Raw genomic sequence first — 115,343 nt, 5'->3', positions numbered from 1 at the left:
CATCGCTAAAGCGCAGGGTGACCGGCATCCCCTGACGCAGGCTATCGTCGGCATCGGTCACGATAATGCGCAGGCGGTAGACAAGGTCGGTTCGCAGGTCCGGCGTTTCAACGGTTTTCGGGGTGAATTCTGCAGTAGGCGAAACAAAGCCAATTTTGCCGTGATACGGTTTATCCGGCCGACCGTCGGTATAGAGTAAGATCTCGCGACCCGGCTGCGCCTGGCTGAGATTTTTTTCATCGACATAGGCGCGAACCCAGACCGGGCGGGTCAGGGAGAGTGTCAACACCGTACTGCCTGCGCTGAGCATGCTGCCGGGTTCCACGGCGCGGGTGAGTAGCGTACCGTCGGAAGGCGCGGTAAGAACGGTATCCTGTAAGTCCAGCGTGGATTGCGCCAGCTGTGCCTGGGCCTGTTCCAGATTGGCTTTGGCCTGGGCGATTTCCTGCGGACGGTTACCGGCGCGGTACTGGCTCAGTTTATCCTGCGCGGATTTCAGCGTCGCCAGCGCCTGGTCACGTGAGGATTTCGCGTTTTCCAAATCGTTTGCTGATAGCAGCCGTTTGCTCCACAGCCCCTGCTGACGCTGCAAGAAGCTTTGCGCGTAGTCATAGGCGGCCTGCGCCTGTTTGACGGCTGCAGCCGCCTGCGCAATCTCTTCGGCCCGGTAGCCCGCCATCATCAGGTCGTACTGCGCCTGGGCGGTGGCGACGTTGGCTTTTGCCTGCATCAGCGCGTTTTCAAACGGTGCTTTATCCAGTTCGCCTAATGTCTGCCCCTGTTTGATGGCATCCCCTTCGTCAACCGATAGCGACTGCAGGCGGCCGCCGACGCGGAAGCTCATATTAACGGTGCGGATATCGACGTTCCCGTACAGGGTCAGGCCGTTATTTTGCCGACTCTGATACCACCATGTTCCGCCGCCAATCAGGGCGACGATGACCACCACGACCAGAATAAGCGCTACCGGTTTTTTCATGACTTCAGGCTCCTTTGCGTCAGTCCTTGCAAAATCAAATCGATGTGGCAGGTCACCACCTGGAAAATCTGCTCGGCCTTGTCAGCATCAAACTGCGACCAGCCGGTACGCATCAGGATGGTTTCCCGTCCCAGGCGAAAGGCCAGCACTTCGCCGAGAAGCGCGTGGGTATGGAGGATCATCTGCGTACTGTTGGCGTCGCAGCCAGTATAGGCGGCAATCAGCCGGGTGAGGTGCGCGTGCAGCGGGGCGATGACCTGATCGTGGATCCGCTGGTAGGCGGCGGTCGGCGAAAGCTGCTCGCGGGAGATAAACTTGCTGAGGTTCAGGGTATCGTCCTGAGTGAGCAGCAGGATCATGTTCTGGCAGGCGCGGAGGATCAGCGCGCGCATGGCGTCTCGGTCCGGCTCAGGCTGGGCAAAGAGCTGTTCTGCCGCTTCGGCATGTGAGCGGAAATTTTCGCCAATAAAGTCGGCAATCCACTGCGCGCAGGCCTGGTATAAATCTTCTTTTGAGCCAAAATAGTAGGTAATTGCCGCGATATTCTGCCCGGCCTGGGCGGCAATGTCTCGGGTGGTGGCATGCAGCCCGTACTCGCCAAACTGGGCGAGCCCCGCGGCTATCAGCTGGCTTTTGGCCTGCTCACCTTTGCTGGTGATTGGCGTTGTGCTCATGGCGCTACCAAAATTAATCAAACGATTGATTAAGATTATGCCGCGTTTTTAAACTTGTCCAGTCTGGTGAATAATCTTGTTTTCTCCCCCGGAGGGGATAATTTATGCGGTGCATCACAAAAACTGCTACACTCCGCCCCTTCATGACATTGTGGTTTTTGTCATTCCCCCGTTTTTTATCCCCTCGAAAACTACACCGCGTGCGGTCGGGGTGGGTGTGGAGTATGTATGTCTTTTGATTCCCTCGGACTGAACCCCGATATTCTGCGTGCCGTTGCTGAGCAGGGCTACCAGGAACCCACTCCTATTCAGCAGCAGGCGATTCCCGCTGTACTGCAGGGCCGTGACCTGATGGCTAGCGCGCAGACCGGCACCGGTAAAACCGCAGGCTTTACGCTGCCGCTGCTGCAGCTGCTGGTTTCCCGCGAGCCGCACGTTAAAGGTCGTCGTCCGGTGCGCGCGCTGATTCTCACGCCAACCCGTGAGCTGGCCGCCCAGATTGGCGAAAACGTCCGTGAGTACAGCCGCTACCTGAACATCCGTTCGCTGGTGGTCTTTGGCGGCGTGAGCATTAACCCGCAGATGATGAAGCTGCGCGGCGGCGTTGACGTTCTGGTGGCAACGCCAGGTCGACTGCTGGACCTCGAACATCAAAACGCCGTGAAACTGGACCAGATTGAAATTCTGGTGCTGGACGAAGCGGACCGCATGCTGGATATGGGCTTTATCCACGATATCCGCCGCGTGCTGACCAAACTGCCTGCCAAGCGTCAGAACCTGCTGTTCTCCGCGACCTTCTCTGACGACATCAAATCACTGGCTGAAAAGCTGCTGACCAACCCGCTGGAAATCGAAGTGGCGCGTCGCAACACCGCTTCCGAGCAGGTGATGCAGCATGTGCATATGGTTGATAAAAAGCGTAAGCGTGAACTGCTGTCGCAGATGATTGGCCAGGGCAACTGGCAGCAGGTGCTGGTCTTCACCCGCACTAAACACGGCGCGAACCATCTGGCGGAGCAGCTGAACAAAGACGGCATCCGCAGCGCGGCAATCCACGGCAACAAATCGCAGGGGGCGCGTACGCGTGCGCTGGCTGATTTTAAATCCGGTGATATTCGCGTGCTGGTGGCAACCGACATCGCGGCGCGTGGCCTGGATATCGAAGAACTGCCGCACGTGGTGAACTACGAGCTGCCGAACGTGCCGGAAGATTACGTGCACCGTATTGGCCGTACCGGCCGTGCGGCGGCCACTGGTGAAGCGCTGTCTCTGGTGTGTGTTGATGAACTCAAACTGCTGCGTGACATCGAACGCCTGCTGAAGAAAGAGATCCCACGTATCGCCCTCGATGGTTATGACGTCGATCCGTCGATCAAAGCCGAGCCGATTCAGAACGGTCGCCAGCAGCGTGGCGGCGGTAACGGTGGCAACGGCGGTGGCCGTGGTCGCGGTCAGGGCCAAGGCCAGGGTGCAGGTCGCAGCCAGCAGCCGCCGCGTCGTAGCGATGGCGGTGCGCCGAAAGCCAAACCGCGCAGCGCAGAGGGCAAGCCGGCAGGCGATAAGCCACGTCCACCGCGCCGTCCGCGTAAACCTGCAGCAGCGCAGTAAATTGCGAGCCCGGCCGAAAGCCGGGCTTTCTTTTTTGCGGCGGCGTACAGAAAATGCCACAATAGTGGCTGTTTATACAGTATCTCAGGTTTTCTCATGGCTTTGACCGCTGCGCTAAAAGCGCAAATCGCCGCCTGGTATAAGGCGCTTCAGGAACAGATCCCCGACTTTATCCCCCGCGCGCCGCAGCGGCAGATGATTGCGGACGTCGCCAAAACGCTGGCGGGAGAAGAAGGGCGACACCTGGCGATTGAAGCACCGACCGGCGTCGGGAAAACGCTCTCGTATCTGATCCCCGGTATTGCCATTGCCCGCGAAGAGCAAAAAACGCTGGTGGTCAGTACCGCCAATGTCGCCTTGCAGGATCAGATCTACAGTAAAGACCTGCCGCTGTTGCGCAAAATTATCCCCGACCTGCGCTTTACCGCGGCCTTTGGCCGTGGGCGCTATGTCTGCCCGCGTAATCTGGCGGCGCTGGCCAGCACCGAGCCGAACCAGCAGGACCTGCTGGCGTTCCTCGACGACGAACTCACGCCAAACAATCAGGAAGAGCAGAAGCGCTGCGCAAAGCTGAAGGGTGACCTTGACGGCTATAAGTGGGACGGCCTGCGCGATCACACCGATATCGCCATTGACGATGATCTGTGGCGTCGCCTGAGCACCGACAAAGCCAGCTGCCTGAACCGCAACTGCCACTACTACCGCGAATGCCCGTTCTTCGTCGCTCGCCGAGAAATTCAGGAAGCGGAAGTGGTGGTCGCCAACCATGCGCTGGTGATGGCCGCGATGGAGAGCGAAGCGGTGCTGCCAGAGCCGAAAAACCTGCTGCTGGTGCTGGATGAAGGCCACCATTTGCCTGATGTTGCTCGTGATGCGCTGGAGATGAGCGCGGAGATTACCGCACCGTGGTATCGGCTGCAGCTCGATCTCTTCAGCAAACTGGTGGCGACCTGCATGGAACAGTTCCGCCCGAAAACCACACCGCCGCTCGCGCTGCCGGAACGGCTGAATGCCCACTGCGAAGAGCTGTACGAACTGATTGCCTCGCTAAACAATATTCTGAACCTCTATCTGCCGGTCACTCAGGAGGCCGAACACCGCTTCCCGATGGGCGAATTGCCCGATGAGGTGATGGAGATTTGCCAGCGCCTGGCCAAGCTTACCGAGATGCTGCGCGGGCTTGCCGAACTGTTCTTAAACGATCTGAGTGAAAAAACCGGCAGTCACGATATCGTGCGACTGCACCGCATTATTTTGCAAATGAACCGCGCTCTGGGCATGTTTGAATCCCAAAGCAAGCTATGGCGGCTGGCTTCACTTTCTCAGGCATCGGGCGCGCCAGTCACCAAGTGGGCGACACGTGATGCGCGCGATGGGCAGATGCACGTCTGGTTCCACTGCGTGGGCATTCGCGTGAGCGATCAGCTAGAACGTCTGCTGTGGCGCAGTGTGCCGCACATTGTGGTCACCTCGGCAACGTTGCGTTCACTGAACAGCTTCTCCCGTCTGCAGGAGATGAGCGGCCTGAAGGAGAAGGCGGGCGATCGCTTTGTCGCGCTGGATTCGCCGTTCAACCACGTCGAACAGGGAAAAATCGTTATTCCGCAGATGCAGTATGAGCCGCTTATCGACAACGAAGAGCAGCATATTGCTGAGATGGCGGCCTACTTCCGCGAGCAGGTTGAAAGTAAAAAACATCACGGCATGCTGGTGCTGTTTGCCAGCGGGCGCGCGATGCAGCGTTTCCTTGAGTACGTCACCGACCTACGGCTGATGCTGCTGGTGCAAGGCGATCAGCCGCGCTATCGGCTGGTGGAACTGCACCGTAAGCGAGTGGAGAACGGTGAGCGTAGCGTGCTGGTTGGCCTGCAATCATTTGCCGAGGGTCTGGATCTGAAAGGTGACCTGCTCACCCAGGTGCATATCCACAAAATTGCCTTCCCGCCGATCGATAGCCCGGTGGTGATCACTGAAGGGGAGTGGCTGAAAAGCCTCAACCGCTATCCTTTTGAAGTGCAGAGTCTGCCCAGCGCATCGTTTAACCTGATCCAACAGGTTGGGCGCCTTATCCGTAGCCACGGCTGCTGGGGCGAAGTGGTTATCTACGATAAGCGGTTGTTGACCAAAAACTACGGTAAGCGTTTACTGAATGCGTTACCGGTTTTCCCGATTGAACGCCCGGAAGTGCCGGAAGTGAAGCAAAAAGCCCCCACGGCGAAACCCAAATCGCCGCGCCGTAAAAAACGGTAGCCCGGTCGAGCGTTGTGCCGTCGGGACGAAGCCGCCGAATGAGCATGTAAAAGGAGCAGCACATGGATTATCGCAAAATCATCAAAGAAATCGGGCGCGGGAAAAATCACGCTCGTGACCTGGACCAGGACACCGCACGCGGCCTGTATAGCCATATGCTGGATGGCGACGTGCCAGACCTGGAAATGGGTGCGATTTTGCTCTCCATGCGTATTAAGGGCGAAGGCGAAGCGGAGATGCTCGGCTTCTACGACGCGATGCAGCAAAAGACGCTGCGCTTAACGCCGCCGGCAGGCAAGCCAATGCCTATCGTCATTCCGAGCTATAACGGCGCGCGTAAACAGGCCAACCTGACGCCGTTGCTGGCGATGCTGCTGCACAAGCTGGGCTTCCCGGTGGTGGTGCACGGCGTGAGTGAAGACCCGACTCGGGTGATTACGGAAACCATTTTCGCCCTGATGGGCATTGAACCTACTCGCCACGCTGGTCAGGCGCAGGCGAAGCTTGAAGGCCATCAGCCGGTTTATATTCCGGTTGGCGCGCTGTGTCCGCCGCTGGAACGACAGTTGAATTTCCGCTGGCAGCTTGGCGTACGCAACAGTGCCCATACGCTGGCGAAGCTTGCCACGCCGTTTGAAGAGCGCGCCGCGCTGCGTCTGTCCAGCGTGTCGCACCCCGAATACGTAGGGAAGGTTGCGAAATTCTTTGCCGATATCGGTGGGCGCAGCCTGCTGATGCACGGGACGGAAGGCGAGGTGTACGCCAACCCACAGCGTTGCCCACAGATTACCCTGATTGATGCTGAAGGGGCGCGAGTGGTCAATGAACGTCAGAGCGAGCAGTTGGAGACGGAAGTGGTGCTGCCGTCGAGCAAGGATCCAGAAATCACCGCTCAGTGGATTGAACGCTGTGTGGCGGGCGTTGAGCCGGTGCCGCATTCGCTGAAAATTCAGCTCGCGTGCTGCCTGCTGGCGACGGGGGAAGTGCAGAGTATGGACGAAGGGCTGGCACGAGTCGCGCAGTCGTATTAAGCCGGAGTGACCTAGGGAAAACAGCATCCCCAAATTCCACGCAAAAAAAGCCCGGCGTGGCGGCCGGGCAAATAAGGGTATCAACAAGTTCAATGAGGGTTGGAGCACCCGCGAGAGGTCAGGCTCACGGGGTATTACATCGGTTGGTTATTTGTAGATAACCGCGGTGCCGCTAACTTTGTTGTTGGTGTTAGCCGAGGTGATGCTGTAACCGGATGCGCCTGCGTCAGCGGCTTTCTGCGCCAGTTTTGCTTCCAGACCATCCAGCGTGCTTGCACCGTTAGCGGATACCACACCAATTTCATTCATTTTCTGCGCTTGTTCCTGAGTAACCGGTTGTGCAGCAAAAGCACCGAAAGACAGGGTAGAAAGGGCAATAGCAGCAACAGCATATTTAATCGTTTTCATCATTAATCTCTCGCAGGTGATGTTGTTCGGATGACGTTGTTTCCGTCGATGTGAGAAGTATCACGTTTTTTTTCGACGGAATAAATCGAAGAGAATTGATGTCCATGCTCAAAAAATTTGAACAATTATTAATGTATTGATTATTAATAAAATATTCATGAAATGAATGCATTTGCGGGATGTCTAGCGGTAAGAGCGCGATCTAGCGCACAATTTGTCACTTTATTTGCCAAAAAGCATGCTCGTAAAGATAACCGATTGCTCTGTATATGCAGGTATAGATTTGTCATCAGGGCTGGGTTAATCGGCTTTAATTAGCATTATATTCCAATAAATTGATTAGATGTAAACTTTTGTCATTAGTTTGTTTTTTGATGGAGCGGTTTACCTTTGATTGCCACTGATAGCCGGATTATCCGCTAGCCCCGTGTATCTCCATCATAAAATTTGAGAAATGTTTTGGGCTAAATTTCCGACCATTCCCGCAGCAGGTTATGGTAGAGATTAAGCAGCGAAAGCGCCTCGTCCGACTCACCATGGCGACGTTTTAAAGACTGAATATTGCCATCAAGCTCAAACAGCATGGCGCGGCGTTTGTCATCGCGAATCATTGACTGAATCCACATAAAGGAGGCAATGCGGACGCCTGACGTCACCGGCGTGACGCAGTGCAGGCTGCTGGAAGGGTAGAGCACCAAATCGCCCGCCGGAAGCTTCACCGCGTGCTGGCCGTAGGTATCGTTAATCGTCAGTTCGCCGCCCTCATAGCTCTCCGGGTCTGACAAAAATAGCGTGGCGGAGAGGTCGGTGCGCATCCAGCCGCTTTGCGGATGCTGGCGTACCGCACCATCGACGTGAAAACCGTAGGTCTCCTGCTGCTGATAGCGGTTGAACAACGGGCTGGAGATCGTCCTGGGCAACGCTGCGGCGAAGAACAGCGAGTGGCGATTCACCGCCTCCAGCACTTTCGCCTGCAGGCGGACGTAACGTTCGCTACGGGTGTCGACCTGCTGATTTTGTTTAACCTGCGCCCCTTGCGCGCCGACGGTCGCTCGACCATCTACCCACTCCGCCTGGTCCAGCTCTTCAACAAGCAGGCGAACCTCGTCGGCGTTCAATACGCCAGGAATGCGGTACATCATGGGAATCTCTCCTTAAAAAAGTGGGGCTTGCGCCCCACGATGATACTTAGAAGTGTACGTTAGCCGTTAACACGAAGGTTCTTGGCTCGCCCGGATGATAGCGATAGCCGCTCTTATTGATCGAGGCAACATAGTTGGTATCAAACAGGTTGTAGGCGTTTAACTGCAGGTCGAGCGTGCTGTTCACGCGGTAGCCAATCTTAGCATCGGCAACCCAGTAGCTGTCGGTGGAGTTTGGTGTGCCGACGGCACCATCAGTACCACGGCGCATGCTACCAATATAACGTGCACCCGCACCGACGGAAATGGCATCGGTTGCCTGATACTGGCTCCACAAGGTGAATGCATGCTCCGGCGTGTACGGCAGTGAAGATGAGCCGTCCTGCGCGACATCAGCACCCTGCTGGATGGTCGCTCGCTGCTGCGTAAAGCCGCCAATGACCTGCCATTCCGGGGTGATGTTGCCAGCCACGGAGATCTCATAGCCTTCTACGCGTTTGGTGCCGTACTGCGAATAGGTGCCGTCGTCGTTGGCTTCAACGTCGTTTTCAATATCGGTACGGAACAGTGCCGCCGACAGCAGCAGGCGTTTATCCAGCAGCTCCCACTTGGTGCCCGCCTCGCTGGTTTTGGCTTTCTGCGGCTTAAAGTCGGTACGGTTGGCGCTGTTGCCCGTGCCGCCAGCGGCCAGCGCGAAGTTGCTGCCGCCCGGAGGCTGCTGGGAGATGGCGTAGTTGACGTAGACGTTGCCGTTTTGCGTCAGGTGATACAGCGCCCCCGTTTTCCAGTTGACCAGATTACCCGATTTGGTCGCATCGACGGTGGTGACCGGCGTATTTTTGGCAACGCCCGCTGGGCAGGCAACCGCGCCACGGCCCGTACCGCCACACAGTGAGGCGCTGTCATATTCGGTGTGATAGCTATCCAGGCGAATGCCGCCGTTCAGCTCAAAATCACGGGTAATTTGCAGCGTGTCGAACGCGTAGACCCCAAAGGTATCGGTCTGGCCGTTAGCGTTAGCGCCACTACGGCTCAGGTTGCCGATGTTGACGTTACTGTTCGGGTTATACAGATTCACCACCGGGGCGGTCATCGGATAGACGCCGTAGTTCGTCTGCTGCTCGTGGGTAAACTCGACGCCGGTGCTGATATCGTGGCCGATAGCGCCGGTGTAGAACTTCGAAGTCAGGTTGGTCTGGTTGGTCAGGATCTTGTTGCTCACGTCTTTGGTGTTGACGTTGCGTGTCCAGGTCCAGGTACCGACATCATTAGGGTTTGGTTGACCGATGTTAGTTGCCCCGCCCATCACTGCCGTCATCAGATAGTCCTGCTTAATCTGCGACCAGCGGGTGGTGTTACGGATGGTGGTGGTGTCGTTGAAATCATGCTCGAAACGCATCGTCACCGTATCGGTAGTGGAGTCGTCGTAGTCTGAGTTGGTGCCGTAGAAGTTGTGCGTATCCACCTTGCCTGAGCTATTGAGCGCCGATGTCGCTGCATTTGGCGCGGAGTAGCCCGGTAGACCTACGGTTGGTACACCGCCATCCGGCGTGTTGTGCTGGGTGACGTGCAGATAGTTCAGGTACAGACGGTTTTGCGTCCCGAGACCAAAGGCAATGGAAGGGGCAACGCCGTAGCGCTCGTTTTTCACGTTATCACGCCCGGCGTCGTGGGTCTTTTCCCCCATCAGGTTTAAGCGCACGGCGGTGGTGTCGCCGATAGCTTCGTTCAGATCCAGCGTGCCGCGGCGATACCACGCGCTGCCTACGCTTGCTGAAGCATCGATACCAGAGTCCAGGCGCGGCTGCTTGCTGATCATGTTGATCGAGCCCGTCGGCGCGCTGCGGCCGTAGTCTGAACCAGACGGGCCTTTAATCACTTCTACCTGTTCAGTGTTGAAGGTGTCACGCGTCACGCTGCCGATATCACGAATGCCGTCGATGTAGATACTGTTCGACGTATCTGCACCGCGCATATAGATGGTATCGCCAGTCGATGAACTGCCGTTTTCACCCGCAAAGAATGCGCCCACGCCCGGCACGTTTTTCAGCGCGTCGGTCAGGTTGGTAGCACCCTGATCCTTAAGAACCTGCTCGGAAATTACCGTCACAGTACGCGTGGTGTCGGCAATCGGGCGGCTGAATTTCGGGTCGGCTGATTTTGTTGGGGCATACAGCGATGGGGCTTGCGCTTCAACAACCAGCGTATCTCCCTGGCCTTTTTCTTTACTGTCCGCGGCCTGAGCAGCAGGCGTCAGGCCAATGCACAGTCCGGTAAAGAAGGTGAGCGAGCCAAAGCTGCTGAACGGGGTAGTGCGATTTTTATCCATATCAATGAGCGTCTTATAATTTTTAAAAGCGATGTTAAAGATGACAACCGGGCACACCATGTCCCCTTTGCCACTGCAGGTTGCTTAATGTTTTTTTAAATGATGTTGATAATGATTGTGAGAAGCATTATCAAAACGCGTAACTTTTTATCACTCATTGAGCTAAAAATAAATACATTGCTTTACAGTTTCTTCATTTTTTATACATAAGGATTACACATCTGGAGAGAGCTCCCGGAGTCGCTGCGCTCGTCCGTGCTACAGATTCGTCGCCCGGACGAGGCGTCAACGCCGACCCCGGGGTGGCTCGGCGTTAAAATTTGCGTGCTGTCATGCACAAGAAAAACTGATGATTTGAGCTATACAGCGTTGAAGATTATGTTGTCGCAAGTGTGATAGGCAAGGCGCTATAACGGTGCAAACCGGAAACATAGGTAACACTTTAGCGCGTACCCCGGGCGAAGCGTTTACGCCGGCCCCGGGAAGGTATTATTCAGGCCTGACGCGCATCCGGGCGGATTAAGTCAAACCGATGACGCTCATCAATGGTGTAATAGGCCGACGGACCGCCGGCGCGGAGCACCGGCTGCGCTTTGGCGGTTTGGTAGATACCGTTTTCCAGCAGCGATTCGTCAATGTGAATGCCGACCACCTCGCCGAGCACCAGCCAGGTTTCGACGGCGATACCGTCCGCACCGGTGAGCTGAATGCACTGCGACAGGCGGCACTCGAAGTTAACCGGGCTTTCAGCCACGCGAGGCGCTTTCACCAACCGGCTGTCTATGGCCGTGAGCCCCGCGCGGGTAAACTCATCCTCGCCGTGTGGCAGCGTGGCGGAGGTTTCGTTCATTGCGATGGCTAAATCGCGGGTGGTCAGATTCCAGACGAATGCTTTGGTTTCGACAATATTCTGCACGCTATCTTTCCAGCCGCTGCTGGCAAAACCAATGATCGGTGGGCGATAGTTAAAGCAGTTAAAAAAGCTGTAGGGCGCAAGATTGCGTCGCCCCTGCGGGTCGACGGAGGAAATCCAGCCGATAGGACGCGGGCCGACGATGGCGTTGAGCGGGTCGTGAGGCAGCCCATGTCCGTGGGAAGGCTCATAAAAATACATAGCGCACCTGTTATTTAGAAGCAGGAATCCAGACTCCCTTATTTACCGCACCGTCGTCAACGGGTATCTTACGCCGCATTACGACAGGAGAAAGTCATGAGTACCCAAAAACCGGGTTTACACCCGCGTAACCGTCATCATAGTCGCTACGATCTCGAGGCGCTGTGCCAGGCCGTTCCCGCACTGTGCGATTTTATTACCCTTAGCCCGGCGGGCGAGCAGACCATCAACTTCGCTGATCCGCTGGCGGTGAAGACGCTGAACAAAGCGCTGCTGGCGCACTTCTATGCGGTCAAAGAGTGGGATATTCCGGAAGGTTTTCTTTGCCCACCGGTACCAGGGCGCGCGGATTATATCCACCACCTGGGCGACCTGCTCAGCGATGAGAGCGGTAACGTAGTAAAAGGGGCCAACATTCTGGATATCGGCGTCGGTGCGAACTGTATCTATCCGCTGATTGGCGCGCATGAATACGGCTGGCGCTTCACCGGCAGCGAAACGCACGCTGAGGCGTTTGCCAGCGCGCAGGCTATCCTGAGCGCGAACCCATCGCTGAACCGTATGATCCGTCTGCGTCGCCAGAAGGATACGACGGCGATGTTCAACGGCGTTATCCACAAAAATGAACAGTACGATGCCACCCTGTGCAACCCGCCGTTCCACGATTCGGCGGCTGCGGCACGTGCGGGCAGCGAGCGTAAGCGTCGTAATCTGGGGCAGGACCGTGACGATGCGCTGAACTTTGGCGGCCAGCAGCAAGAGCTGTGGTGTGAAGGTGGGGAAGTGGCCTTTATCAAACAGATGATCGCGGAGAGTAAAGGTTTTGCTCGTCAGGTGATGTGGTTTACGTCGCTGGTATCCAAAGGCGAAAACCTGCCGCCGCTGTACCGTGCGTTGACTGATGTGGGTGCGGTGAAGGTCGTCAAAAAAGAGATGGCGCAGGGACAGAAGCAGAGTCGCTTTATCGCCTGGTCGTTTATGGATGACGAACAGCGTCGTCGTTTCCTGGCGCGCAAACGCTAAGAAAAACGCCGTTTATCCCAAGGGGGAATAAACGGCGTTAGCATCAGGAGACGTGCTGCAGGAACTCTTGCAGACGCTGGCTTGGTGGGTTCTTCACCAGCTCCTGCGGGTTGCCATCTTCGGCAATCCGGCCTTTATCAATAAAGATCAGGCGAGACGCCACTTTCTCGGCAAAACCGATTTCGTGGGTCACGATGACCATCGTCATGCCTTCTTCCGCCAGATCCTGCATGACCTTCAGCACCTCGTGGCGCAGTTCCGGGTCAAGCGCCGACGTAGGCTCATCAAACAGCATCATCTTCGGTTTCACCGCCAGCGCACGGGCAATAGCTACGCGCTGCTGCTGGCCGCCGGAAAGCTCAGAAGGGTAGTGATGAGCGCGCTCGGCAAGGCCGACCTTCGCCAGCAGATCTTTGGCCAGCGTCTCCGCAGCGGCTTTATTAAGACCACGCACGCGGGTTGGGCCAAACATCACGTTCTCCAGCGCTGTCAGGTGTGGGAACAGATAGAACTGCTGAAACACCATACCCGCTTCCTGGCGGATCAGGCGTTCGTCCACTTTCGGGTCGTTGACCTTTAGACCATCGACGATCAGCTCACCGCTGGTTATCTCTTCCAGCTTGTTGATGCAGCGCAGCAGCGTCGATTTACCGGAACCCGACGGCCCGATAATCACCACGACTTCACCCTGCTTGACGTTGAGATCGATGTTATGTAGCACCTGGGTTTGCCCAAAGTGCTTAGAGACATTTTTAAATTCAATCACAGGATTTTCATCCTTCTTTCAAGAACGCGGAGCACGATGTTGAGTACCTGCGTGATAATGAGGTAGATAACGCCAACAGCGGTCCAGATTTCCAGCGCGCGGAAGTTCCCGGCGATAATTTCCTGACCGCTGCGGGTCAGCTCTGCGGCACCGATAACGATAAACAGCGAGGTATCTTTGATACTGATGATGAGCTGGTTGCCGAGTGCGGGCAGCATGCGGCGCAGGGCCAGCGGCATAATCACGTGACGAATGGTTTCGCGACGGGAAAGACCGAGCGCGAGACCGGCTTCGCTGAAACCTTTATGGATCGACAGCACCGAGCCACGGGTGATTTCGGCAATGTAGGCACCGGAGTTGATCATGATGGTGATCACCGCAGCGGTGAAGGTGTCGATGCGAATATCCGGGAAGGCCATCGGCAGGGCGAAGTAGATATACATCACCTGTACGACGATCGGCGTACCGCGGATCACTTCAATGAATACGAGGGCAATGTGGTTAGCAATCCAGCCGCCGTAGGTGCGGGCCAGCCCCGCCAGCAGACCGATAATAATACCGCCCGCCAGGCCAAGGATCGAAATCCACAGAGTCATTTTGGCGCCGTCCAATAAAATTGGAATGGCTGGCCAGATGACGCTCCAGTCAAACTGCATGATGTATTCCTGTATACCGTGGTGGAAAATAAAAAAATGAGTCAACGCGTGCTGACTAAAATTGTAGGCCCGGTAAGCGCATGCGCCACCGGGCGTTACAGAACCTGATCAGTCAGGTAGGTTTATTTAGGTTCAGTACCGAACCATTTTTTGTAGATTTCGTTGTAGGTGCCGTTCTCGCGCAGCGTTTTCAGCGCGCCGTTAACTTTGGTGCGCAGCTCGTCGTTGCCTTTAGAGAACGCAATACCGTACTGCTGCGCTTCCAGAGATTCACCTACCGCTTTGAACTGACCGTTACCGGCAGTTTTGATGAAGTAGAGAATGTTTGGCGTATCGTGCAGTACCGCGTCAGCGCGGTTGGTGCCTAATTCCATGTACGCGTTATCGATGTTCGGGAACTGACGCAGGTCTTTGGTTTTGATGTTGGCTTTCGCGTAATCAACAGAACCGGTACCGCTCTTCACAGCAACCACTTTGCCATCGAGATCTTTCACGCTTTTAATGTCGTTGTTGTTGGCTTTAACCATCACCAGCAGGCCGCTTTTGTAGTAGCCATCGGAGAAGTCGACCGCTTTTTTACGTTCGTCGGTAATGGTAATGCCTGCCAGCGCCAGGTCGATATTTTTGGTCTGCAGCGCTGGGATAATGCCGCTGAAGTCCATTGGCTTCAGGGTGTAATCCAGCTTCAGTTCTTTCGCAATCGCGGCCCACAGATCGATATCAAAGCCGACGTACTTGTCGCCTTGTTTGAATTCAAACGGAACGAACGCCGTGTCCGTTGCCACAACCAGTTGTTTGTCTGCAGCATGAGAAGAAACTGCAAAAGCCAGGGTGAGTGCAGCCAGTGAAACTTTAAACATAGACTTCATAGCATTTCCTTTTATATCCACGGGGCGATCCCCTGCGAGAACAATCGATATATGAAAAAATCGTGCCAACATTACAATTCGTTGTTTATTAACAAATAATGATTTTGGCGTTGCACAATTTCGGCAGGATAAATGTCCATATGCACCATTAAGGGGCACCAAAGTAGTGCGTGAAAAAGATGTTGTTAAGTATGGTGATTTTTAGCGCAAACGTAGGGGAGAAAACAATCTTTTATTAACGATTGTGTGAGGTGATTATTACAATTGATTTACTTTGGCGGGGTTTATAACCGTTATCGTGCACTTTTTTGGTGCGAAAGCCTTCCCGTCGGGCGACGGGAAGGAGACCGGTTTTACTTAAGGTTATTCAATATTCGCTTCGATGAACCACAGGAATTTGTCGAGATCGCGAGACGCGGCGGTGAAAATGTCGGCGGTATCTTCATCTTTTGCTTCGCTAATGGCTTTGCGTACGTCATTAGCTACGATGGCGTAGCGTTCCGCCAACGCTTTCAGGTGGTCCTGCACGCTGGTGATATCCAGCGGATAGCTTTTCAGCGGGGTCTGGGCATTGATCACCTGAGTGGTGCCAAGCGCAATACCGCCGAGCTGTACGGCACGTTCTGCCATGGTGTCAAGATGATCGGTCAGCGCAGTACGAAAGCCGTCGAGCATCTCATGAACGGCGATAAAGTTGGCGCCGCGCATGTTCCAGTGCGCCTGTTTGGTAATCAATGACAGATCGATAAACTGCAGAACCTGACGATTGAGTAACGCAACGGTCGCCTGTTTTTCGCTATCCGGAACGTCGTTACGCGTATAGAGCAGATGGGCATTTTTCGTTTTAACCAGTTTTGCAGTACTCATAATCATATATCCTCTTGATCTGATACACCTATAAAGTCGTGTGTATCTGCGTCCTCATGAATTAACGAAAACAAGTATAGCACCGTCACCGGAACGGTATTTTCTGATTCTGCCTATAGGTTTGATAGTAACGGCAATGGGTTTGATATTTTCCATTTAAAACAGTTGGTTATAATTTTTAAAGCGAGGTGATAATATTTTTAAGACTGTTTTATTGATATGAAATAAAAAGTTATGCAATCGCATGGGGTTATTATGCATAGTGGCGTGCACTATGCATAATATAAAAAACCTAACTGACATCGACCTCTTTAATTTTACTTTCCTGCCGCATGGTTAGCGTTGAACCCATCGATGCAATAATAATAGCACCCAGCGCCAGCGTCTGATTGAAGGTCAGCATCTCGCCGAGAAAAACCATCCCGGAGAGGGCGGCCAGCGCCGGTTCCATGCTCATCAACGTCCCGAAGGTTCGCGTCGGCAAACGGGTGAGGGCAATCATCTCCAGTGAGTAGGGCAGCGCCGTGGAGAGCACGGCGATAGCAAGCCCCAGCGGTAATATCGACCAATGCCATAGCGCATCCGTTGCCTGCAATGCTCCCAGCGGCACAAACACGATTGCTGCAATCAGCGAGCCCATGGCCACGGTTGCCGGGCCATGCTCTTCACCGGCACGTCGCCCGCTCAGAATATACACTGCCCAGCCTGCACCGGCCCCCAGCGCCAGCAGTGCGCCGGTTAAATCAACGTGCGCGACATCCTGGCCCAGCGGCAGCAGGAACCACAGACCGGCGACTGCCAGAATCACCCAGATAAAGTCGACCGGGCGACGTGATGAAAAGAGCGCTACCGCCAGCGGGCCAGTAAACTCCAGCGCCACCGCAATACCCAACGGAATACGCTGCAACGATAGATAGAAGAGGTAGTTCATGGCGCCAAGCGAGAGGCCATAAAAGAGCAGCGGCAGCCGCTGTTCTTTGGCAAAGCGCAGTCGCCAGGGCTTAAACACCACGACGAGGATTAGGGTGCCTAACGCCAGACGTAACGCGGTAACGCCTGGGGCACCGATCAGAGGAAACAATGATTTAGCCAGCGAAGCACCGCTCTGGATAGAGACCATTGAGATAAGAATAACGAGTATGGGTAACCATGACGGTACCTTGCGGGGCGTGCCGGGCATCTTCTTCCTGTCAGCTTTTGTCAAAAGAGGTAAAACCGGCAGTGTAATTGAAATAGTCGGCTACGGTTGAGGGATTGTTGAAAAAAAAGTGTCATGGAAGGGGTAGAATTTCTTCAGTCGAGGACATTTTGGCCTGTCAAACCAGGAATAATCTGGAAAAATTAACCTGAATTTTACCGACGTAGAGATAAGACTTAAGGTAAAAATATCTGGTTAATGAAAGGGATAGCGATAGATGGAAACAAAATGTTACATCATTGATGCCCTTAGACAGCGTTTGGTCGAAAGAGTTTCTTAACAATTTTTGATATATTTAAAACTTAGGATTTATTAGAAGCACATTTGAGGTGGTTATGAAAAAAATTGCATGTCTTTCAGCACTGGCCGCTGTACTGGCTATCTCCGCAGGTACTGCCGTAGCTGCAACTTCTACCGTTACTGGTGGTTACGCTCAGAGCGATATGCAGGGCGTTGCTAACAAAGCGGGCGGTTTCAACCTGAAATACCGTTACGAAGAAGACAACAGCCCACTGGGTGTGATCGGCTCCTTCACCTACACGGCTAAGAGCGACACTCAGAACGACTTCTACACTAAAGGTCAGTACTACGGCATTACTGCTGGTCCTGCTTACCGCATCAACGACTGGGCTAGCATCTATGGCGTAGTCGGTGTTGGTTACGGTAAAGCACAGTACAACCAGTTCCCAGAAAACAACAACAGCACCAGCGACTACGGTTTCTCCTACGGTGCTGGTCTGCAGTTCAACCCGATCGAGAACGTTGCTCTGGACGTATCCTACGAGCAGTCTCGCATTCGTAGCGTTGACGTAGGTACCTGGATCGTGGGTGCAGGTTACCGCTTCTAATCACTTCGGTGATGTAAAAAGGGGTCTTAATGACCCCTTTTTTATGCCCGTTGTCCAGCAGACTAGCAGCCTGCCGCGATGTAATCCCCGTTGGCGCTGATAGGAATGACCGTTAAAAACAGCACGGTTGCAAAGAGAATCAGCATCACGCCTCCGGCCACTTTAACCGCCGGCATCACCCAACGCTGTCCCGCCGCGCCGCCAAAAAAGGCGACCGTCCTTTCACGCGCATAGCGTACGGCAAGCGATAGCCCAAGAATAGACAGCGCTGTACCAAAGGCCATTGTCATCACTGTCGCAATCCCCCAACTGACAATACCGAGCGCATTGGCGAACATCAGAATCATAATCGCGCCGCTGCACGGCCGGGCGCCGATCGCCAGAATGACTCCCAGACGGGTTTTCCAGTCGCTTTGCGTCAGCGAGGCCCCCACGCCGTGATGCCCGCAGCCGCACTGTTCATCGTGCTGGTGCAGCGGTTTGAGCGATGAGATTGTTATTTTGCGCGGGCGCAGGCTTTTCAGCGCCTGATAGATAACGAACAGCCCAAACGCACCAATCATGACCGCGCTGATTTTCTCAACGTACCAGCGGCTGGTGCTGAGATCGCCGGAGGCCAGGTTTAAGCCCACCGCCAGAATAAAGACAAACAGAATCGCGCTGATGCCCTGCATCAGGCTGCCGATAAAGGGCACTACGCGGGCGGCAACCAGGCTCTCACGGTTGGTGCTGAGATAGGTAGTGACGATAAATTTGCCATGTCCTGGCCCAACGGCATGCAGCACGCCATAGAAGAACGCGCCGGTTAAAAGCCACAGTCCGCCGCTGTATTCGTGATTATTGAGCTGTAGCAAATACATCACCAGATAGCGGTGCAGGGTGATTTGTGTCGCTAGGCACCACTGAATAAAGGCGTTCCAGTGGGTGTGCAGGCTGAATGCGGTAGCGAGTAAGAGCAGCAGCATCATCCCGGCAGTAGGAATACGCCAGTCGCGCGTAAGACGTTGTGCGATCATCATCAGGCTCGCGGTGAGAGGAGTTGAGAACAGTATAGTAATGCAGAGTCTGACGGGTTTGCTATCCGCCTGCAGGATTTCACAGCGAGCGGATAGCAAGAGCAGGGAAGGAACGAATTAGCTTTTAGGATCAAACAGATCGGTTTTCAGCGTGTCGTAATCCACTTTTTGTAACTGGAAGTTGGTGATGTAGACCTTGCCGGCTTTCTGTGAGGAGACAAAGCGGTACTTCGGCACGATCTCCTGGGTCTGGATCCCCGTCCACTGCGAAAAGAAACTCAGGAAATCGTTGGCGGAACGGCGCGCCTTGATGACGTTGTGTTTTTTGTCATCGCTGGAAAGCACCATAAACGGCACCTGGAAGTTCTGCTGGTACTTATCATCATGCGCCAGATACTGTACCGCCTTACCGCGTTCTTTAAACGCCAGCCCGTGGTCGGAGAAATAGACCATTGAGAAGCTGTCGGTATTGCGACGCAGCTGATCGTACAGCTGGCTGAGCAGGCTGTCGGTTTGCGTCATGGTGTAGAGGTAGCATGAGGTCTCTTTCGATTGCACAAACTGCGCATATTTGCCCTGGGTGCGGTCGCAGGCCTGTGGATGGGAACCCATCAGATGCAGCACAATCAGCTGCGGCTGGCTGCGCGCGGTCGAAAGTACCTGCTCGGTCATTTTCAGCAGCGCTTCATCACGGGTATTTTTGTCCGCTTCGAAATCACCGTTTTTCAGGAAGTGCACCTCATCGGCGCGTTTGGCGATACTGGCAATCGCCGTATCGTACTCGCCAATCTGCCCCTGGTTGGAGAACCACCAGGTCTGGAAACCCGCGCGGTTGGCGAGGGTGACGAAATTATCCTGATACAGCGGTTTACCATCTACCACGCGGTTTAAGGTCAGCCCCAGCGATTTCTGCGTTGAGCCGCTGGCGGCAATATAGTTGGTGAACAGATTGCCGTTCACCGAACTGGCAAACGGCGTATTGTCCCAATGGCCGCCAAACGCGCCCAGCGCATCACGGCGCGCGCTTTCGCCAATCACCACCACGTAGGTGTGATATTTCGGCTTCACGGCGAGCACGTTCCAGGTGTCTTTCATATTGGAAAGCTCAGCCATGCGCCGCTGCTCGTCAATCACCTCGTTGTTGTTAACGATGATGTCTTTGACGAAACGGAAGGCCGGGTAGCCGGTATCTCTCAGTTTAAAGCCCCAGCCGGTCATCTGGTTTTGTATCGGCTGGACGAAGAACACGCCGATGCAAAACACCAGACACAGCGTTTCCATCCTGCCCCAACGCTTTTTGTCGGTAACTTTACGGCGAACGGCAATGACCCCGAGCGCGAAAATAAACAGGCCAACGAGGTAGCTATACCACGGGAAGATGGTGAAGATTTCCGTCGACTCTTCGACGTTGGTGGAGTGCAGCGCCAGTAGGGTGTTGAAGTTCGGCGCACCGTAGGCCTGGCTAAAGGGAAAATAGAGCGCCCCTACCAGAGAATAAACCCCCAGAATGACCTTCTGCGTTTTTGGCACTGTGCACCACAGCAAATGCAGGACACCGGTAAAGGCGACGGCATAGAGCAGGCTAAAGGGATAGCCCAGCGCCAGGTTAATCAGGATCGATTGTAAAAAATAAAATCCCGTCCACGGGCTCAGGGCAAGCCCACGTGCAGCGAGGGTTTCTTTCAGGGTTAGATTCATAGATAGCAACTATAAAAACGCCATGCGCATCCCCTGGCGTCAAGGGGTCTTTATTGGCCAGACAATGCGTGAAGAGGGGGAAGCAAAGTACAGGGCTGCGCAAAGATAAAGCGTGCTTATTATTGGGTCAACTACTGATAACGAATTGTTTTGGGAGGAGGATTGCAAAACCAGAAAATAATCGGGGTTTTTGGGCGAAATTGGGTAGGTTGCCACCGAATTGTGACGGAAAGATGAAGCGGCGATGCGCTCGCCGCTTAGTGGGACTGAGAGTCCTGCTGCGGTTTATTGTTGAACAGGTCGCACAGCATACCAATCAACATTAACCGGACTTTAAAAGGAGAATGACTAAACACGCTAATACACCTCTTGAATTCGTTCATGGTTCCTCCTGCGATTTTGCCCGTCATTCCGTGATGAGCGTTTGCATTACATACAGATATAGCACAGGCTATATTTTATAGCTATGGCTAAAACGTTAAATTTTTGTGCTCGGGTCACAATCCATTACAATGGGCCCACTTGATATGACGCGTTCAGGCGTCACACAGATGAGGAAGTGCTATGAGCCGCCGCGCAGGTACGCCAACAACAAAAAAAGCGACGCAGCTGGTTAACGTTGAAGAACACGTCGAGGGGTTCCGACAGGTGCGTGAAGCGCATCGCCGGGAGCTGATTGATGACTATGTTGAGCTGATTTCTGATTTAATCCGCGAAGTAGGGGAAGCGCGACAGGTGGATATGGCCGCCCGTCTTGGCGTCTCGCAGCCGACGGTGGCTAAAATGCTCAAGCGCCTGGCAGGCGTTGGGCTGATTGAACAGATCCCATGGCGTGGTGTATTCCTGACGCCGGAAGGGGAGAAGCTAGCGCAAGAGAGCCGCGAACGTCATCAGGTAGTGGAGAACTTTCTGCTGGTACTGGGCGTTAGCGCCGATACCGCTCGCCGTGACGCGGAAGGCATTGAGCACCATGTCAGCGAAGAGACGCTGGACATGTTCCGCCAGTTTACCCAGAAGCACGGGCAATACGTGGAATGAACCTCCCTTTTATACGGTCGCTCGCCCGCGACCGTTTTCTGCACCTGCTGATTATCGTCGGCGTTCTGCTGAGCTTTTTCGTTCCCTTTGCGCCATCACGCTGGCCTGCGGCCATTGACTGGCACACCATCATTACCCTGAGCGGCCTGATGCTGCTGACCAAAGGGGTAGAGCAGAGCGGTTATTTTGATGTCCTCGGACGCAAAATGGCGCGTCGCTTCGCCTCCGAGCGGCAGCTGGCGCTGTTTATGGTGCTGGCGGCGGCGCTGCTCTCAACGTTTCTCACCAATGACGTAGCGCTGTTTATCGTGGTGCCGCTGACCTTAACGCTGAAAAAATGGTGTGCGTTACCGATTAATCGGCTGATTATTTTCGAAGCGCTGGCGGTTAACGCCGGGTCACTGTTAACGCCTATCGGTAATCCGCAGAACATCCTGTTGTGGGGGCGTTCTGGCCTGTCGTTCCCGGCATTTACCCTGCAAATGCTGCCGTTGGCGCTGGCGATGATGGCTACGCTGCTGGTGCTATGCTGGTTTTGCTTCCCGGCGAAAAAGCTGCAGTTTCAGAGCAGTGATATCACACCGACCTGGCAGCCGCGGCTGGTGTGGTGCTGTCTGGCGTTCTACCTTGTGTTTCTTACCGCACTTGAAATGAAGCAGGAGCTGTGGGGCTTAGCGATCGTGGCAGCCGGATTTTTGATCCTGGCGCGACGCGTCGTGTTCAGCGTGGACTGGACGCTGCTGCTGGTGTTTATGGCGATGTTTATCGACGTACACCTGCTGACCCAGCTTCCCGCGTTGCATCAGGTGTTGAGTGGGGTGAGCGGATTGTCTGATGCGTCGCTCTGGCTCACGGCGATTGGGCTGTCGCAGGTTATCAGCAACGTCCCATCGACCATCCTGCTGCTCAACTACGTGCCGCCATCGCTGCTGCTAGCGTGGGCGGTAAACGTCGGCGGTTTCGGGTTGCTGCCCGGCTCGCTGGCGAACCTGATTGCCCTGCGTATGGCGGCGGACCGACGCATCTGGTGGCGCTTCCACCTGTACTCTATCCCGATGCTGCTGTGGGCGGCGGTGGTGGGGTACGGACTGCTCACCCTCGTCAACCGCTTGTAGCCTCTTGCGGGATCGTGTAGGCCTGATAAGCGTAGCGTCATCAGGCACTCTGGCGCAGATTGCCTGATGGCGGCGCGGCCTTATCCGGCCTACATAATCGATCCTTTATCTTCAGGGAAAAACCCTCTCCGACTCACAAAAAACGATCTTCAGGGTTGCGTGCTTTTTCATCTTTGCGTTATATGACTAGTCATGAAATTTAAATGACTAGTCATATAGGAGCCGAACCATGAAACCATCACTGCCCGCCAACTTCCTTTGGGGCAACTCTGTTTCCAGCATGCAGACCGAAGGCGCCTGGAATGAAGGCGGCAAGGGGATGTCGGTATACGATATTCGCGAACCGAAAGAGTTCGCCTCTGACTGGAAGGTGGCGACGGATTCTTATCATCGCTATGAAGAAGATTTCGATTTAATGAAAGACCTGGGCATGAACTGCTACCGTTTCCAGATTGCCTGGAGTCGCGTGTGTCCAACCGGCGACGGCGAGTTCAACGAAGAGGGCATTGCCTTCTACGATCGTTTCATCGATGCCCTGATTGAACGTGGTATTGAGCCGATGATCTGCCTGTACCACTTCGATATGCCGCTGGCGATGGCAGAAAAATATAACGGCTTTACCGACCGCCGCGTGATGGACGCGTTTATCCGCTACGGCAAAAAAGTGATCGACTGCTTCGGTGACAAGGTGACCTGGTGGCTGACCTTTAACGAGCAAAATCTCTACCATATGCCGGAAACGTTCCTGATCTCCGGCTATATGCGCGGCGACAAAACCCTGCGCGAGCTTTATGAAATTCAGCATCACGTCATGATGGCCCACGCGCATCTAACCAACTACCTGCACGACACCAAACCGGGCAAGCTGATGGGTGGGATGCTGGCGCACGCTCAGGTTTATCCGGCCACCTGCAAGCCGCGCGATGTGTTCTGCGCCCAACAGTTGGATGAGTTCTTCAACCAGAACCTGCTGCGCGCCTTTGCTGGCGAGGGCTACAGCCCGGAAGTGATGCACTTCGTTAAGCAGTCAGGGTTTGACGACATCTACCGTGAGGAAGATTTGGCGGTGCTGGCGACCATGAAAAACGACTACATGGCCTTCAGCTACTACGCCAGCCGTACGCTCAACAGTGACGCTATTCCGGAAGGCACGGCGGTGAACAACTATATGCTGTTTGGCGACACGCCGAACCCACACCTGAAAGCCACGGAGTGGAACTGGCAGATAGACCCGCTCGGTTTTCGCAGTATTATTACCCGCTATTACAATGACTGGCGCCTGCCGGTATTCCCGATTGAGAACGGCATTGGGGTGATTGAATCCTGGGATGGCGAACATATCATCGAAGATGACTATCGCATTGCCTATCATCGTGACCATATCAACGCCATGAAAGCGGCGATGTTTGAAGATGGCGCGCAGGTCATTGGCTATCTTGGCTGGGGGCTGATTGATATTCTGAGTTCGCAGGGAGATATGCGTAAACGTTACGGCGTGGTCTACGTCAACCGTGAAAACCACGATTTAAAAGACCTGAAGCGTGTGCCGAAGAAAAGCTATGAATGGCTGAAAAAGGCGATTCATAGCAACGGCGAAGAGATGAAATAACAGGAGTGGGTCATGGCGGCGAAATACATCGCGATAGCGCGGGAAATTAAAAAACGGATTATCAGTCGGCAGTATTCCGCCTCTGAACCATTACCCGACCAGTTTGCGCTGGCGGCAGAGTTCGGTACCAGCCGGATGACGATACAGCAGGCCATGCGCCAGCTGATCGTCGAAGGGCTGGTGTATACCCGCCAGGGGCAGGGCACGTTTGTGCGCAAGAATTTCCTGCAACTCTCCCAGTGGGATGTTCCCGGAGCCGACTACTCCGGGGCTACCGAAACCTGGGAGCATCTTGGCACCGTGGAAAGCCAGGTCATTCGCTTTGAGCTGCGCTTCCCCACGGAAAAAGAGCAGGCTTCGCTGCTGGTCAACGCCGACGCGCCGGTTTATGACTTTGTCCGTCTGCGTCTGCTCAACGGCGAACCGCTGTCGCTGGATATGACCGTGATGCCGGTATCGCTGGTGCCGGGGTTAAGCAAAGCGCATCTTGAAAGCTCGGTGTTTCGCTACGTGCAGGAAAACCTGGGTCTGAAGATGATGGGATCGTATCGGGTGGTGCGGGCCATTAAACCCGATGCGCTCGATCAGCAGCACCTAAGCTGTGAGCCCGGCGACCCGGTGCTGGAGGTGGAGCAGGTTATCTATCTGGATGACGGCACGCCGCTGGAGTACGCGCACTGCCACTATCGCTACGACCATGGCGGCATCGTGATAGTGAATAACGGATAAAAAAATGGCGGGTGATTAACCCGCCATTTTTATTTCGTCAGGCAATTAGTTCAGACGAACTGGCATACCGGAACGGTTTTTAACCGCCTGGTCAACGATGCTTTGGTCAACGTCAGCCTGGCTGGTCACGCTCTGCACCGCTTTAGTCAGCACAACCGGAACGGTTTCGCCGCCTTCAAACTGCGCTTCGGTGGTAGACAGTGGGTTGTGAACTTCCATAAAGCGGCTGCCGTCTGGTTCGGTGGTCACTTTCACAGGCTCATCAATGAACTGTACGCGAGTACCGACCGGCACGTTCTGGAACAGGAATTTGATGTCTTCGTTACGCAGACGAACGCAGCCGTGGCTCACGCGCAGGCCAATACCGAAGTTAGCGTTGGTGCCGTGGATAGCGTACAGACGACCGATATACAGCGCGTACAGACCCATCGGGTTATCCGGGCCGGCCGGAACGACGGCTGGCAGCGGGTTACCGGCTGCGGCATATTCGGCGTGCATTTTCGCCGTTGGGGTCCAGGTTGGGCCCGCTTTCTTACGCTCTACCTTGGTGGTCCAGCTGATAGGCGTATCTTTACCCAGCTGGCCGATACCGATTGGCAGCACGATCACGGTGTTGGTGCCTTTCGGATAGTAGTACAGACGCATTTCTGCGCTGTTAATAACGATACCTTCATGCACGGTGTCCGGCAGGATCAGCTGCTGAGGAATGTTCAGCACGCTACCGCCTTTCGGCAGGTAGGTATCCACGCCAGGGTTAGCTTCCAGCATGTTAGACAGACCCATCTGGTACTGGGCCGCGAAGTATTCCAGCGGTTGCTTATTGTCTTCAGGAATGGTGATGACCTGATTCTGACCGACAATGCGGCTTCCATCGGTTGGCAGCGGATAGGTTACCGCCGATGCCGAATTACAGAAGCCTACGACAGCAAGCGCCGCAGCGAAAAGCGTAGTTAATTTCATGTTCATGTTGTGCGAGGTATCAGTGCCATTACAGCGGTTGTTTGAGAATTCAGACTGTTGGTAGGAGCGCATTATATGTGCATTCCTCCCCGCAGGGAATTCGGATGTGTACGAAATCACATTTTTTTCACTTGAGTTACAGTTTAGTCACTGGCGAAGGCGGGCGCTTTTTATTCGGAATTGTGGCAGAATAGGCGGTTTGTCACATTCTTCAGGATACTCCCGTGTTAGTTACCAGCAACATTACCATGCAGTTTGGCAGTAAGCCGCTGTTCGAAAATATCTCCGTCAAGTTTGGCGGCGGCAACCGTTACGGCCTGATTGGCGCAAACGGGAGCGGCAAATCTACCTTTATGAAAATTCTCGGCGGCGACTTAGAACCGACGCTGGGCAACGTTTCCCTCGATCCGAACGAACGTATCGGTAAGCTGCGTCAGGATCAGTTCGCCTTCGAAGAGTACTCCGTACTCGATACCGTGATCATGGGTCACGGCGAGCTGTGGGAAGTGAAACAAGAGCGCGACCGCATCTACGGTCTGGCGGAAATGAGCGAAGAAGACGGCTACAAAGTGGCCGACCTCGAAGTGCTTTACGGCGAAATGGACGGTTACTCTGCGGAATCACGCGCGGGTGAACTGCTGCTGGGCGTGGGCATTCCGCTGGAGCAGCACTACGGCCTGATGAGCGAAGTGGCTCCGGGCTGGAAACTGCGTGTGCTGCTGGCGCAGGCGCTGTTCTCTAACCCAGACATCCTGCTGCTCGATGAACCGACGAACAACCTGGACATCGACACCATCCGCTGGCTGGAGCAGACGCTGAACGAACGCGACAGCACCATGATCATCATTTCGCACGACCGTCACTTCCTGAACATGGTCTGCACCCACATGGCTGACCTCGACTACGGTGAACTGCGCGTGTACGCCGGTAACTACGACGAGTACATGACCGCAGCGACCCAGGCGCGTGAGCGTCTGCTGGCCGATAACGCCAAGAAAAAAGCGCAGATTGCTGACCTGCAGTCGTTCGTTAGCCGCTTTAGCGCCAACGCCTCTAAATCTCGTCAGGCCACCTCTCGTGCCCGTCAGATTGACAAAATCAAGCTCGACGAAGTGAAAGCCTCCAGCCGTCAGAACCCGTTCATCCGTTTCGAACAGGAGAAGAAACTGTTCCGTAACGCCCTGGAAGTTGAAGCGCTGACCAAAGGTTTTGATAATGGCCCGCTGTTTAAAAACTTCAACCTGATGATGGAAGTGGGCGAGAAGATCGCCATTATCGGTGCCAACGGCGTCGGTAAATCCACCATGCTGAAAACCCTGGTTGGCGAACTGGCACCGGATAACGGCACCGTGAAATGGTCCGAGAACGCCAGCATTGGCTATTACGCGCAGGATCACGCCGAAGATTTCGATAACGATCTCTCCGTGTTTGACTGGATGAGCCAGTGGAAACAGGAAGGCGACGACGAGCAGGTTGTTCGTGGCTTCCTTGGCCGTCTGCTGTTCAGCCAGGACGATATCAAGAAGCCTGCGAAGGTGCTGTCCGGTGGTGAGAAAGGCCGCATGCTGTTCGGTAAGCTGATGATGCAGAAACCAAACATTCTGGTGATGGATGAACCAACCAACCACCTGGATATGGAATCTATCGAATCACTGAACATGGCGCTGGAAATGTATCAGGGCACCCTGATCTTCGTTTCCCACGACCGTGAGTTCGTGAGCTCGCTGGCGACCCGCGTGATTGAAATTACCCCAGAGCGCGTGGTGGACTTCAGCGGCAACTACGAAGATTACCTGCGTAGCAAAGGTATCGACGGTTAATTCCGTATCGCTTCCCGATGGCGTGCGTGCCATCGGGAATTCTTTCGACATAACTGCTAACAAAGCATTCATCAACAACTTCTCGAAACCCTCTTCACACCATAATTCCTGCACAATTTTATGAAGAAATGACTCCCGCATATTCATTGATGGCGGAAGAGGCGATGCTGGCTTTTATTCGTCTGACCATTGTCAAAAGTTAACCTTACCGCTCAACCCTTGAACGGAGCCGATGCTGATGATCATTATGCTGCTGGTGGTCAATGTCGTTTTGTACGGTGTGCTGATTGGTTTTTTGATTGCGGCGGCGTGAGAGACACCCCGTTTAGGCAGGTCGCTTGAAATACGCCGGGCAGGGTAAATGGCTGCCCGGCGTTGAACGATTATCGGTGGTGATGTATTACCGGTAGAGGAAAACCATTGCTGGCGTCAGAGGGGCCGCTAAACGCCGCCGGGCCGTACGCCTGCGCGATGGAACCATCGTTGTCATCGTCAGAGAAGCGGCTCAGCGCCGTGGTTTTCGTTTGAGGATTTTGCGCAGCGGTTTCCTGCAAGGGGCGCTCCTGGAAGGCTAATGCACTGGTTGAGCTGAGCAGTAATGCGATTGCCATCGTGGTGACTATTTTCATACTTTTGGGTCCGCAAATTGAGAGGCTTTCTGAAGGTATAGCGAGCACAAAAAAAACGCCATGAGCGGTTACACTCATGGCGTGCTTTGTTACCAATGGAAAACAATCAGCGGTTTATCCACTCCGCAGCGGCGGCTCCGTTAATCAGTAGCTGACGTTTTTCCCCGTCAGGCAGCGTCACCTTCAGCGCTTTCCACGCCGGACGATAATCGCCGCGCGCGTTGACCTTCAGGTCAATGGTACTGCCGGTGCAGACCATCTCCCATTCCAGCCACAGCGCGTTGCCCTGCTGGTATCCCCACGACTCGCCGTCATCCTCAAACAGCAGACCGGACGAACTGCCCACGCCTTTCACCGGATACAGCTTCAGCTCGCGCTGCGTATCTTCGGCGGCGTTAACAAAGGTAATGCGTTCGCTCATGGGAATACCGGCCCCGGCGCGAACCAGCAACGGCAGTTTCTCCAGCGGTGCATCGACCGTAATCCACTGACCGCCGCTGAACCACTCGCTGGTGTAAAAATCGTACCAGCCGGTCTCGTTATCCGGCAGCCAGACGCGGCGCTTGCGCTCGCCCGCATCGACGACGCTGGCAACCAGAATATCGCGGCCGAGCAGGAAATCGTCGCACTCTGCAAACGTCTGTTCATCGTGCTCGTGGTCGAGGAAGGTTGGACGTAGCATCGGCTCATCGTCGGCGTGTGCTTGCCACAGCAGGGTGTAGAAGTAGGGCAGCAGACGGTAGCGCAGTTCAATGGCGCTGCGAATGGCTGGCGTGATGGCCGGGTACATCCACGGTTCGTTGACGGTATGGTCATCGTTCCAGGAGTGGATGGTAAAGCGTGGGTGCATCACGCCATTTTGTACCCAGCGCACAAACAGTTCCGGGTCCGGTTTATCGCCGGAGAAGCCACCGACATCATGCCCGAGGTTGTAGAGGCCGGAAAGGCTCATGCCCAGCCCCATGCGGGTGTTGTAGCGCAGGGTATCCCAGTTGGTGCGGTTATCGCCGCTCCAGGTCTGCACGTAACGCTGCATACCGGCGCAGCCGGAGCGGGAAATCAGGTACGGGCGCTTGTTCGGCGCAAAGCGCTGCTGGGCTTCCATCGAGGCGCGAATCATCAGCAGCGGCATCACCGGGCGAATATGCTTGATGGCAATCTCTTTGCCGAAGCCGTGGCAGCGCGCTTCGCCATCCCAGACTTCAAACTCGTTGTTATCGTTCCAGGTGGAGTCGATGCCCATCTCCAGCAACTGGTCGGTAACGCCGTTCTGCCACCAGGCCACGGTCTGCGGGTTGGTGAAGTCGAGATGTGAACCTTCGTCGTCCCAGAAGCTGGAACGTTCCGGGCCGTCGCTTTCGGAATCGCGAATAAACAGCGCCTGTTCTGCCACTTCGCCGTAACGCGGATGATCCTGTAACAGGCACGGCTTAATGTTCGCCGCCAGATGCAATCCGGCATCGTGGAACGCCTGACTCATCACTTTCGGCTGCGGCACCTTGTCGTAGTTCCAGTTGAACACGTAGCGCTTGCCGTTAATCGAGGTATAGCCGGAAGAGAGCTGGAACGAGTCGCACGGAATCGCATGTTCGTCGCACAGCCGAATAAAGTTCATCAGCTGATTTTGCGCGTCTGGCGCATCGGTGTAGTGCATGGTGGAACCGCTGTAGCCGAGGCTCCATTTTGGCCCGAACAGCGTTTTACCGGTTAAGCGGACGAAGGCTTTGGTCACGTCGAGCACGCGTTCACCGGTGAACAGGTAGTAGTCGATATCCCCGGCCTCGGCCTGCCAGCGGCGGTAGGCGGTGTGGTAGTTGTCGATCTCGTTGCCAAGATCCAGCCAGCAGCTGCTGAGGTTGTCGTAAAACAGCCCGAAGCTCACGTCATCGCGACGGGTGATGGTAAATGGAATGTGTTTGTACAGCGGGTCGGTGCTGACCGCGTTATAACCCATCGCATCGAGGTTGCGCATCTCATAGCGTTTGCCGGTGCGCTGAAGGTCGCCCGCTTTATCACCGAGGCCATAAAAACGCTCGTCCTTGCGGCGGCTTTGATAGTGTGCCACGCCGTCGCCGTGAGCGTTGACCAGATAGGCGCTGGTCGGGCGGTCGTTGACCAGCGGCTGCCACTCGCCCTCAGCGTTACGGTAATGCCATTCGATCCACAGCGGCTGGTGGACGGTAGCGCGTAGCGATTCAGTCGCCACCGTCACGGCGTCATCCTGCTGGCTCAGCGTCCAGTCCGGCAGGGTAAAACCGCTGAGATCCTCACGACTGCGTCCTTCCCACGGCACATCCTGCGCGGGCGCGATGCTCCAGGTGCGATCCAGCGCCAGCTCGCCTTTGCGTTTTAACAGCACGCGGAACAGATTCTCCTCCAGCACGTACAGACACAGCGTGTGCTGGCCATCAACCAGCAGCTCGACGTGATGGGGTGACTGTTTTTGCAGGGTCCAGTTTTTCAGCGTTTTCATATCTACATCCACTCTCAGGCGCGTTTTGCGCGACGTTCAGCAATAAAGGAAACCAGGAAGATGGCGCCAATCAGGTCGAAGAAGCCCATGGCGATAAACAGCGGGTTGAAGCCGATTTTGTCGGCGGTCACCCCGATAATCAGGGAAAAGATGAAGCTCGCGATCCACGCGGCGGATCCACGCATGCCGTTCACGGTTGCCATCTGGCCCTTATCGAACGACTCCACCACCAGCGCGCTCAGCATGCAGGAGATGATCTGGTGGCCGAAGCCGCCAATCGACATCAGCACCACGGCGACGATAGGATCTTTGGTCAGTGCGACTACGGCGAGTGACACCATTAAGAAGGCACCGGTGACGGAGCTTGCCACGGTGGAGTTGACGCGTGAGCAGCCAAACAGACGGACATACAGGCGGGTTAAGTAACCGCTGGCGACGCTACCGAGATCGGCGGCAAGGAAAGGCAGCCAGGCGAACAGGGCGATCTGCTTGAGATCCATGTTGTACTGCTTGGCGAAGTAGAGCGGCATCCAGAAGCTGAATACGGCCCAGGCCGGTTCTGCCATAAATGCCGGAATGGCGATGCCGTAGAAGCGTTTGTTTTTGCCAACGGTTTTCAGCGCGGTGAGGAACGGCAGCTTGACGGGCGGCGCTTCGTTATCCTGGCGGATATAGTCCAGCTCGGCCTTGCCCAGGTTCGGGTGTTTGTCCGGGTTATGGTAGAACGCCCACCACAGCACCACCCACGCCGCTGCCAGCACGCCGGTAAACATAAATGCGCCCTGCCAGCCGAAGGAGGCGTGGGCAAAGTAGATAATCGGTGGCGCCAGCATTGCGCCGATAGAAAAGCCTACGCCTGCCCATCCTGCTGCCACCGGGCGCTCGGATTTCGGGAACCACTCGCCAATCGTCTTGGCGTTTGCCGGGGTTGCCGCCGCTTCCGCGCCGCCCATAAAGAAGCGCAACAGCGCCAGATGCACCCAGTTACCGGCCCCGGCATGCAGCAGGCAGGCCAGTGCCCACAGGCTGGCGCAAATCATAAAGCCCAGCTTGAGGCCAATCACGTCAATCAGCCAGCCGCACAGCGGCTGGAACAGGGTGTAGGCAATCTGGAACGCCCCAACAATCCACGAATACTGCTCGGTGGTGATCCCAAGGCTGGTTTTCAGCTCCGGGGCCAGAATACCCAACGAGTTGCGAGTGATGTAGTTGACGGTCACGCCAAGTAAAAAGAGGACCAGCATCCACCAGCGCAGGTTTTTCACTACGCGGCGCGTTTTGCTGACGGCCATATCATTATTGATACCCTGGCTCATAGGGTTCTCCACAGGATGATGTAGGGGACGGTGCGCCAACTGCGTGGGGGAGTTGTCACACCACTTTTATTAAGGTTTTGATTGTTATCGTTTTTGTTTTTGTTCACTTCCACCGTTCTTGTATGGAAGTTGTTCTACCAATTCACAGTAGGAGACAATAAAAGCGGGGGAAAGCGGGTTTTGTGCACGTTTTTTCATAACTGGCTGATATAGATTACGTACAAGCATTCAAATTCCGTCAGCGTGCGGTTTTTATGTCATGAAAATTCTTTCATTTCTGAATTAGAGGCGGATCACATAATGGAAAAGAAGCTAAAAATCGCGGAAATTGCCGCGCGAACCGGGCTCTCCGCCAGCACCGTGTCGCGGGTATTGGCAGGGAAGGCCAACACCAGCGACCGTGCCCGGGAAAAGGTACTGGCCTGCGCCCGTGAGCTGGGGGTGATGGACGGTATGGCGGCAGGCCGCATGCTGCTGAACAACCTGATCGTCTTTGCGCCGCCGCGGGCGTTTGATGAACGTTCGGATATCTTCTACTACCGCGTGATTCAGAGCATCAGCAAGGCGCTGGCGCCACACGAGGTGCGCCTGCGCTATTGCCCGCTGGAAGAGAATGACGGTGACCCGACGCTGTTTTTGTCGCGCATGAATGAATCGGAGACGCAGGCGGCCATTCTATTGGGCATCGACGATCCGCATATTCACGATCTGGCGGCCGATCTCGGCAAGCCCTGCGTGCTGATCAACTGCCGTGACGATCGTATGCGATTACCCGCTATTGCACCCGATCACCGCACGATCGGCGCGTTTGCCGCCCGTTATCTGTTTGAAATGGGCCACCGCGAGGTGATGAACGTGATGTGCCTGCGCCGCTACACCATGGAGCAGCGGCTGGCGGGCATTAAAGAGTCGTGGCGGCAGCACAACCTCGTTTTTCAGCATGAGCGTGACTTACTCAATATCGGCAGCTTTAGCGCCAAAGGGGCGGAAGAGAAGGTGGGAGCGTGGCTCGACGCGCTGGGCAGCCGCCCGATGCCAACGGCGTTCCTGGTCGGCGGTGATTTTATGGCGGCGGGTACCATCAACGCGCTGCGTCAGCGCGGGCTGCGCGTACCGCAGGATGTTTCGGTAATGAGCATCGACGGTTTTAATCTGGCGGCGATTGAAGATGTACCGCTGACGGCGGTTCACGTCCCGCGTGATGAACTGGGCGTTGAGGCGGTACAGATGCTGCAACAACGCTTAATTCGCCCGGATGCACCGGTGGGTTCACTGCTGCTGCACGGGCGGCTGGCGGTGCGGGAGTCGGTCAGGCGGGTGCGCCCCGGAAAAGGGCACACCGCCGTAGAGCGGGAAGGGCTGTACGACAATCAGCCGTCGATACCGAGCGCTCGCTTGCCGTGAATGTTAAGGTCGGCGAGGGTGAAACGCCCTTGCCAGTCGGCTTCGTAATCTTCGCGCGGAAAGTCACCCGGCGATGCGCCGCGCTCCAGTGCAGCCTTCACCTTATGGGCGTAGGCGAGGTTTTTTGCACACATGGGGGCCGCCGGGATATACATCACGTTGCCCCAGCCTTGCTGGTTTTCAACCGGTGCCACCGAGTGAATCACGTCACAGTGCCACCATACGGAATCCCCGGCCTCAATGGCAGGAATGGCGGTCAGCGCGCTGATCAACAGCGGGTGCCACTTCTCGGAAATCGGCAGCACTTTCCCCGGCGCGACGCCGCAGAGCTCGTCGTCCGGCACGTCATCAAGCAGCGGACGCAGCAGTACGTAGGCCATTGCTTCTGGAATCGGCACCACGTGCAGCAATCCCTGATCGGGAATCATATCGGAGAGCGCCGTCCAGCCCTGGAAGGTGCGGAATACCGAGCATTTGGTGGTGTTGTCGACGGTGTACTCTTCCACATCGGTGCGGTGCGCGGCGTTCCATGGGTCGTACTGTTCAATATTGCCGTTAAACACGCTGGCAAATACCTGCTGGTAGGCTGGCAGCAGCCAACGCTCCAGCGCGCCGGAGTCGGTATGCGCGCCCAGACCTTTAGACGTGGTACCCGGTGGGCGGCGGCGAATGCGGTCCGGGTAGATAACGCTGATATCCGGGTTAAACCACTGCTTACCGTCGCTTTCCACCTGCCACAGGCGGTTTAAGAATGACTGCGCTTGCGCCATTTCCGGGCTCTGGCGGGCCTGCATCTGCGCCTGTGACCAGTAGATAGGGTAAATCTCCGGGCGTGAAGCATCCAGCGAACCGAAGAAGGTATCGCCTGGACCTTTGTAGACATCGTCAAAGTGGTTGAGGTCAAGATAGTCGAGCATCGAACGATCCCAGGCCAATGCCTGCTCACGAGGGAAATGACCTTTGATCACCGCACAGCCGCGACGCTTCACTTCAGCGCGGGTAGCTTCCGTTATCTTCCCAGCCGCGAGTTCGGCATAAGGGATCTCCGGCCATACCGGCTGACCCTCAGCCTTCAGCGCGTTAATTTCCGCCACGCGGGCTTCAATGGTGGCGCTCAGACGGTCGAACACCGCCTGCACATCACCAATCTGTGCGCGCAGCGCCTGCTTCATCTGGCGAATCGCCGCTTTCGGGTCGGCGGGCAGCGTTTCGTGGGTAAAGGATATTGTCATACCAACCTCGCAATCTTTCGTTCGAAAGTAAAATGCATTACAAGTGATACTTTAAGTTAAAATAAAGTTAATGCAAGTTTAAATTTTTGCGTTCGATCACGAAGGTAAAGAAAGATGAATACGTAGGCCGGATAAGACAACGCCGCCATCCGGCAATGTGCCCGGAGGTGCCTGATGGCGCTGCGCTTATCAGGCCTACATAGGGAGAGAATTAGAAAGGTGCGGTACCGTCCAGCACGGCCTGAATCACATTCAGCGCGCCGTCATGGTTGTTATCGTCGGTCTGGTAGTCGGCGATAGCTTTAATGTTCTCGCCCGCATTGCCCATTGCGAAGGCATATTTCACCAGCTTGAGCATTTCGGCGTCGTTGCCGCTGTCGCCAATGGCCACGCACTGCTGCGGCGAAAGCTGCCAGCGTTTCAGCAGACGACTGATGCCGTTGGCTTTGTGCAGGCCAGGGATGATGAGATCGACAAAGCCGAAACCGCTGGTGACGGGCTTCATAATACCATCGAGAGAGACGTGCAGCTTATCAATCAGATCGGGAATGTCGCTATCCGGCAGGTTCAGCGAGAATTTGAACATCTTGTCGTCGACATCGTGGAAGTTCGCTACGCGCTTTAAGCGGTAGTAATGTTTAGACATCAGTTCGACCAGCGCATCTGGCGCGCTTTCGCTGATATAGGCGCTTTCCAGACCGCAGGCGACGAAATACATCTGCGGGTCTTTCAGAAGTTCACCAATCACCACCTGATACTCATGCTTCGTCAATTCACCGTGGAAAAGCTGCTGCCCGTGTTCGTACACCAGCGCGCCGTTTTCAGCGACAAAAGAGATGCGATCCCGGATTTCAGGGAAGAAGGTAATCAGCTGGTAGTACTGGTTGCCGCTGGCAACGACGAATTCAATGCCACGCTGTTGAAGCTGTTCAAACTGCGCCAGAAACCGCGAACGGTCGTAGGTCTTGGCGTCATTAAGAAAAGTTCCGTCCATATCAGTGACGATAACTTTAACGGTCATGCGGGATGCTCCTGGAGTAACTTCGGCCAGAAACAATTTAATTACAATGTGAGCTAAAGCACAAATTTATTTCATTCGAAAGAGAAGTGACGGGGGAGTTGTGCGCGCTGGACCATCACCCCGGCCCTCTCCCTGGAAGGGAGAGGGGGAATTCACCAACGGCACCGACCGGTTCCTTCACCCAGGAGGGGAGAGGGGGAATTCACCAACGGCACCGACCGGTTCCTTCTCCCAGGAGGGGAGAGGGGAAATTCACCAACGGCACCGATCGATTCCCTCTCCCCTGGGGGGAGAGGGTTAGGGTGAGGGGGAAAGCACCGACCTACAGCGTATGTTCCGTACGCGCAATAATATCGTCCTGCGCATCCGGCGACAGCGCGGTAAAGAACGCCGAATACCCCGCCACACGCACCACCAGGTCACGATATTGATCCGGATGTTTCTTCGCTTCCAGCAGCGTTTCACGCGACACGATGTTGTACTGAATATGCCAGCCTTTATGCACCTCGAAGAAGGTGCGCAGCAGCGCCATCAGCTTCTGCTTGTCGCTTTCGTTCTCAAGGGTTGCCGGGTTCAGCTTCTGGTTCAACAGCACGCCGCCAAGAATCGCCGAGGTTGGCAGCTTCCCGACCGAGCTAATCACCGCCGTTGGCCCAAGATGGTCGGTGCCGCTTGCCGGGCTGGCCCCTTCGGCAAGCGGGGTTTTGGCCTTACGACCGTCCGGCGTAGCCATCGTCTGCGCGCCAAACGGCACGTTGGCAGAGATAGACGACGTCCCGGCGTAGTAGTTGCCACCAATCGGGCCACGACCGTAGCGCGGGTTGTGATACTGCTTCAGCTCGTCGATATAGGTCTGATAGGCGCGAGCCAGCAGGGTGTCGACGCTGTCATCATCGTTGCCGTACTTCGGCGCGCCGTTGATCAACCGCTGGCGCAGCTGTTCGTGAGTCAGGCCTTCATAGTCTTCTGCCAGCGCTTTTGCCAGCTCTTGCTGACCAATCAGCCCCTGATCGAAGACCAGCTTTTTCACCGCCGCCAGGCTGTTGCCGAGGTTGGCGATACCCACCTGCAGGCCGGAAACCCAGTCATACTTCGCGCCACCCTGTTTGATACTTTTCGCCCGCTCGATGCAGTCGTCAACCAGCGCCGAGCACAGAATATCGTGCACGTTCTCTTCCAGCATAGTGTCGACCACGTACTCGATCTCAATCGATTTACGGGTGTAATAGCGAATCTGAGTATCCCAGTCGGCCAGCATCTGATCGAAGTTGGCGAAGTTGCCCTGAGACAGCGCGTGCTCCTGCGGCAGGAACACCTTGCCGCTGGTGGCATCACGGCCGCCTTCCATCGCCGCCAGCATCACGCGGGCAAAGTTGATAAAGCTCATACCGGTGCAGCGGTAACCCCACTTGCCGCCGACGGCAGTTTCGATACAGCCGATGGCAGCATAGTCGTAGGCGTCTTCCGGCTCAACGCCGAGCTTAATAAATTCTGGGATAACGATTTCATCGTTGTTGAACGCTGGCATGCCGAAGCCGCAGCGAATCACCTGCACGCAGGCGTCGAGGAAGTCGTTGCTCATACCCGCGTGGTAGCGGACGCTCAGGTTAGGTTGAGTAGAGCGCAGACGGCCGCAGGATTCTAGAATTGCGTAAGAGAGCGGGTTCACTGCGTCCAGCGCTTCACCGTTCACCAGTTTCTGACCGCCGATGGTGACGTTCTGATACAGCGGGCTACCGGCAGAAGCCTTGGAGTGGGAGCCGGAACGAATCTTGTTCACTTCCAGCAGCTTCAGCCAGCAGCTGTGCAGCAGCTCGATGGCGTGTTCGCGGTCCAGCGTCTGTTCCAGTTCAACATCGCGACGGTAGTACGGGTAGAGATACTGGTCCATGCGGGCAAACGACACCGAGTGGCCGTTGGACTCAATTTGCAGAATCAGTTGGATGAAGTAGCACAGCTGCAGCGCCTGCCAGAAGGTTTTTGGCGGCTCGTGGGCAATCACATCGCAGTTTTCCGCCATCGCCAGCAGTTCGTCGCGACGACTCTCGCGAATCTCTTCGGCGGCCATTTTGCGCGCCAGGTCAGCAAAACGTTCAATGTGCAGGCTCACCGCGTCCAGCACGATATCAATGGCTTTCAGGAACTGGTCGCCGTGCAGGTCTTCCAGCACGGTCAGGTTAATGCGGGTGCGACGCTCGGCCACCTTAGCGCGCATACCGTCGAGGCCTTGTTCCAGCAGCAGTGGGAAGTTCACCGCCAGGTGGGCATCGCCGGAGGTCATGTTACCTTCGGCTTTGATGATACCGGTTGCCAGCAGCGCTTTTTGCTCGTCGGTAAACATGCCGTAGCAGCGGTCCTGTACGGTCTGGCCGCGCCACCATGGGCATACCTCGTGCAACACGCGTTTGTTTTCTTCGCTCACCGCAAAGCCAGCGCCTGGGCGATCGGCCAGGTCGTCGATCTCTTTTTCAATCCAGCTGACGGTATATTCCGGGAAGATAGGCGCGGCGCGTACTTCGCTTGCCTGGTTGCCGATGATCAGCTCGTCGTGCTTGATCCAGATAGTGCGTTCGGCGAGGTGATGGGCCAGCGCCAGCGCACGGCGTACCGGGATAGGTTTGTCGAGATGCTGCTGATAGGCTTCGGTATAGTGACGCGCACGTTCGGTACACACCGGTGGCTTCACGATATGCACCAGCGCATTTTTATGGGCCTGAATGCGGTCGGTCAGTTTATCGAGTTTCAGAGTGGTCATCGTTTTATCCTCGTAGTGTCGCTGTTAACCCTTTTTCACCGGCATACTGTTGAGCAAAATCCAGCAGCTCAGGGTCATTCAGCGGCTTATCGGGTGCAAAGTAGGGAAGGCCGAGCAGGGCATATTTATTGATGCCGAGCGTGTGGTAAGGCAAAAAATGAATCTCGTGCACGCCGGGCATTTCGTCGGCGGCAAAATCGGTAATGGCTTTAATCGAGGTTTCGTCAGCGTTAAAGCCCTGAATCAGCGGCACGCGCAGCGTGACCTGTTTACCGGCGGCTGACAGCCGCTTCAGGTTATCCAGTACGCGCTTCGCCGAGCCGTCGGTCCACTGCTTGAAACGTGCTTCATCGACATGCTTGAGGTCGGCCAGGAACAGGTCGATATAGGGCAGCGCGGGTTCAAGGTAGCGCCACGGTACGTGCAGACAGGTTTCAACGGCGGTATGAATACCCTGGTCGTGCGCGCTTTTTAGCAGCGCAAGCGCCAGTTCCGGGTTCATAAACGGCTCGCCACCGGAGAGGGTCATGCCGCCGCCGCTGCGGTCATAAAACGGTTTGTCGCGCAGCACGGTTGCCATAATCTCTTCAGCGCTTTTTGCTTCCCCGCAGACGGTTAGCGCCTGGGTTGGGCAGCAGGTGGTCAGTGTGGCAAGATGGCTTTCATCCAGCTTTTCCCGATGGATAACCAGCCCGTTCAACGCACGTTCAATCACCGACGGCACCGCTTTCTGGCACAGGTCGCAGCCGTCCAGGCACAGGCGCGGGTCGAACAGCAAATCCTGCTCGCGGGAGCGGCTCTCGGGGTTCTGGCACCAACGGCAACCGAGTGAGCATCCTTTAAGGAAGACGACGGTGCGAATGCCTGGACCATCGTGGGTGGAATAGCGCTGAATGTTGAAAATCATATGCTGCCCTCATCTTTCGTATAAAGATTAAAATACTTTCGAATGAAAGTTATTTTGACGTGAGTCAACTTAAGAAGAGGTTTCGCTGTGGTAGTGTTATTTCATGCTCAATATCACGGTTTAAGGACACATCATGGAACTCTATCTCGACACCTCCGACGTCGCAGCAGTGAAGAAACTGGCGCGCGTTTTCCCGCTGGCTGGCGTGACCACTAACCCAAGTATCGTGGCGGCGGGTAAGAAGCCGCTGGACGCACTGCTGCCGGAATTGCTGGATGCGATGGGCGGAAAAGGCCGACTATTTGCCCAGGTGATGGCGACCACGGCGGATGGCATGGTGGCGGACGCACATAAGCTGCGGGCGATTATTCCCGATCTGGTCGTGAAAGTGCCGGTGACGGCGGAAGGTCTGGCGGCGATTAAGCTGCTGAAAGCGGAAGGTATCCCAACGCTCGGTACCGCGGTTTACGGCGCGGCGCAGGGGTTGCTGTCGGCGCTGGCGGGGGCTGATTACGTGGCACCCTATGTCAACCGCGTGGATGCCCAGGGGGGCAACGGTATTCAGACGGTGTGTGAATTACAGGACCTGCTGACCCTGCATGCGCCTCAGTCAAAAGTACTGGCCGCAAGCTTTAAAACACCGCGCCAGGCGCTGGATTGCCTGCTGGCGGGCTGCCAGTCGATCACGCTGCCACTCGATGTGGCGCAGCAGCTGATTAGCTACCCGGCGGTTGATGCGGCGGTGGCGAAGTTTGAGCAGGACTGGCAGACGGCGTTTGGACGTACGTCGCTGTAAAAGAAAAATATCGGATGATGGGTTGGGTGACGATCGGTACCCTCTCCCCATTGGGGAGAGGGTTAGGGTGAGGGGTTACGCTGAAGCCGACCCGCACACTTCACACGTCGGGCTACGCATCAACTTCATCTCTCTGAACTGACAACGCATGGCATCGTACATCACGATTTTCCCCGCCGCTGGCACCCCGTAATGGGTCAGCACCTTAATCGCTTCCATCGCCTGCATTGCGCCAATCACACCAACCAGCGGCGACATCACACCGGCTTCTACGCAAGTTAACGCGTTCTCACCGAACAGACGGCTCAGGCAGCGGTAGCACGGCTCGCCGTCCTGATAGGTAAAGACGCTAATCTGGCCTTCCATCCGAATTGCCGCCCCGGACACCAGCGGGATTTTGTGCTGGAAACAGCCCGCGTTGAGCTGATTGCGAATGGTCACGTTGTCGGTACAGTCGAGCACCAGATCGTGTTCGGCAATCTGCGCCCATAGCGCCGTTTCTTCCAGCATCGCATTTAGCGTATTCAGCCTAACGTGCGGGTTAATGCGCGCCAGCGCCTCGCGCGCAGAATCCACTTTTGGCTGACCGATGGTGGCATCACTGTGCAGCGTCTGGCGCTGTAGGTTGGAGAGCGAAACGGTATCGAAGTCGAGCAGCGTCAGCTCGCCCACTCCTGCGGCTGCCAGATACTGCGTGGCTGCGCAGCCTAGCCCGCCGAGGCCGACGACCAGCACGCGGGCCTCTTTCAGCCGCTCCTGACCGTCAAAATCGAAGTCGCGCAGGATGATTTGCCGGTTATAGCGCATCATCTCCGCATCGCTAAGCTCCGCTGCCATTACAGGCCTCCCAGCAGATGGTTAAACGGCTCCACCTCTACCCATTCGCCCGGCTCAACGTGACCGCGCTCGCGCTCCAGCACGATAAAGCAGTTGCCCTGGCTGAATGAACTGAAGATGTGGGAACCCTGGTGACCGGTGGTGGATACGGTCAGCTCACCGTTTTCATTGCGGGTCAGCAGGCCGCGCTGAAAGTCGAGGCGACCCGGTGATTTTTTCAGGCGGTCGGTAGTGCGTACGCGCAGACGTGGTGCCTGGGTTGCCACGCTACCGGCGCTCAACTTCGCCAGCAGCGGCTGAACCAGCTGATAGAAAGTCAACGCCGCGGAAACCGGGTTGCCCGGCAGGCCGCAGAACCAGCTATGGCTCAGCTTGCCAAAGGCGAACGGTTTGCCCGGTTTGATGGCGAGCTTCCAGAAACTGATTTCACCCAGCTCATCGAGAATCGTTTTGGTGTAGTCGGCTTCACCGACGGAAACGCCGCCGGAGCTTATCACCACGTCGGCCTGTTGATCGGCCTGAATAAAGGTCTGGCGCAGCTGTTCCGGATCATCGCGGATGATGCCGAGGTTAATCACCTCGCAGCCCAGCTGTTCCAGCATCAGGTGTACCGCCAGACGGTTAGTGTCATAGATTTGTCCATCGCCCAGCGGCTGGCCCGGCAGCTGCAGCTCATCGCCGGTGGAGAACAGCGCGACGCGGATTTTACGCACCACGTCCACCTCAGCAATGCCGAGTGATGCCAATACCGGCAGTTCGGCGACGGTTAAACGGGTTCCTGCAGGGAACACTACCGCGCCGTTGGCGATATCTTCACCGCGACGGCGAATATTCTGATTGGCTTTAACGTGGGCGGTAAAACGAATACCGTCATCGGTTTGTTCCGTCTCTTCCTGCATGACCACCGCGTCGCAGCCCGCAGGCACCGGCGCGCCGGTCATAATGCGAATACAGGTACCGGCAGGCCATTCGCCGTGGAACGGCTGACCGGCGAAAGCTTTACCTGCCACCGTCAGCGGCGTTTTCGCCTCGAGGTCGGCCAGACGCACCGCGTAGCCATCCATTGCCGAGTTATCAAAACCCGGTACGTCCAACGGGGAGACGATATCGCTCGCGGTAATGCGACCAAAAGCCTTCAGCAGCGGTACCGACTCGCGCTCGTGCAGCGGGGTAATCTGATCAAGCATTTGGCTCAACGCGGTATCAAGCGACATCAGTCCGGCGGTAAAATCCATGGGTAAACTCCTGCGGGAAACGTTCGAATGCGCACATTATGGCAGAAAAGCCTTACCGACAGTATGCCACCTGTGGTGTACCTCACTACGCGGGACGCTATTTCTATATTCAAAATTGATATAGGAACAGAGGCACTATAATGATATCTATAAAGAAAATGACGTAAGGGATCGCTTAATGGGCAAGGCAGTCATTGCAATACACGGCGGGGCTGGCGCGATTAGTCGTAGCCAGCTGTCGGCAGAAAAAGAACAACAATACGTCACGGCGCTTTCCGACATCGTCGAAAGCGTGCAAAAGATGCTCGAATCGGGCGCGAGTGCGCTGGATGCGGTCACCGAAGCGGTACGCCAGCTTGAAGAGTGCCCGCTGTTTAACGCCGGGATTGGCGCGGTCTTCACTTCGGCTGAGACGCATGAGCTGGACGCCTGCGTGATGGACGGCTACTCGCTGCAGGCGGGAGCCGTTGCCGGAGTAAAACATCTGCGTAACCCGGTGCTGGCGGCCAGAAGCGTGCTGGAAAACAGCCCGCACGTGATGCTGATTGGCGAGGGGGCGGAAGCCTTTGCGCAGTCGCAGGGAATGGAGCTGGTGAATAATTCGCTGTTCTCTACCGACGAACGTTTCCAGCAGCTGCTGGTGGCCCGTAGCAACGGTGACTTTATTCTCGACCACGATGCGGCGCCGCTGGATGAGCAGCAAAAGATGGGCACGGTCGGTGCCGTAGCACTGGATCTTAACGGCAACCTGGCGGCGGCCACCTCAACCGGCGGGATGACCAACAAACTGCCCGGCCGAGTGGGCGATAGCCCGCTGGTGGGGGCCGGGTGCTATGCCAATAACGCCAGCGTCGCGGTCTCTTGCACTGGCACGGGCGAAGTCTTTATCCGTACGCTGGCGGCGTACGACATCGCCGCGTTGATGGAGTACGGTAACCTCAGTCTTTACGAGGCCTGCGAGCGCGTGGTGATGGAAAAGCTGCCCGCGCTTGGCGGCAGCGGTGGCCTTATCGCCATCGACCGCGAAGGCAACGTGGTGCTGCCGTTTAACAGCGAAGGCATGTACCGCGCCTGGGCCTACGCCGGTGACACACCGACCATTGGTATTTATAAGGAATAGAAGGAGTTACCGTGCCGCATTCCGCTGAGCTTGATAACGCGCAGGTGCTGAGCGTTGAAAACCTGAACGTGACGTTTCGTCAGGACGGGCAGCCCGTGCGCGCCGTGCATCAGCTCTCTTTTCATCTTAATCGCGGTGAAACGCTGGCGATTGTGGGTGAGTCTGGCTCGGGGAAATCGGTCACGGCGCTGGCATTGATGCGCCTGCTGGAGCAGTCCGGCAGCCAGGTGAACATGGATAGCCTGCTGCTGCGCCGACGTAACCGTGAGGTTATTGACCTTCAGGAGCAAACGCCAACGCAAATGCGCAGCGTGCGCGGTGCCGACATCGCCATGATTTTCCAGGAGCCGATGACCTCGCTGAACCCGGTGTTTACCATCGGCGAGCAAATTGCCGAGTCTATTCGTCTGCATCAAGGACTTGGGCGTGAAGAGGCGCTGGCCGAGGCGAAAAAAATGCTCGACAAGGTGCGTATTCCGGAAGCGCAGGCCATGCTGTCACGCTACCCGCATCAGCTTTCCGGCGGCATGCGCCAACGAGTGATGATTGCGATGGCGCTGTCGTGCCGCCCGGCGGTGCTGATTGCCGACGAACCGACCACCGCACTGGACGTGACGATTCAGGCGCAGATCCTGCAGCTTATTGATGTGCTGCAAAAAGAGATGTCGATGGGGGTGATTTTTATCACTCACGATATGGGCGTGGTGGCAGAAATCGCCGACCGGGTGCTGGTGATGCATCAGGGCCAGGTGGTGGAAACCGGGCTGGTGGACGATATCTTTACCGCACCGCAGCACCCCTATACGCGCCGCTTGCTGGCAGCCGTCCCGCGCCTGGGCGCAATGCGCGGCAGCGACTATCCTAAAAGTTTCCCGGATTTCAATGCACCGGAGAGTGAACCGCAGCAGCAAGACACCGTTGTCGACGGCAATCCGATTCTCAAGGTTCGCAATCTGGTGGCACGTTTCCCGCTGCGCGGCGGCATTCTGAACCGCGTCACTCGTGAAGTGCACGCGGTAGAAAACGTCAGTTTTGATTTATGGCCCGGCGAGACGCTGGCGCTGGTGGGGGAATCCGGTTGCGGAAAATCCACCACCGGGCGGGCACTGCTGCGGTTGGTGGAGTCGCAAAGCGGCATCATTACCTTTAACGGCGAGCGCATTGATACGCTCTCGTCGCATCAGCTTCAGCCGCTGCGCCGCGATATTCAGTTTATCTTCCAGGACCCGTACGCCTCGCTTGACCCGCGTCACACCGTCGGCTTCTCGATTATGGAGCCGCTGCGCATTCATGGGGCGTTGCAAGGTGAGGCGCTACAGCAACGGGTCAAATGGCTATTGCAGCGCGTTGGCCTACAGCCGGAGCACGCGTGGCGCTATCCGCATGAGTTTTCCGGCGGTCAGCGGCAGCGTATCTGTATTGCCCGCGCGCTGGCGCTGAACCCGAAGGTGGTGATTGCCGATGAATCGGTCTCGGCGCTGGACGTCTCGATTCGCGCGCAGATCATCAATCTGCTGCTGTCGCTCCAGCGGGAGATGGGCATCGCATTTCTGTTTATTTCGCATGACATGGCGGTGGTGGAGCGTATCAGCCACCGCGTAGCGGTGATGTACCGTGGGCGCATCGTGGAAATTGGCCCGCGTCGCGCGGTGTTTGAAAACCCGCAGCATCCGTATACCCGTAAGCTGCTCGCCGCCGTACCGGTGGCGGATCCAGCCCATCGGCGGCCGCAGCGCGTGCTGCTGTCGGACGATCTGCCGGGCAATATCTACAAACGGGGTGAAGAAGTCGAACCCATTAATTTGCAACAGGTTTCACCGGGGCACTATGTCGCCAGGGAGCCGGCTAGCAGTGCGCTGATCAATAGATAATAAAACCATAGGCAGGGGACAACATGACACAACGCGTTTCACGTAAATGGCTGGTCGCACTGGGCGTGGCTTCCGCGCTGGCGGCTTCTCCCGCGTTCGCGGCAAAAGATGTGGTCGTGGCGGTAGGCTCCAACTTCACCACGCTTGACCCGTATGATGCCAACGACACGCTGTCGCAGGCGGTGGCGAAATCGTTCTATCAGGGGCTGTTTGGCCTCGATAAAGAGATGAAGCTGCAGAACGTACTGGCGGAAAGCTACACCGTTTCTGACGATGGCAAGGTTTATACCCTTAAGCTACGGCAGGGGGTGAAATTCCAGGACGGCACCGATTTTAACGCCGAGGCGGTGAAGGTTAACCTCGATCGCGCCAGCAACCCGGATAGCCACCTCAAGCGCTACAACCTGTATAAAAATATCGATAAAACCGAGGTCGTTGACGGCCAGACGGTGAAGATCACCTTAAAGCAGCCGTTCTCGGCGTTTATCAATATTCTGGCCCACCCGGCCACGGCGATGATCTCCCCGGCAGCGCTGAAGAAATACGGCAACGAGATTGGCTTCCATCCGGTGGGAACCGGGCCGTATAAGCTCGACACCTGGAACCAGACTGACTTCGTGAAGGTCAGCAAATTTGCTGGCTACTGGCAGCAAGGGCTGCCGAAGCTGGACTCCATCACCTGGCGACCGGTGGTCGACAACAATACGCGGGCCGCGATGCTGCAAACCGGTGAAGCGCAGTTTGCCTTCCCCATCCCTTACGAGCAGGCGGCGCTGCTGGCCAAGAACAGCCAGCTTGAACTGGTGGCCAGTCCATCCATCATGCAGCGCTATATCAGCATGAACGTGACGCAAAAGCCGTTTGATAATCCGAAGGTGCGCGAGGCGATTAACTACGCCATCAACCGCCAGGCGCTGGTGAAGGTGGCCTTCGCGGGCTACGCCACCCCTGCTACCGGCGTGGTGCCGCCGTCTATCGCCTACGCTCAGCAATATCAGCCGTGGCCGTACGACCCGGCAAAAGCCAAAGCGCTGCTGAAAGAAGCGGGCTACCCGGACGGCTTTAGCACCACGCTCTGGTCGTCGCACAACCACAGCACCGCCCAGAAGGTGCTGCAGTTCACCCAGCAGCAGCTGGCGCAAATTGGTATTAAGGCACAGGTGACGGCGATGGATGCTGGCCAGCGTGCGGCGGAAGTGGAAGCGAAAGGGCAGAAAGAGAGCGGTGTGAGAATGTTCTACACCGGCTGGTCTGCCTCGACGGGCGAAGCCGACTGGGCGCTGTCGCCGCTGTTTGCCTCGTCTAACTGGCCGCCAACGCAGTTTAATACCGCGTTCTACAGCAACCCGCAGGTGGATAAAGACCTGACGGCGGCGCTGCAAACGACGGATGCGAAAGAAAAAGCGCGGCTCTATAAAGAGGCCCAGGATATTATCTGGAAAGAGTCGCCGTGGGTGCCGCTGGTGGTAGAAAAACTGGTTTCGGCGCACAGCAAGTCATTGACCGGGTTCTACATTATGCCGGACACGGGCTTTAGCTTTGACGATGCGGATTTGAAGTAAGCGACGTCTCCCTGCGTCATGATGGCGCAGGGAGCTTACGGCAAGGAGAGTCATGCTTAACTATGTTCTTAAACGCCTGCTCGGCCTGATCCCGACGCTGTTTATCGTGGCGGTGCTGGTGTTTTTATTTGTCCACCTGCTTCCCGGCGACCCGGCGCGACTGATTGCCGGGCCGGAAGCGGACGCGCAGGTTATCGCGATGGTTCGCCAGCAGTTGGGGCTGGATCAGCCGCTGTACGTTCAGTTCTGGCACTACATCACCCACGCGGTGCAGGGTGATTTTGGCATCTCAATGGTGTCACGTCGTCCCGTTTCTGAGGAGATTGCCAGCCGCTTTCTGCCAACGCTTTTACTGACCCTTGCCAGCATGGTCTGGGCGGTGATTTTTGGTATGGCCGCGGGGATTGCCGCCGCGGTGTGGCGCAATCGCTGGCCGGATCGTCTCGGCATGGCGCTGGCGGTTACCGGGATCTCCTTCCCGGCGTTTGCGCTGGGGATGTTGCTGATGCAAATTTTCTCCGTCGAGCTTGGCTGGCTGCCGACCGTGGGCGCCGACAGCTGGCAGCACTACATTTTACCGTCCATCACTCTCGGTGCCGCCGTGGCCTCGGTGATGGCGCGCTTTACCCGCGCCTCGTTTGTTGACGTGCTCAATGAAGACTATATGCGTACCGCCCGCGCCAAAGGGGTGAGCGAAAAAGTGGTGGTGCTGAAACACGGGCTGCGTAACGCCATGATCCCGGTGGTGACGATGATGGGGCTGCAGTTTGGCTTCCTGCTCGGCGGCTCGATTGTGGTAGAGAAAGTCTTTAACTGGCCGGGGCTTGGACGCCTGCTGGTGGATTCGGTGGAGATGCGTGATTACCCGGTGATTCAGGCCGAGGTGCTGCTATTTTCGCTGGAGTTTATTCTTATCAACTTAGTGGTGGACGTGCTCTACGCCGCCATTAACCCGGCTATCAGGTATAAATAACGTGCGATTATTCAATTGGCGTCGGCAGGCAGTACTTAACGCCATGCCGGTGATGCAGGCGGGGACGCCGCGCACGCCGTGGCGAGAATTCTGGCGACGCTTTCGCCAGCAACCGGTGGCGATGGCCTCCGGCATTTTCGTGCTGTTGCTGATTATCGTGGCGGTGGTGGCACCGTGGATTGCGCCGTTTGATGCGGAAAACTACTTCGACTACGACCGTCTGAACGATGGCCCATCGCTGATCCACTGGTTTGGCGTAGATTCATTAGGGCGCGATATTTTCAGCCGGGTGCTGGTGGGTGCGCAAATCTCGCTGACCGCGGGCGTGTTTGCGGTGCTGATTGGCTCGCTGATTGGCACCGTGCTTGGGCTGCTGGCAGGCTACTACGAAGGCTGGTGGGACCGCATCATCATGCGCATTTGCGACGTGCTGTTTGCCTTCCCCGGCATTCTGCTAGCGATTGCCGTGGTGGCGATTATGGGCAGCGGTATGACCAACGTGATTATCGCGGTGGCGATTTTCTCGGTGCCGGCCTTTGCCCGCCTGGTGCGCGGCAACACGCTGGTGCTGAAGCAGCAGACCTTTATCGAGTCGGCGCGCAGCATCGGCGCCAGCGACCGTGTGATCCTGTTCCAGCATATTTTGCCCGGCACGGTCTCTTCTATCGTGGTCTATTTCACGATGCGTATCGGGGTGTCGATTATCTCCGCCGCCAGCCTGTCGTTCCTCGGCCTCGGCGCGCAGCCGCCGACGCCTGAATGGGGAGCGATGCTCAACGAGGCGCGTGCAGATATGGTGATTGCGCCACACGTCGCAGTCTTCCCGGCGCTGGCGATTTTCCTGACGGTGCTGGCGTTTAACCTGCTGGGTGACGGCCTGCGCGACGCGTTGGATCCGAAGCTGAAAGGGTAAGGTGATGTTGCCGGATGACGGCGTTGCTTTATCCAGCCTACACATTGTGCTTAATGTAGGCCGGATAAAGCAACGCCGCCATCCGGCTATGTACGGCGTGACCGGAGATTAAACCCGGCTACCCCACAAATCATACTCGTCGGCGTTTTCTACCTTCACGCGAACCACGTCGCCCGGCTTCACTTTCGTTTCACCGTTCAGGTAGACCGCGCCGTCGATTTCCGGGGCATCGGCCATGCTGCGGCCGATCGCGCCTTCTTCGTCAACTTCATCGATCATCACCAGAATTTCGCGGCCCACTTTTTCCTGCAGACGTTCCGCGGAGATCTGCTGTTGCAGCTGCATAAAGCGGTTCCAGCGATCTTCTTTCACGTCGTCCGGTACCTGATCCGGCAGGTCGTTAGCGGAAGCACCATCAACCGGGCTGTACTGGAAGCAGCCAACGCGGTCGAGGCGGGCTTCTTTCAGGAAGTCGAGCAGCATCTGGAAATCTTCTTCGGTTTCGCCCGGGAAGCCGACAATAAAGGTCGAACGCAGGGTCAGTTCCGGGCAGATTTCACGCCACTGCTTGATGCGCGCCAGTTGGCGATCAACGGAGCCTGGACGCTTCATCAGCTTCAGGATCCGTGGGCTGGCGTGCTGCAGCGGAATATCCAGATACGGCAGGATTTTGCCTTCTGCCATCAACGGGATCACGTCATCTACGTGCGGATACGGGTAGACGTAGTGCAGACGCACCCACACGCCCAGCTTCGCCAGCTGTTCGCACAGGCTTTCCATGCTCGTTTTTACCGGCTCGCCGTTGTGGAAACCGGTGCGGTGTTTGACGTCAACGCCGTAGGCGGAAGTGTCCTGGGAAATCACCAGAATCTCTTTCACACCCGCATCGACCAGACGCTTGGCTTCCGCCAGCACTTCACCAATCGGGCGACTCACCAGATCGCCACGCATCGATGGAATGATGCAGAATGCGCAGCGGTGGTTACAGCCTTCGGAAATTTTCAGATAGGCGTAATGGCGCGGCGTCAGCTTCACGCCCTGTTCCGGCACCAGGCTCAGGAACGGGTTGTGCTGTGGTTTTGGCGCATAGTGATGGACGTGTTCCAGCACCTGCTCGTAGCTATGGGGGCCGGTGATTTCCAGTACCTTCGGGTGCACTTCGCGAATTTGATCTTCTTTGGCACCCAGGCAGCCGGTAACAATCACCTTGCCGTTTTCTTTCAGCGCTTCACCGATGGCTTCCAGGGACTCCTGGACGGCGCTATCGATAAAGCCACAGGTATTAACGATAACCATATCGGCATCGTCATAGCGTGGTACAACGTCATAACCTTCAGTGCGCAGTTCGGTGAGAATTCGTTCAGAATCCACCAGGTTTTTTGGACAGCCGAGGGAGACGAAGCCAATTCGCGGTTGTTGCATGCTAGTACGCTCACAAAGTAAATAGTAAAGAAAAACCGGGCGATTTTACACGGCGTTACGTGAGTGCTCTACTGCTAGTTTGCCCTCTCGGTGCGCCTTGAAATGATTGCTATTTTGTTAAAAGTGTTATGAATGATGAATTGTTGATATCGCGCAGCATTTCTTTCGTTAAGCAATCTCATAATGAAAGAGCCAATGGGTGGCAAGGGAGGTAAATGCATGACGGATAGCAAACTGAAACGCCAGATGATGAGGCGACTCATCAATGCGCGAATTGACCTTGATGCCTATTTGCAGCTTCGAAAGGCAAAGGGGTATATGTCAGTCGGTGATAACGATCATCTGCGTACTAACCTGCTCGAACTGTGTGGCGAACTACGGGGTAACGCTGTGCCGCTTAAGCGGTGTAGTTCGTTGAACGAACTGGAAATGATGCGGCAGGCGGGGGAAGCTCTAGCGTCCGCTGCCGTGTGCTTGATGACGGGGCGCTACGACTGCCCGTCCTATATTGCGGTTAACGTGGAAACTCTTGAGCGCTGCCTGACGGCGTTAACGACCAGCATACGTAAGCTGGATGCCGAATCACCAATGACTCACGCTTGAAATCAGGGGGACAGTCGTCCCCCTGTCTATGACCTTCTCCTTTAGCGCATGATTCGTCGTAGAATACGGTTCGCTTGCTCCTCAAAGTGGGTGGCGGCCTGGTCTACCGTGGCTTTGCCATAGTCGATGCTTTGCAGCGCCGCGAGGAAAAGGGCGGTGAACTGCGGGTCTTCAAGATAGGGCAGCGCCTTCGCGTGGTTTGGCAACGCGGCGGACTGTGTCAGCCCGGTCAGCACCGGATCGTCCTCTTTGAGTAACCCTGTATCGCGCAGGATTTGCGCCCCGGCCTTGCTCAGCGGCACGCCGCGCTCCAGCCCCACGGGCACCACGCCTTCTTTTTCGCTCATCAGGAAGTTGATCAGCATCGCCGCTTCCTGCGGGTGACGGGTGTTTTTACTGATGGAGAGCATCAGCGCGGTCTTGTTAAACTGCCCGGCATCTTTGGCCCCTTCACGCATCGGGTAATCGCCCATCACCAGGTCGGCCGGGTTGCTTAGGTTCTGCGATTCGGCGGTGTACATCACGTTCCAGTTATAGATACCGCCCCATTCGCCGTTAATCCACGGTTTCATTTCATAGGCAATGCCTTTGCCAAACGACGCCATTGTGCGAGAGTCCGGCACGGTGTGGGCTGCGACTAACTGACGGTAGAAGGTGAAGGCCTGCACCAGATCGTCATGGTTCCAGCCGAGTTTACGGGTCTTCTCATTCACCATCGGTTTCTGATTCCCCTGATAAACCCAGGAGTTCAGGAGCAGCAGTGAATCCTGTTCGGTCAGGATCAGCGGATAGTAGTTATCCCCGAGCTTCTCTTTAAAAACCGGCCCGGCTTTAAGCAGGTCTTCCCAGCTTTTCGGCAGCGGCACGCCAGCCTTTTTCCAGGTGGCGGCGTTGTAGTAAAACAGCATCACGTTGGCGGAAACCGGGATGGCGTTGACCTTGCCGTTCACCGTCGTGCTGGCGAGTGAAGCAGGGGAGAACTGATCGAGGCCGATGGGCTGACTGAGTTTGTTGAGATCGTAAAAACCCTCGCCGGTTTTCGACAACAGCGTCAGCCAGTTCCAGTTGGTCTGGATAACGTCGGCTTCGGTGTTGCTGTTAATCTGCGTGGTCAGGCGCGAGTAGAAACCGTCCCAGCCGGTGTATTCCGCCTTCACTTTGATATTGGGATATTTAGCCTCAAAGGCGTCCAGCGCCTTTAAGGTGGCCTGATTACGGGCCTTACCGCCCCACCAGGCAAAACGGAGTTCCACCTGATCGGCGCTGTGCGCGACAGGCATCGCACCGAAACTGCAGCAGGCAAGCAGGAACAAGGCTGACTTTTTCATGGATGAATCCTCCGTGTATCACGATTAACGATGCGTCTGGCGATAGCCGGTCAGCGCTTTCACTAGCTGCATTTCTTCTTCACTCCACGGTTTGCCGTCGGGCGTCAGCACGTCGTGAAACCACAGCGATTGGGGATCGGGATGATCTCTGTTGACGCTGGTCCATGGGATCCAGGTCTGCGTTTTGCCCTGCACCAGCCCCCATTGATAGCAGCCGGTATCGAAAGCGCAGAATAGCGGCAGCTGCTCGCTGAACGTGCAGTCCATATGCCGTGCCAGCCATTCGGTACACAGTATCGGGCGCTGATAGGCCGTCAGGCTTTCCAGCACGCCGAGCTGGCGGGTGGCGTTGTTGTAGTTGTGATAGCTGATGATGTCGGATAACCGCAGCGCGGCAATATCAATAGGGTGCTGTAGCGTGCCGTACTGGGGGTGATCAATGTGCCACGCGCCGACGGTCAGCGGCTGGCTCGGGCCCACTTCACGCGCCCAGCCGAAGGTGGCGGTCATCAGCTCCAGTGCGAAGGTCTCCAGCGCTTGGTCATACTCTGCCGATTCGGTCGCTGACAGGTTAATGCCACGGTTGCCCGGTTCATTGTAGAGATCCCAGATGGTGATACGCTCATCATCCTTAAAACGGCTGAGGACGTCGCGGACGTAGGCTTCAATGCGCGGCCACTGGCTGGGGTCCATCACGATGGCCCGACCGGGGCTTGCCGCCGCCTGGCTGTTGTGCACGCCCTCGCGTGGTGGCTTTTGCGGGCCGAGGTATGGCTCATCGCCGGAGAAACCACAGTCGTCCATCAGGGTGAGCATCACCTGAATCTGGTGTTTTTCCGCCAGCGCTAAAAAGGTGTCGATACGCGCCAGCAGGCCGTCGCGGTCGGCTTCCCAGACGATAAACGGCAGGTTGGTGCGCAGTGCGTTATAGCCGTAGTCGTGCGCCCAGCCCAGCTCCTGGTCGATGGTCTGCACATCGAAGGTCTCCGCCTGCCACATTTCGGTCCAGTTGACCGCGCTGCGCGGCAGATAGTTAAAGCCGCATGCCCAGCCGTGCTGTTGATACCAGGCCTGCGCCTGCGATTCGCGCCATTGCGAGTGCATATTTTTTCTCCTTGCTAATAATTATTAGCTAATATTTATTAACCAGGGCGCAGGGCGCAATCCTGACGCGGTCGAACTGTCGGGTTGTTCACAAAAAAAGCGTGGTGTAACTGTGCTATAGTCGGCGGCGACAAGGAGTGAACATGGCGAAGAAAAACAAAATAACGATGAGTGATATTGCCAGGGAAGCGGGCGTTTCGCAGGCAACGGTCTCTCTGGTGCTCAACAATAGCCGGGCGATTCGCCTGAGTGACGCCACCCGTGAACGCGTCTATGCGGCAGCGGCGGCGCTTGGCTATCAAAAAATTATCGTGCCTCATCGTCAGGAAGGGCAGGAGGAGATTGCCCTGCTGCTGTGCGGAATGCCGAACTACGACCCCTTCGTCGAGGCCATTAGCGATGCCGTCTCCGCCGCCTGGCAGCGGGATACTCTGTTGACCGTTTATGACTACGGCGACGATCTGGAGATGGCAGCGCATATTCTGCGTCAGTTGGATCAGCGTGCTTGCGCGGGGGTGATTCTGGCAAGCCCGGTGACCCGCGCTTTTGATTTCTCGCCGTTCGATGCGCTTATCCATAAACCGGTGGTGCTGTTAAACCAGTACGACCCGCAGCGCCCGCTGCTGCCGACTTTTCTTCCCGATGACCGCGCCAACGCCTGCCAGATAGTCAGCCATTTGCTGTCACAGGGCATCACGCGCATTGCGCATATCATGGGCGATGACTGGATGGATGCCAGCGTGCTGCGCCTCGAAGGGTATCGCCAGACGCTGGAGCAGGCCGGGATCGCGGTGGACGAAGTGCTGATTAAACAGACCGACTGGTCGCTCAATGCCACCTTTAATGCCACGCTTGAGCTGATGCGCCTGCCGGAGCCGCCGCAGGCCATTTTCTGCGCCAGCGACTGGATGACCCTCGGCTGCTATCAGGCGCTCGCCACGCTCAATATTGCAATTCCACGCGATGTGCTGGTGTGCGGGTATGACGATCAGCGTATTGCGCACCAGTTGACCCCGGCGCTGACCAGCGTGCAACTGGCCTATAGCGAACTGGGAAGGTTGGCGGTGAACTACTTGTGCGAGGGAGATGATACGGCGGCGCATGTCCGGCTGGTGGGGAAACTGCAGGTGCGCGGGAGTAGCCAGCGCACCTGAGTGGGTTAACTCACCGGAATCATCACCACGTCGCGGAACGCCGGACGCTGTGCGAGCTGCTGATACCAGCGCTCAAGATGTGGCAGCGACGGCCAGGTTTTGACGGTTTCCAGCACGTTATAGACAAACGGTGCAACGGCGATATCGCCCACGCCAAACTGCTCACCGGAAAGCCAGGTTTGGTTCGCCAGCGTGTTGTCGAGGATGGCCAGCAGCGGTTTGCAGGCTTCAATCGCCGCATTGATTTCGGCCATGTTACGCTGCTCTACCGGCGTTCTCACCAACCCGAAGAGGATTTTACGGTGCACCGGCGACAGGGTTTCGTTGGCCCAGTCCATCCACTTTTCGCTTTTCGCCCGCTGAACAGGCGACGCCTGCCACAGGCTTTCGGTGCCGTACTGCGCCGCCAGATAACGCACGATGGAATTTGATTCCCACAGCACGTCGTCGCCGTCTTTCAGCATGGGTACCAGGCCGTTAGGGTTGAGTGCCAGATAGGCCGCATCGCGGTTCACGCCAAATCCCTGACCCGCCATAATTTGCTCATACGGCAGGCCAAGCTCTGCCAGCGTCCAGCGCACTTTTTTTACGTTCGTTGAGTTATTTCTTCCCCACAGCGTTAGCATATCCACTCCCGTTTATTTAGCAGAGATTAAATGTGGGCCAAAGTAAACGCTTACGCAATCTCGATCAAAAAAAATGTCAGGTTTTCAGCACAATCAGGGGATCTTGCGTAAACTTAAAAAACTTTACCAACTCACTGTTTCTTTAAGAGAGTTTCTACGTTATTACTCACGGCCTGGTGCAGCACGGTACTGTCGTGGCGTGTTTTTGGGAATGGATACTTGGGTGGCTTTTATGATGTGTAACGCTAACTCCTTCAAGAGTCTGATGGCAGGCTCAGCGCTTTTACTTTTAGTGGCACCGGCGGTGCAGGCGGCGGAACAACTTCCGGACGCGCCAGCAATTGACGCCCGTGCCTTTATATTAATGGATTACGCCAGCGGTAAGGTCCTGACAGAGGGCAATGCCGATGAGAAGCTCGACCCAGCCAGCCTGACAAAAATCATGACCAGCTACGTGGTCGGTCAGGCGCTGAAGGCGAATAAAATCAAGCTCACCGATATGGTGACCATCGGGCGTGACGCGTGGGCCACCGGCAACCCGGCGCTGCGCGGTTCATCGGTGATGTTCCTCAAGCCCGGCGAGCAGGTCTCCGTCGAGAACCTCAATAAAGGGGTGATTATCCAGTCGGGCAACGATGCCAGCATCGCCATTGCCGACTATGTTGCCGGTAGCCAGGACTCCTTCGTCAGCCTGATGAACGGCTATGCGCAGAAAATCGGCCTCACCAATACCACCTTCAAAACCGTTCACGGCCTGGATGCGCCGGGGCAGTACAGCACCGCGCGCGATATGGCGCTGCTGACCAGAGCAATGATTCACGATGTGCCGGAAGAGTATGCGGTACATAAAGAGAAAGAGTTCACCTTCAATAATATTCGTCAGCCGAACCGTAACCGTCTGCTGTGGAGCTCTAACCTCAACGTCGACGGCGTGAAAACCGGTACCACGGCGGGTGCAGGCTATAACCTGGTGTCCTCGGCTACTCAGGGCGATATGCGCCTGATTGCGGTAGTGCTGGGCACTAAGAGCGACCGCGTACGTTTTAACGAGTCGGAGAAGCTGCTGACCTGGGGCTTCCGTTTCTATGAAACCGTTACGCCAATCAAGCCGGATGCCACCTTTATCAGCCAGCGCGTCTGGTTTGGTGATAAGAGTGAAGTGAACCTTGGGGCTGGGGAAGCCGGTTCGGTGACCATCCCGAAAGGTCAGCTTAAAAACCTGAAGGCCAGCTACACCTTAAGCCAACCGCAGCTGACCGCGCCATTAACCAAAGGCCAGGTGGTCGGCACCATCGACTTCAAGCTTAACGACAAAACCATTGAACAGCGTCCGCTGATCGTGATGGAAACGGTCGAAGAGGGCGGCTTCTTCAGCCGCATGATGGACTTCGTGCTGATGAAATTCCACGAGTGGTTTGGCAGCTGGTTCTCGTAATATCCCGCTAATACAGCAGCGAAATTTGCTGCTGTTTTGCCAGCGCCACCAGCTCATCATCCGGGCAGATGTCGCTGGCAATCACATCAAAGCGCGTCAGGTCACCCATGCGGGCCGGGCGCACTTTGCCAAATTTGCTGTGATCCGCCACCAGCACATGGTAGCGCGCCTGGCGCATCGCCCAGTGCTTCACCGGCAGCTCTTCAAGATTAAAACAGGTTGCCCCCATTTCAATATCGATACCCGCTGCGGAATAAAATGCAATGTCCGGGCAGAGGTGCGAGAGCGTGTCCTGCTCGCTCAGTGGTTTGAAAATGGCATTGCTGGCGTGGAATTCGCCGCCGCAGAGAATCGGCCGACAGTTGGGTTTATCCTGCAGGGCTAAAAAAGTGTTTAGCGAGTAACAGACGGCGGTAAACGGTAGGTCGTTATCAATGGCGTCGATAATCCACGGCGTGGTGGTGCCGCAGTCGAAAAAGGCCATCTGATGCGGCTTCAGAAGCGCTGCCGCGTGGCGTGCCGCTCGTTTTTTTTCTTCAACCAGGCGGGTTTTTTGATCGCTTAGCAGATAGTGAGGAACGCTACGCGGCTCCAGCACGACGTAACCGCCGAGCAGTACGACGGGCCCGCTTTCGCTGTTAAGATCGCGACGAATCGTCATTTCAGAAACGCCAAGCAGTGCTGCCGCTTCTTTGAGATGCAGCTTATCGCTACGTTTCAGTGCCTGAATCAGTTGACCAATTCGCTCGTCGCGTCGTGTTTCCATAGTTCCTCTAGCGGAAATGCCCCGGCAAGGATACCGGGGTCAACGCGTTATTTTACCTGCGAGCGCAGGTCTAGTCACGCACCCAGCCTTTACGAATCGGCACTGAGAAGATTACACGGTACAGCTGCTGCAGGCGTGGGTAGACGGTGGCACCAATAAACTGCCACAGCATTTGCGACACCATGCAGCCGACAAGGCCGCTCAGGAAGCCGCCGAGCATATCCATTGGCCAATGCACGCCGAGGTAGACGCGGGACCAGGCGATCGCGACGCCGACCACCATCAGCACCAGCCCGGACCACAGGCGATGCCAGAACAAGAAGGCTAGCGCAAAGGTGAAAATCACCGTGCCGTGATCGCTTGGGAAGGAGTTATCCGGCGCGTGGTGGAGGAAGGTGTTGCCGATATTCTCCACAAACGGGCGTTCGTGCGGGAACAGTTGACCAATCATCCACGACAGCGAGAGGCTAACGGCGATGGCCAGCGCGACTTTAATCACCAGATGGCGCTGCGCCTGAACCTGCTTACGTTCCCCCCACAGCCACATGGCCGCGGCGAGCAGGGGAACTATCAGGATCAGGTCCTGAGCAACAAAAGTGGCGAATGAAATTGCCCAAGGGGCGGACGCTGGGGTTGCGTTAATCAGCAAAAACAGCGAGTGGTTAAGGTTTTCCAGCATAACGTTCCAGTTTCGCAAATGACGGTTTTATGACAGCTACCTTAAAAAGCCAATCCTGGACCGTAAAGCGGTATTGTCTGAATCACGCTATCGGCGTACAAGTGTCTGAAATTAAGGTCCTGCACTCAGTGGCGTAGAGTATAACGCCCGCTACCTTAAGCGAATCTTAACAACATCAATTTGTGCGAAATCGTTAAGCTGCGTGATAATTAACTATCACCACTACTGCGCATTGATTAAACTTGCGCGTTTTTATGATAGATGCGAGCCACATGGATACTTCCTCTTCTTCCCGGAAACGCTTAGGGCGTAAGGCAATTTTGTTCCCGCTTTGCCTCGTGCTCTACGAATTTTCCACCTATATCGGCAACGATATGATCCAGCCGGGCATGCTTGCTGTCGTCAAAGAATTTAACGCAGGCAACGAGTGGGTACCGACCTCAATGACCGCGTATCTGGCTGGTGGCATGTTCCTGCAATGGCTACTTGGGCCGCTTTCGGACCGAATCGGCCGCCGTCCGGTGATGCTGACCGGCGTTATCTGGTTTATCGTCACCTGTCTTGCCACGCTGCTGGTGAACAATATTGAGCAGTTTACGTTCCTGCGTTTCTTGCAGGGGGTGAGCCTGTGCTTTATCGGCGCGGTGGGCTATGCGGCAATCCAGGAGTCGTTCGACGAGGCGACCTGTATCAAGATTACGGCGCTGATGGCAAACGTTGCGCTGATTGCGCCGCTGCTGGGGCCGCTGGTGGGCGCGGCGTGGATCCACGTGGCGCGCTGGGAAGGGATGTTTGTGCTCTTCGCTGCGCTGTCGGCTATTGCCTTCGTCGGGCTGTTTAAATCGATGCCGGAAACGGCGACCCGGATCGGTGAAACGCTGTCGCTGAAAACGCTGGGCCGTGATTACCGCGAAGTGTTGAAAAACGGGCGTTTCGTTGCCGGTGCGCTGGCAACAGGTTTTGTCAGTCTGCCGCTGCTGGCGTGGATTGCTCAGTCGCCGGTGATTATCATCAGCGGCGAGCATGCCAGCAGCTATGAGTACGGCCTGCTGCAGGTGCCCATTTTTGGCGCGCTGATCCTCGGCAACCTGGTGCTGGCACGTCTGACCTCACGCCGTACGGTGCGTGCGCTGATTATCGCTGGTGGCTACCCGATTATGTTTGGTCTGGTGCTGGCTGCGGCGGCGACGGTGGTGTCATCCCATGCCTATTTATGGATGACCGCCGGGCTAAGCTTCTACGCCTTCGGGATTGGCCTTGCCAACGCCGGGCTGGTGCGTCTGACGCTGTTCGCCAGCGATATGAGTAAAGGCACGGTCTCTGCGGCGATGGGGATGCTGCAAATGCTGATCTTCACGGTGGGGATTGAGCTCAGTAAGCATTGCTATGAGCTGGGCGGAATTGGCCTGTTCAGCCTGTTTAACCTGGCGGGCGGCCTGCTGTGGCTGGGTCTGATGACGATGTTCCTGCGGGATAAAGCAGTAGGTAGCGGGTTGCAGCCGCAGTAAATAAATAACCCCGGCGGCGCTTCGCTTGGCCGGGCTACCCATCATGTAGCCCGGCCAAGCGAAGCGCCGCCGGGAATAGCACCATCAAGCAAACGGTGCCTCGCCCTTCAGCGCCTTATCAATGATCTCCAACACGCCTTCTTCATTGTTGTGCGGCGCATGATAGCCCGCCACGGCTTTCACCGCGTCGTTGGCGTTAGCCATCGCAAAACCGTAGCCTGCCTGCTTCACCATCTCAATATCGTTGCCGCTGTCGCCAAAGGCCACGACTTCATCATCGCTAACGCCCCAGCGCTCCTGCAATAAGCGCAGGCCGTTGGCCTTGTGGACGCCAGGTATAATCAGGTCAATACTGCCGTGGCCGGTGGTCACTGCGGTCAGCATATGGCCGAGTTTCTCGTCGAGCAGCGCCTGCATCTGCGGCACTTTCTCGTCCGGGATATTCAGCGCGAACTTCAGAATGGTGTCATCGAGGTTATCGAAATTGTCCACCAACTCCAGACGGTGGTAGTAGCGTACGGCAATATCGTGGAAGCTTGGGTCGTAGCTTTTTAGCGTGTAGGCGCTCTTTTTGCCGCAGACGATAATCTCAATTTCCGGACGAGTGTGCAGGAAAGCAGCGATTTTATCGACGTGGTCGCGCGGCATAGCGCAGTTATAGACGTCTTCACCAGCGTCCTGTACCCAGCCGCCATTTTCGGCGACGAAGGCAATTTCATCTACAATCTCCGGGAAGAACGAGGCCAACTGGTAGTACTGGTTGCCGCTGGCGACCACAAAATGGATCTGCTGTGCTTTCATCTGCTGATATTGCTGATGAAAGCGCTCGCGGTTATAGGTTTTTTTATCGTTCAGGAACGTGCCATCCATGTCGACAGCGATCAGTTTAACGCTCATCAATGACTCTCCATTACAACGCGGGGCTCAGGTTTTGCCACCGCTTTCGCCACCAGAGCGGCAATAAGAACCAGCGCCAGCACGGCCAGCATTGCGCTGCGCAGGCCGTAGTGTTCGCCGAGGAAGCCGAGCAGCGGCGGGCCAACCAGGAAGGCCAGATACCCGGTGGTGGCGACAACGCTCACGCGGGTAGGGGCATCCGGGCCGGTGTCGCTGGCGGCGGAAATGGTCAGCGGGAAGCCAAGCGATGCGCCAAGCCCCCACAGAATAACCGACACGCCCGCAACCCAGGCGCTGTCGACAAAGATAATCAGGGCAATGCCCAGCGCGCCCATTAATGCGCTGGCACGAACGACGGTAACACGGCTGTAGCGGTCGATAAACCAGCCGCCGGTAAAGCGCCCGACCGTCATGCCCAGCGTGAAGCCAGCGTAAATCAGCGAGCCGGAGGTTGGGCTAAAGCCGTGGCCGTCAACCATCAGCAGCGGCAGCCAGTCGTTGGCGGAGCCTTCGGCAAAGGCCATTGCCAGTACCACCACGCCAATCAGCATCAGCTGCATGTCGCGCCAGAACGGCACACCTTTTTCCTGATGCTGCGCGTCTTCCGCCGCGTTTTTGCCGGTGCCTTCAGGAATGGCTTTAATGGCGATAGCGATAGGCGCAATGCCTATCAGCGCCGCCACGAAAATGTGCCACATCGCCGGTAAACCAAACGCGGTGACCGCCATACCGACGCCCGCGCCCACTAACGTCCCGAAACTGTAAAAGCCGTGCATCATTGGCAGCACGGTTTTGTTCATTTCACGCTCAACCGCCGCGCCTTCAACGTTGATGGCGACTTCGGCAGAGCCGAAGCTGGCGCCAAAAATCGCCAGCCCGATGGCGAAGATCCATGCGGAGCCGAAGTGCAGCGCGAGGCTTAAAATCATCATGCCAAAGACGGCGCACGACATGGTGGTACGGATGACCTTACGGGTCCCGAATCGTTTCACCAGAAACGCGGAACAAAGAATGCCGCTCATCGAACCAATCGACAGGCCAAACAGCACGATGCCCATCTCTGCCGTCGAGAGCGATAAAATGTCGCGGATTGCCGGGGTTCGCGTAGCCCAGGAGGCCATCAGTAAACCGGGTAAAAAGAAGAACATAAAGAGCGCCCACATGCGTAGCTGCAGGGCTTTACGGGAGGTTAACGTTGTCATCCATTCGCGTCGGGTCGGAAAGTGTGCAGACAACACTAACAAGCTTGTGTACATTTGTACATAACCAGAAAGAGGAGAATTATGGCTCGCCGACCGAATGACCCGCAGCGCCGGGAGCGCATCCTGGATGCGACGCTCGAGACTATCGCCACGCACGGGATTAGCGCGGTAACGCACCGCAAAATTGCCAGCTGCGCCGACGTGCCGCTCGGCTCGATGACCTATTATTTTGACGGCATTGAAGCCCTGCTCGGGGAAGCATTCAGCGCCTTTACCGAACGGATGTCGCTGGAGTACACCGCCTTTTTTGAGGGCGTTGAAACGACAAGTGGCGCCTGCGATTCGGTGGCGGAGCTTATCTTCAACAGCCAGGTGACCACCCCGAAAAACATGACGCTGATGTACCAGTTCTATGCGCTAGCGAGCAGTTCTCCGGCCATGAAAGCGGTCATGCAACGCTGGATGCAGCGCAGCCAGCAAACGCTGGAGCAGTGGTTCGACCCGGCGACCGCCCGTGCGTTGGATGCTTTTATTGAAGGAATGACGCTGCATTTTGTTACCGACCGCCAGCCGCTCGATCGCGATACTATTCGAAAAATGGTAGGGCGGATCGCCGGGGAGTGCGCCTGAAAAGCGTGTACGCTTAGCGAGAACGCAAAACGGAGATCTCGCGATGACAACCCTGCTTTCCGGTGGCTGCCTGTGCGGCCATATTACCTTCACCGCCGCTAACCCCGGCGCTTCCCACAGCTGCTCCTGCGATCTCTGCCAGAAGCATACCGGCGCCCAGTCGGTTATCTGGCTGGAGTTTGACGCCGATGATGTGCAATGGACAGGAGAGGGTGGAAAGCCTGCGGTCTGGCGCTCTTCCGAGGCATCCAGCCGGGCTTTCTGCCCACGCTGCGGCAGCTCGCTGGGGGCGATTGATGATGGTCCGGTTATCGCACTGTTGAGCGGTGTTTTTGACCAGAACCAGGATGCGCGATTTGCGCCCGCCTCCCACTCGTTTGAAGATATGAAGCCGCAGTGGTGGCGGGGGCTGTTTGCTGATGGGCATGAGAACTAGCTAAGCGTTGCTCCGGCGGTCACGTTAACCACCGTGGCCGTCATCGCTCCTGCGCTGCTGGAGGCGAGAAAGGTCATCACCCCGGCGATTTGCTCAAGCGTTGGCAGGCGTTTAAGCATTGTGCCCTGTGCCGCGCCTCCTAACCATTCATCGACCGTTAGCGACATCGCCTGCGCTTTTTCAGCAAACAGTTCGCCGGTATAAGACCCTGCCTCGACCGCCCCCTCGATAGCATGCGAGCGCACACCCAGCACCCGAATATTACGCGGCCCCAGTTCACCTGCCAGCGCTCTGATCATCGCCTCCATCCCCGCACAGCCAACGATATGCCCCAGATGCCCCGGCATCGCCATAGTTGCCGCGGGGGCGACGACGGCCAGCATCACGCTATCGCGCTTGCCACCCATGTAGGGTGCCGTTGATTTGGCAATAATGAACTGCGCGGTGAGGAAAGGATCAATACCTTGCTTAAACTCTGCCAGCGAAAGCCGCTCCAGATGTTTGCCCTGTTGATGCATAAACCCGGTAGCGTTGACCACGATATCGATGCCCAGCGTTTGTTCCGCCAACTGCGCCACGCGCCGCTGGGTCGCCTGCTCATCAAGCACATCAACGGTAAAGGTACTGACCGCGCCGCCTTCTAAACGAATGCGCTCAGCGGTAGCGTCGAGCTTCTGCTGGTTACGCGCAGCCAGATGCACCAGCGCCCCTTCCCGCGCCATGGCAAGCGCCACCGCGCCCCCAATGGCACCGCTGCCGCCGAAAATGACGGCGACTTTACCTGCAAGCAACATGAGTCACCTCGAGTGTTGAATGGGTGTAATAGAAGTATGGGGCAGGGGGGAGAGGATGCAAGCGAAGGGGCAACACGGTGGGAATTGTGATGGGCGTAGCTGATTGATTTTTAACGGGTGCATGAAAATCAGGCAACAAAAAACCCATCAACCTTGAACCAAAGATGGCGGGGTTGATGGGCTCCACAAAATGGGGACATCAAAGAAAAGCAGTGGCACTAATTAAGACTCGCACCCTGATAAAAAGTTCTGCGTTGCGCAAAAATTTTTTTCTTTTCTTTGTTTCCCTGGCCAGGGCTAGCCGCCTAGCCCTGGCCAGATGATGATAATCAGCGTACCGGCAAGGGTTAGCAGCACGTTGGCGATGGCGTAGGTGCCTGCATAGCCCAGCGCAGGAATATTGCTGCGCGCGGTGTCACTGATGATTTCCATTGCTGGGGCGCAGGTGCGAGCGCCCATGATGGCGCCGAACAACAGCGCGCGGTTCATGCGCAGCACGTAGGCGCCGAACAGGAAGCAAATCACTACCGGGATCAGGCTGACCAGCAGGCCGGCAACCAGCATTTGGCCGCCAACGACGCCGAGGCTCTTGCCGATGCCACCGCCTGCACTTAAGCCGACGCCTGCCATAAAGACCATCAGGCCAAACTCTTTCACCATGTTCAGCGCCCCCTGAGGGATATAACCGAAGGTAGGGTGGTTGGCACGCAGGAAGCCCAGCATGATACCGGCGAACAGCAGACCGGCGGCGTTACCGATGCCGAAGTTAAAGTTGCTGAACTGGAAGGTGATCATGCCGATCATCAGGCCGACGATAAAGAAGGCACAGAAGGCCAGCAGGTCGGTCACCTGGCTGTGAATGGAGACGAAGCCGATGCGGTCGGCGACGGTTTTCACGCGACGGGCATCACCGCTGACCTGCAACACGTCGCCCTTGTTGAGCACGATGTTATCGTCGATCGGCATTTCAATCTGGCTGCGGATCACGCGGTTAAGGAAGCAGCCGTGGTCAGTTAGCTTCAGCTGCGCCAGGCGGCGGCCCACCACATTGTGGTTTTTGACCACGATCTCTTCAGTGACGATGCGCATGTCCAACAGGTCGCGGTCGAACACCTCTTTGCCGTTACGGAAGCTTGGGTCAAGGCGCGCATGCGCATCCGGGTAGCCGACCAGCGAAATTTCATCGCCCATCTGCAGCACAGCGTCGCCGTCAGGGTTGGCCAGAATACCGTTACGGCGGATACGTTCGATGTAGCAACCGGTCTGGCGATAGATGCCAAGCTCGCGCAGATTTTTGCCGTCGGCCCATGCCACCAGTTCCGGACCCACGCGGTAGGCGCGGATAACCGGCAAATAGACTTTACGGTTGGAGTCGGTGTCCAGACCGCGCTCGCGGGCGATTTGCTGGGCGCTGGTCTGCAGATCCTGATGCTGGAATTTAGGCAGGTAGCGGGCGGCGACAATCAGGCTGACGAGACCAATCAGATAGGTCAGCGCATAGCCGAGGCTCAGGTGATCCTGTGCTTGTGCGAGCAGGCTTGCTTCCATGCCGGAGTGGCGCAACGTATCGCCTGCGCCTACCAGTACCGGGGTAGAGGTCATGGAGCCGGCGAGCATCCCGGCCGTCAGGCCGATGTCCCAGCCAAATAGCTTGCCGAGGCCTAATGCAATTAGCAGAGCGCTCCCGACCATCACCAGGCCGAGCATCAGATAATTTTTGCCGTCGCGGAAGAAAATTGAAAAAAAGTTCGGCCCGGCTTCTACACCTACGCAGAAAATAAACAGCATAAAGCCCAGATTCAGCGCTTCGGTGTTAATACTGAAGTGTTGCTGTCCTAATAGGAGAGAAACCACTAAAACGCCAATGGAATTACCGAGTTGGATGGAGCCCAGACGTAATTTGCCAAGACAAAGCCCCAGCGCTAATACCACGAATAATAACAGGATGTAATTCCCGTTTAACAAATCTGCGACGTTTATATTCACGGAGTCTAACTTATCGTTTACCAGTAACGTGTTGAAAGGAATGGTTATTTGGTCTACTGTTTACCACGGGCTAAGGTATGCGTTTTGCTCTCCGGAACCCGAATAATAACCAGAAAATAGCGGTCAGTAGTTTAATCGTTCCTGATAGCTACGGCTAGCAACAATCGCTTTTAATACACATTACATATGATCAATCAGTCTGCATCGCGACGGTCAGAGAGTGAATCATCGGGCGCACGATATTTTAGTTCGGGAGAACGCTCCGAAAGTACTGATAGATAAAATGTAGCGAAGTTTTGGCAGGGAAGGCCAACAACTTTATCTGACTGGGTGTCCGTAAGGACGAAGTCTGGGGTTTGATAGAGATATTTTCAGGAGATGCGTGTGAAATCTGAACGCGGTTGGGCAGGAGTTATTTGCTGCTTCTTACTCTTTATTGTGGTCTTTTTTTCACTGATTCTGAACGTGAAGGGCGCGTTTCGTGCGAGCGGAAGTCCTGAGCTGGGGCTGCTGTTCTTTATTGTTCCTGGCGTTGTCTCGAGCTTTATCTCATCGCGTCGTCGGGTGCTGCGTCCGCTGGTTGGCGCCATTCTGGCGGCACCGCTCTGTCTTATCCTGATGCGTCTATTCTTCAGCAGCGATCGTTCGTTCTGGCAGGAACTGGCCTGGCTCTTCAGCGCCGTATTCTGGTGCGCGCTCGGTGCGCTATGCTATCTGTTCATCAGCTCGCTACTGCACGATAAGCGGCGAGAAAACAAACGCCCGCTTTAAGGGCGGGCGTTGATTGTGCTATCAGGCAAACAGGCCGAGATTCTCTTTCGCCCAGGCTTCAAAGTCTGTGCACCCGCCAATGTGTTTCTGATCGACAAAAATCTGCGGTACGGTTTCAACCGGCTTACCGACGGTTTTTTCCAGATCGGCTTTCGTGATGCCTTCCGCGTGGATGTCTACGTAGCGGTAGTTGAAATCATCACGCTCCTGGGTCAGCTTTTCCGCCAGCTCTTTTGCGCGAACGCAGTAAGGGCAGCCTGGACGACCAAAAATTACGGTAAACATAATGTCTCTCCTCAAACGAGCGGAATAATCAACGTGCCTGTCGGCGAATGGCGCTTATCATGCCGCGCGAAGCGCTGCGGGGAAAGAAGGTTCTACCTGTTACTCTGATTCATTCTGGCTATGTCTCGCTAATTATTTTTCATCCGCATACCGTTATAATCGTCATCAATTGGCTATCAAAAATGCGCTAAGGGTTCACAGGAGGAGAAGCATGCGTTCGCTCGGAGCACTACCGAAAAGCGTTTTAATTCTGGAGACGGTCGGCATGATCGTGCTGGCGGTGGCGTGGCTATCGCTCAATCAGTACATCACGCTGCCCGCGCCGTTTGCCAGCCAGCTGGCAGCGGTAGTGATGATTTTTCTCGGTATTGCGCTGATGCTACCCGCAGCGGGTGTCCTCTTTTGGGGAATTGCCCGCGCCGTTGCTCCACAGCTGATGAACCCTAACCTGCCGCGAGACAAGGAAAAAAAAGATGACTCCGACCATTGAGGTTCTGCTTAACCATCGCTCTATTCGTCACTTTACCGGCGAGCCGATAAGCGACGAACAGCGCAGCGCGATTATCGCCAGCGCCCAGGCGACTTCCAGCTCCAGCTTTTTACAGTGCAGTTCGATTATTCGCATCACCGATAGCGACATGCGCGAACAGCTGGTCAAGCTGACCGGCGGCCAGGAGCACGTTGCTCAGGCGGCGGAGTTCTGGGTATTTTGCGCCGACTTTAACCGCCATCTGCAGATTTGCCCTGAGGCGCAGCTGGGTCTGGCGGAACAGTTGCTGCTCGGCGTGGTGGATACTTCGCTGATGGCGCAAAACGCGCTGACCGCCGCTGAATCTCTGGGATTGGGTGGCGTTTATATCGGCGGCTTGCGCAATAATATTGCTCAGGTGACTGAACTGCTGAAGCTACCAAAGCACGTGCTGCCGCTGTTTGGTCTGTGCCTTGGTTGGCCTGCAAGCCATCCAGACCTCAAACCGCGCCTGCCCGCCGCGCTGGTGGTACATGAAAACCACTATCAGCCGATGGACCCCGAAGTGCTGGCGCAGTATGACGAAGATCTCGCCCAGTACTATTTGTCCCGCAGCACCAACGCGCGTCGCGATACCTGGAGCGACCATATTCGCCGCACGCTTATCAAAGAGAGTCGCCCGTTTATTCTTGATTATCTGCATCAGCAGGGTTTTGCTACGCGCTAATTCATTAACGAATCTGTGCCAGGGCTCAAGCCTCTGCGGATGCGAAAAGCGTATGATACGCCGGTTTTTTTAGCGGCTTTTTTGGAGAGGTAAAGGGTGAAAATCGCCATATTGTCCCGGGATGGAACGCTCTTTTCGTGTAAGCGTCTGCGCGAAGCCGCCCAGCGCCGCGGCCATATTGTTGAAGTGCTCGATCCGCTGTCTTGCTATATGAACGTCGACCCGGCGGCCTCGTCGATACACTATAAAGGCCGACAGTTGCCGCACTATGATGCGGTGATCCCACGCATTGGTTCGGCGATCACCTACTACGGTATGGCAACGCTGCGTCAGTTTGAGATGCTGGGTAGCTACCCGCTCAACGAATCGGTGGCGATTACCCGCGCCCGCGACAAGCTGCGATCGCTGCAGCTGCTGGCGCGTCAGGGGATTGATCTACCCGTCACCGGTATTGCCCATTCGCCGGACGATACCAGCGACCTTATCGACATGGTGGGCGGTGCGCCGCTGGTGGTTAAACTGGTGGAAGGCACGCAGGGGATTGGCGTCGTGCTCGCCGAAACGCGGCAGGCGGCGGAAAGCGTGATTGATGCGTTTCGCGGTCTGAACGCGCATATCCTGGTGCAGGAGTATATCGAAGAGGCCAAAGGGTGCGACATTCGCTGCCTGGTGGTCGGCAATGAAGTGGTTGCGGCGATTGAACGCCGGGCAAAATCAGGTGATTTTCGCTCGAACCTGCACCGTGGCGGCGTGGCGACGGTCGCTGAGATCACCCCCGCTGAACGGGCGATTGCCATTAAGGCCGCGCAAACGCTCGGCCTGGATGTCGCGGGCGTGGATATTCTGCGCGCCAACCGCGGCCCGCTGGTGATGGAAGTGAATGCTTCGCCGGGGCTAGAAGGGGTGGAGACCACTACTGGCATCGATATTGCCGGAAAAATGATCGAATGGATCGAGCGTCAGGCTCACCCCGGATTTTGTCTGAAAATCGGCGGATAGTGCGCTTTCATGGTATACGACGCCTTTTTTGCGTAAGCTATGCGCTAATCTCGTACTGATACCGGGCTGCTGCCCGGTAATTTGTTTGTCTGGAATGTTTTACTTTACCGCATGAGGTCATAGGCAATATGGATTCTCTCGTCGTCCCGAGTCTGGATACGTTACGTCAGTGGCTCGACGAAATGGGCATGAACTTTTTTGAGTGCGACACCTGCCAGGCGCTGCACCTGCCGCATATGCAAAATTTTGAAGGCGTCTTCGATGCCAAAATTGATCTCATCGATAACGTCGTGCTGTTCTCGGCGCTGGCCGAGGTCAAGCCATCCGCGCTGTTGGCGCTGGGCGCCGATCTCTCCGCCATTAACGCCAGTTCGCTGACGGTTAAGGCGTTTCTCGATATGCAGGATGATAATCTGCCAAAGCTGGTGGTTTGCCAGTCTTTATCCGCAGGCGTTGGGGTAACCTTCGAACAGTTCGCCGCTTTTGTGACGCAGAGCGAAGAGCAGGTCTCGATGGTGATCCTCGAAGCCAACGCGCATCAGTTGCTCTATAAGCCAGAAGACGAAGAGCAGCCGCCGGAAGATATCCAATACCATTTTCTTCACTGATCATCCCCGTGAAATAGCGCAGTCACTGCCATAGTGGCTGCGTATTACCTGCTTTTATTCTGCATTTAACCTATTTTTAAAGATTCATTCACTACCTGATTGCCCCTTTTGGCTTATCAGATAGAGTGATCTTGCATAAAAAATTGATAAAAGGCGTTTTTTACACTGACCTATAGCCTCCAGTCCGGGCTACAGTTATTCTTGCGACATATCAATGCCCCCCTATTTATTGCTGACAATATCCTATGTTGGCGAGGTTCTTGCATTGATAAAGCGAGCAATGACTGCAGGGGAGCCCGTTCTCTTCTCTTTCATGCAGTACGAAAAAATATGCATGATTTTTGCATACTCTAAATTGCGTATATTTCGTCCGTTTGTTAACGGATGACGAGAAGGATAAGAGATATGGCCGCCTTAAATAAAAAATGGTTAACAGGTCTGGTGACGGGTGTGCTGATGGCCGCCTCGGCAAGCGTGCTCGCTGCGGAACAAAAAACGCTGCATATCTATAACTGGTCTGACTATATCGCGCCGGACACCGTCGCGAATTTTGAGAAAGAGACCGGAATTAAAGTCGTCTATGACGTGTTTGACTCCAACGAAGTGCTGGAAGGCAAACTGATGGCGGGCAGCACCGGTTTTGACCTGGTGGTGCCGTCGGCAAGCTTCCTCGAACGTCAGCTCACAGCAGGTGTGTTCCAGCCGCTCGATAAGAGCAAACTGCCAAACTGGAAAAACCTCGACCCGGACGTGCTCAAATTGGTGGCGCGTCACGACCCGGATAACAAATACGCCATGCCGTATATGTGGGCGACCACCGGTATCGGCTATAACGTCGATAAAGTGAAGGCCGTACTGGGCAAAGATGCGCCGCTTAACAGCTGGGATCTGGTGCTGAAGCCAGAAAACCTTGAGAAGCTGAAAAGCTGCGGCGTTTCCTTCCTCGATGCGCCGGAAGAAATTTTCGCCACCGTGCTTAACTACTTAGGCAAAGATCCGAACAGCACCAAGGCCGATGATTACACCGGCCCGGCGACCGACTTGCTGCTGAAACTGCGCCCTAACATCCGCTATTTCCACTCTTCTCAGTACATTAACGACCTGGCAAACGGCGATATCTGCGTCGCTATCGGCTGGGCGGGCGATGTCTGGCAGGCGGCTAACCGCGCTAAAGAAGCGAAAAACGGCGTCAATATCTCTTACTTCATTCCAAAAGAAGGGGCGATGGCCTTCTTCGATGTCTTCGCCATGCCAGCCGATGCGAAGAATAAAGATGAAGCCTATCAGTTCCTTAACTACCTGATGCGTCCGGACGTGATTGCTCATATCAGCGACCACGTGTTCTACGCTAACGGTAACAAAGCCTCGACGCCGCTGGTCAGCCCGGAAATTCGTGATAATCCGGCGATTTACCCGCCGGCAGATGTGTTCGCCAAGCTGTTTACGCTGAAAGTTCAGGATCCAAAAATTGACCGTGTGAGAACGCGCGCATGGACCAAAGTAAAAAGCGGGAAATAATTCAATCACCTATAACGTGATGAATATGCACCGGAGCAGTGCATCTGCCCCAATCTGGACACCGGCCGCGCGGTCGGTGTCCAAAGGTTGATATGACGACCGGGCCATATCGATATTTGTATTTTGCCGGAGAGCACCAGATTGAACGACGCTATTCCCCGCCCACAGGCGAAAATCCGCAAAGCGCTCACCCCGCTGCTGGAAATCCGTAATCTGACCAAATCTTTCGACGGCCAGCACGCCGTAGACGACGTTAACCTCACTATTTATAAAGGCGAAATCTTTGCGCTGCTGGGGGCTTCCGGCTGCGGAAAGTCGACCCTGCTGCGTATGCTGGCGGGTTTTGAACAACCCACCGCTGGGCAGATTATGCTGGACGGCGTCGACCTGGCGCACGTACCGCCTTATCTGCGCCCGATCAACATGATGTTCCAGTCCTACGCGCTGTTTCCGCACATGACCGTAGAGCAGAATATTGCCTTTGGCCTCAAGCAGGACAAGCTGCCGAAAGCGGAAATTACCGCTCGCGTTGCCGAAATGCTGGCGTTAGTCCACATGCAAGAGTTTGCCAAACGCAAACCCCATCAACTCTCTGGTGGTCAGCGTCAACGCGTGGCACTGGCGCGTAGCCTGGCGAAGCGTCCGAAACTGCTGTTGCTGGATGAACCCATGGGTGCGCTGGACAAAAAGCTGCGCGACCGTATGCAGTTGGAAGTGGTCGATATTCTGGAACGCGTTGGCGTCACCTGCGTCATGGTGACCCACGACCAGGAAGAGGCGATGACCATGGCCGGGCGCATTGCCATTATGAACCGCGGCAAGTTTGTGCAAATTGGCGAACCGGAAGAGATTTACGAGCACCCGACCACCCGCTACAGCGCTGAGTTTATCGGCTCGGTTAACGTCTTTGAGGGGCTGCTGAAGTCACGCGAGGACGATGGCCTGGTGATTGATTCACCGGGGCTGGTGCACCCGCTGAAGGTGGACCCGGATGCTTCGGTTGTCGACAACGTTCCGGTGTACGTCGCGCTGCGCCCGGAAAAAATCATGCTTTGCGAAGAGCCACCGGCGGACGGCTACAATTTTGCCGTCGGTGAAGTGGTGCATATCGCCTATCTGGGCGATCTCTCCATTTACCACGTGCGGCTCAAAAGCGGGCAGATGATCAGTGCCCAGTTGCAGAACGCCCATCGCTACCAGAAAGGGTTACCGACCTGGGGTGACGAGGTGCGTCTGTGCTGGGATGCCGATAGTTGCGTGGTGTTGACGGTTTAAGGAGGGGGCTATGAGTACGTTTGAACCACCGGCCCGTCCGCGCAAACCGGGCGGCTTCATCCTGTGGCTGGCACGCATTAATATGAAGCACGGGCGCAAGCTGGTTATTGCCATGCCGTATGTGTGGCTGATCCTGCTGTTTCTGCTGCCGTTCCTGATTGTTTTTAAAATCAGTCTGGCAGAGATGGCGCGCGCGATCCCGCCGTATACCGATCTTATGGAGTGGGCCGACGGTCAGCTCACCGTTGCGCTGAATTTCGGCAACTTCCTGCAACTTACCGACGATCCGCTCTACTTTGAGGCCTATCTGCAATCGCTGCAGGTGGCAGGGATCTCGACGATCTGTTGTCTGCTGCTCGGCTACCCATTGGCGTGGGCGGTGGCACACAGCAAACCATCAACGCGTAATATTCTGCTGCTGTTGGTGATTCTGCCGTCGTGGACCTCGTTCTTGATCCGCGTTTATGCGTGGATGGGGATCCTCAAAAATAACGGTATTCTGAATAACTTCCTGATGTGGTTAGGCGTTATCGATCAGCCGCTGACAATTCTGCACACCAACCTGGCGGTCTATATCGGTATTGTCTATGCCTATCTGCCGTTTATGGTGCTGCCTATCTACACCGCGCTGACCCGCATCGACTATTCGCTGGTGGAAGCGTCGCTGGACCTGGGGGCTCGTCCGCTGAAAACCTTCTTCAGCGTGATTGTGCCGCTCACCAAAGGTGGGATTATCGCCGGGTCTATGCTGGTGTTTATCCCGGCGGTCGGGGAGTTTGTGATCCCAGAACTGCTCGGTGGCCCGGACAGCATTATGATTGGTCGCGTGCTGTGGCAAGAGTTCTTTAACAATCGCGACTGGCCGGTGGCCTCGGCGGTGGCGATTGTAATGCTGTTGCTGCTGATCGTGCCGATCATGTGGTTCCATAAGTATCAGCAAAAACAGATGGGAGACCACGGATGAACAACCTGCCTGTCGTAAGATCACCGTGGCGCATTCTGATCCTGGTGATTGGCTTTACCTTCCTCTATGCGCCGATGCTGATGCTGGTGGTTTACTCGTTTAACAGCTCGAAACTGGTCACCGTCTGGGCGGGCTGGTCGACGCGCTGGTACGGCGAACTGTTCCGCGATGATGCGATGATGAGCGCCGTAGGGCTGAGTCTGACGATTGCGGCCTGCGCGGCAACCATGGCGGCTATCCTTGGCACCATTGCTGCGGTGGTGATGGTGCGCTTTGGCCGTTTCTGCGGGTCCAACGGCTTTGCTTTTATGATAACGGCGCCGCTGGTTATGCCGGACGTCATTACCGGGCTGTCGCTGCTGCTGCTGTTCGTGGCGCTGGGCCACGCGATTGGCTGGCCTGCCGACCGTGGCATGCTGACCATCTGGCTGGCGCACGTGACTTTCTGTACGGCGTATGTGGCGGTGGTGATCTCCTCGCGCCTGCGTGAACTCGACCGTTCAATTGAAGAGGCGGCAATGGATCTCGGTGCGACGCCGCTGAAGGTCTTTTTCATCATTACGCTGCCGATGATCATGCCCGCCGTGGTCTCAGGCTGGCTGCTGGCTTTCACGCTGTCGCTCGACGATTTGGTGATTGCCAGTTTCGTCTCTGGCCCGGGGGCGACCACGCTGCCGATGCTGGTCTTCTCCAGCGTGCGTATGGGGGTGAATCCGGAGATTAACGCCCTGGCGACGCTTATCCTCGGCGTGGTCGGAATTGTCGGATTTATCGCCTGGTATCTGATGGCACGCGCAGAAAAACAACGGGTACGCGATATCCAACGTGCAAGACGCGGATAATCCTCTTAAAATCGATACGGATATGCAGTCGATGCCGCGAACGTTCGCGGCATCGTTTTCATGGAAGGCAATACATTGGATCTGTTTACTCGAAGCCGTTCGCATGCTCGTCTGAATGTCCCTGCTTTGGTGCAGGTGGCGGCGCTCGCCATCATTTTAATCCGCTGTCTCGATCTGATTATGATAATCAACCTGCTCGGGCTGCATGGCATTGGCGAGTTTATTCACCGCAGCGTGCAAACCTGGACGCTGACGCTGGTTTTTCTCAGTAGTCTGGTGCTGGTATTTGTGGAGATAGGCTGCGCATTTTCGCTGGTAAAAGGGCGTAACTGGGCGCGCTGGGTCTACCTGCTCACGCAGGTGATTGCTGCTAGTTACCTATGGGCAGCATCGCTGGGCTATGGTTATCCTGAGCTGTTCAGCATCGCGGGCGAATCGAAGCGGGAAATTTTCCGCTCGCTGGTGATGCAAAAAATGCCGGATCTGCTGGTTTTATGCCTGCTTTTTCTGCCCGCAGCCTCCCGCCGATTTTTCCGCTTACAATAACGGTGATACAATCCACGCCCCCGATTTTCTCAAGGTCTTTTTATGCAGTGCGCACTTTATGATGCCCATCGTTGCCGTTCCTGTCAGTGGATTGAGCAGCCGATAGCCGAGCAGCTCGCGGCCAAAATGGCCGATCTCCAGACCTTGCTGGCGGATTTTTCCGTTAACGCCTGGTGCGCACCGGTATCTGGCCCGGAACAGGGCTTTCGTAATAAAGCCAAAATGGTGGTCAGCGGCAGCGTTGAGCGTCCGCTGCTCGGCATGCTGCACCGCGACGGTACGCCGGAAGACTTAACTGACTGCCCGCTTTATCCCGATTCGTTTGCCCCGGTTTTTGCCGCACTAAAGCCGTTTATTGCTCGCGCAGGTTTAACCCCCTACAACGTGGCGCGTAAGCGCGGCGAGCTGAAGTATCTGCTGCTCACCGAAAGCCAACTGGACGGCGGCATGATGCTGCGTTTCGTCCTGCGCTCAGAAGCCAAGCTGGACCAGCTACGTGCAGCGCTACCGTCGCTACAGGCGCAGCTGCCGCAGCTGAAGGTCATTACTGCCAATATTCAGCCGGTGCATATGGCGATTATGGAAGGCGAGCAGGAGATCTTCTTTACCGAGCAACAGGCGTTAGCGGAAAGCTTTAACGCCGTGCCGCTGTGGATCCGCCCACAGAGTTTCTTCCAGACTAACCCGACGGTAGCGAGCGCGCTGTACGCGACGGCACGCGACTGGGTGAGGGCGCTGCCGGTTAACCATATGTGGGATCTGTTCTGCGGCGTCGGTGGTTTTGGTCTGCACTGTGCTACGCCGGAGATGACGTTGACCGGCATCGAAATTGCGCCAGAAGCTATCGCCTGTGCTAAACAGTCGGCCGCCGCGCTGGGTCTGGATAAACTCCATTTCCAGGCGCTGGATTCGACGCAGTTTGCTACTGCGCAGGCTGATATTCCGCAGTTGGTACTGGTTAACCCACCGCGTCGCGGCATTGGTAAGGCGCTGTGTGACTATTTAAGTGAGATGGCGCCGGAATTCATTATTTATTCCAGCTGTAATGCGCAGACCATGGCGAAGGATTTCGCGCATCTGGCGGGGTATCGCGTGGAGAAGGTGCAGCTATTTGATATGTTCCCGCACACGGCGCATTACGAGGTGCTGACGTTGCTGGTGCGGCGATAGTCCCGACGGCGCTTCGCTTGGCCGGGCTACAGAAAGACAAAACCCGGCATCAGCCGGGTTATTTATTGGTAGTCCGGGCGAGCGTTAGCGACCCCGGAAACGGCTGATTACTCAGCAAACCACTTATCGTTAATCTTCTGGTAGGTCCCGTCAGCTTTAATCGCCTTCAGCGCGCCGTTCAGTTTTTCCAGCAGCGCTTTGTTATCCGGACGTACCGCAATGCCCAGACCGATACCGAAGTACTGCGGGTCGGTCACTTTCTCGGTGGCCGCGCCCAGCTGCGGGTTGGTTTTCAGCCATTCATTCACCACCGCGGTGTCACCAAACACGCCGTCGATACGGCCATTTTTCAGGTCGATAATCGCGTTCTGGTAGCTGTCATAGGCCACGGTTTTCACTTCCGGATGCTTATCCATCAGGTATTTCTGGTGGGTAGTGCCGTTTTCCATCCCGATGCGTTTGCCTTTCAGGTCGTCAAAGGTTTTGAACTCACCTTTTTTGGCAATCACCAGCGCCGAGTTAGCATAGTAGGCATCGGTAAAGGCAACCTGCTTGCTACGCTCCGGGGTAATGTCCATGCCGGAAATGACCGCATCGTATTTCTTAAACTTCAGCGCCGGGATCAGGCTATCGAACGCATGGTTGGTGAATGTACATTCAGCCTGCATCTGCTTACAGAGCGCGTTAGCCAAATCGATATCAAAGCCGACAATCTGGTTGCTGGCATCCATGGATTCAAACGGCGGGTAGGTGGCGGAAACGCCAAAGCTGATTTTATCTGCGGCCTGAGCGCCTACGGCGACGGTGGCAAGTAAGGCGGCCAATACTAATTTTTTCATGGATGAGCTCCTGTCTGTCTCGCTTATTGGGTGCTGCCCTGCGTGTGGCATGGAGCTACAATGCCACTATGTGAATTTGTATGCAATATATTTGATTAAATATTTTATTAATTGCAAAAAAAAACGGACAGGCCAATGGCTTATCCGTTTTTATAAACGCAGTTTATGCAGAAACTAGTCGCGATGTTCGAAGGCCAGCGCCTTGCGCTCGATTAAACGCATCATCAGCGTCAGCAGACCGTTAACGACCAGATAAACCAGCCCGGCAGCGCCAAAGACCATCACATCGTAGGTGCGCCCGTAGAGCAACTGACCGTGGCCCATCACTTCCATCAGCGTGATGGTGTAGGCGAGAGACGTACTCTTGAACACCAGCACCACTTCGTTGGAGTAGGACGAGAGCGCACGTTTAAACGCATACGGCAGCAAAATGGCCAGCGTATCTTTCTTGCTCATCCCCAGCGCATTACAGGACTGCCACTGGCCTTCCGGAATGGCACGAATCGCCCCGAAGAACAGCTGGGTGGTGTAGGCGGCGCTGTTCAGCGACAGTGCAATCAGCGCGCACAGCCACGGCTCAGAGAGCAGGTGCCACAGCACCGGGTAGTTCTGCAGCGTCGGGAATTGGCCAGGGCCGTAGTAGATGAGGAAGATCTGCACCAGCAGCGGCGTACCGGTGAACAGCGTAATGTAGCCGCGAACCAGCCACACCAGCACCGGTGTTTTCAGCGTCAGGATGATGGTGAAAATCAGCGCCAGCACCAGCGCCACCACGATAGAGGCCACGGTTAGCGTCAGGCTGGTATGCAGCCCTTTCATCAGTTCCGGTAAATACTCGAGCATCAGCCTGGTCTCCGTTCAAAGCGAGTGGTACGCAGGTCAATGCGTTTGAGGATGTACTGGCTGAGCAGGGTAATCACCAGGTAAATAGCCGCCGCCACGATATACCAGGTAAACGGCTCCTGGGTGCGGGTGGCGATGCTCTTGGTTTGCAGCATCAGATCGTTCACGCTAATCAGCGACACCAGCGCGGTATCTTTCAGCAGCACCAGCCACTGGTTGCCGAGACCCGGCAGTGCGTGACGCCACATCTGCGGCATGACCAGCCGGAAGAAGATGGCGCTTTTCGACATACCCAATGCCTGACCGGACTCCCACTGACCCGCCGGTACCGCTTTCAGCGCGCCGCGCAGGGTCTGCGAAGCGTAGGCGGAGTAAAGCAAGGAAAGGGCAATCACGCCGCACAGGAACGGGCTGACATCGAAGTTTTCGATCTGCATCTGTACCGGAATCTGTACGAAGCCGAGGTTGATGTTAAAACCGTCGGACAGCGTCAGCAGCAGCTGCGAGGAGCCGAAGTAGATAAACAGCACCACCAGAATTTCCGGCAGGCCGCGCAGCACGGTAACCACCGCAGAGCCGAGCCATGCGATAGGGCGCCATTTGACTGACTCCCATACCGCAAAGAACATCGCCAGCGCGAGGCCGATTATCAGTGCACAAACGGCAAGGCCGACGGTCATGCCGGCGGCGCTTGCTAGAGGAAACATTTCGTTCATCAAGTCTTACTTCTGGAACCATTTAGCGTAGATGGTTTGGTAGGTACCATCTTTCTTCACTTTTTCCAGCGCAGCGTTGAATTTCTGCTGCAGCTCGGTATTGCCCTGACGGACAGCAATACCCAGGCCAGTACCAAAGTAGTCTTTGTCGGTCACTTTATCGCCGACTGCCGCCAGCTTATCGTTGGCTTTCAGCCATTCGGTCACCACGGCGGTATCACCGAAGACCGCGTCGATACGACCGTTCTGCAGATCCAGCTTGGCGTTCTGATAGCTGTCGTAAGGAACGGTCGTGATTTCCGGATGTTTATCCATGATGAATTTCTGGTGCGTGGTGCCGTTCTGCACGCCCACTTTTTTGCCTTTCAGCTGGTCAACGCCGGTGAACTTGCCTTTCACGCCGATAAACAGGGCAGAGTTGTCGTAGTACGGGGTGGTGAACAGCACCTGTTTTTCACGTTCTGGGGTGATATCCATACCGGCCATCACCGCGTCGATACGGCGGAATTTCAGGCTAGGAATCAGGCTATCGAAAGACTGGTTGCTGAAGGTACAGGTCGCATCGATCTCTTTACACAGGGCGTTCGCCAGATCCACGTCGAAGCCGACGATCTTGTTGTTGGCGTCCATGGATTCAAATGGAGGGTAAGAAGCTTCGGTCGCGAAACGAATGGTTTGAGCGGCGGCAGCGGAGAGGCTGACGCTAGCAAGCAGCGCGGCAATCAGTACTTTTTTCATCGTCATTGTCCTGAATCTCAGTGAGAAAGATAACTTCTAAATTCATCAGTCTGTGGGCTGTTAAAGCAGCTTGCATCGCCTTGTTCGACGATATAACCGTTTTCCATGTACACCACACGGCTGGCCGTTTTACGCGCCACTTCCACTTCGTGGGTGACGATAACCTGGGTAATGTTGGTTTCAGCCAGTTCGTGAATAATGCTGACGATCTGGGCGGTGATTTCCGGGTCAAGCGCAGCGGTCGGTTCATCAAACAGCAGAACCTGCGGCTCCATCATCAGCGCACGGGCAATCGCCACGCGCTGCTGCTGGCCACCAGAAAGGTGCAGCGGATAGCGATCGCTAAACGGCTTGAGGCGTAAACGCTCCAGCAGTTTTTCCGCACGCGCCATGGCCTGATCTTTACTTAAGCCCAGCACGCGGCACGGGGCTTCAATCAGGTTTTGCACCACCGTCAGATGGGGCCAGAGATTGTATTGCTGGAAGACCATACCGACGTTTTGACGCAGTTCGCGAATCGCTTTGTCTGACGGGGTCTTAGCAAAATCGAAATGGTTACCCGCAATCGCCAGAGTGCCGGATTTCGGCATTTCCAGCAGATTCAGCACGCGCAGGAGTGAGCTTTTACCTGCGCCACTTGGGCCAAGCAGTACCAGCGTTTCGCCCTCAGGGCATTGCAGCGTGATGTCGAACAGCGCCTGATGCGCGCCATAAAAGCAGTTAATGCCGTCTAATTTAATGCTCATTGATACCCGTCACGAATGTGTTGTTCTCGCCCTGGAAAGGCCAGGTGCATGCTCTGCTGCCGTTTTTGGATTTCTCCGCTGAAGGTATCAGCCCATAGAGAATTATCAGCAATTGAGGCCGCAAATAGTACCTTTGACAGAATAGTTATGCAATATTTGTGCGTTAAAACTTAAATATAAACCAACTTTTCTTTTAAAGTTAGCACAAAATAACGAGCGGGGTGGGCGAGGGGTATAAATGTCGGCATTCCACGGGGAATGCCAGACATTTTGCCGGGATAAGGCATCTGACAGAATTACGTTACAATTTATTAACGTTTTTCAAGAGATTGACGCAATGTGCCTGCCGGAGCATGGGTGTTGTTGCCGAGATAACGCACGTCATCAACGGCCCAGCAGTTGCCTTCGCGAATCATCAGCACTTCATCTTTCCAGTTCTGGGTTCCCTGTTTTAAATCCACGCGCAGCGGAATGTTGCGGGCGTCGGTATTCGGGATGGTGGAAGCGCTAGCGACATCGGCGCTGTCAGGCGCGCCTGCGCTGCTGGAGAACAGGTTAGATTGCAGCAGCGTACGTTTGTCTGGATCCTGACTGCTGTCACTCAGCAGTTTCGCCAGACCGTCGCTCAGGTAAGGGCGAAGTGCGGTAAAGTCGGTGCTACGTTGCTGTTTTTGTGCGTCGTAAAATTTCTGCGCCACGGCGTCCGGGCCGCCCTCTACGCACTGTCCCACGCGGGTTCCGGTATCTTTATAGGCCGGCGTTACGGTGGTACAAGCGCTCAGCAGGAGTGCTGCAGGAAGAAGAAGTGCAAGGTTGGTGTAACGCATAGTGATTCCTTGTTAGCTGTCTCAACATTCATCGCCCATATGCCGCCATGCAGCGGGCGCGATTTATGTATACCCGTCATACTTCAAGTTGCATGTGCGTTGGCTGCACTCGTTCACCCCAGTCACTTACTTATGTAAGCTCCTGGGGATTCACTCGCTTGCCGCCTGCCTGCAACTCGAATTATTTAGGGTATATACAATAATGAAGTAATCCCTTTTCAAGCATAGCGTATCGGTCCGATAATGCGTTTAGCGCAGAGAGCTAAGGCATTGAACGTTAACGAAGGAGTAGTCCATGCAATTTTCTACGACCCCCACCCTCGAAGGGCAGCCCATTACTGAATACTGCGGCGTGGTGACGGGAGAGGCGATTCTCGGGGCCAATATTTTCCGCGATTTTTTTGCCGGTATTCGTGACATCGTTGGTGGCCGCTCCGGCGCCTACGAAAAAGAGCTGCGCAAGGCGCGTGAGATTGCGTTTAAGGAGTTGGGCGAGCAGGCCAAAGCGCTAGGCGCGGATGCGGTCGTCGGGATTGATATTGATTATGAAACCGTGGGTAAAGACAGCAGTATGTTGATGGTCAGCGTAAGCGGTACGGCGGTCAAAACGCGCCGATGAAACGTTTACTCACCGTGGTGATGCTGGCGATGGTGCTGGCGGGGTGTGCCGGGGAAGATAAAAAGGCCGTAGTTGAAAAGCAAAACTATGTGTTGGATACCAGCCAGGCGTCGCCGCAGGCCTATCCCCGCATCAAGGAACTGGTGATCCACTATACGGCAGATGATTTTGACGTCTCGCTGGCGACGTTACTTGGCCAGCAGGTAAGCGTGCATTACCTGATTCCGGCGGTGCCGCCGCTGCTGCACGGCAAGCCAAAAATCTGGCAGCTGGTGCCGGAGTCGAAGCTTGCCTGGCATGCGGGCATCAGCTTCTGGCGCGGCGCAACGCGCATCAATGATACCTCTATCGGTATTGAACTGGAGAACCGCGGCTGGCAGAAAGCCGATGGCGCAAAGTTCTTTACGCCGTTTGAACCGGCGCAGATTCAGGCGCTGGTGCCGCTGGCGAAAGATATCATCAAGCGCTACAACATCGAGCCGCAAAACGTGGTTGCCCATTCGGATATCGCACCGCAGCGTAAAGATGATCCAGGGCCGCTGTTCCCATGGAAGTCACTGGCGCAGCAGGGGATTGGCGCATGGCCGGATGAAAACCGGGTGGCGTTCTACCTGAACGGGCGTGCACCTAATGCGCCGGTATCGACCAATAATCTGCTCGATCTGCTGGGGCGCTATGGCTATGAGGTGAGGCCGGGGATGACCAGAATGCAGCAAATCAGGGTCATTGCCGCCTTCCAGATGCACTTCCGCCCGGCACGCTATGATGGCGTTGCCGATGCGGAAAGTCTGGCGATTGTCGAGGCGCTACTGGAGAAATACGGCCAGGGCTAAGCCTTAGCGGGGCAGCTTACCGTGATCTTCCAACCAGGCGGCGGTACGAATAATACCGTCGTCGAGTGAGACGATGGGCTCATAGCCCAGCTCTTCGCGAGCGCGGCTGATATCCAGCGTAAAATCGAAGTTCAGCTTTGAGACGCCATAGTGGGTGAGCGAAGGCTCTTTCGCTTTTTTATCACCAAAACGCTCCATGCTGCGGGCGATCATGTCCAGCATTGGATAAGGCACCGAACGGATCCGGCAGGGAATATCCAGTTCGTCAATCAAACGTTCTACGATGCTACGCAGGGTGCGAGGTTCACCGTTAGTGATGTTGTAGGCACGGCCGGAAGGCAAGTCGTCACAGCGCGGCTGGCTGGCAAGCCACATCGCGTGAACCGCATTTTCGTAGTAGGTCATATCGACCATCGCATGGCCGCCGCGCGGTAATAATACGCTGCCGTAATGGTGCATCATCTGCGCCAGACGCGGAATAAATACTTTATCGTGCGGCCCAAAGACGCTTTGCGGACGCAGAATCGTGAAACGGGTATTGGGGTTGGCCTGCGCCAGCAGTTGGATCACCTCTTCGCTGGCCGCTTTGCTGCGGGCAAACTCGTTGGCGAAACGGTGCGGGCGGAAATCTTCGGTGATGTCGCGATGATGATGGTAATCAAAGTACAGCGACGGCGAAGAGATATGGATGAAGTTGCGTACGCCCCACGCGACGGCCCATTCACCCAGACGGCGGGTGGCGCGAACGTTGGCTAAGTCGAAAGCGGCCTGTGTGCCCCACGGCGAGGTAAAGCTGGAGCAGTGCCACAGCGTGTCGACGCCAGCCAGCATCACTTTGGCCTGGGAGGAAACCAGCTCGGTCAGGTCAGCATGGACGAACTCCGCGCCCATTTTTTCCAGCAGTTTGCCCATCGCTTCGTTGCGACCGCTCGCTCTGACGCTGATGCCTCTGCTACGCAGATATTCAACCGCGTTTCTGCCTAACCCGCTGGTGGCGCCGGTGACCAGTACCTTCATAATCATCCACAGTGTTAAAAAAGTTTTTCGTGCGCATTCTTCCGTTTATTTCACTCGTATGCAATGGGAAACTAAGACGAAAAAGGGTTATTGCGCACTTTTTCCTGTCGCTTCTTCTGCCAGACGGGTGATACGCCGCGCCATTCCCCGGAAGATAAACAGATGTGCCGGGATCATCAACAGCCAGTACAGTAATCCTGGCATACCGTGCGGATGCCACCAGGCGCGAACGTCCAGTTCCCGATGGGTGCCTTTATCGACCATGGTAAAACTCAGCCGTCCAAGGCCCGGCGCCTTCATACCAAATAATAAGGTTAGCGCTTTTTCCGGCTCAACGATAATCACCTTCCAGCTGTCGACGGTATCACCTACCTGTAGCATTTCTCGCTGTGGGCGACCTTTGGCGAGCCGATGGCCGACCAGCAAATCCATCGCTGCGCGCGTTTTCCACAGCACGTTACCGAAGAAATAACCCTCTTTACCACCCAGACGGTTCACGACCTGCCACAGGGCAGGGAGGCTCGCGGAAGTCTGTACGGTAAAGCCGGCTTGCTTGGCAAAAAAGCCGTACTCAGGCCGCCAGCGGGCAAAGGCCTGCGCGTCGTAACCCCAGTCGCTGGAGTTGGCGAGCTTTTTTTCCTCTTCCAGCGTACGGCGTACGGCTTCGTCGAAGGGGATCAGTTGCTGTGGGATCAGCGCCCGCAGTGTGCGATCGTCCGCCAGCAGATCGTGTTTTAACCCCTGGATCAGCGCTTTGGCGATCGTCGGCGGCACGGAGGTAATGACGTTTAAGAACCACACCGAGATCCAGCTGGTGGGAAGTGGGATCGGGATAAGCGGCCGATGGCGACCGCTAACCGCCATAAAATGTTCGAACTGTTGCTGGTAGGTCAGCTCCTCCGGGCCTGCCGCTTCAAACACGCGATGTTCCGGTGACGGATGATTCAAGAGCTCGACCAGGTAGACCAGCAGGTTTTCCAGCGCGATAGGGGTGGTACGCGAGCGCACCCAGCGCGGCGGGGTCAGTACCGGCAGGTTGTACACCATGTCACGCATCACCTCAAAAGCGGCTGAGCCCGCGCCAACGATAATCCCGGCGCGTAGCTCACTCACCGGTACGCTCGCGCTGCGCAGAATATCGGCGGTGAGCTGGCGGGCGCGCAGATGCGGCGACTGCTCATGCTCTGGTGCCTGCAGAGAGCTTAAGAAGATCAGCTGCTTCACCGGGGTGATCAGCAGCGCGTCGCGCACGTTTTCCGCCACCCGGCGTTCGTGTTTGATAAAATCTTTGCTCTCACCCATACCGTGCACCAGGTAGTAGACGGTATCGACGCCGTTAAGCAGTCTGGCGACATCGGTGGTTTTTTCCAGATCGACCGAATAGCAGGTCACGCCCGGAAGCTGAAGTTTTTGCAGCCGCTCAATACGACGTGCCACCGCCCGCACGGTATACCCGCGCTGGCTTAATTCAGACACCAGGTGCTGGCCGATATAGCCGCTGGCACCAAAAACCAGAATAGTACGTGGCACGTCAAGCTCCTTAGCGGGCTAAAAAGGCTTTCCAGTGTGAGACGACTTCCGTGAGCTGTTGGCGATTAACATCCAGATGGGTCACCAGGCGCACGATAGGTGAAGCGTTAATCAATACGCCGCGTTCCTTCATGTACTCACCCAACGGTGCAGCGTGAGCGTCACCGACGCGGACAAACAGCATGTTGGTATCGTGGCGCATCACATCTGCGCCAATCTCACGCAGCTGCCCGGCAAGCCATGCGGCGTTATCGTGGTCATCCTGCAGGCGGGCAACGTTATTTTTCAGCGCATACAGCCCGGCGGCCGCCAGAATGCCCGCCTGGCGCATTCCGCCACCGGTCATTTTGCGCCAGCGATTGGCGCGCTTGATGTAGTCGTGGTTGCCGACCAGCAGCGAACCGACCGGTGTGCCGAGGCCTTTCGAGAGACAAATGGTGAAAGAATCGCAGTATTGGGCGATATCTTTAAGCTCGCAGCCATAGCTGACCAGCGCATTGAAGATGCGCGCGCCGTCCACGTGCAGCGCCAGGCCGTGCTCGCGGGTAAATTCCCAGGCGTCTTTCAGATACGCTTGCGGCAGCACTTTGCCGTTGTGGGTGTTTTCGATGCTCAGCAGCTTAGTGCGCGCGAAGTGGATATCGTCGGCTTTGATTTTCGCCGCCACTTTATCGAGCGGCAGCGTGCCGTCTGAAGCGGCATCAATCGGCTGCGGCTGAATGCTACCCAGCACAGCGGCACCGCCCGCTTCATACAGATAGTTATGCGCACCCTGGCCTACAATATACTCTTCACCGCGCTCGCAGTGGCTCAGCAGAGCGACCAGGTTGGCTTGGGTACCGGTAGGTAAAAAAAGCGCCGCCTCTTTACCAGATAGCTCGGCGGCGTATTGCTGGAGGGCGTTAACGGTAGGGTCGTCGCCATAAACATCATCGCCGACCGGCGCGGCCATCATCTCTTCCAGCATGGCGCGCGTCGGGCGGGTTACGGTATCACTGCGTAGGTCGATCACGGCATTTCCTTTTTAACTCAGAATAATGCCTCCATTTTTACCTGAGCCAGTTAGTTTTCGCCAGTTCGATGACTTCATCACCGCGACCGCTGATAATGGCGCGCAGCATATACAGGCTGAAACCTTTAGCCTGCTCAAGCTTAACCTGCGGTGGGATCGCCAGTTCTTCTTTCGCCACCACCACGTCGACCAGAACCGGGCCGTCAATGCTGAAGGCGCGTTGTAGAGCCTCATCGACATCAGCGGATTTCTCGACGCGGATGCCGGTTATCCCGCAGGCTTCAGCGATACGTGCAAAGTTAGTGTCGCCAAGCTCTGTGCCGTCGGTCAGATAGCCGCCGGCCTTCATCTCCATCGCCACAAACCCGAGTATGCTGTTGTTAAAGACCACGATTTTCACCGGCAGCTTCATTTGCACTACCGAGAGGAAATCGCCCATCAGCATGCTGAAGCCGCCGTCGCCGCACATTGCCACGACCTGGCGTCCGGGTTCGGTGGCCTGCGCGCCCAGCGCCTGCGGCATCGCGTTCGCCATGGAACCGTGGTTAAACGACCCCAGAAGACGGCGCTTACCGTTCATTTGCAGATAGCGTGCGGCCCACACGGTTGGGGTGCCCACATCGCAGGTGAAGATGGCATCTTCGCTGGCGAAACGGCTGATTTGCTGCGCCAGATACTGCGGGTGGATGACCTTATCGCTTGGCTTGGCTAAATCGTCTAGCCCTTTGCGTGCGCTGCGATAGTGTTCCAGCGCTTTATCGAGGAAGCTTCGATCGCTTTTTTCTTCTAACAGCGGCAGCAGCGCCGCCAGCGTGGCTTTCACATCACCGACCAGCGCCATATCCACTTTGCTGTGCGCGCCAATGCTTCCAGGGTTAATGTCTATCTGGATGATGGTGCTTTCAGTTGGGTAGAACGGGCGGTAGGGGAACTGCGTGCCGAGCAGGATAAGCGTGTCGGCGTTCATCATTGCGTGGAAACCGGAGGAGAAACCGATAAGCCCGGTCATCCCGACGTCATATGGGTTGTCGTATTCCACGTGTTCTTTGCCACGCAGCGCGTGAACGATAGGGGATTTGAGCTTGCCGGCAAATGCGGTCAGTTCTTCATGCGCTCCGGCGCATCCGCTGCCGCACAGCAGAGTGATATTACGCGAAGATTTGAGCTTCTCGGCGAGTTTTTCCAGCTCGCTCTGCGAGGGTGTAACGATAGGGTGCGGCGCAGGATACCAGTTTGTGCTGGCGCTTTCTGGCGCGGCCTTCAGCGCAACGTCGCCCGGCAGTACAACGACGGACACGCCGCGGTTGAGCACCGCTTTACGCATGGCAATCGCCAGCACTTGTGGGATCTGCTCCGGCGTAGATACCAGCTCACAGTAGTGGCTGCATTCACGGAACAGCTCCTGTGGATGAGTCTCCTGAAAATAGCCGCTGCCGATTTCACTCGACGGGATATGTGCGGCAATGGCAAGCACCGGGACGTGGTTGCGGTGGCAGTCAAAAAGCCCGTTAATTAAGTGTAGATTTCCCGGCCCGCAGGAACCGGCACATACCGCCAGTTCGCCGGTAAGTTGCGCCTCCGCGCCTGCGGCGAAAGCCGCCACCTCTTCATGTCGTGTCGGCATCCACGCAATGGTGCCCATTCGGTTCAGGCTGTCGCTAAGGCCGTTGAGCGAATCGCCCGTCACGCCCCAGATTCGTTGTACACCCGCCTGTTCAAGCGTTTTGGCAATGTAGTTGGCCACGGTCTGTTTCATGGTTGTCCATCTCCTGAATTGTGATACCGGTTACAAGTTTAGATGAAACTCGTCGTTTCGCTGGAAAAATACCCTTATTTTCAGCGGGTATATTTAGTAAATGAGAAGCAGTACCGTAGAAGTTCTACAGGGATAAACAGGGAAAAATTTAAATGATTATAAAGTTGCTCCAGGCTATGAACCGCACGTTGTCGCACGAAGATTTCGGCAAGTTATTGCTGCGTCTTGTCGTCGGCGGGTTGATGCTGTTCCATGGGCTGCACAAGTTGTTTGATGGCGTGGACGGGATTAGCGCGATGCTGGTGGCAAAAGGGCTGCCGGGCTTTATCGCCTATGGCGTGCTGGTGGGTGAGGTTGTTGCGCCTATCCTGCTGATCCTCGGGGTACTGACCCGCCCGGCGGCGCTGGTGTTAGCGTTTACGATGGTTGTGGCATGGCTGATGGTTGGGCTGGATAAAACCGTCGCGCTGGATAAAACCGGGGCATGGGCGATTGAAAGCCTGGTGTACTTCTTTGTGGCTGCGCTGGCGATTGCGTTTCTCGGTGCTGGCAAATATGCGCTGGGCGGGAAATCAGCCTGGCAATAGTCTGTATTCGGACCGATATCTCGGCAGACGGTGATGCAGGAAAGGGTGAAAATGCGCTCGGGTGCTTGAGGCTATCTGCTTCAGGTACTCTGCGGTAGATAGAGAAAAGCCCCACTCGACTCTAAATCGAATGAGGCTCCTATATGCTCGACACATACAGGCTAGCCTCTTACCCGCCGAAAGGCAAGGAGATGTTAGCCATGAAGCAGCAAAGCTGGAGATTTATCACATTGATAATTATCTGTATTACCGTTGTTCTGGTGGTGCTGATAACGAGAAAAGATCTCTGCGAGGTGCGCCTGAAATCCGGGCAAACTGAGGTGGCTGTTTTCACGGCTTACGAATCCGAGTAAGAGCACCGGCGGGGAGCAATCCCCGCCACTCTTTATGTGTTGGCTATCTTCATAGCACCCACAGACGTAAAAAAGGCCACCCGGTTTTGCCGGGTGGCCTTTTCACATCGTAGCGCCGATTACGCCAAGACCAGATCGCCCTGCGGATGACAGGAGCAGGCCAGAACGTAGCCGTCGGCGATTTCCGCCTCGGTCAACGTCATGGTGCTGGTAACCGTATAGTTGCCGGAAACCACTTTGGTTTTGCAGCAACCGCAAACGCCTGCGCGGCATGCGGCAACGATTGGCATTTTGTTACTTTCCAGCGCGTCCAGCAGCGTCGTGCCGACCGGTGCGTAGAACTCTTTCGCCGGCTGCAGCTTGGTGAACTTCAGGCCACTGGTTGCTGCATCAGCCACCGGGGTAAAGAACTTCTCTTTAAAGAAGCGCGTCACGCCAAGCGCCTTCACCTCATTCTCAACCATATCCATGTACGGCGCTGGGCCGCAGGTCATCACGGTGCGAGAAGCCAGGTCCGGCACGCTTTTCAGCAGTTCAGTGCTCAGTCGACCAGAAACAAAGCCATGGGTCGCATTATTTTCTGCGACCAGCGTGACCGGGTACTGACGCCACTCTTCGGCAAAAATGACATCCTGTGGCGAGCGCACGTTAAAGATAACCTGGACATCGACCTCTGGACGGTACTTCGCCAACCAGCGACGCATCGACATAATCGGCGTAACACCGCAGCCAGCGGCCAGCATCAGGAACTTGTCATCTGCTTTATCTTCACAGGTAAATTCACCCATCGCATCGGACAGCCAGATGTAGTCGCCGCGCTTCACGTCACGGGTCAGCCACTGCGAACCGGCACCGTCATCAATACGGCGGACGGTCAGCGTAATGTATTCGCTCACGCCCGGCGTAGAAGAAATGGTGTAAGCACGCAGCGTATCCGCTGAGTTGCGCACGCTGACCAGTGCATACTGCCCGGCGCGGTACGGATAATAGTCGTGGCAGAGCAACGAAATTGTCCATACGTCCGGCGTTTCCTGATGGATGTGGTGAACCTGCATCCGCCATGAGCACTGATTTGTTGGCATGGTCATTCTTTACTCCTTACGCGCTCAGCAGCTGCTTCATATCTTCTTCAACGGTGGTCACGGAACGCAGACCGAATTTCTCGTTGAGCACTGCCAGCAGGTCCGGCGTGAAGAATCCTGGTGCGGTTGGGCCAGTGACGATGTTTTTCACGCCCAGGGAGAGCAGGGTCAGCAGGATCACAATCGCCTTCTGTTCGAACCAGGAGAGCACCAGAGACAGCGGCAGATCGTTCACGCCGCAGCCCAGTTTTTCTGCCAGGGTTACCGCCAGGATAATCGCAGAGTAAGCATCGTTACACTGACCGGCATCGACCAGGCGTGGCAGGCCTTCGATATCGCCGAACTCCAGTTTGTTAAAGCGATATTTACCGCAGGCCAGGGTCAGGATCAGACAGTCATCCGGTACGCTGGTGGCGAAATCGGTGAAGTAGTTACGTTCACCGCGTGCACCGTCGCAGCCGCCGACCAGGAAGATGTGGCGCAGTTTTTCACGGCTCACCAGATCAATCAGGGTATCCGCTGCGCCCAGCAGGGTCTGACGGCCAAAACCAACGGTGATCAGGTGTGGGATTTCGCTGTACGGGAAGCCAGCCATCTGCTGTGCCTGAGCGATAACCGGACCGAAGTTGTCGCCTTCAAGGTGGCTTACGCCCGGCCAGCCGACGATGCTACGGGTCCAGATACGGTCGTCGTAAGCGCCTACGGTTGGGTCGATGATGCAGTTAGAGGTCATCACGATTGGGCCAGGGAAGCGGGCAAATTCAACCTGCTGGTTCTGCCAACCGCTGCCGTAGTTACCGATCAGGTGTTTGAATTTACGCAGCTCCGGGTAGCCGTGTGCTGGCAGCATTTCGCCGTGGGTATAGACGTTAACGCCGGTGCCTTCGGTTTGCTCCAGCAGGTTGTAAAGGTCTTTCAGGTCGTGGCCGGAGATCAGAATACATTTGCCTTCGGTCGCTTTCACGTTGACCTGAGTTGGCGTTGGGTGACCGTATTTAGTGGTTTCGCCAGCGTCCAGAATGCTCATCACTTTGAAGTTCATCTGGCCGATTTCCATTGAACACTCCAGCAGAGCGTTCATATCGGAAGGCCAGGTACCCAGCCACGCCATGATTTTGTGGTACTGCGCGTAGATGTCGTTGTCGTACTGACCGAGAACGTGGGCGTGTTCCATATAGGCTGCCGCACCTTTCAGGCCGTACAGGCAAAGCAGACGCAGGCCGAGAATGTTTTCGCCGATGGTGGCTTTGTCTTTGTTCGGGGTGAATTCCGCAGCCTGTTGCTGCAGGGCACCAAGATCGTCGCTGGCCAGCTGCAGGTCAGCCATTGGGTTATCAACGGCGGCGTTGGCATCAACGGCCAGGCACTGTGCTTTCAGCGCGTCGCGCATCGCGATGGCTTCACGGGCATAGCCAACGATACGTGGAGAATCGAAGTTAACGTTAGTCAGGGTAGAGAAGAACGCGCGCGGGGCGAAGTTATCGACGTCGTGGCTGATAATGCCGTATTCGCGAGCTTTAACCGCCCATGCGGACAGACCTTGCAGGGACGCAATCAGCAGATCCTGCAGATCGGATGTTTCAGCGGTCTTACCGCACATACCCTGTGCATAAGAGCAGCCGTTTCCTGCCGGAGTACGGATGGTTTGTTCACATTGCACACAAAACATGGTCACACCTTTTAAAGTTATATTTAATATACATGTTTAAGGGTAAGCCTGGTGCTAAGCCTTGAAAAGGGATTTCTGGTGCAACTTAAAGGGAGGTTGATTTAGCGCAATTTTGGCGGCAGCCGGGGCTACCGCCATAGAGGTATCAGGCGGTGAAGAAGGCCATCATCAGAGGAACCAGCAGGCTCAGCAGGAAGCCGTGGACGATGGCAGGTGGCACCATTTCCACGCCGCCGGAACGTTGTAGCACCGGCAGGGTAAAGTCCATGGACGTTGCGCCACACAGACCCAGCGCCGTTGAGCGGCTGCGGCGAACCAGACCGGGAATCAGCATGATGGCGAGCAGCTCGCGTGCGAGGTCATTAAAGAAGGTGGCGCTGCCGATCACCGGGCCGTAAGCATCAGTCAGAAGAATACCTGAAAGTGAATACCAGCCGAATCCTGAGGCCATCGCCATTCCGGTTTTAATCGGCAATCCGAGCAGAAAAGCGTTAATCACCCCGGCTACCATAGAGCTTGCGACCACCACTAGCGCAATTATCATGCCGCGACGGTTGAGAATTATCTGTCTCAGCGTCATACCACTATTTCTCAGCTGAATACCTACAAGGAACAGGAGGAAAATAAGCGTATATTCGCTGGCATCAGTGGCGTGCTGTAAAAAAGCAAAGCCGCTCAGTCCAACCACAAAACCGGCAATAACGACAAAGCACAGTTTTAATGATTCCAGCGCCATGGCAACGCGGGAAGGTAATTTTTCCTGATGGTGCGGATGCCCCCACGGACGCACTTTTTCAAGCCACATTAGCGCCAGCGTATTGCACGCTAAAATAACCACAATACTAATAGCGGAATAGTGGAAAATAGCTAACAGGTTGTCCGCCAGATTATCCAGGAATGCCAGACTGATCCCCATAAAGAAGAGAATAAGATAAACAATCCAGCTCAGCAGACGGTTGATTAGCTGCAGTGCGCTGCGGTGGGTGAGGGGGATAAGGTAGCCGATAATGAGTGGCACCAGAATGATTAGCAATCCCGATAACATGGCGAGCTCAGTTCCTTGCAGTGTTGAAATAGCGCACAGACACTACCGAAAACCCTATTCTGAGTAAAGCCACGAAAAAAGAAAGACCCGACAGAGTCGGGTCTTTGTAGGCCGGATAAGGCAACGCCGCTATCCGGCAATATGTGTAAAACCACCTGATGGCGCTATGCTTATCAGGCCTACAGCCGTATTATTTCTTTTCCAGCAGGGTGCGATAAATCAGGCCGCCCAGGATACCGCCGATAATCGGCATAACCCAGAAGAGCCATAGTTGGTTCAGCGCCCAACCGCCCTGGAAGATAGCCACCGCGGTACTACGCGCTGGGTTAACAGAGGTGTTAGTCACTGGAATACTGATCAGGTGGATAAGGGTCAGCGCCAGACCGATAGCAATAGGGGCAAAGCCCGCTGGTGCATTTTTATCGGTCGCACCGTGGATAACCAGCAGGAAACCACAGGTCAGTACGATTTCAATCACGATAGCGGACAGCATGGAGTAGCCACCCGGTGAGTGTTCGCCGTAGCCGTTAGAAGCGAAACCACTGGCTGCTGCATCAAAGCCTGCTTTACCGCTGGCGATGAGATACAGAATAGCTGCAGCGATAATCCCCCCCACAACCTGAGCAATGATATAACCGATAACATCTTTAGCTGGGAAACGACCGCCCGCCCACAGGCCCAGCGTTACTGCCGGGTTAAAATGACCGCCAGAAATGTGCCCTACAGCAAAAGCCATGGTGAGAACGGTTAAACCGAACGCCAGCGCCACACCCGCAAAGCCAATCCCTAACTCTGGGAATGCTGCAGCCAGAACCGCACTGCCGCAACCACCAAATACCAGCCAGAAGGTGCCAAAGCACTCTGCAGCCAATTTTCTAAACATAACCACCTCGAATTGAAAATATCATCGTCATAAAGGATGACGACTGAATTTATACCGACCTGAAATGAGCGGCAGGCATAGTCAGCGTTATTTTAAAAACTAACCTCATCCCTTAACCAGTTAAATAAATACGCGAACTTTGATGCAAAACAATGTGGTGTTAATCCTTAAGCAATCTATTCATTAATTCAGAGTGTAGTGCATTATTTTAGGAATAATCGTGAAGAGTGATGGCGAGCGCACTTTATTACTTTGTACAGTTAATGGCGCCACCCTCTGCCTGAATGTAAGGGAATGAGCGGATGTCAACGCTCCTTCATGCCGCTATACTGCGAGAATGAAAGGAGAGCAGGCGTATCGTGTTACGGAGGAGTTATGCTTCTTGAGCGCACCGAGATTGCAGGGTTTCGCGGCATCAACCGTTTGTCGTTAATGCTGGAGCAAAATAATGTCTTAATCGGCGAAAACGCCTGGGGTAAGTCGAGTCTGCTGGATGCATTGACGCTGCTGCTTTCCCCGCATGAAGGGCTGTATCACTTCGTCCGCAACGATTTCTGGTTCCCGCCCGGCGATGTTCAGGGGCGTGAACATCATCTACATATCATTCTGACCTTTCGCGAGAACGAGCCGGGGCGTTACCGCGGGCGTCGCTACCGTGGCCTCACCGGCTGCTGGTCGCTGTGCCCTGACGGCTATCAGCGCATTTTCTATCGTCTGGAAGGTGAACTGGCCGCCGACGGTAGCGTACTGACTTTACGCAGCTTTATCGACAGCGACGGCCAGGCGCTGGAACTGGATGATATCGATGCCTGCGCGCGAGAACTGATTCGCCTGATGCCGGTGCTGCGCCTGCGCGATGCCCGTTTTATGCGTCGTATTCGTAACGGCACCGTGCCGAATGTACCGGATGTCGAGATTACCGCCCGCCAGCTGGATTATTTGTCGCGTGAGCTGGTCACCAGCCCACAGAACCTGAGCGACGGGCAAATTCGCCAGGGGCTCTCGGCGATGGGGCAATTGCTCGAACACTACTTTTCAGAACAGGGCTCTGGCCCGGCGATTCAGCGCCTGATGCGTCGGCGCTCTCACGATGAGCAGCGTAGCTGGCGCTATCTTGATCTTATTAACCGCATGATCGATAAACCCGGCGCTCGCAATCACCGGGTGATCCTGCTGGGCATGTTTGCCACCTTATTGCAGGCGAAGGGAACAGTCAGGCTGGATAAAGACGCTCGCCCGCTGCTGCTGGTGGAAGACCCGGAAACCCGACTGCACCCCATTATGCTCTCCGTGGCCTGGAGCCTGCTTAACCTGCTGCCTTTGCAGCGCATTGCCACCACGAACTCTGGCGAACTGCTGTCGCTGACGCCGATGCAGTACGTTTGCCGTCTGGTGCGCGAATCGTCCCGCGTTTCCGCCTGGCGCTTAGGACCGGAAGGGATGAACGCTGAAGATAGCCGCCGCATCTCCTTCCATATCCGCTTTAACCGCGCTTCATCGCTGTTTGCTCGCTGCTGGCTGCTGGTGGAAGGCGAGACGGAAACCTGGGTGATTAACGAACTGGCGCGCCAGTGCGGTCATCACTTTGATGCTGAAGGGGTGAAGGTGATTGAATTTGCCCAGTCGGGGTTAAAGCCGCTTATCAAGTTTGCGCGCCGGATGGGTATTGAATGGCACGTGCTGGTCGACGGGGACGAGGCTGGGAAAAAGTACGCCGCCACCGTGCGTGGTTTACTCAACAACGACCGGGATCAGGAACACCATCACCTGACCACGTTACCGGCGCTGGACATGGAACACTTTATGTATAAACAGGGATTTTCCAGCGTCTATCATCGCGTTGCCCAACTACCGGAGAATATCCCGATGAATATGCGTCGGGTGATTACCAAGGCTATCCATCGCTCGTCAAAACCCGATCTGGCCATTGAAGTGGCGATGGAGGCGGGTCGACGGGGTACTGAAGCCGTACCGCCTTTACTGAAGAAAATGTTTTCCCGCGTCGTCTGGCTGGCGCGTGGGAAGGCGGATTAGCGCGTGCTGGCCTGCAAAATCTGCTGCTGGAGCGTATCCAGCAGCTCGTAGCGGCGGCGGTACTCCGCGCGTTTTTTACTGGCAATTTCTTCCATGGTTTTACGCGGCAGTACCAGTGGCAGCACGTAATCTCCTTTACTATCTACCGTTGCGCTGAGCGATTCCCAGAAGCTGTTGTAATCGGCATGCAGTTTGTCGCGTTTTTTACGACGATAGCGCAGGCTCTGGTAGATATGCGTCTCGTTACTGACGGCGCGAACGTGTTCTACCGATAGCGGTGTCGCCAGCGTTAACAACGCATCCACCACCAGCCGTTTCGGGAACAGTCCGTGGCAGGCTTTTGTTGCCGCCTGGATAAGCTGGTGCGGAACATGCGCCTTCGCGCCCTGCAGACCCCCAATATAAAAGGTATCCACCCCGTTGAACTGGCATAACGTAAAAGTTAGCTCCGCCAGCACGGTGTTGTTTTCATCACGAAACGTTAGCGTTGCTTCACCTTCTTTATCCTGCATGGCATCCGCATTCAGGCGTATAGCGTATTGCTGACCATCTTTGCCGTTGAGAGTCGCCAGTAGTGCGCCATGTGGCGAAAGATATCCTTGCGTCACGCCCTCTGGCAGATGGCTTAGCAGTTGCTGATAGTGCCTGCTTAACGCCTCGATGGTCTGCTGATGATCGGTGTGGACAGACAACCACGGACGGTGTAGACGGCACGGAAGGCCGGGCTGCACGTCCAGGATCTGCATTAAATATGGTTGTTTTGCCAGGTTCGCCAGCAGCTTGCCGGTCATGCGCGGCGTGTTCAGTGAGCGCAGCATGAACTTGAAGCGATAGCCTGGATTTTCCCACGCCCGGCCGGGCGTTAACGCGCCGGTCGATAGCAGACGAAAGAAGTGCCAGCTGGATTCTGGCTGCAAAGCTGTGGACGTGGAAAGTTCGGCGAGGCTGGACATAGGAATAATCTCATAAAAAAGATTTGCCTATTTAAGCAATGAGATACTCAACGGAATTTCAACAAATGTAAGAATTGTGGAGATTAATCTTTGTTGATGAAGCGTTTAAGTTTGTTGATGTCTGTTTTTTATGTATTTCTGCGCACTACATCAGCAGTGCGCAGAAAAAAGGGATTAGCGCTGGCTGAAGAGCGTCGACATTTGTGTGCCAATGGTATCCAGCAACTCAAAGCGGCGGCGGTATTCTGCGCGTTTTTTGCTCGCAATTTCGGCAATGTCTTTACGGGCAATAGTGACAGGGATATGGAAATAGCGGGTTTGATCGCATTCACCGCCCACGGCTTCCCAAAAGTTGTCGTAATCCGAAAGGACGGCTTTGTTTTTATCGTGGTAGCGCTCGCCACGGAAAATATGGACCGTGTTGCTGACGGCGAGAATTTGCTCCACCTGCAGACGGCCTGCAAAGTGGCAAACGGCTTCCATCACCAGGCGTTTCGGGAACAGGCCGTGGCAGGCTTTGGTGGCTTCCTGAATGGCTTCATGAGGAAGTTCGCGTTTACCGCCCTGCAGTCCACCGATAAACAGCGTTCGTTGGTTCTGATAGTTCAGGATGGTAAAGGTCATTTCCGCCAGCGTATCGCCATTCGCGTTACGCATCAGGATAGTGCTATCGCCCTCTTTATCGAGATTGACATCCATGGTCAGTTCAATGCTGAAGACCTCACCGTTTTTCCCCGCTAGTTCTGCAAGTGGAAAATACTGCGAATTCAGATAGGTCTCAAACTCTTCAGAGGACATTGCCTCGGATAACAGCTTATAGTGATAACGCAGCGCATCCACAATCAAAGGGCGAGGGAAATTGACCGCCAGATAAGGGCGATGCAGTCGCACTGGCAGGCGAGGTTGGCGGGCCATTACCGCGTTAAGATTTGACCATTGAGATAATTCGCGCATCCAATCGCGGTTTAAACGTGGCATCAATAAAGAACGCACCATAAACTTCCGCCGAAAGCTGTTTTTATGCCAGTGTTCGCTAGGACGCCACTGCCCGCTGAACAGGCTGAAAAACAGCCCAAGGCTGGTGAAAGAATGCGCTGGGGGAAGAGAGTTATCACTGAGCTGAGACATTGCTGACGACCTGATATAAAAAACTTTTCCAAAGTTTACAATTGGAAAACTAAACCAATTCTCAATCATCGGACGATTCTTAGATATCTTTAGTGATTGTTTATATTTTGTTTACGCTTGCCTTTTCATTCTGATGGATACACTGGGGAATACAGGATTTTTATGAACATCAAGGGAAAGTTTAAAAAACGCTATGTGATTGCGGCGATCGTCGTGATCATTGCCGTGATAGCGGTCTGGAAAACGCTGAACGCGCCGTTGCCCAATTACCAGACGTTGATTGTCCGTAAGGGCTCCCTTGAGCAGAGCGTATTGGCCACCGGCAAACTCGACGCGCTGCGCAAAGTAGACGTTGGTGCGCAGGTGAGCGGGCAGTTGAAAACGCTGTCGGTGAGTATTGGCGATAAAGTCACGAAAGATCAGCTGTTGGGGGTGATTGACCCCGAACAGGCGCAAAACCAGATCAAAGAGGTAGAAGCTACGCTGATGGAACTGCGCGCGCAGCGCCAGCAGGCGGAAGCCGAATGGAAGCTGGCGAGCGTAACCCTTTCACGCCAGCAGCAACTGGCAAAAACCCAGGCGATTTCGCGCCAGGATCTGGACACCGCTGCCACCGAAATGGTGGTGAAAAAGGCGCAGATTGGCACAATTGACGCACAAATTAAGCGAAATCAGGCTTCTCTTGATACCGCCAAAACCAACCTCGATTTCACGCGTATCGTCGCGCCTATGGCGGGTGAAGTTACGCAAATTACTACTCTGCAGGGGCAGACGGTGATTGCCGCTCAGCAGGCGCCGAATATTCTGACCCTTGCCGATCTCCGTACGATGCTGGTGAAAGCACAGGTGTCGGAGGCTGATGTTATCCACCTCAAGCCGGGGCAGAAAGCTTGGTTTACGGTGCTGGGTGACCCGCTGACGCGTTATGAAGGTACGCTCAAAGACATTCTGCCGACGCCGGAGAAGGTTAACGACGCCATCTTCTACTATGCCCGTTTTGAAGTGCCTAACCCGCAGGGCGTTTTACGCCTGGACATGACGGCTCAGGTGCATATCCAGCTCAGCGGCGTAAACGATGTGCTGACCATCCCGCTTTCCGCGCTGGGCGAGAATGTGGGCGACAACCGCTACAACGTGCGCCTGCTGCGCAACGGCGAGGTGAAAACCCGTGAGGTAGTGATTGGCGCGCGCAACGACACCGATGTGGAAATTGCCAAAGGGCTGGATGCGGGCGATGAGGTGATAACCGGAGAAGGTAAAGCCGGGGCCGCACAATGACCGCACTGCTTGAACTGAGCAACATCCGCCGCAGCTACCCGTCCGGTGATGGCAACGTGGATGTGCTTAAGGGGATCTCTCTGCAAATTAACGCCGGTGAGATGGTGGCGATTGTCGGGGCCTCCGGTTCGGGAAAATCCACCCTGATGAATATCCTGGGCTGCCTGGATAAGCCCACGAGCGGGACTTACCGGGTTGCCGGGGTAGATGTCGCGACGCTGGATAGCGATGCGCTGGCAGCGCTTCGGCGTGAGCATTTTGGCTTTATCTTCCAGCGCTATCACCTGCTGTCTCACCTGACGGCCGCGCAAAACGTTGAAGTGCCCGCCGTGTATGCAGGCATGGAGCGTAAAGCCCGCCTTGAGCGCGCTGAAGAACTGCTGCAGCGTCTTGGGCTTGCCGATCGCGTGGATTATGCGCCTTCGCAGCTTTCCGGCGGCCAGCAGCAGCGCGTCAGTATTGCCCGCGCGTTGATGAACGGCGGCCAGGTGATACTTGCCGATGAACCCACGGGGGCGCTCGATACCCATTCGGGTGAAGAGGTGATGGCTATCCTGCATCAGCTAAAAGAGCAGGGGCACACCATTATTATCGTCACCCACGACCCGCAGGTTGCCGCACAGGCCGAACGGGTGATTGAAATTCGTGACGGCGAAATTATCCATAATCCGCCCCCGCGTCAGACGACGGTGGCGGCGCGCAAACCTGCGGCTCAGAATGCGTCCGGCTGGCAGCAGTTCAGCAACAGCTTCCGCGAAGCGCTGTCGATGGCCTGGCGCGCGATGGTCGCCAATAAAATGCGCACATTGCTGACCATGTTGGGCATTATCATCGGCATCGCCTCGGTGGTCTCCATCGTGGTGGTGGGCGATGCGGCCAAGCAGATGGTGCTGGCGGATATTCGCGCTATCGGCACCAATACCATTGACGTCTATCCGGGGAAAGATTTTGGCGATGATGACCCGCAGTATCAGCAGTCGTTGAAATACGATGACCTGCTGGCGATTGAAAAGCAGTCGTGGGTCAGTTCGGTCACTCCCTCGGTGTCAAAAAACCTGCGCGTCAGGGCCGGCAATATTGATGTGGCTGCCAGCGTTCAGGGCATCGGGCAGCACTACTTTAACGTCTATGGTATGACCTTCAGCGAAGGGAACACCTTTAACGATGTGCAGGCCGCGGAGCGTTCACAGGTGGTCGTGCTTGATGGTAACACGCGACGCCAGCTGTTCCCGAATAAAGCGAATGTGGTGGGTGAAGTCATTCTGGTCGGCAATATGCCCGCGACGGTGATCGGCGTGGCAGATGAAAAACAGTCGATGTTTGGCAGCAGCAAAATTCTGCGCGTCTGGCTACCGTACTCAACGATGTCCGGGAGGGTGATGGGGCAGACGTGGCTCAACTCGATTACCGTCAGGGTGAAAGAGGGTTACGACAGCAGCCTTGCGGAAGAGCAGCTTACCCGGCTGTTAAACCTGCGGCACGGTAAAAAAGATTTCTTCGTCTGGAACATGGACAGCGTCTTGAAAACGGCGGAACGCACCACACATACATTACAGCTGTTCTTAACGCTGGTGGCGGTGATTTCGCTGGTGGTGGGCGGTATTGGGGTGATGAACATCATGCTGGTGTCGGTGACGGAGCGTACCCGGGAAATCGGCATTCGTATGGCGGTTGGGGCGCGAGCCAGCAACGTGCTGCAGCAGTTCCTGATAGAGGCGATCCTGGTCTGCCTTGTCGGCGGTGCGATCGGCGTAGCGCTCTCAATGATGATTGCGCTGCTTTTACAGCTGGTGCTGCCAGGGTGGGAAATTGGCTTCTCGCCGCTGGCACTGTTGACGGCATTTATCTTCTCGACGCTGACCGGCGTGCTGTTTGGTTGGCTACCTGCGCGCAACGCTGCCCGGCTCGATCCGGTCGATGCGCTGGCGCGGGAATAAGCGCAAAAGAAATGAAAAAATGCCAGTCAGAAGGACTGGCATTTTGACAGCGGGATGTACACAATGGGGCAGTAACTAGGCGGCTGTTTCTGCTTCCAGAGGGATAATCACGCTAGCATGATTACCTTTCGGCCCCTCGTGGACATCAAACTGGACGGATTGCCCGGCTTTTAACGTTCTGTACCCATCCATCTGGATGGTGGAGTAATGGGCGAAGATGTCCTCGCCACCGCCTTCCGGGCAAATAAAACCGAACCCTTTAGCATTGTTGAACCACTTAACAGTACCCATTTCCATACTTCGACATCCTTCGTAACACTATTATACGTTTATAAGTAGATGGAATGAACCGGTGGTGGAGTCAGGAGTTGTTCAAAACCTCACCAACTCTCGCCAGTACAATTTAGATATTTCGCACAATGCGTCAAGCGTTTGAGGGAGGCTGAAGGGGGAAAATGCATCAAAATTTGAAGCAGTTAACGCTATTGACGGGAATGTGACAGAGTTCGCGAATGACAGCTATAGGTGATAGCTATCTATGATCTACAGTAAATTTAGAACGTGTATGCACAGGAGCAAGTGGCTGCGTAGCAGGCGGTAAATGTGTCATTAATACCGTCAATAATACGAGGCGCTTAAGTGCAAACAGGAACGTCAGCAGCACGAGATGACACCCACAATGATGACTGACAATGAGTAAGACCAGAGACTGGCTGGACTTCGACCAGCTTTCGGCAGATAAACTTCAGGATGGGCTTAAGCCCCCATCGATGTATAAAGTGATATTGGTCAATGATGATTACACTCCGATGGAGTTTGTTATTGACGTGTTACAAAAATTCTTTTCTTATGATGTAGAACGCGCAACACAACTGATGCTAACGGTTCACTATCAGGGTAAAGCAATTTGTGGTGTCTTTACGGCAGAAGTCGCCGAGACCAAAGTTGCCATGGTGAATCAGTACGCGAGGGAGAACGAGCATCCACTGTTGTGTACGCTGGAACAAGCCTGATACAGGCATGAAAATTGGGGGAGGTGCCTATGCTCAATCAAGAACTGGAACTCAGTTTAAACATGGCTTTCGCCAGAGCGCGCGAGCACCGTCACGAGTTTATGACCGTCGAGCATCTGTTGCTGGCTCTGCTTAGCAACCCATCAGCCCGTGAAGCGCTGGAAGCGTGCTCGGTCGATCTGGTGGCGCTGCGTCAGGAACTCGAAGCCTTCATCGAACAAACCACGCCGGTGCTACCGGTCAGTGAAGAAGAGCGCGAAACACAACCGACGCTCAGCTTCCAGCGTGTTCTGCAGCGCGCGGTCTTCCACGTCCAGTCTTCCGGGCGTAGCGAAGTCACCGGCGCTAACGTCCTCGTGGCGATTTTCAGCGAGCAGGAGTCGCAGGCCGCGTATCTTCTGCGTAAACATGAAGTCAGCCGCCTTGACGTGGTGAACTTCATCTCTCATGGCACGCGTAAAGACGAGCCAAGCCAGCCTTCCGATTCCGGGAATCAGCAGACTAACGAAGAGCAAGCAGGCGGGGAGGAACGTATGGAAAACTTCACCACCAATCTTAATCAGCTTGCTCGCGTCGGGGGAATTGACCCGCTGATTGGCCGCGACAAAGAGCTGGAGCGCGCCATTCAGGTGCTGTGCCGTCGCCGTAAGAATAACCCGCTGCTGGTGGGGGAATCCGGCGTCGGTAAAACGGCGATTGCTGAAGGCCTCGCATGGCGCATCGTGCGCGGCGACGTGCCGGAAATCATGGCCGACTGCACTATCTACTCGCTTGATATCGGTTCGCTGTTGGCGGGTACCAAGTATCGCGGTGATTTCGAAAAACGCTTTAAAGCGCTGCTCAAGCAGTTAGAGCAGGACACCAACAGCATTCTGTTCATCGACGAAATCCACACCATTATCGGTGCGGGTGCTGCGTCGGGTGGGCAGGTGGATGCCGCTAACCTGATTAAACCGCTGCTCTCCAGCGGCAAAATTCGGGTAATGGGCTCCACCACGTACCAGGAGTTCAGCAATATCTTTGAGAAGGACAGGGCGCTGGCGCGTCGTTTCCAGAAAATCGATATTACCGAACCGTCGGTAGAAGAGACCGTGCAGATTCTGAACGGCCTGAAGCCGAAATACGAAGCGCACCACGACGTCCGCTACACCGCGAAGGCGGTACGTGCGGCGGTAGAGCTGGCGGTGAAATACATCAACGATCGTCATCTGCCAGATAAGGCCATTGACGTGATTGATGAGGCAGGCGCGCGCGCCCGTCTGATGCCGGTGAGCAAGCGTAAGAAAACGATCAACGTGGCGGACATTGAATCCGTGGTCGCGCGCATTGCGCGTATCCCGGAGAAAAGCGTCTCCCAAAGCGATCGCGATACGCTGAAAAACCTCGGCAACCGTCTGAAGATGCTGGTATTCGGCCAGGATAACGCTATTGACGCGTTGACCGAAGCCATCAAGATGAGCCGCGCAGGCCTCGGCCACGACCATCGCCCGGTGGGCTCCTTCCTGTTTGCTGGCCCGACTGGGGTAGGTAAAACGGAAGTGACTGTCCAGCTGGCGAAGGCGATGGGCATTGAGCTTCTGCGTTTCGATATGTCCGAATATATGGAACGCCATACGGTGAGCCGTCTTATCGGTGCGCCTCCGGGATACGTTGGTTTTGACCAGGGCGGCCTGCTGACTGATGCGGTTATCAAGCATCCGCACGCGGTACTGCTGCTGGACGAAATCGAAAAAGCGCACCCGGACGTCTTTAACCTGCTGCTGCAGGTGATGGACAACGGCACGCTGACCGATAACAACGGTCGCAAAGCCGATTTCCGTAACGTGGTGCTGGTGATGACCACCAACGCCGGCGTACGTGAAACCGAGCGTAAATCGATTGGCCTTATCCAGCAGGACAACAGCACCGACGCGATGGAAGAGATCAAAAAGATCTTTACGCCAGAGTTCCGTAACCGTCTCGACAACATTATCTGGTTCGATCATCTGTCTACCGACGTGATCCACCAGGTTGTCGATAAGTTCATCGTCGAGCTGCAGGTTCAACTGGATCAGAAAGGCGTGTCGCTGGAAGTCAGCCAGGAGGCCCGCAACTGGCTGGCCGAGAAAGGCTACGACCGTGCGATGGGCGCGCGTCCAATGGCGCGTGTGATTCAGGACAACCTGAAAAAACCGCTGGCTAACGAACTGCTGTTTGGTTCGCTGGTTGACGGCGGCCAGGTCACCGTGGCGCTCGACAACGAGAAGAACGAGCTGACCTACGGCTTCCAGAGCGCGCAGAAGCATAAGCCAGAAGCGGCGCATTAACGTTAATCACGTGCGGTAAAAACAAAAACCGAGCTGAAAACAGCTCGGTTTTTTTATGTGCCATCTTCGTTGTTTCACGCTGACAATCCATTTTCGCAAATTTGAACAGCCGGATAATAACCAGACGTAAGGGTTGGCATGATGGAGGCAGAAGATAACCAAGCGGTGGCATAATGTTTTCGAAATTGTTATCGGTGATTTTACTCACCTGCGCGTTATTCTCTGGTCAACTTATGGCCGGACATAAAGGACATCAGTTTCTGTGGGTAAAAAATGCCGATCATCAGCTACGTCATGAAGCCGATAGCGATGAGTTACGCGCGGTGGCAGAAGAGTCAGCGGAAGGGTTGCGTGAGCACCATTACTGGCAAAAATCGCGTAAACCGGAAGCACACAATTTATGAGGTGGTGTGGAAAAGGCAAAAAAATGCCCCGCAATAAGCGAGGCATTAATATTCAGCAAATAGCGCTCGGCGAAAGTAGCGCCAGACGCTCATTATCTGCGGCGATTAGCGACTACGGAAGACAATGCGGCCTTTGCTCAGGTCGTACGGGGTCAGCTCAACAGTCACTTTGTCGCCCGTCAGGATACGGATGTAGTTTTTGCGCATTTTACCGGAGATATGTGCAGTAACCACGTGCCCGTTTTCCAGTTCTACGCGGAACATGGTATTAGGTAACGTATCAAGAACGGTACCCTGCATTTCAATATTGTCTTCTTTGGCCATCTAATCCTCTGGGGTATCACTACCGTAATTTGAACCGGCAAGATAATGCCGAAGTTCATCAAGTAAGTAAAGAATTGTCCGTCTTAATCGGCGAAAGTCGTTTTTGCGCATTACCCTTTCACCACACAAATGCATCGTGTGATGGGCACGAACCAGGCCGGAAACAACAGGATAAACGTGGGCGTTATCTGACTCGAAGATTCCCAAACGTCGGCGGGGTAAAAGGCAGAAGCGACTCTCGTCGGCAATTATATCATCCTGATGGCAATTGTGCTGAAATCATTTACGCTTCAGGTAAAAAGAGCGCTCTGGGTACCCAAAACTTTTCGGCAAGCGGCTGCATGCGGAGCGTATTGAGATGCTCGAGGTAGTCGCGACGCGGGATTTCCTCCGCGCCCAGGGAGGCGGTGTGGCTATTGAGCACCTGACAGTCGATGAGTTTGCCACCCGCCTGGCGGAATGCCTCGCAAAAGACGTACAGCGCCGTCTTAGAGGCGTTCTCCGCGCGGCTGAACATCGACTCGCCGCAGAACAGTTCGCCCATGGCAACGCCGTACATGCCGCCTACCAGCGTGTTCTCCTGCCATACCTCGATAGAGTGCGCATGACCAAGCTCGTGCAGGCGATGATAGGCCTGGCTGATGCTGGTGGTAATCCAGGTACCTTCATGGCGATCCTGCGCGCAGCCGGCGATCACATCGCTAAAGGCGTAGTTGATCGTCACGCGGTAAGGGGAGGTCTTATGAAACCGCTTCATGCTGCGACTGAGGTGAAACTGCTCAGGCCACAGCACGGCGCGGGGATCCGGCGACCACCAAAGAATGGGATCGCCGGGAGAAAACCACGGAAAAATGCCGCGCTGATAGGCCATCAGCAGGCGGGCGGGGCCGAGATCGCCTCCTAAAGCGAGCAGTCCGTTCGGTTCACGTAATGCGCCCTCAGGTGAGGGAAAAGCGATCGAGTGTCGAGAAAGCTGGACAAGGCGCATGTCGCGATGACCTCACGAAACAGGGTTAACTAAGCATAGTCTACAGACGCTGTTTAAACTGGTAGTAACGACCTTGTTTTGCCAGCAGTTCTGCGTGATTACCTTGCTCAATAATTTGCCCGTTGTCCATGACAATTATCTGATTAAATCGCGCCAGCCCGCGCAGACGATGGGTTACCATCAGCAGCGTTTTATGACGCATCACGTCGGCCAGCAACTCAAGCACCTGGCTTTCGGTGGTGGCGTCTAACCCTTCGGTCGGTTCGTCCAGCATCATCAGCGGTGCATCGTGCAGTAACGCTCGCGCAATCCCCAGCCGACGCAGCTCGCCGCCGGAAAGCTGACGTCCACCTTCGCCCAGCCAGCTGTTCAGCCCGGCGTCTTCGAGCAGTTTCTCAAGACCGGTACGGCGCAGAACCTCGCTGAGCGCTTCATCGCTCGCGTCAGGCTTAGCCAGCAGCAGATTGTCGCGCAGGGTAGCGCTGAACAGATGCACGCGCTGCGGCACCAGGCTGATGGTCTGACGCAGCGTCTGCTCATCAAACTGGGTCAACGGCATGCCGTTCAGCAGAATCTCACCCTGCTGCGGGTCCCAGGCGCGGGTAAGCAGCTGGAGCAGTGTCGATTTACCGCAGCCGGTACGGCCGAGAAGGGCGATGTGCTGGCCGGCGGCGATATTCAGTGACAGGTTATTCAGCGCAGGCTGGGTTTGCTGAGGATAGGTGAATGACACCCGATCCAGCGTTAGCGATACCTGTTGAGGACGCGCCACGGTCTGTTCCGGGAAGGTCACTTCCGGTTTCTGTTCAATAATCTGGCTGATGCGCAGCGCCGAGGCGATAACCTGTCCAAGATGCTGGAAGGCGCCGGTAACTGGCGCCAGCGCCTCAAAGGCCGCCAGCGCGCAGAAGACAAAGAGCGCAATCAGCGCGCCGGGCTGGCTGTTGCTGCCAACGCCGCCAGCGGCTAACCACAGCATGGAGACCACGGCGGCGCCGCCAATCAGCAGCATTAACGCCTGTGAAAGGGCGGTCAGTTCAGACTGACGGCGCTGGGCATCGTGCCAGTTGAGTTCGGTCTGCTCCATCTGTTTACGATAACGTTGACTGGCGTTAAAGATAGTTAGCTCTGCCTGCCCCTGTAGCCAGCCAGTTAACTGCTGGCGATACTGCCCGCGTAGGCTCGTCAGTTGCTCACCAGTGGGTTTACCTGCGCGATAGAACAGCGGCGGTAGAACCAGCAGCGTGGCCAGCATGATGCCACCGAGAGTTAGCGCCAGACCAACGTCCAGCAGACTAAGCCCGGCAGTCACCACCAGAATGACGACTAACGCACCGACTAATGGCGAAATAACGCGCAGATAGAGGTGGTCGAGGGTATCGACGTCCGCCACCATACGGTTAAGCAGTTCGCCCTGGCGAAAACGCGCCAGCCCGGCGGGGGAGAGCGGCAGCAGCTTGCTGAAGGTAAAGACGCGCAGATGCTGTAAAACGCGGAAGGTCGCATCATGGCTGACCAGGCGTTCAAAATAACGTCCAGCAGTACGGATAATCGCTGCGCCACGTACGCCAGCCGCAGGCAGCATATAGTTAAAGGTGTACGCGCCCGCGAACCCGACCACCGCCGAAGCGGAGAGGAACCAGCCGGAAAGGGTCAATAAGCCGATGCTCGCAAGCAGGGTGATAATCGCCAGAACAACGCCCAGGCTTAACAGCCACTTGTGACGTTTATAGAGCGCCAGATAAGGCAACAGTGCGCGCATTTAAATCTCCTCCTGACGGCTAGCCAGCAGGCTGGCAAACACGCCGTTAGCATCAACCAGCTGCTGATACGTTCCCTGCTCAATAATCTGACCGTTTTCCATCACCCAGATAGCATCCCAATCGGTAATGCCTTCCAGCTGGTGGGTGACCACCAGCGTGGTTTGTTGGGTAGAAGCCTCAGTCAGCGCCTGCATGACGCGCTGCTCGCTGTGGGCATCCAGACTTGCGGCAGGTTCATCCAACAGCAGCAGACGGCAGGGGGCGAGAAGGGCACGGGCGACAGCGACGCGTTGAGCCTGACCCACGGACAGACGCGCGGCCTGTTCACCGACGACGGTGTCGATACCGTCAGGAAGCTGTGGCAGGAATTCGCTAACCCAGGCTTTATCCAGCGCCCGCTGTAACTGCTGTTCACTGGCCTCCAGATTACCGAGCAGGACGTTCTCACGCAGCGTGGTCGCCGGAAGCTGCGGGTTTTGCCCCACCCAGCTCATCATGCGGTGCCAGCCTTCCGGGTGCAGATTACGTAATTCAACGCCGTTCACTTTCAGCGAACCGCTGTAGGGCAGGAATCCGGCCAGTGCATTCAGCAGCGAGCTTTTACCGGAACCGCTCAGGCCAACCAGCACGGCGCGTTGCCCAGCGTTAAGCGTGAAGTTCAGCGGCCCAACCAGCATTTTGCCTTCCGGCGAGGTGATAAACAGATCCACGGCGCTAAGGGTAACCGGCTCACTGGTGTCCAGCGTCTGGTCACCTTGCTCAGGATGCGCCAGCGGTGCTTCGAGGAACGTTTTCAGGCTGTCGGCGGCGCCAACGGCCTGCGCCTTGGCGTGATAGAAGGTGCCTAAATCACGCAGCGGCTGGAAGAACTCAGGGGCCAGGATCAGCGCCAGGAAACCGGAGGAGAGCGTCACTGCGGTACCGTAGCTGCCGAAGTTTAGCTCGCCGAGATAGGAGAAGCCGAAATAGACGGCGACCAGCGCAATGGAGAGCGAAGTAAAGAATTCCAGTACGCCGGAGGAGAGGAAGGCGAGTCGCAGGACTTCCATTGTGCGTTGGCGGAAATCCTGTGAAGCTTCACGAATACTTTCGGTTTCCGCTTCGCCACGACCAAAGATACGCAGCGTATCCATGCCTCGCAGGCGGTCGAGGAAGTGACCGCTCAGGCGCGCTAGCGCCAGGAAGTTGCGGCGGTTGGCATCGGCAGCGCCCATCCCCACCAGGGCCATAAACAGCGGAATTAACGGTGCCGTCACCAACAGTATTAACGCGGCGACCCAGTTGGAAGGGAAGATCGCGACCACAATCAGCAGCGGCACGCAGGCCGCCAGTGCCATCTGCGGCAGGTAGCGGGCATAGTAATCGTGCATGTCATCGATTTGTTCGAGGATAAGCGTCGCCCAACTTCCGGCCGGCTTGCCCTGAATCCAGGCCGGACCGGCCTGCTGAAGGCGGTCGAGCACCTGACGGCGTATTTCAAATCGAATCTGCTGCCCGGCGTGAAAACCAACGCGCTCCCGCAGCCAGACGACCCAGGCACGCAGGATAAAGATCAGCACCAGCTGGATAAACGGCAGCAGCAACGCTTCTCGCGGGATGTTCTCCATAATCATGTGATGGAGAATGCGGGCAAGGAACCAGGCCTGGGCGATGATCAGTACACCGCTAACGAAGCCGAGCAGACGGGAGGTCATCAACCAGCGGCGTGACAGGACGCTTTGCTGTTTGAGCCAGCGGGTGAGTTCTTGTTGGCGACTTTTATTCATTGGGCGCTTAGCAGGTGCTTATGGCTAATGGTTTCAGTTATGGGCGCGGCAATGTTACATCGCAGAAAAAATAAAGGCGACTTATCGTCGCCTTTTTTACTTTTGTTACTGACTTGTAAAGATTATTTGCACGCGTCAGCCAGACCGTCGAGGTAGCGCTCAGCGTCCAGCGCGGCCATACAGCCGGTGCCCGCAGAGGTGATCGCCTGACGGTAAATGTGGTCCATCACGTCACCCGCCGCGAACACGCCAGGGATGCTGGTCTGGGTTGCATTGCCGTGAATGCCGGACTGCACTTTGATGTAGCCGTTTTCCAACGCCAGCTGGCCTTCGAAGATCGCGGTATTTGGGCTGTGGCCGATAGCCACGAACAGACCTGCGACCTCCAGCGACTCAATGTCGTCGTTTTCGGTAGAACGCAGACGCAGACCGCTCACGCCCATCTGGTCGCCGGTCACTTCTTCCAGCGTACGCTTGGTGTGCAGTACGATGTTGCCGCTTTCCACTTTATCCATCAGACGTTTGATCAGGATTTTTTCCGCACGGAAAGAATCACGACGGTGAATCAGATGCACTTCTGATGCGATGTTGGACAGATACAGCGCTTCTTCCACGGCGGTGTTGCCGCCGCCGATGACCGCGACTTTCTGGTTGCGGTAGAAGAAACCGTCGCAGGTAGCGCAGGCAGAAACGCCGCGGCCTTTAAACGCTTCTTCTGACGGCAGACCCAGATAACGGGCAGAGGCGCCGGTGGCGATGATTAACGCATCGCAGGTGTATTCACCACTGTCGCCGGTGAGACGGAACGGACGGTTTTGCAGATCCACGCTGTGGATGTGATCGAAAATAATTTCGGTCTCAAACTTAGTGGCGTGCTCATGCATACGTTCCATCAGCAGCGGACCGGTCAGGTCGCTAGGATCGCCAGGCCAGTTTTCCACTTCTGTGGTGGTGGTCAGCTGACCGCCTTTTTCCAGCCCGGTAATCAGTACCGGTTGCAGGTTTGCGCGTGCAGCATAGACCGCAGCGGTGTATCCCGCAGGTCCAGAACCAAGGATTAACAACTTACTGTGTTTGGCCGTGCCCATGAGATCCCCATAATTGTTGGCAGACATTGCTCTGGATTGTAGGGAATTTGTAGACGTAAAAAAAGAGCACAGCGATTTTGTTAACGATATGTGTAATAGAATGAGCCGATTGATTGGCTATTTTAACATCAAAAAATATAACTATTTCTACTGCCAGGCCGATGATTATAAGACGATTACATGTGAAACCGGACCCAGGATTCATGAATATCTGGCATGTTGTACTAAAAAAAGATGTTTTGCTTTGACAATCCCCTAAGCTTTTGCGACAACATTCAAGGAAGAAGAAAAGCAGTGTTTCGCGTGTGGTGAATTTTCATGCACGCAAATACCATTTTTACCCGGATCACTGAAATCTACGTATGGTGTGGACAGACATCATACGTGATGTCGGAGGGTGGCCGTGAGGCGCCGGGGCTTCTCATACGCATACCCTGGGATATTCGTCGTTGCAGCAACAACGGCGCATTGAAATCGGGAGAAGGCTCTGAACAGTGAAGTGCACAGAGTCAAGACAGGAGTAGGGAAGGAATACAGAGAGACAATAATAATGGTAGATAGTAAAAAACGCCCTGGCAAAGATCTCGACCGCATCGACCGCAACATTCTCAATGAACTGCAAAAAGATGGGCGTATTTCGAACGTCGAGCTTTCCAAAAGAGTAGGACTTTCTCCGACCCCGTGCCTTGAGCGCGTACGTCGTCTGGAACGACAGGGTTTTATTCAGGGCTATACCGCGCTGTTAAACCCGCATTACCTTGATGCATCGCTGCTGGTTTTTGTTGAGATTACTCTGAATCGCGGTGCACCAGACGTGTTTGAACAATTTAACGCCGCCGTGCAAAAACTTGAAGAAATTCAAGAGTGTCACCTGGTTTCCGGCGATTTCGACTATCTGTTGAAAACCCGCGTACCGGACATGTCGGCTTACCGTAAACTTCTTGGCGAGACCCTGCTGCGCCTGCCAGGCGTGAACGACACCCGTACTTACGTCGTTATGGAAGAGGTTAAGCAGAGTAATCGTCTGGTAATTAAGACCCGCTAAAACGGAACAGGTGCAAAATCAGCGTAGTTTGATTACACTCCTGTTAATCCATACAGCAACAGTGTCGGCGCAATCTGGCACTGTTGTCCGTTTTAGCATTCGGCACCTGGAGAGCCTTTCTTGAGCCAGGAATATACAGAAGACAAAGAAGTCAAACTCACAAAACTCAGCAGCGGACGCCGACTCCTTGAGGCGTTACTCCTTTTATGCGCCATTTTTGCCGTTTGGTTAATGGCTGCACTACTGAGCTTCAATCCTTCCGATCCTAGCTGGTCACAAACGGCCTGGCACGAACCGATCCACAATTTATGTGGCGCTCCTGGCGCATGGCTGGCCGATACGCTGTTCTTCATCTTTGGCGTAATGGCTTACACCATACCGGTCATCATTGTTGGTGGCTGCTGGTTTGCCTGGCGACACCGTTCGAGCGATGAGTACATCGACTACTTCGCCGTCTCGCTGCGCCTGATTGGCGTACTGGCGATCATCCTGACTTCATGCGGCCTCGCGGCGATAAACGCCGATGATATCTGGTACTTTGCCTCTGGCGGCGTGATTGGCAGCCTGCTCAGCACCGCGCTGCAACCGATGCTGCACAGCAGCGGCGGGACCATTGCGCTACTCTGCATCTGGGCCGCCGGTCTGACGCTGTTTACCGGCTGGTCATGGGTCAGCATTGCCGAGAAAATGGGCAGTTGGATCCTCAATATTCTGACGTTCGCCAGCAACCGAACCCGTCGTGACGACACCTGGGTTGATGAAGACGAGTACGAAGAAGAAGAGGGATATGAAGACGACGGCGAGGAGACGCAGAAAGCGTCGCGTGAATCTCGTCGTGCGCGCATCCTGCGAGGTGCACTGGCGCGTCGTAAGCGGATCGCCGAGAAATTCTCTAACCCGATGGTGCGTAAAACGGACGAGGCGCTGTTCTCTGGTCGTCGTATGGACGAACCGGAAGAGGCGGGCCGCTATGCGGCTCAGGTCGATCCTGATGATGTGCTGTTCTCTGGCGCCAGCGCGACGCGTACCGCCGAATATGATGAGTACGACCCTCTACTGAGCGGCCATACCGTCGCTGAGGCCGTTGCCGTTACAGGTACAACGGCGTGGGCCGCCGACCCAACATTAGCTGCGCCGTCCATGAACGAGCAGCCTGTTGCTGCACCTGCCGTTGAATGGCAGGCCGTTCCAGCTCCAACGGCGGGTGAACCGGTTATTGCACCTGCGCCAGAAGGATGGCCGCCAGTACAGCAACCTGCCTACGAGCAGCCGCAGTATGCGCAACCGCAGCAACCTGCCTATGAGCAGCCGCAGTACGCACAGCCGCAGCAACCTGCTTATGAGCAGCCGCAGTACGCACAGCCGCAGCAGCCTGCCTATGAGCAGCCGCAGTATGCACAGCCGCAGCAGCCTGCCTATGAGCAGCCACAGTATGCGCAACCGCAGCAGCCTGCTTACGAACAGCCGCAGCAAGAACAACCCTATACCGCTGAATCTGATTATCTGAACGTACCACAGGCTGAACCAACGCCTGTCGTAGAGCCAGAACCGGTAGTGGAAGAGGAGGTTAAACCTGCTCATCGTCCGCCGCTGTACTATTTCGAAGAAGTGGAAGAGAAACGCGCACGTGAGCGTGAACAGCTGGCGGCGTGGTATCAACCCATTCCGGAGCCGTTAGCGCCAATGGAACAGCGGGCATCGACCGCGCCGTCTATTCCGGTTTCCGTACCAGAACCTTCCGCTGCTGTTGCACCGGTTGCTGCCAGCGTTCGCCATGCGGCAGCGGCAGCCGCCGGAACCGCCGCAGCTGCTGCGGCCTCAGCGCCGCTGTTTAGCCCAGCTGAAGGCCCGCGCTCACAGGTTAAAGAAGGCATTGGCCCACAGCTGCCGCGCCCTAACCGCGTTCGCGTGCCGACGCGCCGTGAGCTGGCCTCATATGGCATTAAGCTACCGTCGCAGCGAATGGCCGAGGAGCGCGCTGCCCGTGAAGCTGAGCGCTATCAGCCTGAGGATAATCAGCCGCTGACCGACGATGAAGCTGACGCGCTGCAGCAGGATGCGCTGGCTCGCCAGTTTGCCGCCTCGCAGCAGCAACGCTATGGCGAAGCGGACGAGCAGGATAGCTATGCGTTCGAAGAGAACGATGAAGATGCCGCCGCAGAAGCGGAACTGGCTCGCCAGTTTGCTGCATCTCAGCAGAATCGTTACGCCAGCGAACAGCCTGAAGGTGCGCACCCGTTCTCCCTTGATGATTTTGAATTCTCACCGATGAAAACGCTGGTGGATGAGACGCCAAAAGCGCCGTTGTTCACGCCGAGCGTGATGCCGGAGCCTGCGGTGACGCCACCGCCTCAACAGCATTATCAACAGCAACAACCGCCGCAGCATGCTCAAAGCTATCATCAGCCTCAGCATGCACCGCAGCAACAGCATGCACCACAACAGTATGCTCAGCCACAGCAGCCTGCGCATCAGCCGGTAACGCCGCCGCAGCAGGAGAGTCTGATCCACCCGCTGCTGATGCGTAACGGTGACGATCGTCCGCTGCAAAAACCGACGACGCCGCTGCCATCGCTGGATCTTTTAACGCCGCCGCCAACGGAAGTGGAACCGGTGGACACCTTTGCGCTGGAACAGATGGCGCGTCTGGTGGAAACCCGACTGGCCGACTATCGCATTAAAGCGGACGTTGTGAACTACTCGCCGGGTCCGGTTATCACCCGCTTCGAGCTGAATCTGGCGCCGGGCGTGAAGGCTGCGCGTATTTCGAACCTCTCCCGTGACCTGGCGCGTTCGCTGTCGACCGTTGCCGTGCGCGTGGTCGAAGTCATTCCTGGCAAACCGTACGTTGGCCTGGAACTGCCGAATAAAAAACGTCAGACCGTCTACCTGCGCGAAGTGCTGGATTGCGATAAATTCCGCGATAACCCATCGCCGCTGACGGTGGTGCTGGGTAAAGATATTGCCGGTGAGCCGGTGGTGGCCGATCTCGCGAAAATGCCACACCTGCTGGTTGCCGGTACCACCGGTTCCGGTAAGTCCGTCGGTGTGAACGCCATGATCCTCAGTATGCTCTATAAAGCGCAGCCTGAAGACGTCCGCTTCATCATGATCGACCCGAAAATGCTGGAACTGTCAGTGTATGAAGGGATCCCGCATCTGCTGACTGAAGTGGTCACCGACATGAAAGACGCCGCTAACGCCCTGCGCTGGAGCGTCAACGAAATGGAGCGTCGCTACAAGCTGATGTCGGCGCTTGGCGTACGAAACCTTGCCGGTTATAACGAAAAAATCGCCGAAGCGGCGCGCATGGGTCGTCCGATTCCGGACCCTTACTGGAAACCGGGCGACAGCATGGATGCCACGCATCCAGTGCTGGAAAAACTGCCGTATATCGTCGTGCTGGTCGATGAATTCGCCGACCTGATGATGACCGTCGGCAAGAAAGTGGAAGAGCTGATCGCCCGTCTGGCGCAGAAAGCGCGTGCGGCGGGTATCCACCTGGTACTGGCGACCCAGCGTCCATCGGTGGATGTGATTACCGGTCTTATTAAGGCCAACATTCCAACCCGTATTGCGTTTACGGTTTCCAGTAAAATTGACTCCCGTACTATCCTTGACCAGGGCGGCGCTGAGTCACTGCTGGGCATGGGGGATATGCTCTATGCCGGTCCGAACTCGAACAACCCGGTGCGCGTGCACGGCGCATTTGTCCGTGATCAGGAAGTCCACGCGGTGGTACAGGACTGGAAAGCGCGCGGTCGTCCCCAGTATGTTGATGGCATTACCTCCGACAGCGAAAGCGAAGGTGGTGGCGGTGGTTTCGATGGCGGCGAAGAGTTAGATCCGCTGTTCGATCAGGCGGTCAATTTCGTGACCCAGAAACGCAAAGCGTCAATCTCCGGCGTACAGCGCCAGTTCCGCATTGGCTACAACCGCGCTGCGCGTATCATCGAACAGATGGAAGCGCAGGGGATCGTCAGCGAACAGGGGCATAACGGCAACCGTGAGGTGCTGGCTCCGCCGCCGTTCGATTGATTGCAAAGATGGGTAAATAAGTCAAAATTCAGTATTTTCTTCTGTCACCGCTCTGGGCGAAGTCTTAGAGTGAGTGCCAGAGGCTCTCCTGCCGGGAGCATGAGGCTAATTAAGGATTATTAATGAAAAAGATCGCGATCACGTGTGCATTACTTTCCAGCTTTGTTGTCAGCAGCGTATGGGCTGATGCCGCAGGCGACCTGAAAAGCCGTCTCGATAAAGTCAGCAGCTTCCATGCCAGCTTCACTCAGAAAGTGACTGACGGCAGCGGCAACGCGGTGCAGGAAGGTCAGGGCGATCTGTGGGTAAAACGTCCAAACCTGTTTAACTGGCATATGACCCAGCCAGATGAAAGCATCCTGGTGTCTGACGGTAAAACCCTGTGGTTCTACAACCCGTTTGTTGAGCAGGCTACCGCCACCTGGCTGAAAGACGCGACTGGCAACACGCCGTTTATGCTGATTGCGCGTAACCAGGCCAGCGACTGGCAGCAGTACAATATCCAGCAGACCGGTGATGATTTCGTACTGACGCCGCGCGGCAGCAATGGCAACCTGAAGAAATTCACCATCAACGTAGGGCGCGATGGCACAATCCATCAGTTCAGCGCGATTGAGCAGGACGATCAGCGCAGCAGCTACCAGCTGA

104 protein-coding genes (2 of these 104 only partly in view) are annotated in these 115,343 nt (G+C 55.7%); 47 read left to right on the top strand and 57 right to left on the bottom strand.

The features are described 5' to 3' along the window. Window positions 1-979, bottom strand: the 5' portion of a protein-coding gene (gene hlyD / locus V6940_RS10980) for a secretion protein HlyD (protein WP_333495878.1). 17 nt of this gene lie to the left of the window's left edge; 979 of the gene's 996 nt are visible here — the first part of the coding sequence; its start codon is at window positions 977-979; its stop codon lies beyond the left edge, outside the window. Continuing rightward, on the bottom strand, window positions 976-1,653 hold the full coding sequence (gene cecR, locus V6940_RS10975; RefSeq protein ID WP_333495877.1) for a transcriptional regulator CecR: 678 nt from the start codon (window positions 1,651-1,653) through the stop codon (window positions 976-978). The genes hlyD and cecR overlap by 4 nt, the downstream gene beginning before the upstream one ends. A 228-nt stretch (window positions 1,654-1,881) precedes the next feature. On the opposite strand from cecR, the gene rhlE reads away from it, so the two are divergent. The 3 genes from rhlE to ybiB all read left to right on the top strand — a co-directional run bounded on the left by rhlE (window position 1,882) and on the right by ybiB (window position 6,542). Beyond that, complete coding sequence (gene rhlE / locus V6940_RS10970) at window positions 1,882-3,261, top strand: ATP-dependent RNA helicase RhlE (protein WP_333495876.1); 1,380 nt, start codon at window positions 1,882-1,884, stop codon at window positions 3,259-3,261. A 96-nt stretch (window positions 3,262-3,357) separates the two neighbouring features. After that, on the top strand, window positions 3,358-5,511 hold the full coding sequence (gene dinG / locus V6940_RS10965) for an ATP-dependent DNA helicase DinG (protein ID WP_333495875.1): 2,154 nt from the start codon (window positions 3,358-3,360) through the stop codon (window positions 5,509-5,511). Between the two features lie 62 nt (window positions 5,512-5,573). Continuing rightward, complete coding sequence (gene ybiB / locus V6940_RS10960; RefSeq protein WP_333495874.1) at window positions 5,574-6,542, top strand: DNA-binding protein YbiB; 969 nt, start codon at window positions 5,574-5,576, stop codon at window positions 6,540-6,542. A gap of 147 nt (window positions 6,543-6,689) precedes the next feature. On the opposite strand, the gene ybiJ is transcribed toward ybiB, so the two are convergent. The 4 genes from ybiJ to V6940_RS10940 all read right to left on the bottom strand — a co-directional run bounded on the left by ybiJ (window position 6,690) and on the right by V6940_RS10940 (window position 11,535). Then, window positions 6,690-6,950 (bottom strand): DUF1471 family protein YbiJ, encoded by a 261-nt coding sequence (ybiJ, locus tag V6940_RS10955; RefSeq protein ID WP_185666760.1) that lies wholly within the window; start codon window positions 6,948-6,950, stop codon window positions 6,690-6,692. A gap of 464 nt (window positions 6,951-7,414) precedes the next feature. Continuing rightward, window positions 7,415-8,092 (bottom strand): PKHD-type hydroxylase YbiX, encoded by a 678-nt coding sequence (gene ybiX, locus V6940_RS10950; RefSeq protein WP_333495873.1) that lies wholly within the window; start codon window positions 8,090-8,092, stop codon window positions 7,415-7,417. Window positions 8,093-8,138: 46 nt separating this feature from the next. Further along, on the bottom strand, window positions 8,139-10,421 hold the full coding sequence (locus V6940_RS10945; RefSeq protein ID WP_333495872.1) for a catecholate siderophore receptor Fiu: 2,283 nt from the start codon (window positions 10,419-10,421) through the stop codon (window positions 8,139-8,141). Window positions 10,422-10,914: 493 nt separating this feature from the next. Further along, window positions 10,915-11,535 carry a flavin reductase family protein gene (locus tag V6940_RS10940; RefSeq protein WP_333495871.1) on the bottom strand — a complete coding sequence of 207 codons (621 nt, stop codon included), beginning with the start codon at window positions 11,533-11,535 and terminating at the stop codon, window positions 10,915-10,917. 96 nt (window positions 11,536-11,631) lie between these two features. On the opposite strand from V6940_RS10940, the gene rlmF reads away from it, so the two are divergent. Further along, window positions 11,632-12,558 carry a 23S rRNA (adenine(1618)-N(6))-methyltransferase RlmF gene (gene rlmF, locus V6940_RS10935; protein ID WP_333495870.1) on the top strand — a complete coding sequence of 309 codons (927 nt, stop codon included), beginning with the start codon at window positions 11,632-11,634 and terminating at the stop codon, window positions 12,556-12,558. Window positions 12,559-12,601: 43 nt separating this feature from the next. On the opposite strand, the gene glnQ is transcribed toward rlmF, so the two are convergent. The 5 genes from glnQ to rhtA all read right to left on the bottom strand — a co-directional run bounded on the left by glnQ (window position 12,602) and on the right by rhtA (window position 16,896). Continuing rightward, window positions 12,602-13,324, bottom strand: a complete 723-nt coding sequence (glnQ, locus tag V6940_RS10930; protein ID WP_333495869.1) for a glutamine ABC transporter ATP-binding protein GlnQ — start codon at window positions 13,322-13,324, stop codon at window positions 12,602-12,604. Then, window positions 13,321-13,980 carry a glutamine ABC transporter permease GlnP gene (glnP, locus tag V6940_RS10925; RefSeq protein ID WP_185666688.1) on the bottom strand — a complete coding sequence of 220 codons (660 nt, stop codon included), beginning with the start codon at window positions 13,978-13,980 and terminating at the stop codon, window positions 13,321-13,323. The genes glnQ and glnP overlap by 4 nt, the downstream gene beginning before the upstream one ends. 122 nt (window positions 13,981-14,102) lie before the next feature. Further along, window positions 14,103-14,849: a glutamine ABC transporter substrate-binding protein GlnH gene (glnH, locus tag V6940_RS10920; RefSeq protein WP_185666687.1), complete on the bottom strand. Its 747-nt coding sequence runs from the start codon at window positions 14,847-14,849 to the stop codon at window positions 14,103-14,105. Window positions 14,850-15,212: 363 nt separating this feature from the next. Next, on the bottom strand, window positions 15,213-15,716 hold the full coding sequence (gene dps, locus V6940_RS10915) for a DNA starvation/stationary phase protection protein Dps (protein WP_123651747.1): 504 nt from the start codon (window positions 15,714-15,716) through the stop codon (window positions 15,213-15,215). A 292-nt stretch (window positions 15,717-16,008) separates the two neighbouring features. Further along, the gene (gene rhtA, locus V6940_RS10910) at window positions 16,009-16,896 is read right to left on the bottom strand and encodes a threonine/homoserine exporter RhtA (protein WP_333495868.1); all 888 of its coding nucleotides are present in this window, start codon (window positions 16,894-16,896) and stop codon (window positions 16,009-16,011) included. 353 nt (window positions 16,897-17,249) lie between these two features. On the opposite strand from rhtA, the gene ompX reads away from it, so the two are divergent. Next, window positions 17,250-17,762, top strand: coding sequence for an outer membrane protein OmpX (gene ompX / locus V6940_RS10905; protein WP_185666685.1), 513 nt, complete (start codon window positions 17,250-17,252; stop codon window positions 17,760-17,762). A gap of 62 nt (window positions 17,763-17,824) precedes the next feature. Here the strand turns inward: ompX and V6940_RS10900 are convergent, their stop codons facing one another. The 3 genes from V6940_RS10900 to mntS all read right to left on the bottom strand — a co-directional run bounded on the left by V6940_RS10900 (window position 17,825) and on the right by mntS (window position 20,859). Beyond that, the gene (locus V6940_RS10900) at window positions 17,825-18,778 is read right to left on the bottom strand and encodes a nickel/cobalt transporter (RefSeq protein WP_333495916.1); all 954 of its coding nucleotides are present in this window, start codon (window positions 18,776-18,778) and stop codon (window positions 17,825-17,827) included. Window positions 18,779-18,895: 117 nt separating this feature from the next. Further along, on the bottom strand, window positions 18,896-20,476 hold the full coding sequence (locus V6940_RS10895; protein WP_333495867.1) for a phosphoethanolamine transferase: 1,581 nt from the start codon (window positions 20,474-20,476) through the stop codon (window positions 18,896-18,898). Between the two features lie 257 nt (window positions 20,477-20,733). Next, window positions 20,734-20,859: a manganase accumulation protein MntS gene (mntS, locus tag V6940_RS10890; RefSeq protein WP_333495866.1), complete on the bottom strand. Its 126-nt coding sequence runs from the start codon at window positions 20,857-20,859 to the stop codon at window positions 20,734-20,736. A gap of 181 nt (window positions 20,860-21,040) precedes the next feature. On the opposite strand from mntS, the gene mntR reads away from it, so the two are divergent. The 4 genes from mntR (at window position 21,041) to V6940_RS10870 (ending at window position 24,967) form a co-directional block, all read left to right on the top strand. Beyond that, window positions 21,041-21,514, top strand: a complete 474-nt coding sequence (mntR, locus tag V6940_RS10885) for a manganese-binding transcriptional regulator MntR (protein ID WP_185666682.1) — start codon at window positions 21,041-21,043, stop codon at window positions 21,512-21,514. Beyond that, window positions 21,511-22,629: an anion transporter gene (locus tag V6940_RS10880; protein ID WP_333495865.1), complete on the top strand. Its 1,119-nt coding sequence runs from the start codon at window positions 21,511-21,513 to the stop codon at window positions 22,627-22,629. Before mntR ends, V6940_RS10880 begins: the two co-directional genes overlap by 4 nt. A 229-nt stretch (window positions 22,630-22,858) precedes the next feature. Then, a complete protein-coding gene (locus V6940_RS10875) occupies window positions 22,859-24,238 on the top strand; it encodes a glycoside hydrolase family 1 protein (protein ID WP_333495864.1) in 1,380 nt (459 codons plus the stop codon). 12 nt (window positions 24,239-24,250) lie between these two features. Beyond that, entirely contained in the window at window positions 24,251-24,967 is a 717-nt protein-coding gene (locus V6940_RS10870) for a GntR family transcriptional regulator (protein WP_333495863.1), read from the top strand. A gap of 45 nt (window positions 24,968-25,012) precedes the next feature. On the opposite strand, the gene ldtB is transcribed toward V6940_RS10870, so the two are convergent. Next, on the bottom strand, window positions 25,013-25,933 hold the full coding sequence (gene ldtB / locus V6940_RS10865) for a L,D-transpeptidase (protein WP_185666758.1): 921 nt from the start codon (window positions 25,931-25,933) through the stop codon (window positions 25,013-25,015). 218 nt (window positions 25,934-26,151) lie between these two features. On the opposite strand from ldtB, the gene V6940_RS10860 reads away from it, so the two are divergent. Then, complete coding sequence (locus tag V6940_RS10860) at window positions 26,152-27,747, top strand: ABC-F family ATPase (RefSeq protein WP_333495862.1); 1,596 nt, start codon at window positions 26,152-26,154, stop codon at window positions 27,745-27,747. Window positions 27,748-28,130: 383 nt separating this feature from the next. On the opposite strand, the gene V6940_RS10855 is transcribed toward V6940_RS10860, so the two are convergent. The 3 genes from V6940_RS10855 to V6940_RS10845 all read right to left on the bottom strand — a co-directional run bounded on the left by V6940_RS10855 (window position 28,131) and on the right by V6940_RS10845 (window position 32,165). After that, window positions 28,131-28,376 carry a hypothetical protein gene (locus V6940_RS10855; RefSeq protein ID WP_333495861.1) on the bottom strand — a complete coding sequence of 82 codons (246 nt, stop codon included), beginning with the start codon at window positions 28,374-28,376 and terminating at the stop codon, window positions 28,131-28,133. Window positions 28,377-28,482: 106 nt separating this feature from the next. Further along, window positions 28,483-30,849 carry a glycoside hydrolase family 31 protein gene (locus V6940_RS10850; RefSeq protein WP_333495860.1) on the bottom strand — a complete coding sequence of 789 codons (2,367 nt, stop codon included), beginning with the start codon at window positions 30,847-30,849 and terminating at the stop codon, window positions 28,483-28,485. 14 nt (window positions 30,850-30,863) lie between these two features. Then, complete coding sequence (locus V6940_RS10845) at window positions 30,864-32,165, bottom strand: MFS transporter (RefSeq protein WP_333495859.1); 1,302 nt, start codon at window positions 32,163-32,165, stop codon at window positions 30,864-30,866. 300 nt (window positions 32,166-32,465) lie between these two features. Here V6940_RS10845 and V6940_RS10840 point away from each other — a divergent pair, with 300 nt between their 5' ends. Beyond that, window positions 32,466-33,569 (top strand): LacI family DNA-binding transcriptional regulator, encoded by a 1,104-nt coding sequence (locus V6940_RS10840; protein ID WP_333495858.1) that lies wholly within the window; start codon window positions 32,466-32,468, stop codon window positions 33,567-33,569. On the opposite strand, the gene V6940_RS10835 is transcribed toward V6940_RS10840, so the two are convergent. The 4 genes from V6940_RS10835 to V6940_RS10820 all read right to left on the bottom strand — a co-directional run bounded on the left by V6940_RS10835 (window position 33,536) and on the right by V6940_RS10820 (window position 39,484). Then, on the bottom strand, window positions 33,536-34,801 hold the full coding sequence (locus V6940_RS10835) for a DUF1479 domain-containing protein (RefSeq protein WP_333495857.1): 1,266 nt from the start codon (window positions 34,799-34,801) through the stop codon (window positions 33,536-33,538). The two genes, V6940_RS10840 and V6940_RS10835, sit on opposite strands and share 34 nt — an antisense overlap. Before the next feature lie 211 nt (window positions 34,802-35,012). Further along, entirely contained in the window at window positions 35,013-35,822 is an 810-nt protein-coding gene (locus V6940_RS10830) for a Cof-type HAD-IIB family hydrolase (protein WP_333495856.1), read from the bottom strand. Window positions 35,823-36,144: 322 nt separating this feature from the next. Next, window positions 36,145-38,577 carry a formate C-acetyltransferase/glycerol dehydratase family glycyl radical enzyme gene (locus V6940_RS10825; RefSeq protein ID WP_333495855.1) on the bottom strand — a complete coding sequence of 811 codons (2,433 nt, stop codon included), beginning with the start codon at window positions 38,575-38,577 and terminating at the stop codon, window positions 36,145-36,147. 4 nt (window positions 38,578-38,581) lie between these two features. Next, window positions 38,582-39,484 carry a glycyl-radical enzyme activating protein gene (locus V6940_RS10820; protein ID WP_333495854.1) on the bottom strand — a complete coding sequence of 301 codons (903 nt, stop codon included), beginning with the start codon at window positions 39,482-39,484 and terminating at the stop codon, window positions 38,582-38,584. A 133-nt stretch (window positions 39,485-39,617) separates the two neighbouring features. Between V6940_RS10820 and fsa the strand changes: the two genes are divergently transcribed. Further along, complete coding sequence (gene fsa / locus V6940_RS10815; RefSeq protein WP_333495853.1) at window positions 39,618-40,280, top strand: fructose-6-phosphate aldolase; 663 nt, start codon at window positions 39,618-39,620, stop codon at window positions 40,278-40,280. A 75-nt stretch (window positions 40,281-40,355) separates the two neighbouring features. Here the strand turns inward: fsa and moeB are convergent, their stop codons facing one another. Further along, the gene (moeB, locus tag V6940_RS10810; RefSeq protein ID WP_333495852.1) at window positions 40,356-41,117 is read right to left on the bottom strand and encodes a molybdopterin-synthase adenylyltransferase MoeB; all 762 of its coding nucleotides are present in this window, start codon (window positions 41,115-41,117) and stop codon (window positions 40,356-40,358) included. Further along, window positions 41,117-42,352 (bottom strand): molybdopterin molybdotransferase MoeA, encoded by a 1,236-nt coding sequence (gene moeA / locus V6940_RS10805; RefSeq protein ID WP_333495851.1) that lies wholly within the window; start codon window positions 42,350-42,352, stop codon window positions 41,117-41,119. Before moeA ends, moeB begins: the two co-directional genes overlap by 1 nt. 178 nt (window positions 42,353-42,530) lie before the next feature. Here moeA and iaaA point away from each other — a divergent pair, with 178 nt between their 5' ends. From iaaA to gsiD, 5 genes are read left to right on the top strand one after another with little or no spacing between them, the layout of a single operon-like run. Then, complete coding sequence (iaaA, locus tag V6940_RS10800; RefSeq protein ID WP_333495850.1) at window positions 42,531-43,472, top strand: beta-aspartyl-peptidase; 942 nt, start codon at window positions 42,531-42,533, stop codon at window positions 43,470-43,472. Window positions 43,473-43,483: 11 nt separating this feature from the next. After that, on the top strand, window positions 43,484-45,343 hold the full coding sequence (gene gsiA / locus V6940_RS10795; protein ID WP_333495849.1) for a glutathione ABC transporter ATP-binding protein GsiA: 1,860 nt from the start codon (window positions 43,484-43,486) through the stop codon (window positions 45,341-45,343). A gap of 23 nt (window positions 45,344-45,366) precedes the next feature. Next, window positions 45,367-46,905, top strand: coding sequence for a glutathione ABC transporter substrate-binding protein GsiB (gsiB, locus tag V6940_RS10790; protein ID WP_333495848.1), 1,539 nt, complete (start codon window positions 45,367-45,369; stop codon window positions 46,903-46,905). A 52-nt stretch (window positions 46,906-46,957) separates the two neighbouring features. Further along, entirely contained in the window at window positions 46,958-47,878 is a 921-nt protein-coding gene (gsiC, locus tag V6940_RS10785; RefSeq protein WP_185666664.1) for a glutathione ABC transporter permease GsiC, read from the top strand. 1 nt (window position 47,879) lies between these two features. After that, entirely contained in the window at window positions 47,880-48,791 is a 912-nt protein-coding gene (gene gsiD, locus V6940_RS10780; RefSeq protein ID WP_333495847.1) for a glutathione ABC transporter permease GsiD, read from the top strand. A gap of 108 nt (window positions 48,792-48,899) precedes the next feature. Here the strand turns inward: gsiD and rimO are convergent, their stop codons facing one another. Beyond that, window positions 48,900-50,213, bottom strand: a complete 1,314-nt coding sequence (gene rimO, locus V6940_RS10775; protein ID WP_333495846.1) for a 30S ribosomal protein S12 methylthiotransferase RimO — start codon at window positions 50,211-50,213, stop codon at window positions 48,900-48,902. Window positions 50,214-50,432: 219 nt separating this feature from the next. Here rimO and V6940_RS10770 point away from each other — a divergent pair, with 219 nt between their 5' ends. Next, window positions 50,433-50,816: a biofilm formation regulator BssR gene (locus V6940_RS10770; protein WP_185666660.1), complete on the top strand. Its 384-nt coding sequence runs from the start codon at window positions 50,433-50,435 to the stop codon at window positions 50,814-50,816. Window positions 50,817-50,857: 41 nt separating this feature from the next. Here V6940_RS10770 and V6940_RS10765 read toward each other — a convergent pair whose 3' ends face one another. Both V6940_RS10765 and V6940_RS10760 read right to left on the bottom strand, forming a co-directional pair. Beyond that, window positions 50,858-52,144 carry an ABC transporter substrate-binding protein gene (locus V6940_RS10765; RefSeq protein WP_333495845.1) on the bottom strand — a complete coding sequence of 429 codons (1,287 nt, stop codon included), beginning with the start codon at window positions 52,142-52,144 and terminating at the stop codon, window positions 50,858-50,860. 24 nt (window positions 52,145-52,168) lie between these two features. Next, entirely contained in the window at window positions 52,169-53,248 is a 1,080-nt protein-coding gene (locus tag V6940_RS10760) for a 1,4-beta-xylanase (RefSeq protein WP_333495844.1), read from the bottom strand. 143 nt (window positions 53,249-53,391) lie between these two features. Between V6940_RS10760 and V6940_RS10755 the strand changes: the two genes are divergently transcribed. After that, complete coding sequence (locus V6940_RS10755) at window positions 53,392-54,402, top strand: LacI family DNA-binding transcriptional regulator (RefSeq protein WP_333495843.1); 1,011 nt, start codon at window positions 53,392-53,394, stop codon at window positions 54,400-54,402. Window positions 54,403-54,407: 5 nt separating this feature from the next. Here the strand turns inward: V6940_RS10755 and V6940_RS10750 are convergent, their stop codons facing one another. After that, window positions 54,408-55,028, bottom strand: a complete 621-nt coding sequence (locus tag V6940_RS10750; protein WP_333495842.1) for a glutathione S-transferase family protein — start codon at window positions 55,026-55,028, stop codon at window positions 54,408-54,410. A gap of 232 nt (window positions 55,029-55,260) precedes the next feature. Here V6940_RS10750 and dacC point away from each other — a divergent pair, with 232 nt between their 5' ends. Then, window positions 55,261-56,463: a serine-type D-Ala-D-Ala carboxypeptidase gene (dacC, locus tag V6940_RS10745; protein ID WP_333495841.1), complete on the top strand. Its 1,203-nt coding sequence runs from the start codon at window positions 55,261-55,263 to the stop codon at window positions 56,461-56,463. Window positions 56,464-56,470: 7 nt separating this feature from the next. Here the strand turns inward: dacC and deoR are convergent, their stop codons facing one another. Then, window positions 56,471-57,229: a DNA-binding transcriptional repressor DeoR gene (gene deoR, locus V6940_RS10740; protein WP_333495840.1), complete on the bottom strand. Its 759-nt coding sequence runs from the start codon at window positions 57,227-57,229 to the stop codon at window positions 56,471-56,473. A gap of 70 nt (window positions 57,230-57,299) precedes the next feature. Next, window positions 57,300-57,908 (bottom strand): undecaprenyl-diphosphate phosphatase, encoded by a 609-nt coding sequence (gene ybjG, locus V6940_RS10735; RefSeq protein ID WP_333495839.1) that lies wholly within the window; start codon window positions 57,906-57,908, stop codon window positions 57,300-57,302. A 272-nt stretch (window positions 57,909-58,180) separates the two neighbouring features. Between ybjG and V6940_RS10730 the strand changes: the two genes are divergently transcribed. After that, on the top strand, window positions 58,181-59,416 hold the full coding sequence (locus V6940_RS10730; RefSeq protein ID WP_333495838.1) for an MFS transporter: 1,236 nt from the start codon (window positions 58,181-58,183) through the stop codon (window positions 59,414-59,416). A gap of 84 nt (window positions 59,417-59,500) precedes the next feature. Here V6940_RS10730 and V6940_RS10725 read toward each other — a convergent pair whose 3' ends face one another. Together V6940_RS10725 and V6940_RS10720 are read right to left on the bottom strand one after the other, a co-directional pair. After that, window positions 59,501-60,313, bottom strand: a complete 813-nt coding sequence (locus tag V6940_RS10725) for a Cof-type HAD-IIB family hydrolase (RefSeq protein WP_333495837.1) — start codon at window positions 60,311-60,313, stop codon at window positions 59,501-59,503. Further along, window positions 60,313-61,671: an MFS transporter gene (locus V6940_RS10720; protein ID WP_333495836.1), complete on the bottom strand. Its 1,359-nt coding sequence runs from the start codon at window positions 61,669-61,671 to the stop codon at window positions 60,313-60,315. The genes V6940_RS10725 and V6940_RS10720 overlap by 1 nt, the downstream gene beginning before the upstream one ends. Here V6940_RS10720 and V6940_RS10715 point away from each other — a divergent pair. Both V6940_RS10715 and V6940_RS10710 read left to right on the top strand, forming a co-directional pair. Further along, on the top strand, window positions 61,597-62,145 hold the full coding sequence (locus V6940_RS10715; protein ID WP_333495835.1) for a TetR/AcrR family transcriptional regulator: 549 nt from the start codon (window positions 61,597-61,599) through the stop codon (window positions 62,143-62,145). The two genes, V6940_RS10720 and V6940_RS10715, sit on opposite strands and share 75 nt — an antisense overlap. Before the next feature lie 43 nt (window positions 62,146-62,188). Continuing rightward, window positions 62,189-62,581: a GFA family protein gene (locus V6940_RS10710; protein WP_333495834.1), complete on the top strand. Its 393-nt coding sequence runs from the start codon at window positions 62,189-62,191 to the stop codon at window positions 62,579-62,581. Here V6940_RS10710 and V6940_RS10705 read toward each other — a convergent pair. Both V6940_RS10705 and V6940_RS10700 read right to left on the bottom strand, forming a co-directional pair. Next, window positions 62,578-63,375, bottom strand: a complete 798-nt coding sequence (locus V6940_RS10705) for an SDR family NAD(P)-dependent oxidoreductase (protein WP_333495833.1) — start codon at window positions 63,373-63,375, stop codon at window positions 62,578-62,580. The genes V6940_RS10710 and V6940_RS10705 overlap by 4 nt on opposite strands. A gap of 297 nt (window positions 63,376-63,672) precedes the next feature. Beyond that, a complete protein-coding gene (locus V6940_RS10700; RefSeq protein WP_220441038.1) occupies window positions 63,673-65,361 on the bottom strand; it encodes an aspartate:alanine antiporter in 1,689 nt (562 codons plus the stop codon). 384 nt (window positions 65,362-65,745) lie between these two features. On the opposite strand from V6940_RS10700, the gene V6940_RS10695 reads away from it, so the two are divergent. After that, complete coding sequence (locus V6940_RS10695; protein WP_333495832.1) at window positions 65,746-66,132, top strand: inner membrane protein YbjM; 387 nt, start codon at window positions 65,746-65,748, stop codon at window positions 66,130-66,132. A gap of 21 nt (window positions 66,133-66,153) precedes the next feature. On the opposite strand, the gene V6940_RS10690 is transcribed toward V6940_RS10695, so the two are convergent. Continuing rightward, on the bottom strand, window positions 66,154-66,417 hold the full coding sequence (locus V6940_RS10690; protein ID WP_035894505.1) for a GrxA family glutaredoxin: 264 nt from the start codon (window positions 66,415-66,417) through the stop codon (window positions 66,154-66,156). 211 nt (window positions 66,418-66,628) lie between these two features. Here V6940_RS10690 and V6940_RS10685 point away from each other — a divergent pair, with 211 nt between their 5' ends. The 10 genes from V6940_RS10685 (at window position 66,629) to rlmC (ending at window position 75,535) form a co-directional block, all read left to right on the top strand. Then, window positions 66,629-66,907, top strand: a complete 279-nt coding sequence (locus tag V6940_RS10685) for a YbjC family protein (protein WP_333495831.1) — start codon at window positions 66,629-66,631, stop codon at window positions 66,905-66,907. Further along, window positions 66,891-67,613, top strand: a complete 723-nt coding sequence (gene nfsA, locus V6940_RS10680; protein ID WP_220441035.1) for an oxygen-insensitive NADPH nitroreductase — start codon at window positions 66,891-66,893, stop codon at window positions 67,611-67,613. Before V6940_RS10685 ends, nfsA begins: the two co-directional genes overlap by 17 nt. A gap of 96 nt (window positions 67,614-67,709) precedes the next feature. After that, entirely contained in the window at window positions 67,710-68,612 is a 903-nt protein-coding gene (rimK, locus tag V6940_RS10675; protein WP_333495830.1) for a 30S ribosomal protein S6--L-glutamate ligase, read from the top strand. A gap of 128 nt (window positions 68,613-68,740) precedes the next feature. After that, complete coding sequence (locus V6940_RS10670) at window positions 68,741-69,220, top strand: YbjN domain-containing protein (protein WP_185666630.1); 480 nt, start codon at window positions 68,741-68,743, stop codon at window positions 69,218-69,220. A gap of 405 nt (window positions 69,221-69,625) precedes the next feature. Further along, on the top strand, window positions 69,626-70,738 hold the full coding sequence (gene potF / locus V6940_RS10665; RefSeq protein ID WP_333495829.1) for a spermidine/putrescine ABC transporter substrate-binding protein PotF: 1,113 nt from the start codon (window positions 69,626-69,628) through the stop codon (window positions 70,736-70,738). Between the two features lie 141 nt (window positions 70,739-70,879). Next, a complete protein-coding gene (gene potG, locus V6940_RS10660) occupies window positions 70,880-72,013 on the top strand; it encodes a putrescine ABC transporter ATP-binding subunit PotG (RefSeq protein ID WP_220441034.1) in 1,134 nt (377 codons plus the stop codon). A gap of 10 nt (window positions 72,014-72,023) precedes the next feature. After that, window positions 72,024-72,977 (top strand): putrescine ABC transporter permease PotH, encoded by a 954-nt coding sequence (potH, locus tag V6940_RS10655; RefSeq protein ID WP_333495828.1) that lies wholly within the window; start codon window positions 72,024-72,026, stop codon window positions 72,975-72,977. Beyond that, entirely contained in the window at window positions 72,974-73,819 is an 846-nt protein-coding gene (potI, locus tag V6940_RS10650) for a putrescine ABC transporter permease PotI (RefSeq protein WP_333495827.1), read from the top strand. Before potH ends, potI begins: the two co-directional genes overlap by 4 nt. A gap of 60 nt (window positions 73,820-73,879) precedes the next feature. Beyond that, entirely contained in the window at window positions 73,880-74,365 is a 486-nt protein-coding gene (locus V6940_RS10645; RefSeq protein ID WP_333495826.1) for a YbjO family protein, read from the top strand. A gap of 42 nt (window positions 74,366-74,407) precedes the next feature. Further along, window positions 74,408-75,535 (top strand): 23S rRNA (uracil(747)-C(5))-methyltransferase RlmC, encoded by a 1,128-nt coding sequence (gene rlmC / locus V6940_RS10640; RefSeq protein WP_333495825.1) that lies wholly within the window; start codon window positions 74,408-74,410, stop codon window positions 75,533-75,535. A 107-nt stretch (window positions 75,536-75,642) separates the two neighbouring features. Here the strand turns inward: rlmC and artJ are convergent, their stop codons facing one another. The 6 genes from artJ to V6940_RS10610 form a co-directional block, all read right to left on the bottom strand. Further along, on the bottom strand, window positions 75,643-76,374 hold the full coding sequence (gene artJ / locus V6940_RS10635; RefSeq protein WP_333495824.1) for an arginine ABC transporter substrate-binding protein ArtJ: 732 nt from the start codon (window positions 76,372-76,374) through the stop codon (window positions 75,643-75,645). A gap of 174 nt (window positions 76,375-76,548) precedes the next feature. Beyond that, window positions 76,549-77,217, bottom strand: coding sequence for an arginine ABC transporter permease ArtM (artM, locus tag V6940_RS10630; RefSeq protein ID WP_333495823.1), 669 nt, complete (start codon window positions 77,215-77,217; stop codon window positions 76,549-76,551). Then, window positions 77,217-77,933 carry an arginine ABC transporter permease ArtQ gene (artQ, locus tag V6940_RS10625; RefSeq protein ID WP_333495822.1) on the bottom strand — a complete coding sequence of 239 codons (717 nt, stop codon included), beginning with the start codon at window positions 77,931-77,933 and terminating at the stop codon, window positions 77,217-77,219. The genes artM and artQ overlap by 1 nt, the downstream gene beginning before the upstream one ends. A gap of 6 nt (window positions 77,934-77,939) precedes the next feature. Then, window positions 77,940-78,671, bottom strand: coding sequence for an arginine ABC transporter substrate-binding protein ArtI (gene artI / locus V6940_RS10620; protein WP_220441031.1), 732 nt, complete (start codon window positions 78,669-78,671; stop codon window positions 77,940-77,942). Window positions 78,672-78,688: 17 nt separating this feature from the next. Next, window positions 78,689-79,417, bottom strand: coding sequence for an arginine ABC transporter ATP-binding protein ArtP (artP, locus tag V6940_RS10615; protein WP_185666614.1), 729 nt, complete (start codon window positions 79,415-79,417; stop codon window positions 78,689-78,691). Between the two features lie 311 nt (window positions 79,418-79,728). Then, on the bottom strand, window positions 79,729-80,244 hold the full coding sequence (locus tag V6940_RS10610; RefSeq protein WP_333495821.1) for a lipoprotein: 516 nt from the start codon (window positions 80,242-80,244) through the stop codon (window positions 79,729-79,731). Window positions 80,245-80,539: 295 nt separating this feature from the next. On the opposite strand from V6940_RS10610, the gene V6940_RS10605 reads away from it, so the two are divergent. Both V6940_RS10605 and V6940_RS10600 read left to right on the top strand, forming a co-directional pair. Then, window positions 80,540-80,863, top strand: coding sequence for a heavy metal-binding domain-containing protein (locus V6940_RS10605; protein ID WP_151412805.1), 324 nt, complete (start codon window positions 80,540-80,542; stop codon window positions 80,861-80,863). After that, window positions 80,860-81,696 (top strand): N-acetylmuramoyl-L-alanine amidase, encoded by an 837-nt coding sequence (locus tag V6940_RS10600; protein ID WP_333495820.1) that lies wholly within the window; start codon window positions 80,860-80,862, stop codon window positions 81,694-81,696. Before V6940_RS10605 ends, V6940_RS10600 begins: the two co-directional genes overlap by 4 nt. A gap of 3 nt (window positions 81,697-81,699) precedes the next feature. Here V6940_RS10600 and V6940_RS10595 read toward each other — a convergent pair whose 3' ends face one another. The 4 genes from V6940_RS10595 to poxB all read right to left on the bottom strand — a co-directional run bounded on the left by V6940_RS10595 (window position 81,700) and on the right by poxB (window position 87,011). Continuing rightward, window positions 81,700-82,713, bottom strand: coding sequence for an NAD-dependent epimerase/dehydratase family protein (locus V6940_RS10595; RefSeq protein ID WP_185666607.1), 1,014 nt, complete (start codon window positions 82,711-82,713; stop codon window positions 81,700-81,702). 87 nt (window positions 82,714-82,800) lie between these two features. Continuing rightward, window positions 82,801-84,243, bottom strand: coding sequence for a DUF2867 domain-containing protein (locus V6940_RS10590; RefSeq protein ID WP_333495819.1), 1,443 nt, complete (start codon window positions 84,241-84,243; stop codon window positions 82,801-82,803). 10 nt (window positions 84,244-84,253) lie between these two features. After that, complete coding sequence (gene ltaE / locus V6940_RS10585) at window positions 84,254-85,255, bottom strand: low-specificity L-threonine aldolase (RefSeq protein ID WP_333495818.1); 1,002 nt, start codon at window positions 85,253-85,255, stop codon at window positions 84,254-84,256. Window positions 85,256-85,292: 37 nt separating this feature from the next. Next, on the bottom strand, window positions 85,293-87,011 hold the full coding sequence (poxB, locus tag V6940_RS10580) for a ubiquinone-dependent pyruvate dehydrogenase (RefSeq protein WP_333495817.1): 1,719 nt from the start codon (window positions 87,009-87,011) through the stop codon (window positions 85,293-85,295). A gap of 152 nt (window positions 87,012-87,163) precedes the next feature. Here poxB and V6940_RS10575 point away from each other — a divergent pair, with 152 nt between their 5' ends. Together V6940_RS10575 and V6940_RS10570 are read left to right on the top strand one after the other, a co-directional pair. Beyond that, complete coding sequence (locus V6940_RS10575) at window positions 87,164-87,598, top strand: DoxX family protein (protein WP_333495816.1); 435 nt, start codon at window positions 87,164-87,166, stop codon at window positions 87,596-87,598. Between the two features lie 200 nt (window positions 87,599-87,798). Beyond that, entirely contained in the window at window positions 87,799-87,951 is a 153-nt protein-coding gene (locus V6940_RS10570; RefSeq protein WP_333495815.1) for a Hok/Gef family protein, read from the top strand. 119 nt (window positions 87,952-88,070) lie between these two features. Here the strand turns inward: V6940_RS10570 and hcr are convergent, their stop codons facing one another. The 4 genes from hcr to aqpZ form a co-directional block, all read right to left on the bottom strand. Next, on the bottom strand, window positions 88,071-89,039 hold the full coding sequence (hcr, locus tag V6940_RS10565) for an NADH oxidoreductase (protein ID WP_333495814.1): 969 nt from the start codon (window positions 89,037-89,039) through the stop codon (window positions 88,071-88,073). Between the two features lie 10 nt (window positions 89,040-89,049). Then, entirely contained in the window at window positions 89,050-90,702 is a 1,653-nt protein-coding gene (hcp, locus tag V6940_RS10560) for a hydroxylamine reductase (protein WP_333495813.1), read from the bottom strand. 145 nt (window positions 90,703-90,847) lie between these two features. After that, window positions 90,848-91,747: a lysine exporter LysO family protein gene (locus tag V6940_RS10555; RefSeq protein WP_333495812.1), complete on the bottom strand. Its 900-nt coding sequence runs from the start codon at window positions 91,745-91,747 to the stop codon at window positions 90,848-90,850. Window positions 91,748-91,937: 190 nt separating this feature from the next. Beyond that, window positions 91,938-92,630: an aquaporin Z gene (aqpZ, locus tag V6940_RS10550; RefSeq protein ID WP_185666594.1), complete on the bottom strand. Its 693-nt coding sequence runs from the start codon at window positions 92,628-92,630 to the stop codon at window positions 91,938-91,940. 375 nt (window positions 92,631-93,005) lie between these two features. Here aqpZ and V6940_RS10545 point away from each other — a divergent pair, with 375 nt between their 5' ends. Continuing rightward, window positions 93,006-94,664, top strand: coding sequence for an ATP-dependent endonuclease (locus V6940_RS10545; protein ID WP_185666593.1), 1,659 nt, complete (start codon window positions 93,006-93,008; stop codon window positions 94,662-94,664). Here V6940_RS10545 and V6940_RS10540 read toward each other — a convergent pair. Next, window positions 94,661-95,617: a VirK/YbjX family protein gene (locus V6940_RS10540; protein ID WP_333495811.1), complete on the bottom strand. Its 957-nt coding sequence runs from the start codon at window positions 95,615-95,617 to the stop codon at window positions 94,661-94,663. The genes V6940_RS10545 and V6940_RS10540 overlap by 4 nt on opposite strands. Before the next feature lie 174 nt (window positions 95,618-95,791). Further along, entirely contained in the window at window positions 95,792-96,745 is a 954-nt protein-coding gene (locus V6940_RS10535) for a VirK/YbjX family protein (protein ID WP_333495810.1), read from the bottom strand. Between the two features lie 162 nt (window positions 96,746-96,907). Between V6940_RS10535 and macA the strand changes: the two genes are divergently transcribed. Next, window positions 96,908-98,023, top strand: coding sequence for a macrolide transporter subunit MacA (gene macA, locus V6940_RS10530; protein WP_333495809.1), 1,116 nt, complete (start codon window positions 96,908-96,910; stop codon window positions 98,021-98,023). Next, window positions 98,020-99,960: a macrolide ABC transporter ATP-binding protein/permease MacB gene (macB, locus tag V6940_RS10525; protein WP_333495808.1), complete on the top strand. Its 1,941-nt coding sequence runs from the start codon at window positions 98,020-98,022 to the stop codon at window positions 99,958-99,960. Before macA ends, macB begins: the two co-directional genes overlap by 4 nt. A gap of 75 nt (window positions 99,961-100,035) precedes the next feature. Here macB and cspD read toward each other — a convergent pair whose 3' ends face one another. Continuing rightward, a complete protein-coding gene (cspD, locus tag V6940_RS10520; RefSeq protein WP_035896359.1) occupies window positions 100,036-100,257 on the bottom strand; it encodes a cold shock-like protein CspD in 222 nt (73 codons plus the stop codon). 395 nt (window positions 100,258-100,652) lie between these two features. Here cspD and clpS point away from each other — a divergent pair, with 395 nt between their 5' ends. The 3 genes from clpS (at window position 100,653) to V6940_RS10505 (ending at window position 103,683) form a co-directional block, all read left to right on the top strand. Then, window positions 100,653-100,973: an ATP-dependent Clp protease adapter ClpS gene (clpS, locus tag V6940_RS10515; RefSeq protein WP_035896358.1), complete on the top strand. Its 321-nt coding sequence runs from the start codon at window positions 100,653-100,655 to the stop codon at window positions 100,971-100,973. Between the two features lie 29 nt (window positions 100,974-101,002). Then, window positions 101,003-103,279 carry an ATP-dependent Clp protease ATP-binding subunit ClpA gene (gene clpA, locus V6940_RS10510; RefSeq protein ID WP_035896357.1) on the top strand — a complete coding sequence of 759 codons (2,277 nt, stop codon included), beginning with the start codon at window positions 101,003-101,005 and terminating at the stop codon, window positions 103,277-103,279. A 173-nt stretch (window positions 103,280-103,452) separates the two neighbouring features. Continuing rightward, window positions 103,453-103,683: a DUF2554 family protein gene (locus V6940_RS10505; protein ID WP_333495807.1), complete on the top strand. Its 231-nt coding sequence runs from the start codon at window positions 103,453-103,455 to the stop codon at window positions 103,681-103,683. Between the two features lie 105 nt (window positions 103,684-103,788). Here V6940_RS10505 and infA read toward each other — a convergent pair whose 3' ends face one another. The 5 genes from infA to trxB all read right to left on the bottom strand — a co-directional run bounded on the left by infA (window position 103,789) and on the right by trxB (window position 109,612). Further along, the gene (infA, locus tag V6940_RS10500; RefSeq protein ID WP_002211347.1) at window positions 103,789-104,007 is read right to left on the bottom strand and encodes a translation initiation factor IF-1; all 219 of its coding nucleotides are present in this window, start codon (window positions 104,005-104,007) and stop codon (window positions 103,789-103,791) included. 283 nt (window positions 104,008-104,290) lie between these two features. Continuing rightward, complete coding sequence (gene aat / locus V6940_RS10490; RefSeq protein WP_333495806.1) at window positions 104,291-104,995, bottom strand: leucyl/phenylalanyl-tRNA--protein transferase; 705 nt, start codon at window positions 104,993-104,995, stop codon at window positions 104,291-104,293. 40 nt (window positions 104,996-105,035) lie between these two features. After that, complete coding sequence (gene cydC, locus V6940_RS10485; RefSeq protein WP_333495805.1) at window positions 105,036-106,757, bottom strand: heme ABC transporter ATP-binding protein/permease CydC; 1,722 nt, start codon at window positions 106,755-106,757, stop codon at window positions 105,036-105,038. Then, window positions 106,758-108,524: a heme ABC transporter permease/ATP-binding protein CydD gene (cydD, locus tag V6940_RS10480; protein ID WP_333495804.1), complete on the bottom strand. Its 1,767-nt coding sequence runs from the start codon at window positions 108,522-108,524 to the stop codon at window positions 106,758-106,760. 122 nt (window positions 108,525-108,646) lie between these two features. Further along, a complete protein-coding gene (gene trxB, locus V6940_RS10475; RefSeq protein ID WP_333495803.1) occupies window positions 108,647-109,612 on the bottom strand; it encodes a thioredoxin-disulfide reductase in 966 nt (321 codons plus the stop codon). 550 nt (window positions 109,613-110,162) lie between these two features. Between trxB and lrp the strand changes: the two genes are divergently transcribed. The 3 genes from lrp to lolA all read left to right on the top strand — a co-directional run. After that, window positions 110,163-110,657 carry a leucine-responsive transcriptional regulator Lrp gene (lrp, locus tag V6940_RS10470; RefSeq protein ID WP_000228469.1) on the top strand — a complete coding sequence of 165 codons (495 nt, stop codon included), beginning with the start codon at window positions 110,163-110,165 and terminating at the stop codon, window positions 110,655-110,657. Window positions 110,658-110,777: 120 nt separating this feature from the next. After that, complete coding sequence (gene ftsK / locus V6940_RS10465) at window positions 110,778-114,695, top strand: DNA translocase FtsK (RefSeq protein WP_333495802.1); 3,918 nt, start codon at window positions 110,778-110,780, stop codon at window positions 114,693-114,695. A 122-nt stretch (window positions 114,696-114,817) separates the two neighbouring features. Further along, window positions 114,818-115,343, top strand: the 5' portion of a protein-coding gene (lolA, locus tag V6940_RS10460) for an outer membrane lipoprotein chaperone LolA (protein ID WP_333495801.1). Its footprint extends 86 nt past the window's final position; 526 of the gene's 612 nt are visible here — the first part of the coding sequence; it begins with the start codon at window positions 114,818-114,820; the stop codon falls past the right edge of the window.

This window comes from Kluyvera sp. CHPC 1.251, assembly GCF_036759945.1.
GTDB classification, from domain to species: Bacteria; Pseudomonadota; Gammaproteobacteria; order Enterobacterales; family Enterobacteriaceae; genus Kluyvera; species Kluyvera sichuanensis.
Note: the sequence above shows the minus strand (reverse complement) of the source record. Positions and strands in the feature narration are given on the sequence as shown.

Coding starts and splice junctions, on each gene's coding strand:
- V6940_RS10570 (WP_333495815.1), top strand. CDS start 87,799: ATGAAGCAGCAAAGCTGGAGATTTATCACATTGATAATTATCTGTATT.
- ybiX (WP_333495873.1), bottom strand. CDS start 8,092: ATGATGTACCGCATTCCTGGCGTATTGAACGCCGACGAGGTTCGCCTG.
- V6940_RS10575 (WP_333495816.1), top strand. CDS start 87,164: ATGATTATAAAGTTGCTCCAGGCTATGAACCGCACGTTGTCGCACGAA.
- gsiC (WP_185666664.1), top strand. CDS start 46,958: ATGCTTAACTATGTTCTTAAACGCCTGCTCGGCCTGATCCCGACGCTG.
- V6940_RS10710 (WP_333495834.1), top strand. CDS start 62,189: ATGACAACCCTGCTTTCCGGTGGCTGCCTGTGCGGCCATATTACCTTC.
- ybiB (WP_333495874.1), top strand. CDS start 5,574: ATGGATTATCGCAAAATCATCAAAGAAATCGGGCGCGGGAAAAATCAC.
- clpA (WP_035896357.1), top strand. CDS start 101,003: ATGCTCAATCAAGAACTGGAACTCAGTTTAAACATGGCTTTCGCCAGA.
- V6940_RS10870 (WP_333495863.1), top strand. CDS start 24,251: ATGGCGGCGAAATACATCGCGATAGCGCGGGAAATTAAAAAACGGATT.
- V6940_RS10750 (WP_333495842.1), bottom strand. CDS start 55,028: ATGCTAACGCTGTGGGGAAGAAATAACTCAACGAACGTAAAAAAAGTG.
- moeA (WP_333495851.1), bottom strand. CDS start 42,352: ATGGATTTTACCGCCGGACTGATGTCGCTTGATACCGCGTTGAGCCAA.
- V6940_RS10875 (WP_333495864.1), top strand. CDS start 22,859: ATGAAACCATCACTGCCCGCCAACTTCCTTTGGGGCAACTCTGTTTCC.
- ybiJ (WP_185666760.1), bottom strand. CDS start 6,950: ATGAAAACGATTAAATATGCTGTTGCTGCTATTGCCCTTTCTACCCTG.
- V6940_RS10940 (WP_333495871.1), bottom strand. CDS start 11,535: ATGTATTTTTATGAGCCTTCCCACGGACATGGGCTGCCTCACGACCCG.
- lrp (WP_000228469.1), top strand. CDS start 110,163: ATGGTAGATAGTAAAAAACGCCCTGGCAAAGATCTCGACCGCATCGAC.
- V6940_RS10685 (WP_333495831.1), top strand. CDS start 66,629: ATGCGTTCGCTCGGAGCACTACCGAAAAGCGTTTTAATTCTGGAGACG.
- V6940_RS10770 (WP_185666660.1), top strand. CDS start 50,433: ATGACGGATAGCAAACTGAAACGCCAGATGATGAGGCGACTCATCAAT.
- dps (WP_123651747.1), bottom strand. CDS start 15,716: ATGAGTACTGCAAAACTGGTTAAAACGAAAAATGCCCATCTGCTCTAT.
- glnH (WP_185666687.1), bottom strand. CDS start 14,849: ATGAAGTCTATGTTTAAAGTTTCACTGGCTGCACTCACCCTGGCTTTT.
- V6940_RS10605 (WP_151412805.1), top strand. CDS start 80,540: ATGCAATTTTCTACGACCCCCACCCTCGAAGGGCAGCCCATTACTGAA.
- V6940_RS10645 (WP_333495826.1), top strand. CDS start 73,880: ATGGAAGGCAATACATTGGATCTGTTTACTCGAAGCCGTTCGCATGCT.
- potI (WP_333495827.1), top strand. CDS start 72,974: ATGAACAACCTGCCTGTCGTAAGATCACCGTGGCGCATTCTGATCCTG.
- V6940_RS10725 (WP_333495837.1), bottom strand. CDS start 60,313: ATGAGCGTTAAACTGATCGCTGTCGACATGGATGGCACGTTCCTGAAC.
- V6940_RS10765 (WP_333495845.1), bottom strand. CDS start 52,144: ATGAAAAAGTCAGCCTTGTTCCTGCTTGCCTGCTGCAGTTTCGGTGCG.
- dinG (WP_333495875.1), top strand. CDS start 3,358: ATGGCTTTGACCGCTGCGCTAAAAGCGCAAATCGCCGCCTGGTATAAG.
- V6940_RS10760 (WP_333495844.1), bottom strand. CDS start 53,248: ATGCACTCGCAATGGCGCGAATCGCAGGCGCAGGCCTGGTATCAACAG.
- V6940_RS10840 (WP_333495858.1), top strand. CDS start 32,466: ATGGAAAAGAAGCTAAAAATCGCGGAAATTGCCGCGCGAACCGGGCTC.
- clpS (WP_035896358.1), top strand. CDS start 100,653: ATGAGTAAGACCAGAGACTGGCTGGACTTCGACCAGCTTTCGGCAGAT.
- rhlE (WP_333495876.1), top strand. CDS start 1,882: ATGTCTTTTGATTCCCTCGGACTGAACCCCGATATTCTGCGTGCCGTT.
- V6940_RS10535 (WP_333495810.1), bottom strand. CDS start 96,745: ATGTCTCAGCTCAGTGATAACTCTCTTCCCCCAGCGCATTCTTTCACC.
- potF (WP_333495829.1), top strand. CDS start 69,626: ATGGCCGCCTTAAATAAAAAATGGTTAACAGGTCTGGTGACGGGTGTG.
- V6940_RS10545 (WP_185666593.1), top strand. CDS start 93,006: ATGCTTCTTGAGCGCACCGAGATTGCAGGGTTTCGCGGCATCAACCGT.
- deoR (WP_333495840.1), bottom strand. CDS start 57,229: ATGGAAACACGACGCGACGAGCGAATTGGTCAACTGATTCAGGCACTG.
- fsa (WP_333495853.1), top strand. CDS start 39,618: ATGGAACTCTATCTCGACACCTCCGACGTCGCAGCAGTGAAGAAACTG.
- V6940_RS10835 (WP_333495857.1), bottom strand. CDS start 34,801: ATGACAATATCCTTTACCCACGAAACGCTGCCCGCCGACCCGAAAGCG.
- aat (WP_333495806.1), bottom strand. CDS start 104,995: ATGCGCCTTGTCCAGCTTTCTCGACACTCGATCGCTTTTCCCTCACCT.
- ompX (WP_185666685.1), top strand. CDS start 17,250: ATGAAAAAAATTGCATGTCTTTCAGCACTGGCCGCTGTACTGGCTATC.
- V6940_RS10755 (WP_333495843.1), top strand. CDS start 53,392: ATGGCGAAGAAAAACAAAATAACGATGAGTGATATTGCCAGGGAAGCG.
- cydD (WP_333495804.1), bottom strand. CDS start 108,524: ATGAATAAAAGTCGCCAACAAGAACTCACCCGCTGGCTCAAACAGCAA.
- V6940_RS10895 (WP_333495867.1), bottom strand. CDS start 20,476: ATGAATCTAACCCTGAAAGAAACCCTCGCTGCACGTGGGCTTGCCCTG.
- moeB (WP_333495852.1), bottom strand. CDS start 41,117: ATGGCAGCGGAGCTTAGCGATGCGGAGATGATGCGCTATAACCGGCAA.
- V6940_RS10845 (WP_333495859.1), bottom strand. CDS start 32,165: ATGAGCCAGGGTATCAATAATGATATGGCCGTCAGCAAAACGCGCCGC.
- artM (WP_333495823.1), bottom strand. CDS start 77,217: ATGCTCGAGTATTTACCGGAACTGATGAAAGGGCTGCATACCAGCCTG.
- aqpZ (WP_185666594.1), bottom strand. CDS start 92,630: ATGTTTAGAAAATTGGCTGCAGAGTGCTTTGGCACCTTCTGGCTGGTA.
- V6940_RS10945 (WP_333495872.1), bottom strand. CDS start 10,421: ATGGATAAAAATCGCACTACCCCGTTCAGCAGCTTTGGCTCGCTCACC.
- dacC (WP_333495841.1), top strand. CDS start 55,261: ATGATGTGTAACGCTAACTCCTTCAAGAGTCTGATGGCAGGCTCAGCG.
- mntS (WP_333495866.1), bottom strand. CDS start 20,859: ATGAACGAATTCAAGAGGTGTATTAGCGTGTTTAGTCATTCTCCTTTT.
- cspD (WP_035896359.1), bottom strand. CDS start 100,257: ATGGAAATGGGTACTGTTAAGTGGTTCAACAATGCTAAAGGGTTCGGT.
- rlmC (WP_333495825.1), top strand. CDS start 74,408: ATGCAGTGCGCACTTTATGATGCCCATCGTTGCCGTTCCTGTCAGTGG.
- artJ (WP_333495824.1), bottom strand. CDS start 76,374: ATGAAAAAATTAGTATTGGCCGCCTTACTTGCCACCGTCGCCGTAGGC.
- V6940_RS10540 (WP_333495811.1), bottom strand. CDS start 95,617: ATGTCCAGCCTCGCCGAACTTTCCACGTCCACAGCTTTGCAGCCAGAA.
- V6940_RS10900 (WP_333495916.1), bottom strand. CDS start 18,778: ATGATCGCACAACGTCTTACGCGCGACTGGCGTATTCCTACTGCCGGG.
- V6940_RS10555 (WP_333495812.1), bottom strand. CDS start 91,747: ATGTTATCGGGATTGCTAATCATTCTGGTGCCACTCATTATCGGCTAC.
- potH (WP_333495828.1), top strand. CDS start 72,024: ATGAGTACGTTTGAACCACCGGCCCGTCCGCGCAAACCGGGCGGCTTC.
- hcp (WP_333495813.1), bottom strand. CDS start 90,702: ATGTTTTGTGTGCAATGTGAACAAACCATCCGTACTCCGGCAGGAAAC.
- cydC (WP_333495805.1), bottom strand. CDS start 106,757: ATGCGCGCACTGTTGCCTTATCTGGCGCTCTATAAACGTCACAAGTGG.
- V6940_RS10670 (WP_185666630.1), top strand. CDS start 68,741: ATGGATTCTCTCGTCGTCCCGAGTCTGGATACGTTACGTCAGTGGCTC.
- V6940_RS10715 (WP_333495835.1), top strand. CDS start 61,597: ATGGCTCGCCGACCGAATGACCCGCAGCGCCGGGAGCGCATCCTGGAT.
- nfsA (WP_220441035.1), top strand. CDS start 66,891: ATGACTCCGACCATTGAGGTTCTGCTTAACCATCGCTCTATTCGTCAC.
- V6940_RS10820 (WP_333495854.1), bottom strand. CDS start 39,484: ATGATTTTCAACATTCAGCGCTATTCCACCCACGATGGTCCAGGCATT.
- V6940_RS10505 (WP_333495807.1), top strand. CDS start 103,453: ATGTTTTCGAAATTGTTATCGGTGATTTTACTCACCTGCGCGTTATTC.
- V6940_RS10730 (WP_333495838.1), top strand. CDS start 58,181: ATGGATACTTCCTCTTCTTCCCGGAAACGCTTAGGGCGTAAGGCAATT.
- artQ (WP_333495822.1), bottom strand. CDS start 77,933: ATGAACGAAATGTTTCCTCTAGCAAGCGCCGCCGGCATGACCGTCGGC.
- rlmF (WP_333495870.1), top strand. CDS start 11,632: ATGAGTACCCAAAAACCGGGTTTACACCCGCGTAACCGTCATCATAGT.
- rimO (WP_333495846.1), bottom strand. CDS start 50,213: ATGCAACAACCGCGAATTGGCTTCGTCTCCCTCGGCTGTCCAAAAAAC.
- V6940_RS10880 (WP_333495865.1), top strand. CDS start 21,511: ATGAACCTCCCTTTTATACGGTCGCTCGCCCGCGACCGTTTTCTGCAC.
- V6940_RS10610 (WP_333495821.1), bottom strand. CDS start 80,244: ATGCGTTACACCAACCTTGCACTTCTTCTTCCTGCAGCACTCCTGCTG.
- artI (WP_220441031.1), bottom strand. CDS start 78,671: ATGAAAAAAGTACTGATTGCCGCGCTGCTTGCTAGCGTCAGCCTCTCC.
- ybjG (WP_333495839.1), bottom strand. CDS start 57,908: ATGCTGGAAAACCTTAACCACTCGCTGTTTTTGCTGATTAACGCAACC.
- artP (WP_185666614.1), bottom strand. CDS start 79,417: ATGAGCATTAAATTAGACGGCATTAACTGCTTTTATGGCGCGCATCAG.
- V6940_RS10830 (WP_333495856.1), bottom strand. CDS start 35,822: ATGACCGTTAAAGTTATCGTCACTGATATGGACGGAACTTTTCTTAAT.
- V6940_RS10595 (WP_185666607.1), bottom strand. CDS start 82,713: ATGAAGGTACTGGTCACCGGCGCCACCAGCGGGTTAGGCAGAAACGCG.
- trxB (WP_333495803.1), bottom strand. CDS start 109,612: ATGGGCACGGCCAAACACAGTAAGTTGTTAATCCTTGGTTCTGGACCT.
- glnP (WP_185666688.1), bottom strand. CDS start 13,980: ATGCAGTTTGACTGGAGCGTCATCTGGCCAGCCATTCCAATTTTATTG.
- V6940_RS10825 (WP_333495855.1), bottom strand. CDS start 38,577: ATGACCACTCTGAAACTCGATAAACTGACCGACCGCATTCAGGCCCAT.
- infA (WP_002211347.1), bottom strand. CDS start 104,007: ATGGCCAAAGAAGACAATATTGAAATGCAGGGTACCGTTCTTGATACG.
- V6940_RS10600 (WP_333495820.1), top strand. CDS start 80,860: ATGAAACGTTTACTCACCGTGGTGATGCTGGCGATGGTGCTGGCGGGG.
- rhtA (WP_333495868.1), bottom strand. CDS start 16,896: ATGCCCGGCACGCCCCGCAAGGTACCGTCATGGTTACCCATACTCGTT.
- iaaA (WP_333495850.1), top strand. CDS start 42,531: ATGGGCAAGGCAGTCATTGCAATACACGGCGGGGCTGGCGCGATTAGT.
- hcr (WP_333495814.1), bottom strand. CDS start 89,039: ATGACCATGCCAACAAATCAGTGCTCATGGCGGATGCAGGTTCACCAC.
- ldtB (WP_185666758.1), bottom strand. CDS start 25,933: ATGAACATGAAATTAACTACGCTTTTCGCTGCGGCGCTTGCTGTCGTA.
- cecR (WP_333495877.1), bottom strand. CDS start 1,653: ATGAGCACAACGCCAATCACCAGCAAAGGTGAGCAGGCCAAAAGCCAG.
- V6940_RS10705 (WP_333495833.1), bottom strand. CDS start 63,375: ATGTTGCTTGCAGGTAAAGTCGCCGTCATTTTCGGCGGCAGCGGTGCC.
- V6940_RS10850 (WP_333495860.1), bottom strand. CDS start 30,849: ATGAAAACGCTGAAAAACTGGACCCTGCAAAAACAGTCACCCCATCAC.
- macB (WP_333495808.1), top strand. CDS start 98,020: ATGACCGCACTGCTTGAACTGAGCAACATCCGCCGCAGCTACCCGTCC.
- V6940_RS10855 (WP_333495861.1), bottom strand. CDS start 28,376: ATGAAAATAGTCACCACGATGGCAATCGCATTACTGCTCAGCTCAACC.
- macA (WP_333495809.1), top strand. CDS start 96,908: ATGAACATCAAGGGAAAGTTTAAAAAACGCTATGTGATTGCGGCGATC.
- mntR (WP_185666682.1), top strand. CDS start 21,041: ATGAGCCGCCGCGCAGGTACGCCAACAACAAAAAAAGCGACGCAGCTG.
- V6940_RS10690 (WP_035894505.1), bottom strand. CDS start 66,417: ATGTTTACCGTAATTTTTGGTCGTCCAGGCTGCCCTTACTGCGTTCGC.
- poxB (WP_333495817.1), bottom strand. CDS start 87,011: ATGAAACAGACCGTGGCCAACTACATTGCCAAAACGCTTGAACAGGCG.
- gsiB (WP_333495848.1), top strand. CDS start 45,367: ATGACACAACGCGTTTCACGTAAATGGCTGGTCGCACTGGGCGTGGCT.